Source organism: Serratia sp. 4542, from assembly GCF_016805595.1.
In the GTDB taxonomy this organism is placed as follows: Bacteria; Pseudomonadota; Gammaproteobacteria; order Enterobacterales; family Enterobacteriaceae; genus Serratia; species Serratia nevei.
The window spans coordinates 167764-282120 of record NZ_RXKV01000006.1 but is presented as its reverse complement, the minus strand read 5'-3'; the positions used below and the strand labels follow the sequence as shown (position 1 = coordinate 282120).

Genomic DNA, 114357 nt, shown 5'->3' with positions numbered 1-114357 from the left:
AACACCATCGGCACCCTGGCAATGGCGCGCACCAACGATCCGCACTCCGCCACCGCACAGTTCTTCATCAACGTGGCTGACAACGACTTCCTGAACTTCCGCGGCGAAAACGTGCAGGGCTGGGGCTACTGCGTGTTTGCTGAAGTGGTTGAAGGCATGGACGTGGTCAACAAGATCAAAGGCGTGAAAACCGGCCGCAGCGGCATGCACCAGGACGTACCGGTAGAAGACGTCGTGATCAACAGCGTGACCGTCAGCGAGTAATCGCGGCTGCATGAGTACGCTGTTCATCGCAGATCTGCACTTGTGCGCACAGGAACCGGCAATCACTGCCGGTTTTCTGCGTTTTTTACGGCGCGAAGCGGTTCACGCCGACGCGCTGTACATCCTCGGCGACCTGTTTGAAGCCTGGATCGGCGACGACGATCCCGAGCCGCTGCACGTGGAGATCGCCGCGGCGCTGAAAGCGCTGCAACAGGCCGGCGTGCCCTGCTACTTCATCCACGGCAACCGCGATTTTCTGCTCGGCAAGCGCTTCGCCCGTGCCAGCGGCATGCAGCTGCTGCCGGAAGAGAAAGTGCTGGAGCTATACGGCCGCAGGATCCTGATCCTGCACGGCGACACCCTGTGCACCGACGATCAGGCCTATCAGCAATTCCGCCGTAAAGTGCACAACCCGCTGATTCAAAAATTGTTCCTGGCGCTGCCGCTGCGCTGGCGACTGAAGATCGCCGCCAACATGCGCGCCCGCAGCCAGCAATCCAACCAGTACAAGTCGGAAGCCATCATGGACGTCAACCCGCAGGCAGTCGAACAGACTATGCTGCGCCACGACGTGCACTGGATGATCCACGGCCATACCCATCGCCCGGCGGTGCACCAGCTGGCGTTGAGCAACGGCGAAGCCCATCGCGCGGTGCTGGGCGCCTGGCACGTCGAAGGATCGATGGTCAAAGTCAGCGCCGACGCCGTCGAGCTGATCCAATTCCCATTCTGAGCCCCGGACTGGCGCGCGAGTGAAAATTCGCGCTTTCGGCGGTGAAAACCGGCGACGCAACCGTTTTCCTCGCCGTGCGCTCATGGTATGCTCTACGCCCTCATTCGGCCCTCAGCCGACGCCAGACAAATCACAGGAGCCTTACACCCATGGGAGCCAACGCCGCTTCAGCCGCCACTACCGGGGCGAAAATCGCAATTGTAATGGGATCGAAAAGTGACTGGGCCACCATGCAGTTCGCCGCCGAAGTCCTGACCCAGCTCGAAGTCCCCTTCCATGTCGAAGTCGTTTCCGCCCACCGTACGCCGGACAAGCTGTTCAGCTTCGCCGAGCAGGCTACCGCCAACGGCTTTGACGTGATCATCGCCGGCGCCGGCGGTGCGGCACACCTGCCGGGCATGCTGGCGGCGAAAACCCTGGTGCCGGTGCTGGGTGTGCCGGTGCAAAGCGCCGCGCTGAGCGGCGTAGACAGCCTCTACTCCATCGTACAGATGCCGCGCGGCATTCCGGTGGGCACGCTGGCGATCGGCAAAGCCGGCGCCGCCAACGCCGGGCTGCTGGCGATGCAGATCCTGGCGCTGCACGACGCCGCGCTGGCGCAGCGTTTGGCGGACTGGCGTCGGGCGCAGACCGAAGAGGTGTTGAACCACCCCGATCCGCGGGAGGACGCATGAAGCCGGTTTGCGTACTGGGCAACGGCCAGCTGGGGCGCATGCTGCGCCAGGCCGGCGAACCGCTGGGCATCGCCGTTTACCCCGTCGGCATCGATGCCGAGCCCGAGGCGGTGCCGTATCAGAACAGCGTCATTACCGCCGAGATCGAACGCTGGCCGGAAACCGCGCTGACGCGCGAACTGGCGACCCACAGCGCCTTCGTCAACCGCGACATCTTCCCGCGCCTGGCCGATCGCCTGACGCAAAAACAGCTGCTCGACCAGCTCGGCCTGGCGACCGCGCCGTGGCAGCTGCTGGCGAGCGCCGCCGAATGGCCGCAGGTATTCGCTTCGCTGGGCGAGCTGGCGATCGTCAAACGCCGGGTCGGCGGCTATGACGGCCGCGGCCAATGGCGCTTGCGCCCGGGCCAGGAAGCCGAACTGCCGGCCGATGCCTATGGCGAGTGCATCGTCGAGCAAGGCATCAATTTCTCCGGCGAAGTATCGCTGGTGGGTGGGCGCGGCCACGACGGCCGTTCGGTATTCTACCCGCTGACTCACAACCTGCATGAAGACGGCATCCTGCGCACCAGCGTGACGCTGCCGCAGCCCAACCCGGCGCTGCAGCAACAGGCCGAGCAGATGCTGACGGCGATCCTGAACGAGCTGAACTACGTCGGCGTGATGGCGATGGAATGCTTTATCGTCGGCGATCGGCTGCTGATCAACGAACTGGCACCGCGCGTGCACAACAGCGGCCACTGGACGCAAAACGGCGCGTCCATCAGTCAGTTCGAGTTGCATCTGCGCGCCATCCTTGGCCTGCCGTTGCCGGAGCCGGTGGTGAGCACGCCGTCGGTGATGGTCAACCTGATCGGCACCGCCGTCAACGAACAGTGGCTGTCGCTGCCGCTGGTGCATCTGCACTGGTATGAGAAAGAGGTGCGCCCGGGCCGCAAGGTCGGCCACCTCAATCTGAACGACCCGAGCGCCGCCGATCTGCGCCAGGCGCTGCAGGCGCTGGCGCCGCTGCTGCCGGGCGAATACCAAAGCGGGCTGGCCTGGGCACAGCAGAAGCTGGCTTAAGGCTCACGCCGCCGAAAGTAAAAGGGGTTAGCCTTAGGCTAACCCCTTTTTTCATCCCGCTAAGTCAACATCACCCCTCATAACTGCGGAACAGCGCCCGGCCGCGCAGCAGGCGCACGCCCAGCCAGCCGCCGCACAGCGACAGCAGCAGCGCGCTGGCCAGCGGCAACGCCCACCACAGCACCGGCGTCGGCGTCCACGGGAAGTCGAATACCCGGCTCTGCAGCAGCCACAGCGCCGCCTCGGCGCCCACCGCCGCCGCGATGCCCGCCACCAGCCCCAGCAGGGCGAACTCGCACCACAGTGTGCGGCGCAGCAGCCGTTTGCCGGCCCCCAGCGTGCGGTACACCACCAGCTCCTGGCGGCGCTGACGCATGCCGACCTGCACCTGCGCCAGCAGCAGCAGGCCACCGCACAACACCACCAGCACCACCATCACCTCCAGCGCGCGGCTGACCTGCTGCAGCACGCCGCCGACCTGTTTCAGGATCGCGCCGATGTCCAGCAGGCTGAGCGTCGGAAATTGGCGGTTGAGCTGGGTCAGCATCTGGCCGTCGCCGTCGTAGCGGAAGCTGGTAAGCCAGGTCTGCGGCTGGCCGTCCAGCGCGCCCGGCGGGAAGATAAAGTAAAAGTTCGGCTTCAGGCTTTCCCAATCCACCTGGCGCAGACTGGTGACCTTGGCGCTGAACGCCTGGGTATCGCCGCTGAAGGTCAGCGTGTCGCCCAGCTTGATCTTCAGCCGCCCGGCAATGCCTTCATCCATCGAGACTTCGCCGCTTTTCGGCGGCCAGCTGCCCGCCACCAGCGGATTATGATCCGGCAGATCGGCCAGCCAGGTCAGGTTCAGCTCGCGGTTCACCGCCTCGCCGCCCGGATCGTCTTCATGCACCCGCTCGGTCGCCAGCTGCTGGTTTATCTCGGTCAGGCGCACCCGGACGATCGGATAATAGGTTTCCGGCTTGATCTGGTGCTGCTGCAGGAAGGTTTTCACCTGCGGCACCTGCGCCTCGGTCATGTTGAGCAGGAAATAGTTCGGGCTGTCCGGCGGCAGCTGTTGCTGCCAGCGTTCGAGCAGATCGCCGCGCAGCACCAACAGCAGCGCCAGCAGCATGAACGACAGCGAAAATGCCGCCAGCTGGCTGATGGTCACCCACGGCTGATGCAGCAGGCGGTTAACCGCCAGCCGCAGCGCCAGGCTCTTGAGCGTGATGCGGCGCAGCAACAACAGGCTGCCCCAGCCGATGCCGCCCAGCAGCAGCGCCAGCACCGCCATACCGGCCAGGATCGCCCACAGCAGCGTGCTGGCCCCCATCAGCGTCACCAGCAGCGCCACCACGACCGCCGCCGTCACCGGCAGGAAGTAGCGCAGCGGCCAGACGTTGGCCACCACGTCGCGGCGCAGCACCCGCAGCGGTTGGGTAGCCAGCAGCTGACGGTACGGCCGCAGCCCGACCAGCAGTGAAATCAGCACCAGCGCGCCGAGCGCCCACAGCCACGGCCAGGCGCCGGCGGCAGGCAATGCGGCCGGTAACACCGGTTTCAGCAGGCGAATCAACAGCGCTTCGAACGCCAGCCCGATCGCCCCGCCGCACACCGCCGCCAGCGCCATCACCGCCAGCCACTGGCCGACGATCAGCTTACGCAGCGCGCCGCGCCCGGCGCCGAGGGTTTTCAGCACCGCGATCAGATCGTAGCGGCTGCGGCAATAGTGGCTCATCGCCACCGCCACGGCGGCGATCGACAACAGCAGCGTCAGCAGGGCCGACAACAGCAGGAACTGTTGGGATCGCTGCAGCGACTTGCCGAGCGCGCTGCCGGACTCCTGCAGCCCGAACCAGCGCTGATCCGGCGTCAACTGCGGCGTCAGCCGTTCTTCGTAACGTTGAATATCCGGCTCGGCGCCGGCGAACATATAGCGGTAGGTCAGGCGGCTGCCCGGCTGCACCGCGCCGGTCTTATCGACGTCCGCCAGGTTGATCATGATGCGCGGCGCGGTCTGGAACGGGTTGAAGCCGGCGTCCGGCTCCTGAATGATTTCACCGGCGATGCGCAGCGTGGTGTCGCCCACCTCGAGCGAATCCCCGACTTTCACGTTCAGCAGCGCCAGCAGACGCGGTGCCACCAGCACGCTGCCCGGTTCGGGCTTGATGTTGGCCGGGCGCGTTTCCAGCTTGCCGTACAGCGGATAGGCCAGATCGGTGGCTTTCACGTCCGCCAGCTGCGGCCGATCGCCGGCATAGGTCATGGTGGTGAACGACAGTTGACGGCTCAGTTTCAGCCCCTGCTGCTGCGCGTCCAGCAGCCAGCCTTCCGGCACCGGATGCGCGCTGCGCAGCACCCGATCGCCGGCGATAAAGTCGCGGCTCTGTTGGCTGAGCCCTTTGTCCATACGATCGCTGATGCTGCCCAGCGCCAGCACGCAGGCCACGGAGAGCGTCAGCGCCAGCCAAACGATCAGCAGCGACGGCGAGCGCCATTCGCGCCAGAACCAGCGCCAGATCATGCTTCCTCCCACAGCTTGCCTTCGCGCAGCCGCAGCCGCCGCTGGCAGCGCGCCGCCAGGGTTTCGTCATGGGTCACCAGGATCAGGGTGGTGTCAAAATCGCGATTGAGGGAAAACAGCAGGTCGGCGATGCGATCGCCGGTCTGACGATCGAGGTTGCCGGTCGGTTCATCGGCGAACAGCACCCGCGGCCGGCCGCTGAAGGCGCGCGCCAGCGCCACGCGCTGCTGCTCGCCGCCGGACAGCTGCGCCGGCAGGTGATCGAGCCGTTTGCCCAATCCCAGCTGTTCCAGCAGCTGCACCGCCTGCTCGCGGCTTTGCCTGTCGCTCTCGCCGCGCAGCAGCGCCGGCAGCTGCACGTTTTCCAGCGCGTTCAGCGTCGGCACCAGCATGAACGACTGAAACACGAAGCCGACGTTCCTGGCGCGCAGCGCGGCGCGGCCCTCTTCGTCCAACGCGGTCAACGACTCGCCGAGCAGGCGCACCTCGCCCTCGCTGCCGTCATCCAGCCCGGCCAAAATGCCCAGCAGGGTCGATTTCCCCGATCCGGATTCGCCGATCAGGGCGATCGTCTGCGCGGGTTTGACAAGCAGCTCGACTCCGGTAAGGATGGTGAGCTGATGCTCACCCTGACCAACGTGTTTACTAAGATGATGAACTTCAAGAACGTTTTCCGCTGGCATCTTCCCTTCCTTTTGCTGTTGGGATTATTCAGTTTACGCGCTGTCGCCGCCGATACCTTGTTGATTTTGGGCGACAGTTTAAGCGCCGGCTACCGCCTGCCGATCGAGCGGGCCTGGCCGACGCTGTTGGCCGAACAGTGGCAGAAAAAACCAGGCGCGCCACAGCTGGTCAACGCCAGCATCAGCGGCGACACCGCCGCACAGGGGCTGGCGCGTCTGCCCGCGCTGCTGAAACAGCATCAGCCGCGCTGGGTGCTGATCGAGCTGGGCGCCAACGACGGCCTGCGCGGTTTCCCGGCGCAGGACGTACAGCGCGATCTCGGCCAGATCATCACACAGGTGCAGCAGGCCGGCGCACAGCCGCTGCTGATGCAGATCCGCATCCCGCCGAACTACGGCCGCCGCTATACCGAAGCGTTCAGCGCCGTTTACCCGGCGCTGGCCAAGCAGTTCAACATTCCGCTGCTGCCGTTCTATATGGAACAGGTGGTGGTGAAGCCGGAATGGATGCAGGATGACGGATTGCACCCCAATGGGGACGCCCAGCCGTTTATCGCCACCTGGATGGCGGAGCGCCTGGAACCGCTAGTAAAACATGAGTCTAACTAAATTAGGGTCGTACACTAGGTAAAGTTATGCAAAAAGCAGTATTGATAACCGGCTGCTCCAGCGGGATTGGACTGATTGCGGCGCAGGATCTGCGCAACCGCGGCTATCGGGTGCTGGCCGCCTGCCGCAAACCGCAGGACGTGGAAAACATGCGCCAGCTCGGGCTGGAAGGCATCGAGCTGGATCTGGACGACAGCGCCAGCGTCGAGCGCGCCGCCGCCGAGGTGATCGCGCTGACCGGTGGCCGCCTGTACGGCCTGTTCAACAACGGCGGCTTCGGCGTTTACGGCCCGCTCAGCCGCATTTCGCGCAGCCAGCTGGAGCGGCAGTTCGCCACCAACCTGTTCGGCACCCACCAGCTGACCCAGCTGCTGTTGCCGGCAATGCTGCCGCACGGCGAAGGGCGCATTATCCAGACCAGCTCGGTGATGGGGCTGGTCTCCAGCGCCGGGCGCGGCGCCTACGCCGCCAGCAAGTTCGCGTTGGAGGCCTGGTCGGACGCGCTGCGCATGGAGCTGCACGGCAGCGGCATTCAGGTCAGCCTGATCGAACCGGGGCCGATTTCTACCCACTTTAGCCAGAACGTCAACCAGGCACAGAGCGACAAGCCGGTGCACAACCCCGGCATCGCCAAGCGCCTGACGCTGCCGCCGGAGGCCATTCTGCCCAAGCTGCGCCACGCGCTGGAAAGCCCGCGCGCCAAACTGCGCTACCCGGTGACCCTGCTGGCGCACGCCATGAGCGTGCTGCGCCGCATTCTGCCGGGCCGCTGTCTGGATTGGCTGCTGCGCGGCAACGCTTAATTCGCCCGCCGGGGTTGAAGAATGGCGGCGCGCCCCCATCTACACCCCATGGCTCCGCACGATCAGAGAGAAAAAAGATGCTAGCTCAAGCTGTTGTTGATATTAACGAAACTAACCTGCACCAGACGCTGGAACAATCGATGTCCATTCCGGTGCTGTTCTACTTCTGGTCCGAGCGCAGCCAACACTGCCTGCAGCTCACGCCGGTGCTGGACAAGCTGGCGGCGGAATACGCCGGTCAGTTTATTCTGGCCAAGGTGGACTGCGACGCCGAACAGATGATCGCCTCCCAATTCGGGCTGCGCTCCATTCCGACGGTCTACCTGTTCAAAGACGGCCAGCCGGTCGACGGCTTCCAGGGCCCGCAGCCCGAAGAAGCGATCCGCGACTTGCTGCAGCGTTTCCTGCCGAAGGAAGAAGACCTGAAACTGGCGCAGGCGCAGGAACTGCTGGCCGCCGGCAACGCCGCCGAAGCGCTGCCGCTGCTGAAAGACGCCTGGCAGAGTAGCCAACAGCGCAGCGACATCGGCCTGACCCTGGCCGAAACCCAGATCGCGCTCAGCCGCAGCGAAGACGCCGAAGCGGTGCTGGCAACCATCCCGCTGCAGGATCGCGATACCCGCTATCAGGGCCTGGTGGCGCAGATTGAACTGTTGAAGCAGGCGGCGGACACCCCGGAAATCCAACAGCTGCAACAGCAGGTGCAGCAGCAGCCGGACAACGTCGAGCTGGCAGTGCAGCTGGCGCTGCAGCTGCATCAGGTCGGGCGTAACGAAGAAGCGCTGGAGCTGCTGATGGGGCATCTGAAGAAAGATCTGGCCGCCGCCAACGGCAACGCGCGCAAGACTCTGATGGACATTCTGGCCGCGCTCGGCACCGGCGACGCGCTGGCCGCTAAGTATCGCCGCCAGCTGTACTCCCTGCTGTACTGATATACCCTTCGTCTTTCCAGCCGCATCGTTATCGGCTGCACGTTCGAACCCCAGTCACTTAGTTATCTAAGCTCCTGGGGTTTGTCACGTTTGCCGCCTGGACGCAACTGGAAATCCATTGGGTATATCTGTTGTCCCAAAGTAAATATTGAAGGGTATCCCCTAAATAGTTCGAGTTGCATCAAGGCGGCAAGTTTGTAAGTCCCCGGGAGCTTACTCAAGTAAGCGAGCGGGGCGCGCAAACGCAGCCAACACAGATGCAGCTTGAAATATGACGGGGATATCAGCGATAGACCCGCACCCCACCTTCCACGCCCGCCGGGCTGAACAACACCTGCCACAGCTGAATGTTGCGCGAACGGAACGCGCCGGCGCAGGCGTTCAGGTAATAAGTGAACATGCGTTCGAAGCGCTCGGAATAGCCGCCGGCCAACTCTGGCCACGCCCGTTTGAAGTTCTCCAGCCAGGCCATCAGCGTGCGATCGTAATCGGCGCCAAAGTTGTGCCAATCCTCCATCACAAAACGCCCTTCGCTGGCCTCGGCGATATGCCGCACCGAAGGCAGGCAGCCGTTGGGAAAGATGTATTTGTCTATCCAGGCGTCGACGTTGAGATCGGTCTGATTGGAACCGATGGTGTGCAGCAGGAACAGGCCGTCGGGCTTCAGGTTGCGCGCCGCGACGCTGAAATAGGTCTCGTAGTTTTTCGGCCCGACGTGCTCGAACATGCCGACCGACACGATGCGATCGAACTGGCGATCCAGATCGCGGTAGTCCTGCAGCAAGATCTCGACGTCCAGCCCGGCGCAGCGTGCCTGCGCCAGCTTCTGCTGCTCGGCGGAAATGGTCACGCCGTGCACCGAGACGCCGTAGTTTTGCGCCGCAAACTGCGCCAACCCGCCCCAGCCGCAGCCGATATCCAGCAGCGTCATGCCCGGTTTCAGCTGCAGTTTTTCGCAGATCATCCGCAGCTTGGCCTGCTGCGCCTGCTCGAGCGTCTGCGCCTCTTTCCAGTAGCCGCAGGAGTATTGCATGTAAGGATCGAGCATCGCCCGGAACAGGTCGTTGCCGATGTCGTAGTGCTCTTTGCCCACCTGCCAGGCGCGCTTGCGCGATTGGCGGTTGAACAGCCGGGCATAGGCAACGCGCGCGATGTCGCTCAGGCTTTTCGGCAGCCGCTCATCGACGCCGGCCTGCAGAATGCGGGTGAACAGCATGTCCAGCCGTTCGCACTCCCACCAGCCGTCCATATAGCCTTCGCCAAAACCGAGCGAGCCTTCCTGCAAAATGCGTTTGAACAACGCCGGGTTGTGCACCCGGATATCCCAGGCGCGCGGGCCGTTGATGGCGACGCCGGCTTCCGCCAACATCTCCTCCACAATGCGATACCAGCGATCCTTCTTCTGGGCGAGTTCATCAACACTGAGCGAATCCATAACAATCCTTGGCCGAAATGTCATTTCAAAAAGCATAGTCGCAAATAAAAATGACAAATTTTTGACGGTAAATACGGGGGTGTTTTTACTCTAGCCAAGGCGAGCAACATCATGAAATGAATAAAAATTATTGAAATCATGCCATTTAGGCATACTTATCCGCGCCAGCGCGGGCGCGGATAAACCGACGGCGGCTAAGGCAAAATAGAGGTGCCGGCCTGGCCCGCCAGCACCGCGTCGATATCCTGCAGGCCACCGATATGGGCCGTCCGCCCGGTGCGATCGACGAAGCGGCTGACCGCCATGATCTTCGGCCCCATGGCGCCGTCCGCCACCGCCATCGGCGCCAGTTCCTGCGTGGTGGCGCGCCGGATAGCGCGCTGGCGCGGCGTGCCCCACTCCTGGTACACCGCGTCGGCATCGGTGAGGATCACCAGATGATCGGCCCCCACCTGCTCCGCCAACAGCGCCGCAGCCAGATCTTTGTCGATCACCGCTTCGCTGCCCGTCAGCCCATGCTCGCCGGCGATCATCGGGATACCGCCGCCGCCGTTGCAGATCACGATGTGCCGCTGCGACAGCAGCAGCGTGATCGCCTCGATGTCGAGGATCTTTTGCGGCGCCGGCGAAGGCACCACCCGGCGGATGTAGTTGCCGTCCGCCTTCAGCGTCCAGCCGTATTTGGCCTCCAGCGCCTGCCGCTGTTCCGGCGCATACACCGGCCCGATGAACTTGCTCGGCGCCTGATAATCCGCATCCTGCGCATCCACCAGCACCCGCGTCAGCAGCGTGGACACCGGCTGCTGCGGATGGCTGGCGCTCAGCTGCTGCGCCAGCATATAGCCGATCATGCCCTGGCTTTCGGCCACCAGAATATCCAGCGGATAAGGCGGCACATCGCGGTACGCCAGGTTCTGCAACGCCAGCAGCCCCACCTGCGGCCCGTTGCCGTGTACGATGGCAATGCGGTATTTCTGCGCCAGCTTGCCGATGGCGTCGGCGATAAGGGCGATGCTCTTATACTGATTTTCCGCAGAGAGCACGGCTCCGCGCTGCAATAGGGCGTTGCCGCCCAACGCAATGACCAAGGTTTTCATGGTTTGCACCCGTAGTTGAAATCATACCGTCCCGGCCGGATCCGCGATCCGGCCCTCGTGTTCACACCGCGCGCCGCACAGTGCGTTAATCGTCGTCACCCCCAGCCACACGCCCAGCAGCGTGTCCGCTCCCGAGAAGTGCCCCAGGCTCAGCACCGCCGCCACCGCCGCCGATACGCCTTCAGGCGCCCGCAGCCCCTGCGCCAACGCATGCAGCGGCGTGGCGAACAGGCCCTGCTCGGCGTAACGCAGGTAGTGCGCGCTCACCAGCGTGGTCAGCGCGTCCAGCGGTGGCGTCTGGGCGAAAAACGGCGCCAGCCCGCTAACCGGGATGCGGCTGTCGAGGTGGGCGCTCAGCAGCAGGCCGAGCAAGGTGTCGTCGTTGCTCGGCGTCAGCCCCGGCCCCTTGCCCAGCGCCTGGTGCCAGTCGACCGTGTCGCCCCGCAGCCAACGGGAAAAATCCCGCACCAGCGCGGCCGGCTCCGGCGTTAACGGCTGCCTCACCAATCGGCCCAGCTCGCCGTGCAACCCGCACTGCGCCGTGCAGCGCTGCAATACCGCCGTCAGCGGCCGATCGGCAATGGCCGCACGCGGCGCCAGCGCCAGATCCCGCGCCGCCGCGGCGGGCCGCACCAGGAGCGCATCCAACGTGATGCCTGCGGCGGAGAAAGCGCAGCGTCGTACGGACGGCACCGCACGCCGCACGCGATCGAAATCCCGCGCGCCGAGCTGCCACCCCATCGGGCTCAGGCCGCTGCCGGCGCGGTGCAGCGTCAGCAGCCATGCGTTTTCCGTCAGGAAATTGATCGCGTTGTTGAAGCTGCCGACGCAGCGCAGCGCGCCGTAATCCTGCGTCGCATGGCGGCTGCCGGCCAACGCGATAATGTCCATATGCGCCTCCGTTCGCTTACGCCGTAATGCCGAGCTTGTCGGCCAGCGCTTCGATCGCTTTCTCGAAGCAGCCGAGCGGTGCACGCACCGTACCGGCGCCAATTTGCCCGACCCCGGCTTCGCGGTGGGCGATGCCGGTGTTGATCAGCGGCGTGATGCCGGTTTCCACCACCCGCCGGGCATCCAGCCCCAGGCAGGCGCCCTGGAAGTCCCAGGTCGGGATCTGCAGCATCATGTTGCGCTCGAGGTAGATTTCCGCCATTTCCTCGGAGATGTCGGTGGCGGCGCTCATGCCGCCGGAAGCCCCGACGAAGCGCGTCACGCCCGGTGCCGCCACTATCGCCGCGCCGCCAATGCCGAAGGTTTCGGTGATCGCGCTGTCGCCGATGTCCGGGTTGGCGTCTGCCTGGCTGAAGCCGGAGAAGAACAGCCCTTCCGGCGTGTTCACCGGCGCGGTGAACCAACGATCGCCCATCCCGCTGATCTTGATGCCGAAATTCTTGCCGTTGCGGGTCATTACCGTGACGATGGTGCCCTGCTCAATCTCCGCCCCGGCGTCCATCGCCGCCTTGCAGTAGGCCATCGCCAGATTGAGGAAGAACTGATCGGTGATGCTGAGGAACTGCATCACCTGCGCCAGCTCCGCCTTATCGCGCGGCAGCAGGCTGATCTCCGGCGCCAGCCTGCGCATCAGCAGCGCCGAGGCCGCGATATTGCGCTGGTGGAATTCGTCCCCCATGCTGATCGCCTGCGCCATCAGCGCGGTCAGATCGATCCCTTCCTCCAGCGTCGCCAGCACCGCTTTCAGCACCGGGGCCAGCGAGTCGCGCATCCAGCGCAGGCGCTGCTGCACGTCCTCGCCGTAGGCGCCGAAGCGCATCACTTTGCCGATGCCTTCGTTCATGTTGCAGTAGGCGTAATTGCCGTGAACGGTGTTCCTGACCACCACCATCGGCATGTGGGCCGAGGTGATGCCGCCCATCGGCCCCACCGCGCTCACGCTGTGGCACGGGATAAACTCGATTTCCCCCTGCGCCAGCAGCGCCAGCGCCTGCTGCTCATCCTGCGCCCAGCCTTCGAACAGGCAGGCACCGATGCAGGCGCCGCGCACCGGGCCGCTCATCTCTTGCCAGGTGACCGGCGGGCCGGCATGCAGCAGCTTGCGCCCTTCGGCCAGCTGCGGGATCAAGCGGTGCGCCAGATCCACATCCTGCCAGTGCGGGCGCGCCTCGCGGATACGGGCGATAACGGCGGCGTTTGCTTGCTCAATCGTTGCGTACATAGCGGTTCCTTACTTTAATTTTTTCAAGATGTTGGCTAATCGTTGATCGCCACCGGCTACCGGCGCCCACTGGTAATGCACCACCGGAATGTCGCTGGTTTGCAGGTCATCGGCGAAGCTGCGCAGCCCGGCGTTGATCACCGCGACGCCGTCCAGCAAGGCCGGCCGTTCGCGTTCGGGTGCGGGTAAGACGGGGGTAATCAGCTGATGCGCCAGCGCGACCGCCGCCGGCAGCGACGGCATCACCGCGATGCCGGCTTCCTGCAGGGTGGCGATTTGCCGCGAGCGCTGCTGCGGATCCTGTTCGGTGCCGGTGACGGTGGCGATTGCCGCCAGCGGGTGGGCCGCGCCGCGCGCCGCGCGCACGTTGGCCACCTCAGCCGCCAGCGACGCCGCCGGATCGTCCTGAGCGCCGAAGCCGATCACCACGTCCAGCAGCAACACGCCAGTCTGCGGCTGCTGCGCCAGGCGGGCGATTTCTTGATTGCGGGCGGTCGGGTCAATCATCGGGTGCGGGCGCCCCTGGGTATAAAAGTCATCGCCCATGTCGATAATGCGATGGCCGTCGGCCACCAGCATGGCGCCGCGCGGGTGTTCGCTATCCACCGGCAGGGACAGTTTTTCCGCCAGCAGCATCGCGCATTCGGCCGCCAGCGTGCCGCCGGCGTACAGCCCGGCGATTTTGCCGCCGGGGACCGCTGGCTGCTGCGCCGCCTGTTGCTGCACGCAGCCCAGCATCGCCGCCAGCCGCGCCGCTTCATCCAGCGTGGCGGCGAACGTGATGTTGCCCTCCTGGCGCACGGCGGACTGCGCGCCGAGGAACAGCGCCACCACCGGCTTGCCGAGCGCTTTCATCTCGTCGATCACCCGTTGGCGCACCTCGGGTGCCGGCGGTTTGGACACGAACGCCAGCACAAGACTCTGCGGATCCGCTGCCAGCATGCGCAGCGCGCTGATGGCGCTGATGCCGCCGATCTCCGCCGTCAAATCCCGCCCGCCGAGGCCAATGGCGTGCGAGATGCCCTGGCCTGCCAGGGTAATTTGCGAAATAAGCTCCTGAATGCCGGTGCCGGAGGCGCCCACTACGCCGATAGAGCCGGCGGGCGCCACGTTGGCGAACGCCAGCGGCGCGCCGGCGATGCAGGCGGTGCCGCAGTCCGGCCCCATCACGATCAGCCCGCGCTCGCGCGCCTTGGTTTTCAGCGCCACTTCCTGCGCCACGCTGACGTTGTCGGAGAACATCATCACGTTGCAGCCGTCTTCCAGCGCGCTATCCGCCAGCTCCGCCGCGTATTCGCCGGCGATCGAGATCAGTGCCAGATTGGCGGCGGGCAGCTTCTGCCTGGCGGTGCGCCAGCTACGTGCCCGCAGCAGTTTTTTGCCGCCCTGGCCCCCCTGCGCAATCGCCTTGAGCGCCGTCTCCAGCGCCGCGCCGATCTCCTCGGCGATCGTCTCGTCGGCGGACTCCGCTTTGATCGCCACGCAAATATCGTTCGGCGTCGCTTCGCTAAACTGCGGGTGCCAGAAACCGGTCACCTCCAATAAGGACTTATTGGCCGGTGTCCCCATCATGACGGATATTTCCTCGACCTTGGGAGATTCACTGAGTTTGCGGGAGATCAACATCAGGCTGACGGAATCCTGAAAGCTCCCCTTTTTAATAAAAGCATGGATCATGGTGATATCCTTAAGACAGCATTTAATAATATCGGCAATATTTCCCGCACCGGCGGCGCGGCGATGCATTGAATCCAGCGAAAAGGTTAATGATCAAGCTACAAATTAAAACCACGCCCAGAGGTGAGTACGGTCACACTTTATCTATTGTTAGGAAAAATAACTTAATCGCCTGAATATTAGTTAATCCAGACGAAAAAAAGCATTTATAAAAAAACTTCTAACAATGGCGATTTAATTCAACGAATTTTTAATCCAATCGGATAAAACGCATCTGGATCACATTATTCCCACCCGGTATTTATACATTACAACGCAGAGGCGAATTAAATAAACCGTAGTGATAAAAGGACTGTATATGAAGGTCTCTAAACAACAATTACATCAGCTTATCCAGCAAAAAATTCACGCCGCCGGCCTGAGCCAGGAACACGCCGGCATCGTCGCCGACGTGCTGGTTCATGCCGATGCGCGCGGCATTCATTCTCACGGCGCGGTCAGGGTCGAATACTATTCCGAACGCATCAGCAAAGGCGGCACCAACAATCACCCGCATTTCACCTTTGAAAAAACCGGCCCCTGCAGCGCCATTTTCGACGGCGACAACGGCGCCGGGCACGTGGCGGCCAAGCTGAGCATGGATCGCGCCATCGAGATGGCGAAAGAGAACGGCGTGGCGGTGGTGGGCGTGCGCCGCATCGGCCACAGCGGGGCGCTGTCGTACTTCGTGCAGCAGGCGGCGCGCGCCGGCATGGTCGGCATTTCGCTGTGCCAGTCCGATCCGATGGTGGTGCCGTACGGCGGCGCCGAGGTCTACTACGGCACCAACCCCATCGCCTTCTCCGCGCCGGGTGAAGGCGACGAGCTGATCACCTTCGATATGGCCACCACCGTGCAGGCCTGGGGCAAAGTGCTGGACGCCCGCTCGCGCAACGCCGCCATCCCGGATACCTGGGCGGTGGACGCCGAGGGCAAGCACACCACCGATCCGTTCGCCGTCAGCGGGCTGCTGCCGATCGCCGGGCCGAAAGGCTACGGCCTGATGATGATGGTCGACGTGCTATCGGGCATTTTGCTCGGCCTGCCGTTCGGCAAACACGTCAGCTCGATGTATCACGATCTCAGCGCCGGCCGGGAATTGGGCCAATTGCATATCGTGCTGAACCCGGGTTATTTCACCAACGAATCCGCATTCCGTAAAAATATCAGCCAGGTCATGAAAGAATTGAATTCCGTGAAGCCGGCGCCGGGCGTCAGCAAAGTGCTTTATCCAGGGCAGAACAGCCATGCGCGTGAAATGGAAAGCGAGAAAAACGGCATCGAAATCGTCGACGATATTTATCAATACTTAATTTCAAATGCTATTTACCAGCGTTCTTACGACCATAAAGATCCCTTCGCCAGTTAACGCACTCTTATTATCGTGGGCTTTTTACGCCGCGGCTCGCGGTTGAAATGTCAGAGCCGGGGAGAAAAAAGAAAACCTTCATCAGCGCGCTCAGCGCAATAGGCCGGCCGGCGGCGAATAGCATCAGCCCTGGCCGCATCGCCGCTGAGACACAACATGCGGGCAGGTAAACATGAAAGACTTCCAACAAGAAATCCGTGATATTTCCGGCTGGTTATCGAAAATCGGCGCCGACCCCAGCGGCGGCATGACGCGTCTGCTTTATACCCCGGAATGGATCGAAGCGCAGCACGCGTTGAAAAACGCCTTCGAGGCCGCCGGGCTGAACACCCATTTTGATGCGGTCGGCAACCTGTTCGGCCGACTGGAGGGCAGCAAATACCCCGACCAGGTGATTCTCTCCGGTTCGCACATCGACACGGTGGTCAACGGCGGCAACCTCGACGGCCAGTTCGGTATCGAAGCCGCCTTCATGGCGATCAAACACCTCAAAGACACCTACGGCCCGCCGCTGCGCAGCCTGGAAGTCATCGCGCTGGCGGAAGAAGAAGGCAGCCGCTTCCCTTATGTGTTCTGGGGCAGCAAGAACATCGTCGGCCTGGCCCGGCGGGAAGACGTGCAGCACATTACGGACGCCAAGGGCGTCGGCTTCGTCAACGCCATGCGCGACGCCGGTTTCGATTTCCCTCCGCCGCATCAGCCGCTGCGCAGCGACATCGCGGCCTTCGTCGAGATCCACATCGAGCAGGGCAAGGTGCTGGAAACCGAAGGCAAAACCATCGGCGTGGTGACCAGCATCGTCGGCCAACGGCGCTATGACGTGCGTCTGCAGGGCGAAGCCAACCACGCCGGCACCACCCCGATGAGTTACCGCCGGGATACCGTGCACGCCTTCAGCCGCATCTGCTGCGAATCGATCGCCAAGGCGCGCGCCGAGGGCGATCCGCTGGTGCTGACCTTCGGCAAGGTGGAGCCGAAGCCGAACACCGTCAACGTGGTGCCGGGCTTCACCCACTTCACCCTCGACTGCCGCCACACCGATCAGGCCGCGCTGCTGCGCTTCACGCAGGAGATCGAGCAGGATATCCAGCGCATCTGCGCCGAGATGGGCATCGAGGCCGAGATCGATCTGTGGATGGACGAAGCGCCGATCCCGATGAACGAACAGCTGGTGGCCTGCGTCAGCCGCCTGTGCGAAACGCAGCGGCTGAATTACCGCATGATGCACAGCGGTGCCGGACACGACTCGCAAATCTTCGCCCCGCGCGTGCCGACGGTGATGATGTTCGTGCCGAGCATCGCCGGTATCAGCCATAACCCGGCGGAAAAAACCGCCGTCGCCGATCTGAACGAAGGGGTGAAAATCCTGGCGCAGACGCTGTATCAGCTGGCCTACACCGAACAGGGGGCCGAGGCATGAGCAACGACATCGACCCGCGCTACTGGAAAAAGATCGTCGTCGTGCTCTGTCTGGGCTGGGCGGTGATCTGGATCTATCGCACCGTCCTGACGCCGATCTTCCCCGAGATCCAACAAACCATCGGCGCGCACTCCAATGCGGAAATGGGGCTGATCGCCAGCTTCTACTTCTTCGCCTACACCGGGATGCAGATCCCGGCGGGCATCCTGGTGGACAAATTCGGCAAGAAGGTGGTGCTGATCCCGGGCTTCTGCCTGTTCATCATCGCCACGCTGCTGATCGGCAACGCCACCAGCCTGACCATGGTCTATGCCGGCAGCCTGCTGGCGGGCATGGGCTGCGGCTCTTATTACGGCTCGGCCTACTCCCTGTCGTCGGAGAATATCCCGCTGGAACGCCGTGGCCTGGCGACCGCGGTGATCAACAGCGGCTCGGCGCTCGGCATGGCCATCGGCCTGATCGCCTCCAGCCTGCTGGTGAAAAGCTTCAACATGAACTGGCAGATCATGCTGTTCATCATCACCGGCCTGCTGGTGGTGATGACGCTGGTGTTCGCCGTGGTCATCAAAGGCTCGCAGCCTCAAGCCCCGGCGGCCGTCAGCCAGACCGCTGCGCCGACGGCTGCCGAGCCCGAAGAGGACGGCCAGGCCAGCGGCCTGTTCAGCCTGCGCATGATCTCCGCCTACGCAATGTACTTCGCCACCTGCTACGGCTACTACATGATAGTCACCTGGCTGCCCTCGTTCCTGCAGCAAGAGCGCGGCTTTGAAGGGGTGGCCATCGGCTTCTCCTCCGCCCTGGTGGCGTTCGCGTCGGTGCCGGGCGCGCTGTTCTTCAGCCGCATGTCCGACCGTTTCCGCAACAAGAAGGTGCAGCTGATCATTTTCCTCGAGCTGTGCGCGGCGGTGATGCTGGTTTGCACCGTCATTTCGCCGGACTCCACCATGCTGCTGATCAGCCTGATCCTGTACGGGTTGCTGGGTAAGCTGGCGGTCGATCCGATCATGATCTCCTTCGTCGCCGACAACGCGCCGAAGAAAGGCTATGGCACCAGCTTCGGCGTGTTCAACTTCTTCGGCATGTCCTCGTCGGTGATCGCCCCCTTCCTCACCGGCGTGATCTCCGACAGCACCGGCTCCAAGGTGATGGGCTTTTACATCTCCGCCGCCATCCTGCTGGTGGGCACCGCCATTTTCTTCACCGTCAACGTCTTGATGAAACGCACTACGGCAGCCCGAACGGCCACCGAGGCCTGACGGCGCTTTTTTACCGGGCGCCGCCGCGGCGCCCTTTCAACGATCAGGAGAATCAACGTGGGTTACTTCAACAATCAAACCGGTTATCCAACCGACATTCTGTCAACGCGCGCCATCATCAAACGCGGCAACTATGCGCTGATCCCGCCGAACGGCCTGGTGCGCAACGTCATTCCCGGTTTTGAAAACTGCGACGTCACCATCTTGTCGACGCCGAAACTGGGTGCCACCTTCGTCGATTATCTGGTGACGCTGCACGACTGCGGCCGCAACACCAAAGGCTTTGGCGGCGAAGAGCTCGAAACCTTCGTGTACGTCATCGACGGCGCCATCACCGCTTCCGCCGACGCCACCGACTACCCGCTGACCGCCGGCGGCTACCTTTACTGCCCGGCGGGCGTCACGATGCGGTTGGAAAACGCCAACGGCGGCCAATCCAGCCGCCTGTTCCTCTACAAGCGCCGCTATCAGCGCATCAAGGGTTACGAGGCGCACGTGGTCAGCAACAACGTCGCCAACCTGGAGCAGATCCACTACGAGGGCATGAGCGAGGTGATCCTGCAGGATCTGCTGCCGAAAGATCTGGGCTTCGACATGAACATGCACATCCTCTCCTTCGCCCCCGGCGCCAGCCACGGCTACATCGAGACCCACGTGCAGGAGCATGGCGCCTACATTCTCAGCGGTGCCGGCGTGTACAACCTGGACAATGAATGGATGCCGGTGAAGCAAGGCGACTACATCTTCATGGGCGCCTATGTGCAACAGGCGGGCTATGCGGTGGGCCAGGAAACCTTCAGCTACATCTACTCCAAGGACTGCAACCGCGACGTCGAGCCGTAAGCGCTTCGCCGCCAAAACCAAGGCCACCTGCTCGCGCAGCGTGGCCTTCTTTTTTATTTATCCCAATCGCCGGCCGATGCGCATCGCGCGGGCGACGTTGGCGGCGCTGCGCTGCAGGTTGAGTTCCCCTTGCGACAGCGCGACCGCCAGCGTACTCAGGCGCGGCAGAATACTGAACATCGCGTCGATCCCCTGCGCGTGCAGCGCCTCCGCCCCGTCCACCACCACGCCGGCCAGCGCGATGACCGGCAGGCCGCGCGCGCGCGCCAGACGAGCGACGCCGGACAGCGCCTTGCCGCCCAGCGTTTGGCTGTCGATGCGCCCTTCGCCGGTGACCAGCAGATCGGCCTCCGCCAGCGCCTGCTCCAGGCCCAGCGCCGCCATCACGATCTCGATGCCCGGCTTCAGCGTTGCGCCGAGAAACACCTGGCAGGCGATCCCCATGCCGCCCGCCGCCCCGCCGCCGGCGACCTGTCGCACGTCGCGGCCGGTACTCTGGCGGATCACCTCGGCATACTGCGTCAGGCCCTGTTCCAACTGCGCCACCATCGCTGCCGTCGCGCCCTTCTGCGGCCCGAACACCACCGCCGCGCCACGCGGCCCCACCAGCGGATTGTCTACGTCGCAGGCGACCTCAATCCGGCACTGCCGCAGGCGCGCATCCAGCGTACTGAGATCGATTCCGCTCAGCGTCGCCAGCTCGCCGCCGCCCCACGGCAGCGCCTTGCCGTCCGGGCGGTAGAAGCGCCCGCCCAGCGCCTGCACCATGCCGACGCCGCCATCCACCGTGGCGCTGCCGCCGATGCCGAGGATCAGGTGGCGAATGCCCTGATCCAGCGCATGCAGGATCAGTTCGCCGGTACCGTAGCTGGTCGCCAGCAGCGGGTTACGGCGCTCGGCCGGCGTCAGCATTAACCCGCTGGCCGCCGCCATTTCGATCACCGCCGTCTTGCCGTCGCCGCTGACGCCGTAAAACGCCGCCACCCGTTCCCCCAGCGGCCCCGTGGCGGCCACGCTCACTTTGCGCCCGCCGGTGGCGGCCACCAGCGCGTCCACCGTGCCTTCGCCACCGTCGGCGATCGGCAGGCAGACGCACTCGGCATCGGGATAAACCTCGTGAAAGCCGCGCGCGATCGCCCGCGCCGCCCGCTCCGCGCTGACGCTTTCTTTAAATGAATCCGGTGCAATAACAATTTTCATGATGCCTCCTTTATTCGAGACGAAATAAAAAATGGCCATGCCTTCCCCCGCTGAAATAATCAGATGAGAAATGCATGGCGAAATAAAATAAAACTGTTGCCGACTATTTAATGAAGATAATGGGAAGTGTTATTTATTGACCCATTTCGCCGGCACGCTGTAGGTTAATATCGCCCCCAGTATCATCATTGTCGACAAGACACACATCGCCGCCAAATTGCTGTGGGTCAGCTGTTTGAAATAGCCGATGATATAAGGCGAAATAAAACCGCCGATATTGGCGATGGAATTGATGAGCGCAATGCCCGCCGCGGCGCAGGTGCCGGTAAAAATGGCGTTCGGCAGGCTCCAGAACAGCGGCGACGGCACCAGGCTCGACGCCACCGCCACGCACAGCGCCGCCATCACCACGTGCTTGTTGTCCGGGAACAGGCCGATAAAGATCAGCGACACCGCGGCGATGCAGAACGGCACGATGATGTGCCAGCGCCGCTCGCGATGCTTGTCCGAACTGCGCGCGGCCACCAGCATCGCCACCACCGCCAGCATGTACGGCAGCATGGTCAGCAACCCGATATCCATCACCGAGGTCACGCCGGTGTCGCGAATGATGGTCGGAACCCAAAACGCCAGCCCGCCCTGGCCCATCACGGTGCAGAAGCAAATCAGCCACATTTTGGTGAACGCGGACGATCTCAGCATGCTTTTCATCGTCCATTCCTGCCCGCCGGCACCGCCCTGGCGCGGCGCGCTCTGCGCCATATCCTCTTTGATCAGCGCCTTCTCCTGCGGGCTGAGCCACTTGGCGCTCTGATAGGTATTATCCAGGAAACAGAAGATGACGACGGCGATCAGCAGCGCGCGCGGGCCGCTGATAAAGAACAGCCACTGCCAGCCGGAGAGGTTCATCAGGCCGTTCATGTGCTCGATGATCCACCCGCACAGCGGGCCGCCGATGATGTTGCTGACCGGGATGCCACACACGAACAGCGCGGTCATCTTGGCGCGCTGGCTGGACGGGAACCACAGCGTCAGATAGAGGATCACGCCGGGGTAGAAGCCGGCCTCCGCCAGCCCCAGCAGGAAACGCGCCAGGTAGAATTGCCAGGGATTGGTGATAAAGATGCTCAGCATCGAAATCGCCCCCCACACCACCATCAGCAGCGCGATGATCTTTCTGGCGCCGTAGCGGCTCAGCAGAATGTTACTGGGTACCCCGGCGATGATATAGCCGATGAAAAACACCCCGGCGCCCAGCCCGTAAACGGCTTCGGCCATCGAGACATTGCCGTTCAGAATATCGGGCATCATTTGAAATTTCGAAAACGAGATCCCAACCCGATCGAGATAACCGACGATATAGCTCACTAATAAAATGGGCATAATGCGCCAGGCGATTTTTCGATATAAACGGTTTTTGTCAGGGGCGGTAAGAATATCTTTATCAATAACAGCATTATCGGTTGCCATATTCAGTGTCTCCTCGGTTGGCATCCTGCTTTTTACTTTTTATTGTGCTGAATCATTTTTTATTGGATTGGCGGGGACCCTCTTTATTTATCATAAAGAGGGCGTTATTAATGTCGAACATCTCTGATTCTAACGATAAGCCGGCAAATCAAATGCCGGGGGTGCTCTTAGCCGGCCACCCGGTGGTTGCCCATGATTTCCAGCGCACGCACCAGCGCGGAGTGATCCAGCTCGCCGTCGCCATTGGCGGCGCAGACGTTGAACAGCTCCTGGCAGGTGGCGGTATTCGGCAGGCTGAGCGCCAGCGCCTTCGCGCCCTGCAGCGCCAGGTTGAGATCCTTCTGGTGCAGCGAGATCCGGAACCCCGGCGCGAACGCCCGCTTGATCATCCGCTCACCGTGCACCTCCAGAATGCGCGACGAGGCGAAACCGCCCATCAGGGCTTCGCGCACCCGGGCCGGATCGGCGCCGGCGCGCGAGGCGAAGACCAGCGCCTCGGAGACCGCTTCGATGGTCAACGCCACGATGATCTGGTTGGCGACCTTGCAGGTTTGCCCGTCGCCGTTGCCGCCGATCAGCGTGATGTTCTTGCCCATCAGCGCCAGCAGTGGCTGCACCCGTTCGAAGGTCGCTTCCTCGCCGCCCACCATGATGGTCAGCGTGCCCTGTTTGGCACCCACTTCGCCGCCGGAAACCGGCGCGTCCAGATACTGGGCGCCCAGCTGGTTGATACGCTGCGCGAATCGCTTGGTCTCCAACGGTGAAATGGAGCTCATGTCCACCACCACTTTGCCGTTCAGCTTGCCGGCGGCGCAGCCGCGTTCACCGAACAGCACCTCTTCCACCTGCGGCGTATCCGGCACCATGATAAAGATCACGTCCGCCTCATCCGCCACCTGCTGCGGATCGCGGCAGGCGATGGCCCCTTGCTGCAACAGTGCCGCCGGCACCTCATGCCGGGTGTGGGCGTAAAGCGTGTGCCCACCCGCCAGCAGTTTTTCCGCCATCGGCGCGCCCATGATGCCCAGACCGATAAATCCCACTTTCATTTTCATCTCCTCAAGACAGGTATTTTTTAATCCATGACAGGCCGCTTTCCGTGGTGGTGAGCGGTTTGTATTCACAGCCGATCCAGCCGCGATAACCCATGCGATCCAGCTGCGCGAAGATAAACTCGCAGTTGATTTCACCGGTGCCCGGCTCGTGCCGCCCCGGATTGTCGGCGACCTGAATGTGGTCGATCTTCGCCAGCAGGCGCTCAAGGGTCTGCGTCAGCTCTCCCTCCATGCGCTGCATGTGGTAAAGGTCGTACTGCAGATACAGGTTGGGGCTGCCGATCGCCTCGATCAGTTCGATCGCCTGCCGGGAGGTTTGCAGGTAGAACTGCGGCATGTCGTAACGGTTGATCGGTTCGATCAGCAGGCGGATATTCTGCCGCGCCAGAGCGTCGGCGGCGTAGCTCAGGTTCTCCTTCACCCGTTCGTCGGTGGCGTGGCGGCCGACGGCGGGATCCGGATTGCCGATCAGGCAGTTGATGCGATCGCAGCCCAGCGCCTGCGCATACTCGATCGCGCGCCCGACGCCGTCGCGGAACTCCGCTTCGCGCCCCGGCAAGCAGGCGATGCCCCGTTCGCCCGCCGCCCAGTCGCCGGCCGGCAGGTTGAACAGCACCTGGCTCAGGCGATGCGCCTCCAGTTCGCTGCGCAGCGCGGCGATCGGGTAGTCATAGGGGAACATGTATTCCACCGCGCTGAAGCCCTGCTCCTTCGCCCGGCGGAAGCGCTGCATGAAATCGACTTCGGTGAACAGCATGGACAGGTTGGCTGAAAATTTCGGCATGGTAAGGTTCCTCAACGGTAATCAAAGAAGTTGACCGAGGTCGGCGCGTCTTCCGGCGTTGCCGCCACCGGTTCGAACTCGTTGACGTTATCCAGCTCGGTGCCCATGGAAATATTGGTGACGCGCTCCAGGATGATTTCCACCACCACCGGCACCCGGTGCTGCTGCATCAGCTCCTGGGCCTGACGAAACGCCGGCGCAATCTCTTCCGGTTTGAACACCCGCAGCGCCTTGCAGCCCAGCCCTTCCGCCACCTTGACGTGATCGACGCCGTACTCGCCAATCTCCGCATTGTTAATGTTTTCAAACGACAGCTGCACGCAGTAATCCATGTCGAACCCGCGCTGCGCCTGGCGGATCAGCCCCAGATAGGCGTTGTTCACCAGCACGTGGATATAGGGCAGTTTGAACTGTGCGCCGACCGCCAGCTCTTCAATCATAAATTGGAAATCATAGTCGCCCGACAGCGCGACCACCTTGCGCTGCGGATCGGCGGCGCATACGCCCAGCGCCGCAGGCAGCGTCCAGCCCAGCGGGCCGGCCTGGCCGGCGTTGATCCAGTGACGCGGTTCGAAAACGTGCAGCATTTGCGCGGCGGCGATCTGCGACAGACCGATGGTGGTGACGTAGCAGGCATCGCGACCAAAGGCGCGGTTCATCTCTTCATACACCCGCTGCGGCTTGACCGGCACGTTGTCGAAGTGGGTTTTGCGCAGCAGCGTTTGCTTGCGCTGCAGACAGGCGGCGCACCAAGCGTCGCGATTCGGCAACTCGCCGCGCTCGAAGCGGCGCTTTGCCGTATCCACCAGCATTTGCAGCGCGATGCGCGCGTCGGAGACGATGCCCAGATCCGGGCAGATCACCCGGCCAATCTGCGTCGGCTCAATATCGATGTGCACCACCTTGCGCCCGGCGGTGTACTTGTCCACCGAGCCGGTGTGGCGGTTGGCCCAGCGGTTGCCGATGCCGAACACCAGATCCGAATCCAGCAGGTTGGCGTTGCCGTAGCGGTGCGAGGTTTGCAGGCCCGCCATGCCCGCCATCAGCGGGTGATCGTCCGGAATGGCGCCCCAGCCCATCAAGGTCGGGATCACCGGCACGTTGCAGATCTCCGCCAACTGCTGCAGCAAATCCGCCGCGTCGGCGTTGTGAATGCCGCCGCCGGCGATGATCAGCGGTTTTTTCGCCGCGCACAGCAGATCCAGCGCTTTGTCGATCTGCGCCTGGGTGGCCGCCGGCTTATAGGCGGGCAGTGAAGAGTAGGTGTCCGGATCGAACTCGATCTCCGCCATCTGCACGTCGAAAGGCAGGTCGATCAGCACCGGGCCCGGCCGGCCGGAGCGCATCAGGTGGAACGCCTGCTGCAGCACGCGTGGCACCAGCGCCGGTTCCTGCACGGTGACCGCCATCTTGGTCACCGGCTTGGCGATCGATTCGATGTCTACCGCCTGAAAATCTTCTTTGTGCAAACGCGCACGCGGCGCCTGGCCGGTGATGCACAGGATCGGGATCGAATCGGCGGAGGCGGAGTAAAGGCCGGTGATCATGTCGGTGCCCGCCGGGCCGGAGGTGCCGATGCACACGCCGATGTTGCCGGCGGCGGCGCGGGTGTAACCTTCCGCCATGTGCGAGGCCCCTTCCACGTGCCGCGCCAGGTAGTGTTTGATGCCGCCGTGCCGCCGCATCGCATCGTAGAACGGGTTGATCGCCGCGCCGGGCACGCCGAACGCGGTGGTGATCCCTTCTTTTTCCAGCACGTGCATTGCCGCGTCTACCGCTCGCATAATTGCCATGTGATGCTCTCCTTAATTTATTGGAAAATTTTTCCAACTTAAAATTGCGGTCAAAAAAACCCGTTTGCTCATCAAACGGGGAGTCTTGCTCCGCGCCGGTTCAGCCCGGCGCGCGACGTTTACGCCTTGCTGCGCGATTCGCCCAGCGCGGCGCTGATGTCTCTGGCCACTTCACCCACCAGTTCGCCCAGCTCCTTGAACCGCTCCTTGCCGACCCGCGAACTCGGCCCGGAGATGGAAATGGCGGCGATCACGTTGTTGTTGCGATCGAAAATCGCCGAAGCCAGGCAGTTCAGGCCAAGCGCGTGCTCTTCATCGTCGATGGTGTAGCCCTGCGCCAGCGACTGATGCAGATCCTTGCGCAGCAGGTTCACGCTGGTCAGCGTCTTGGGCGTGTAGGATTGCAGCCCCGAACGCACGATCAGATCCAGCATCTCCTCTTCCGCCAGCGGGTACAGCAGCGCTTTGCCGGCGCCCGAGGCGTGCAGCGGCAAGCGGCTGCCCAGCGGCGCGCACATGCGCACCATCGCCTGGCACTCGCATTGGCGAATCAGCACCGCGTCGAAATTGTTGCGGATCGCCAGGTTGGCGGTCTCGCCGGACAGCAACATCAGCCGGCGCATGAACGGCCCGGCCACCGATACCACGTCGCGATCGTTCATGTAAGCGGAACCGACGGTGAACGACTGAATGCCGATATGCCACCAGCCCAGCTGTGGATCCTGAAAGACGAATTCCGATTTCTCCAGCACTTTCAACAATCTGAAGGTGGTGGACAGCGGCAGCTCCAGCTTTTCGGACAGCACGGAAACCGACGAACTCCCCCCGGCGTTGGCCAGGTACTGGAGGATCTCCAGCCCGCGATCCAACGCCTGCGCCCCTTTGGTGGCGCCGGCTTCGGTGGCGGGTCGTCCTTTCCTGCGTAATTCGGTCATTCAAGCTTCCTTTGTCAGTAACGGCATGGGTGACGCTATGATAAACGCCCTGCGCGGCGTGCGGCCAGCGCTATGCCAAAACTATGCGATACGGCTCCGGCAAGCGGCTGACCACGCAGTTGTCGGCACCTGCGCGATCGATGGTGAAAAAGTCGGTGACCTTCGCATAAGCAAACAGCGGATGGTGCCAGACATTGCGGTGATAGTTAATTCCCTGCTTGCCGTTGGTGATAAAGGCGCGCAGCGTGCCGATGGGGATGGTTTCGCCCGGTTCGGCGACGATCACCACGAAGCGTTCGCCGTTCATCGGCACAAAGGCCTGCGACGAGAGCGGATGCTTTTCCAACAGGGAAAAGGTCATCGGCAGATCGCAGGGTTCCGCCCGGTTGATGCTGGCCAGCACCCGGTTGCCGTCGGACACCTCTATCTTGGCGAGATCGTGATAACGCTCGGTTTTTCCGTCATTGATATGAAAGAAACGCGAGCCCTCTATCTGCAATACATCGCCGTAAGGCGCAAAGGCCGCCGGCGTTAATTCTTCGATGACTAAATCCATGTGATTCTCCCAAGCGCATGACCCAGACGGCGATTGAACGGCGATATTTCACCCAACGCCTTCACTCTAGACAGCGCGTGGTGAATTTGACAGCATTTTTTTGGAAAATTTTTCCACAACAAGATCACCCGCACACTTTACGATCGAAGAGCCATATTAATTGCTTTAAATCAATGAATTAAAAAACCGCTCAATTCATCATCGGGCAAAATGGGGCGGCGCGCGTTCATCGCTATCGGGTGATTCTGTGACCGGGATCGTGGGGTTGGGCTTTGCCGCTGCCTATCGCGCCGCAACATCAGTAGATTCTTCTCACCGATAACCGAAAAGGCGGTGTCAGCCAAGGACCCCTCATGCTGGATCACGAAACCATTCGTTCGTTTATCAAAGTTGCCGAGTGCCAAAGTTTCTCCCGCGCGGCGGAGCTGCTGCACAAAACCACCGCCACCATCAGCTACCGCATCAAAACGCTGGAAGAGAGCATCGGCACGCAGCTGTTTATCCGCACCACCCGCACCGTCAACCTGACGCCGGCCGGAGAGTATTTGCTGGAGCGCTGCCGCCAGTGGCACACCTGGCTGGACGCCATGCCGGGCGAACTGCGGCAAATCAACGACGGCGTAGAGCACCAGGTGAATATCGTTGTCAACAACCTGCTGTATGACGCCGCCGCCGTGGCCGGGCTGTTGACCCACCTGCACGCCAAATACCCGTTCACCCAATTTCACATTTCCCGCCAGGTGTACATGGGCGTGTGGGACGCGCTGCTGAATGAGGATTGCCATCTGGCGATCGGGGCGGCGGGCAATGAATCGCTGGAAAACAGCATCAAGGTGCTGCCCCTGGGCAAGATCGATTGGGTGTTCGCCATCGCGCCGACGCACCCGCTGGCCGACGCCACCGATCCGCTGAACGAAACGCAGCTGCGCCCTTACGCGGCGATCAACGTCGAAGATACCGCGCGCCATTTGGCCAAGCGCACCGCCTGGCTGCTGTCGGGCCAGCAGGAGATCAAAGTGCCGGACCTGCGCACCAAGCTGGAGTGCCATCTGCGCGGTCTCGGGATCGGTTTCCTTCCGCGCCAGCTGTGCCAAACTTACCTTGATAGCGGCGAGCTGGTGGCTAAGCAGCTCAAATATCCGCGCCAGCCCTCTCCCCTGTCGCTGGCCTGGTCCGATGCTCGCGGCGGTGAGGCGGTGCGTACCCTGATCGGCCTGTTCCAGACGCGGGATCCGCTGATCGCGGGTTTGGTCAGCGCCCTGGATTAAGTCGCGGTAACGGTAGGCATTTTTCCGGCGCTGACGTAATATCTGTTTACATATGTCTGACAGGAGGTTTGCATGCTTACTTTTATTCCCATCGTGATCGTCGTCGCACTGATTGTGGTGTTCGCCGGCGTCAAAATTGTGCCGCAGGGGTTCCAATGGACGGTAGAACGCTTCGGCCGCTACACCAAAACGCTGATGCCGGGCCTGAACCTGGTGGTGCCGTTCATGGACCGCATTGGCCGCAAAATCAACATGATGGAGCAGGTGCTGGACATTCCCTCGCAGGAGGTGATTTCCCGCGATAACGCCAACGTCGCCATCGACGCGGTGTGCTTTATCCAGGTGGTCGATCCGGCGCGCGCCGCCTACGAGGTCAGCAACCTCGAACAGGCGATCGTCAACCTGACCATGACCAACTTCCGTACCGTGCTCGGCTCGATGGAGCTGGACGAAATGCTGTCGCAACGCGACAGCATCAACAGCCGCCTGCTGCACATCGTCGATGAAGCGACCAATCCGTGGGGGGTGAAAATCACCCGTATCGAGATCCGCGACGTGCGGCCACCGGCGGAACTGATCGCCTCGATGAACGCCCAGATGAAGGCCGAACGTACCAAGCGCGCCGACATCCTCGAGGCGGAAGGGGTGCGCCAGGCGGCCATTCTGCGCGCCGAGGGGGAGAAACAATCGCAGATCCTGAAGGCCGAGGGCGAACGCCAGTCGGCGTTCCTGCAGGCGGAAGCGCGTGAACGCGCCGCCGAGGCCGAGGCGCGCGCTACCCAGCTGGTGTCCGACGCCATCGCCAGCGGTAACATTCAGGCGGTGAACTACTTCGTGGCGCAGAAATACACCGACGCGCTGCAGAAGATCGGTTCCTCCAACAACAGCAAAGTGGTGATGATGCCGCTGGACGCCAGCAGCCTGCTCGGCTCGATCGGCGGCATTACCGAACTGCTGAAAGAAAGCAAAGGCAAATAATCATGCTCGAACTGATCGCGGCGAATCCGCTGTGGTTTTGGCTCTCCCTCGGGGGCGTGTTGCTGGCGGCGGAAATGCTCGGCGCCGGCGGCTACCTGCTGTGGAGCGGCGTGGCGGCGCTGTTGGTCGGCGCTCTGATCTGGCTGCTGCCGCCGCTCTCCTGGGCGTGGCAGGGCATGATCTTCGCCGTCCTGACCGTCGTCGTCGCCTACCTGTGGTGGTACTGGCTGCGCCGGCGCCCGGCGGCCGCATCCGGCGGTTCGCCGGTGCTCAACCAGCGCAACCGCCAGCTGATCGGCACCCGCGCTACGCTGACGGAGCCGATGCACAACGGTATGGGGCGCATCAATATCGGCGACAGCAGCTGGCGCGCGCAGGCGGCAGAAGATCTGCCCGCCGGCACCGAAGTAGAAGTGGTGGCGGTGGAAGGCGTCACGCTGGTGATCCGCGCCATCAGCCGTTAATTCGAACGACAACACCCCGCCAGGTTGTTGATGATGGGGCACTCCGCCCCCTCGTCGCCCGGGCATTGGTCGGCCAGCGCCAGCAGGCGCTGGCGCATGTCGCCCAGTTCGCTGATGTGCCTTTCGATCTCCGCCACCTTCTGCAGCGTGCGCGCCTTCACGTCCGCGCTGTGGCGAGCCGGATCGTTGAACAGCGCCACCAGCTCGCGGCACTCGTCCAGGTTGAAGCCCACCTGCCGCGCCTGGCGCAGCAGCGTCAGCTCTTCAACGTGCCTGGCGGAATAGTGGCGATAACCGTTATCGCTGCGGATCGGGGCGGTAATCAGCGCTTTCTCTTCGTAAAAACGAATCGTCTTGCTGGTTAGCCCGGTTTTTTTCGCGACGTCGCTAATATTCATTTTCCCTCCTTGACCTTACCCTTGCTGGAAGGTTTAAGCTCCATTCTTAGTGAAAACAGGTCAGGCGGTCAACCTTTAAACACCGCCCTTTAAGCAAGGAGTTCAATCATGTCACACACCACTATGCTGGCATTGCAGGGGCTGTCCTGCATGAACTGCGCGCAGCGGGTGAAAAAAGCCCTGGAAAGCCGCAGCGATGTCGAACAGGCGGACGTTAACGTGCATTACGCCAAAGTGACCGGCGACGCGCCGGACAGCGCGCTGATCGACAGCGTGATCGCCGCCGGCTATCAGGCCGAAGTCGCGCCGCACGCCGATACCGAACTGCAGCTGAGCGGCCTGAGCTGCATGCACTGCGTCGGCACCACCCGCAAGGCGCTGGAAGCGGTGCCGGGCGTGTTCGCCGCCGATGTCGCTATCGACGGCGCGAAAGTATACGGCGATGCCGATCCGCAGGCGCTGATCGCCGCGGTGGAAGATGCCGGCTATCACGCCAGCGTAGCGGGCGCCGTCGCCCCAAAAACTGAGCCGTTGACTGACGCAACACCTTCGTTGCCGGACGTTCAGCCAGCGGCGCAATCTCCCCTTCCGGCAACCGACGGCGCGGACGACAGCGTACAGCTGCTGCTCAGCGGCATGACCTGCGCCAGCTGCGTCAATAAAGTGCAGCAGGCGCTGCAAAGCGTTCCCGGCGTAGAGCATGCGCGCGTCAACCTGGCGGAACGCAGCGCGCTGGTGACCGGCGCCGTCGATGCGCAGGCGCTGGTGGCGGCGGTGGAAAAAGCCGGCTACGGCGCCGAAATGATTCAGGATGAAACCGAACGCCGCGAGCGCCAGCAGCAGACCGCACGCGCCAACATGAAGCGCTTTAGCTGGCAGGCGGCGCTGGGTCTGGCGTTGGGTATCCCACTGATGGCCTGGGGGCTGTTAGGCGGCAGCATGACGCTGACGCCGGAGACCCAGCGACCCTGGCTGCTGGTCGGCGTCATCACCCTGGCAGTGATGGTGTTCGCCGGTGGGCACTTCTACCGCAACGCCTGGCGCGCGCTGATGAACGGCAGCGCCACCATGGACACCCTGGTGGCGCTCGGCACCGGCGCTGCCTGGCTTTACTCGATCGCCGTCAACATTTGGCCCGATTTCTTCCCGATGGAGGCGCGCCACCTCTATTACGAGGCCAGCGCGATGATCATCGGTTTGATCAACCTCGGCCATGCGCTGGAGCAGCGCGCCCGTCAGCGTTCTTCGCAGGCGCTGGAGCGGTTGCTGGATCTGACGCCGCCTACCGCGCGGTTGGTAACCGACGACGGCGAGCGCGATATTCCGCTGGCGGAGGTGCAGCTCGGCATGACGCTGCGGCTGACCACCGGCGATCGCGTGCCGGTCGACGGTGAAATCGTGCAGGGTGAAGTCTGGCTCGATGAAGCGATGCTGACCGGCGAAGCGGTGCCGCAGCAGAAAGGTGCCGGCGATACGGTGCATGCCGGGACGGTGGTCGACGACGGCAGCGTGCTGTTCCGCGCCGCCGCTATCGGCAGCCAAACCACGCTGGCGCGCATCATCAAACTGGTGCGTCAGGCGCAGAGCAGTAAACCGGCGATCGGCCAACTGGCCGACCGCGTCTCGGCGGTGTTCGTGCCGGCGGTGGTGGCGATCGCCCTGTTCAGCGCGGCGATGTGGTACTTCTTCGGTCCGCAGCCGCAGCTGGTCTACACGCTGGTGATCGCCACCACGGTGCTGATCATCGCCTGTCCGTGCGCCTTGGGATTGGCGACGCCGATGTCGATCATCTCCGGCGTCGGCCGCGCGGCGGAGTTCGGCGTGCTGGTACGCGACGCCGACGCCCTGCAGCAGGCCAGCCAGCTGGACACCCTGGTGTTCGACAAAACCGGCACCCTGACCGAAGGGAAACCGCAGGTGGTGGAGATCCTGACCTTCAATCAGGTCAGCGAGCAGCAGGCGATCGGCTGGGCCGCCGCGCTGGAGCAAGGTTCCAACCACCCGCTGGCGCGCGCCATCATGGAACGCGCCGCCGGGCAAACGCTGCCGCAGGTCGCGCAGTTCCGCACCCTGCGCGGCGCCGGCGTCAGCGGGGAGATCGATGGCGTGCCGGTGCTGCTGGGCAACGCCGCGCTGCTGGAGCAGCATCAGGTTGCGACCGCCGAACTGGAAGCGCCGATGCGCGCCCAGGCCGAACGCGGCGTGACGCCGGTGCTGCTGGCCGTTAACGGTAAACCGGCCGCACTGTTCGCCATTCGCGATCCGCTGCGCGAGGACAGCGTCGCGGCGCTGCAGCGCCTGCACCAGCAGGGCTATCAGCTGGTGATGCTGACCGGCGACAACCCGGTGACCGCCAACGCCATCGCCAAAGAAGCCGGCATCGATCGGGTGATTGCCGGGGTGCTGCCGGACGGCAAAGCGGCGGCGATCAAGCAGCTGCAGGCGCAGGGCCAGCGCGTGGCGATGGTCGGCGACGGCATCAACGACGCCCCGGCGCTGGCGCAGGCCGACGTGGGCATCGCGATGGGTGGCGGCAGCGACATCGCCATCGAAACCGCCGCCATCACCCTGATGCGCCACAGCCTGCACGGCGTGGCGGATGCGGTAGCGCTGTCGAAGGCCACCCTGCGCAACATGAAGCAGAACCTGTTCGGCGCCTTTATCTACAATACGCTGGGTATCCCGATCGCCGCGGGCGTGCTCTACCCGCTGACCGGCACGCTGCTTAGCCCGGTAGTGGCAGGCGCGGCGATGGCGCTGTCGTCGATTACCGTAGTCAGCAACGCCAACCGGCTGCTGCGTTTTAAACCCAGGAAGTGATCGCCGGGGCGCCGTCATGGCGCCCCGCTGTTTTCCGGGCTTTCCTGCGCGGCGGATAGCGTTTAGCATGAATGACGATTTTCCCTCGCCTTTCATGCTGAAACGCGCACCCGTTATTCAGGAGCCACGCCGTATGGGTCAACTGTTACGCCGCCTCGCCGCCTTTCTCGGCCTGATCTCGCCCAAACGTTACGCTTATCCGGCGTTGGACATCACTCTGCCGGGCGATCGTCGGCTGCATCTGGTGGGCAGCATCCATATGGGCACCGTCGATATGTCGCCGTTGCCGCCCCGGCTGGCCGCCCGGCTGCAACAGGCCGACGCGCTGATTGTCGAAGCCGATATCACCGATTCCGCCTCGCCTTTCGACCACGCCGAGCTGCAGCCGGCGCTGGAACAGCGCCTGTCCGCCGAAGAATATCAACGGCTGCTGGCGCTGTGCCATGAGCTGGGCGCCGATCCATACGCCTTCGCCACCCTGCCCGGCTGGCAGGTCGCGCTGATGATGCAGGCGCGCCAGGCTCAGCGCCTGGGGCTGCGGGCAGAGTACGGCGTGGACTATCAGCTGCTGCAGGCCGCCCGGGCGCAGGACAAACCGGTGATCGAGCTGGAAGGGGCGCAGCAGCAGCTGGCGATGCTGGAACAGCTGCCGGAAGGCGGCATTGCGCTGCTGCGCGATACGCTGGAGCACTGGCACACCAACGCGCGGCTGCTGCAAACCATGGTGAGCTGGTGGCTGGACGCCAAACCGCGCGGCACGCTGGACACCCTGCCCGCCACCTTCAGCGCCGGGCTGTACGACGTGCTGATGCATCAGCGCAATCGCGACTGGCGGCGTCAGTTGGAGGCGCTGCCGGCCGGGGACTATGTGGTGGCGGTTGGCGCATTGCACCTGTACGGCGAGGATAACCTGCCGGCGATGCTGCAGCCGCAGGGCTAAAAAAGAGGCCAATATCGCTATTGGCCAGTCAAAGAGGAATTTCTTGTATTCTAGTTATACGCATAGCAACCGTGTTAACGGTTACAGTAAACAGGGTAGCAACCCGGTGAATATCTTGGCAACCCGCTTTATGTAACAGCCGCTCAGGTTGCCGGGCAGGTCGGATTTTTGTATTTTTAAAGCTGGTTATCACCCTTCCCCCGCAGGGGGCATTCTGGACAACACATCATGACGCCCGCAGTCGTTCTGCTCGAAAAACAAAAGGTCACCTTTACCCTTCATCCGTATCACCACGACAGCGACGAAACTAATTTCGGCGACGAAGCGGTGAGAAAGCTGGGGCTGGATGCCGATCGGGTTTACAAAACCTTGCTGGTGGCGCTGAACGGCGACGCCAAACACCTGGCGGTGGCGGTCACGCCGGTCGCCACCCAGCTGGATCTGAAAAAGGTCGCCCGCGCCCTCGGCGCCAAAAAGGCCGAGATGGCCGATCCGCAGCTGGCGCAGCGCGTCACCGGGTATCTGGTGGGCGGCATTAGCCCGCTGGGGCAGAAAAAACGGCTGCCGACGGTGATCGACAGCCCGGCGCAAACGTTCGCCACCATCTACGTTTCCGGCGGCAAACGCGGGCTGGACATCGAGCTGGCCGCCGCCGATCTGTGCCGCCTGCTGGCCGGCAGCTTCGCCGACATCGCCAAGCGCGACTGACGCCGCGCGCTCAGCGGCACACTACCGTGGCGTCACAGGCCGCCAGCGTCTCGACCAGGCGGTCCTCCAGCGCCTTCACCTCCGCGCCGGGCACCAGATAGTTGTTGCTGATGATGGCGAACGCCAGCGGCCGTCCGGTCGCCGAGTCGACATAGCCGCTGAGCGACGAGACCCCGGTCATGGAACCGCTCTTGGCGTGGGCGCGGCCCGCCGCCGCCGTCTTCACCATGCGGCTCTGCAGCGTACCGCCCACCAGCAACCCCGGCTGGCCCGCGATGGGCAAGGCGTTATACCAGGCGGCAAACCACGGCTGTTTCCTGGCTGCCAGCAGCAGCGTCGTCAGCTGCTGCGCCGTGATTTGGTTCATGCGCGACAGCCCGGAACCGTCTACCTGACGGTACGCGCCGGCCGCGATGCCCTGGCTTTGCACAAACTGGCCGATCGCCTGCAGGCCGGCGGCCCAATCCCCCTTGCCCTGCGTCTTGCGGCCCATCGCCTTGGTCAGTACCTCGCCGTAACCGTTGTTGGACACCTTCAGGAAGGTGACGGCCAGGCGAGAGAGCGGCGGCGAGGTTTTTTCGGCCAGCAACCGGGCATCGGCAGGGGTCACGCCCTCTTCCGCGTTACCGCGCAGCGTGATGCCGTGCGCGCGCAGCGCATGTTGCAATAAGGCGCCGATCACGCGGGCCGGTTGATCGACGGTGATCAATCGCGAGCGGGTCTCCGCCTGCGCGGCGATGGTGCCGCTGACCACGATTCGGTTGCTGCCCGGCTGGCGATCGAACGTCAGTGCGGTGTCGCCGCCGGTGGTGGTGCGGTTGACCAGCGTCACCGCGTCATTGACGGGATAGAAACCCACCCGCCCTGGCGCACCGGCGCGGGCACCCGGCTGCACGTCCACCCGCACCACGTTGATATCGCCACCGGGGGTAAAGGCGTAGTTCAGCGCCGAGATCGGCGCGCCGAAAGCGAAGGGTTCGTCGTCCCAGCTCCAGCCGGCGCCGAAGGGCGTTTGATCGAACGCGCTGGCGTCCAGGATCAGCCGCCCATGAATATGGCGAATGCCGCGCTGCGCCAGCGTGGCGGCGAAGGTGTCGAGATCGTCAGGGTGCAACGTCGGATCGCCGCTGCCCTGCAGATAGAGATCCCCCTGCAAGGTGTCGCCGCGCTGCTCGCCGGTGGTCAGCAGCCGGGTTTCAAACCGGTAATCCGCCCCCAGCACGCCGAACGCCGCCAGAGAAGTGAACATCTTCATGTTGGAAGCCGGCGCCAGGCGCTGCTGCGCGTGCGCCTGATACAGCACGGTGCCGCTGTCGGCATCACGCACCATCACGCCGCTCGACGCGCCAACCAGCGCCTTGTCTTGGCCGATGGCCGCCAGCGCCTGGCTGAGCGTTTGCTCATGGCGTTGGCCGGATGACGAACACCCCGCCAGCGCCAGGATGGCGGGCAGCAGCCAGCCTGCGGTTTTCAACATGTCATCTCCCTGCTTGCGTTATCAAAACCAAATTGTTGCTCAGGCTATCATTGGAAGGCGGCGGCGGCGACTTTTGCGTGCGTTTGAAGGAGGATTTCGGCGGGAAAACAGGCGGCCTGCCCATGGGGAGCAGGCCGCTGCGGTGGCGATTAGCGATAAACGATCTCGCCCTTCGGTTCATAAGCCGCCGCATCCAGCGGCGAGTGTTTCTCGATGTACTGCTTGAGCACCTCGGCATCGATAAAGCCGGTGTTGACGTAGCTCGGCAGCCCGTCCAGCTTCGGATAGCCGTCGCCGCCCAGCGCGTTGAAGTTCAGCGTCGCCATGCGGTAGGTTTTATCCGCCTGCAGCGGTTGGCCGTTGATCTTCACCTCGCTGACGCCCTTGCCGTCCGCCACCAGGCTGACGTTGGCGAACTGGGCGTAGGCGCCGGAATCCGGCTTCATGTTGGCCACTACCGCCAGGTACTGCTCAACCTCGCGGCCTTTCATATCGACATGCACCAGGGTGTTGCCGAACGGCTGTACCTTGAGCACGTTTTTGTAGGTGATATCGCCGCTTTCAATGGAATCACGCACCCCACCGCCGCTCATCACCGCGAAGTCGGCATCGGCGCGCTCCCTCTGCGCGGCCAACATCACCCGCGCCAGGTTGGTTTGCACGAAGCGCACCTTGCTGCGATCGCCCTCCAGCTTGCCGTTAACGCTGCCGATCTTCACGCTCAGCTGCTCCTTGCCCTTCTCCTGGAACGGCGTCAGCAGCTTCATCATGGTCGGATCTTCCGCGATCTGCTGGGTGTAATACACGCGCTCGCTGGTGCCGTCCGCCTTCTCCACCTTCTTCTTCAGGTTCACCGGGATCAGCTGATAATGCACCAGCTTCAGCTCACCGTTGCGGAATTCGAAGTCGGCGCGGCCCACGTATTTGCCCCACTCATGCGCCTGCACGATCCAGGTGCCGTTCTGGCGATCCGGCGAGCACGGCGTGCCCGGCACATAATCCACCTGCTTACGGTTGTCGCCGGCCATGCACACCGGATCCTGCGAGTGGCCGCCGACGATCATGTCGAGATACCCGGCCGGCAGGCTGCGCGCCATCTCCACGTCGCCCGGCGCGTTGGAGCCGTGTTCGCCGTTGTCATAGTGCCCCATGTGGGTAGCGGCGATGATCACGTCCGGCTTCTCGTCCTTGCGCAATTGTTCCACCACCCGCTTCGCCTCCGGCGCCGGCACGCGGAATTCAATGTCGGTAAAGTACTCTGGGTTGCCCATTTTCGCGGTGTCGTCGGTCGTCAGGCCGATCACCGCGATCTTGATGCCCTGCTTGTCGAACAAGGCGTAAGGCTTGAACAGCCGCTGGCCGGTGCTTTTCTGATAGATGTTGGCGGACAGCAGCGGGAAGGTCGCCCATTTTTCCTGCTGGCGCAGTACGCTCAGCGGGTTGTCGAATTCGTGATTGCCGATCGCCATCGCGTCGTACCCCACCAGGTTCATGCCGCGGAAGTCCGGCTCGGCGTCCTGCAGATCCGATTCCGGCACGCCGGTGTTGATATCGCCGCCCGACAGCAGCAACAGGCTGCCGCCCTGCGCCGCCACTTCCTGACGAATGCCGTCCACCAGCGTTTTCTGCGCGCCCAGGCCGTATTCGCCGTGATCGTTCTGCCAGAAGTGACCGTGATGATCGTTGGTGTGCAGAATGGTGATGGCGTAGGTCTTATCCTTTTCCCAGGCACTGGCGGCCCCCGACAGCAACGTCAGGGAAACGGCCAACGCGCATGCGGTGGTTTTCAGCGAAAAGCGCATGGCGGATCTCCGTGTATTAAATGGCTTTTATGATGAGGGCGAAATTGTAGCGCGAATTAATGACAGCTGATTTCAAATTTTTGCGATGTGAGTCTGATTATTTCAGATATGGTAAAAATTGCGCGCCCTGCCTAAGATGTCATCTCTGTGCTCAACAACTTATCAGGCTAATAATAATATGACCGACAGTAGCCAAAGCGCGATGCCGCCCGCCAAGGGCAGCGCGGTGAAGGGAACCGCCTTCTCCATCCTTGGCGCCATCAGCGTGTCTCACCTGCTCAACGATATGATCCAGTCGCTGATCCTGGCGATTTACCCGATCCTGCAAGCCGATTTTCACCTCAGCTTCGTACAGATCGGCATGATTACCCTGACCTATCAGCTGACGGCCTCGCTGCTGCAGCCGCTGATTGGCTATTACACCGATAAACACCCGCAGCCTTACTCGCTGCCGATCGGCATGGGCTTTACCCTGTCCGGCCTGCTGCTGCTGTCGGTGGCGAGCACCTTCCCGCTGGTGCTGCTGGCGGCGGCGCTGGTGGGCACCGGCTCATCGGTGTTCCACCCGGAATCCTCGCGCGTGGCGCGCATGGCCTCCGGCGGGCGGCATGGCCTGGCACAGTCGCTGTTCCAGGTCGGCGGCAACTTCGGCAGCTCGCTCGGCCCGCTGCTGGCGGCGCTGATCATCGCGCCTTACGGCAAGGGCAACGTCGCCTGGTTCACGCTGGCGGCGCTGCTGGCGATCGTGGTGTTGCTACAGGTCAGCAAGTGGTATCAACATCAGCACCGGGCAACTAAAGGGCAGCCGAAAAGCCCGTCGCTGCTGAAACCGCTGCCAAAACGTACCGTTGCCTACTCGCTGGGCATCCTGCTGGTGCTGATTTTCTCCAAATATTTCTATCTGGCCAGCATCAGCAGCTATTACACCTTTTATCTGATACATAAGTTCGGCGTTTCGGTGCAGAATGCACAGATTCACCTGTTCGCCTTCCTGTTCGCGGTGGCGGCAGGTACCATTATCGGCGGGCCTCTCGGCGACAAGATAGGGCGTAAATATGTTATTTGGGGCTCCATTCTCGGCGCCGCGCCGTTTACCCTTATTTTACCCTACGCATCCCTGTATTGGACCGGCATTTTGACGGTGATCATCGGGGTTATTCTCGCCTCGGCGTTCTCCGCCATCCTGGTCTATGCGCAGGAGCTGATCCCCGGTAAAGTCGGCATGGTTTCCGGCTTATTCTTCGGTTTTGCTTTCGGTATGGGTGGATTAGGTGCGGCAGTTCTTGGTTATGTCGCCGATTTGACCAGTATCGAGCTGGTCTACCAAATCTGTGCTTTCCTGCCGCTGATCGGCATTATCACGGCGCTACTGCCCAATATGGAGCATAAAGCGCAATAACCCCGCTGAATGCCCGGATGAAATTATTTATTCATCCGGGTTATCCCACGGATAAACCAATGTTATTTGGCTTATCTGACACAAAATCTCCTCATTGCCGTGCCTTAAGTGAAATCCTCTGCTTTTTTACAAAAAAGGCCAAATTAGCCAAGCAAGCCGCGAACAAATGCAATAAACTAAATGTATCTTTTCGTAACTTTGTTGCGTTTCTCCCGTGCCGCGATGCATAGCCAGAAGGAGTATGGATGCATAATTCAACACCGCTCATCACCACCATCGTCGGAGGGTTAGTACTCGCCTTCCTCCTCGGCATGCTGGCGAACCGCCTGCGCATCTCCCCTCTGGTGGGGTATCTGGCCGCAGGGGTGCTCGCCGGCCCGTTCACCCCCGGTTTCGTCGCCGATACCTCACTGGCGCCGGAACTGGCGGAAATCGGCGTTATCCTGTTGATGTTCGGTGTTGGCCTGCACTTCTCTTTGAAAGACCTCCTCGCAGTAAAATCTATCGCCATTCCCGGCGCCGTGGCGCAGATAGCCGTCGCTACCCTGCTCGGTATGGGGCTGTCCAAGCTGCTCGGCTGGGATCTGATCTCCGGCCTGGTGTTCGGCCTCTGCCTCTCCACCGCCAGCACCGTGGTGCTGCTGCGTGCCCTGGAGGAACGGCAGCTGATCGACAGCCAGCGCGGGCAAATCGCCATCGGCTGGCTGATCGTAGAAGATTTGGCGATGGTGCTGACGCTGGTCTTGCTGCCCGCCTTCGGCAACATGCTGGGCAACGACAACGCCAGCAGCAGCCAGCTGCTGATGGAGCTGGCGCTGACCATCGGTAAGGTCATCGCCTTCATTGCGTTGATGATCGTGGTCGGCCGCCGCCTGGTGCCGTGGATCCTGTCGAAAACCGCCAGCACCGGCTCGCGCGAGCTGTTCACCCTGGCGGTATTGGCGCTGGCGCTCGGCATCGCCTACGGCGCGGTGAAGCTGTTCGACGTCTCCTTCGCGCTGGGCGCCTTCTTCGCCGGCATGGTGCTGAACGAGTCCGAACTGAGCCACCGCGCGGCGCACGACACTCTGCCGCTGCGCGACGCGTTCGCGGTGCTGTTCTTCGTCTCGGTCGGCATGCTGTTCGATCCGATGATCGTGATTAACGAACCGCTGGCGGTGCTGGCGACGCTGGCAATCATCGTGTTCGGCAAATCTGCCGCCGCGTTCCTGCTGGTGAAAATGTTCGGTCATTCCAAGCGCACCGCGCTGACCATTTCCGCCAGCCTGGCGCAGATCGGCGAGTTCGCCTTTATTCTGGCGGGCCTCGGCATCGCGCTCGGCATGATGTCGGAACACGGGCGCAATCTGGTGCTGGCCGGCGCCATTCTGTCCATCATGCTCAACCCGCTGCTGTTCACCCTGCTGGAGCGCTATCTGGCCAAAACCGAAACCATCGAAGAGCAAATTCTCGAAGAGGCGGTGGAAGAAGAGAAGCAGATCCCGGTGGACATGTGCAACCACGCGCTGGTGGTCGGCTATGGCCGTGTCGGCAGCCTGCTGGGCGGCAAACTGGCCGAGGCGGGCATTCCGCTGGTGGTGATCGAGAACTCCCGCCCACGGGTGGAAGCGCTGCGCGAACAGGGCATCAAGACGGTGCTGGGCAACGCCGCCAATCCGGAAGTGATGGATCTGGCGCGGCTCGACTGCGCGCGCTGGCTGCTGCTGACCATCCCCAACGGCTATGAGGCCGGCGAGATCGTCGCCTCGGCGCGCGCCAAGCGGCCGAACATCGAGATCATCGCCCGCGCCCACTACGACGACGAAGTGGCCTACATCACCGATCGCGGCGCTAATCAGGTGGTGATGGGCGAACGGGAGATCGCCAACAGCATGCTGAACATCCTGCAGCTGGACACCCTGAGCGAAGAAGAAAAAATGGGCGGCTGTCCGATCTGAAGCGCCACGGCGCACAAAAAAAGGTCCGGCATTGCCGGACCTTTTCTTTTTCAGCGGGTTAACGCTCCCAGTAGGACTCTTCCAGGCTGTCTTCCCGCTCCGGCAGGCCACGGGTGAGGCGCGGCGAATGCTGGTTCAACACCTGGTAGCTGACGCGGTTGGCGTATTTGCACACCTGCGCCAGGGAGGAATAAGTCAGGTAGCTGCGCACGTGCTTGCTGGAATTCGGCACGTTATGGCGGTGATAGCCGTTGGCGGCAATATCGTGCAGCAACGCCGACAGCGCGCCGTCGCCGGCGCCGTTGGTGTTCATGATCCTCTCCGGCCCGCCCATATACGGCGCGATGTGCGAATAAACGCGCAGCGGATTTTCACAGTGTTCACGGCGCATGGCGCGGCTGAATTCGTAGCGGTTGAACTCGGCGATATGCCCCGGCAGCAGCGGGTGCTGGGTCTGGCGCTTGTTGGCCTCTTCGGTGTAGCCCGCCATATACAGGCCGTTCGGCCCGGCGGTGCACAGCACCAGATCCACCCACTCCAGCGCCATGTCCGAGGCGGTCAACGGATCGCTCAGCCCGGTCAGCTCCAGCGCTTCGTCTTCGTTCATCGCCAGAATCGTCACGTTTTCCTTCAGGAAGTCGCGCCACCACTGCGGGTTGTCGGCGATCACGTACTTGGTGCCCAGCGTCAATACCACCGGCACGTCGTGTTTTTTGGCGTATTCGATCGCCTGCAGAGTGGCGGCCTTCATCGGCTCCCCTTCCTTGCAGCGCACAAGATAAGAGCTCAGCACCAGCGCCGACGCGCCGGCGATCACCTCTTCAGGAATGCTTTCCGGGCGCAGCTGGTTCATCTGGCCCGGGTTGATGGCGAAGGTGCGCTCGCCGCTCTCGCCAATCAGCGTGAAACAGCGGCCGATGGCGCCATCAACGCCCTGCAGATAGTTAAGATCGGTACGGCTGGAGGTATTGCACAGGTAACGGTAGGCATAGCTGCCGATTTTCACGTTGCTGCACATCACGCCGAGCAGCACCGAGCGATCGTCCGCCAGCACCGAATAGTTGTGCATGGTATTGCCGATGGTGCCGCCGGCGAACTGATGGGTAACCAGGTTGTTGTCATTCAGTTCCTGATACAGCGCCTCGGCGACGTCGTCTTCGATCACCAGAGAGTGGCCCAGGCTCAGGCCGTAGCGCTGGACAAAAGCGTCGTCCACTTTCGCCTCGATATCCACCAGCGTCTGATCGATGCCGACGATATACGAGGTGCTGATTTCACTTTCGGGCTGGGCCTGCTGCAGAAGCGGATCGCGGGCGCTCACCGGGAAATAGTGTTTGGACTTGCGTTTACCAGGAAATTTCATGTGATTGGCGGTGGTGACGGTTTAACAAGCGGAGAATGTTAACACATCCCCGCCCGATCACGATGCATCTAATAGACAGATTATGGATGATTACAGGCGCTGTGCCACCAGCTGCTGCATCATATCGATATGCGCCGGCTCGTCGTTCAACGCCGAGATATATTCAAACTTCTCGCCGCCGGCCTTGAGGAAGATCTCGCGGTTCTGTTCTTTGATCTCTTCCAGCGTTTCCAGGCAGTCCGCCGAGAAACCCGGGCAAATCAGCTGAATGTGCTTCACGCCCTGCGCCGGCAGCCCCTTCAGGGTCTCATCGGTGTATGGCGTCAGCCACGGCTCGCGGCCGAAGCGCGATTGGTACGTCATCATCACGCGTTCCGGCGCCAGCGGCAGCGTGGCGCTCAACGCACGCAGGGTGTCCTCGCAGCGCTGCGGGTAGTCGTCGCCCAGGCGCGCATAACGTTTGGGAATACCGTGGAACGACAGCACCAGCCGATCCGGCTGGCCGTGCTCGGCGAACGAGCGCTCCACGCTTTGCTGCAGCGCGGCGATGTAGGCCGGATGTTCGGCGTAATCGCGGATGAAGGCCACAGAAGGCAAACGGCGATAGCCTTTCAGCACCCGCGCCACGCCATCCCATACCGCCGCGCTGGTGGAACAGGAATATTGCGGATAGAGCGGCAGCACCACCAGGTTGGTCACGCCCTGCGCCAGCAGCTTGTCGATGGCTTCCGCCAGGCTCGGCGAGCCGTAGCTCATGCCCAGCTCCACCGGCGTATTCGGCATGCGCGCCGCCAGCGCCCGCTGTTGGCGGCGGCTGTACACCAGCAGCGGCGAGCCCTCTTCCATCCACACCGACTGATACAGCTTCGCCACGCGCGGCGAACGGATCGGCAAGATCGCGCCGTTGAGGATCGGCCACCAGATCAGCGGCGCCGTATCGACCACGCGATCGTCACTGAGGAATTCCTTCAGATAGCGTTTGACCGCCGACGAGGTCGGCGCATCTGGTGTGCCCAGGTTCACCAGCAATACGCCGTGTTTCTCTTGCTTCATCTCAGTTCCCCTCATTTCCTTTCCGGCCGGCATTCCGTTCTGGGTCGGGATGTCAGCAGCCATTAATGCCGGCTATTGTAACGGAAAAGTCCTGCGTCGAAACCGATAACAGCAACAGGCTATGCCTGTGGGCCTTCCCTTTGCGCCAGTTGCCACACCGCCGCCACGTTGCGCGCCGTCACCTGCAGATTGCGATCGGCGTCCGCCAGCGCTTCTTCCAGCGTCACGATGCGGTCGAGCACCGAAAACGCCGCGTCGATGCCGTGTTGATGCACCACCTGGTAATCCGGCGTCAGGCTGCCGGCGATGGCGATCACCGGCACCCCGTGGCGCTTGGCCACCCGCGCCACGCCGATCGGCGTTTTGCCGTGGATCGACTGGCTGTCCAGCCGCCCTTCGCCGGTGATCACCAAATCGGCATCGCGCACCGCCTCATCCAGACGCAGGGTTTCGGTGACGATCTCGATGCCCGGCCGCAAGCGCGCGCTGAGCATGCCGAGCAGCGCCGCCCCCATGCCGCCCGCCGCTCCCGCGCCCGGCTGGGTGAGCACGGCGCGGCCGGTTTCTCGTTCCAGCAGTTCGCCATAGTGATGCAGTGCCGCATCGAGCTGCGCCACCATCTCCGGCGTCGCCCCCTTCTGCGGCCCAAACACCGCCGAGGCGCCCTTTTCGCCGCACAGCGGGTTATCGACGTCGCAGGCGGCGGTTACGCTCACCCGTTGCCAACGCGCATCAAGCCCGGCGAGATCGAGGTGCGCCAGCTGCGCCAGGGCCGCCCCGCCCACCGGCAGCGGCCGGCGATCCTTATCCAACAATTTAACGCCCAGCGCCTGCATCATCCCGGCGCCGCCGTCGTTAGTGGCGCTGCCGCCGATGCCGAGAATGATCGCCTTCACGCCGCGCTCCAGCGCCGCCAGCATCAGTTCGCCGGTGCCGTAACTGGTGGTGATGCGCGGATCGCGCCGGCCGGGCGGCGCCAGATGCAGCCCGGAGGCGGCGGCCATTTCAATCACTGCGGTTTCGCCGTCGCCCAGCAGGCCATAGAACCCCTGCACCGGCTCCCCCAGCGGCCCAGTGACCGTCACCTGGACGATTTCGCCGCCGGTGGCCGCCACCATCGACTCCACCGTGCCTTCGCCGCCGTCCGCCATCGGCAGCTTCACGTAGTGCACCTGCGGATAAATTTGGCGGAATCCCCGCTCGATGGCGTCGGCAACGCCGAGCGCGCTCAGGCTCTCTTTGAAAGAATCCGGGGCAATAACCACTTTTTTCAGCGTTTTCATCACTGTTCCTTATCCCGCCAGGTTAAATACGCCAAACATCAGCGCCGAGATCGTCGCGATGGTGAATCCCACCAGCGTTTCATACGGCAACAGCTTCAGCCGCTCGTGCACCGCCATATTGACGCTGCCGCCGGTAGCGTGGAAGAAGCTGCCGTGCGGCAGGTGATCCAGCACCGTGGCGCCCGCATGGATCATCGCCGCGCCGGCCAGCCCGCTCACACCCAGCTCGAGCAGCGTAGAGCTGAACACCCCGGAAGCCACGGCGGTGCCGGCGGTGGTCGATGCGGTCGCCATCGACATCAGCGCGCCGGACAGCGGCGCCAGCAGCCAGGCCGGCAGCCCGGTGTGCGTTAAGCCGTTAATCAAGACATCCTTCAGCGCCGAGTTGGCGATAATGCCCGCCAGCGTGCCGGTGCCGAGCAGCATGATCGCCACCGGTGCCATGCGCGACAGGCCGGAGACCATAAAATGATTGCACTGGCGGATACGCCCCATCAGCAGCGCGCCCGCCAACCCGCCGGCCGGCAGCGCGATCAGCGGATCGACGGCGATACCGGCGATCGGCCGCAGCGACAGCAGCAGGATCGCCACCAGCGGCGCGCTGATCGCCGCAGCGAAGCCCGGCCGCGCCCCTTCGGCATGCTGAGTCAGCTCTTCGGCCATCACTTTGCTGCCTTTATCGCTCAGGCGACGCGCCAGCAGATAGGCCACCACCAGGCCGCACAGCCCCGGCACGATGCCGGCCATCATTACCGAAGTGAGCGGCACGTGGAAGTTGTCCGCCGCCGCAATGGTGTTCGGGTTAGGTGACATCACGTTGCCGGCCTTGCCACCGCCGATCATCGCCAGCAGGATCGCCGCGCGCGAAATGCCGGCCTTCTGGGCGATCGACAGCGCGATCGGTGCGACGGTGATCACCGCCACGTCGATAAATACCCCCACCGCCGTCAGGATCAGTGTAGCCACCGCCAGCGCCAGCAGCGCACGGGTTTCGCCCACCTTGCGCACGATGGTTTCGGCGATGGTGTGCGCCGCGCCGGATTCGATCAGCACTCCGGCCAGCACCCCCGCCGCCAGAATGCGCATCACGGCGTTGGTGATGCCCTGCGCCCCGCCGATCATCAGCGTTACGGTCTGCACCAGGTCGGCGCCGCCGCATAGCCCGCCCGCCAGCGCGCCGGCGATCATGCCGTAAGCCGGTGGCACCTTGCGTAGAATCAGGACGATGGCGACGGCTAACGCCACCAGCGCCCCCAGCGTGGATACGGTTGTCATTGTTGTTTTCTCCGTGGTTGATGTGCAGGCCAACATATCCCGCGCGCCCGGCGTTGGCCTGAGGGGAAACAACAAAAAATCGCCGGGTGAACGGCGTAGAATTTGTGGGTTGGCACAACTCAGTCGTGCATCAGCATGCCGATATACAACCGCAGAGTGTCGGTTAATTGATTGATTTTCATGCCGGTTATCGCTTCGATGCGCTGCAGGCGATAGCGCAGGGTATTGACGTGGATATGCAGCTGCGCGGCGGTCTGCGTCTGATCACAATTCTGCGAAAAATAGTGGCGCAGCGTGCCGCGCAGCACGCCTTTTTCGTCCTGTTCGCCCAGCGTCCGCCAGGGGCGCCCCAGCTCCTGCGCGCGCCAGTCCTCCCCCAGATCGCACAACAGCGACGGCAGCGGGTAGTCGTGGTAGAACAGCGTGGCGTGACGCAGTTTCAGGCGCTGCGCCATCGCCTGGGTGGCGCGCGCCGTCAGGCTGGAACGGTAGGCGCTCTGCGGATCGTCATAAAAACCGCCGACGATCAAGCGCACCCGAAAGCGGTGTTTGAGTTGGTTTTGCAAACGCTGCGCCTGCTGGCGTTCCAGCTTCAGGCTCCATTCACCCTGCGCCATGCAGGCCGGGCGCAGCAGGGTCATTTCATTGAAGCCGGTAATGGCGATCAACGCATCGCGCTGGGTGGCCTCCAGCTCCGCCAGCAGCTCGCGCAGCAGGTACGGCTGCGCCTCTTGCAGCTCGACGATCCACACGATGCGCGCCTGGCGCAGATCCAATCCCAGATACGCCGCCATCGCTTGCAGCGACGCGGTGTTCGGCTGCGGCTGCAGCAGCTGATTCGCCAGCTCTTCCCGGTAGCGCTTTTCCCACTGGTGCTGATCCAGCAGCGCCGCCTGCTCCACCATCAACTCCGCCGCCATCTTCACCAGCTCGGCGTAGGCGCGCACCTCGGCCGGTTCGCCGGAGATGCCGATCACCCCCACCCGCTGGTTGCGAAAGCTGAACGGCAGGTTGATGCCGGGCCGCACACCCTTCAGATGCTCGGCGGTGGCGCGGTCGATTTCCACCACCCGATTCTCGGCCAGCGCCAGCACCGCGCCTTCATGGCGCTGGAACAGGCGCTGCGGGTTGCCGGAGGCGATGATCACACCGTTGCTGTCCATCACGTTGACGGAATGGCTGATGATGCCCATCGCCCGCTGGACGATCTGGCGCGCGGTGGCTTCCGCCAGAAGATTGGTTTGTCTGAGCATGCCCGGCTCCCTGCTGAGGGTGAAAACGCAGGCTTGTTATACGCCATTTGGCGCGGGCGATTAATGGGCACGGCCGCAACAAGCCGCCGCGATCACAATTTGGCGGGAAAACGGCAAAAAAAAACGCCGGGCCACAGGCCCGGCGTCATGCACAATCCGCTTGCGATCAACCGAGGATGGTCGCCAGCTCTGCGCTCACTTCGGCGACCTTGCGGGTGCCGTCGATTTTGCGGTATTGGGTGTTACCCGCTGCCGCTTCTTTGCTGTAGTAAGAGATCAGCGGCGCGGTCATCTGATGGTATTCCACCAGGCGCTTGCGCACGGTCTCTTCCTGATCGTCCTTGCGCGTGGTCAGCTCTTCGCCGGTCACGTCGTCTTTGCCTTCCACCTGCGGCGGATTGAACTTCACGTGGTATACGCGGCCGGACGGCGCGTGCACGCGGCGGCCAACGATGCGGTCAACGATCAGCTCGTCCGGCACGTCGAACTCCAGCACGAAGTCCACGTTGATGCCGGCTTCTTTCATCGCGTCAGCCTGCGGAATGGTGCGTGGGAAACCGTCCAGCAGGAAGCCCTTGCGGCAATCTTCCTGAGCGATGCGCTCTTTGACCAGCGCGATCACCAGCTCATCGGTCACCAGCTTGCCGGCGTCCATGATCTCTTTCGCCTGCTTGCCCAGTTCACTGCCGGCCTTCACGGCTGCGCGCAACATATCACCGGTGGAGATTTGCGGAATGCCGTATTTCTCCATGATGAATTGAGCCTGAGTACCTTTACCAGCGCCCGGAGCGCCCAGCAGAATGATACGCATTGCGTAAATCCCCTTGCTATGTAGTTTTTATAAAATTGCGAAAACGCTCAACGATACCATTTCAGGGGGGGCAGGCTCAAGGCGCGCGAAGGAAATCGATTGCGGAATGTGCAAAAAAGCGGGCAAGCAAAAGGCGAGAAAAAGCGGGGAAAAATAGGCAATGCGCCCCTAACGGTGCCGTTAAGGGCGCATATCTTCAGCTTTAGGCGGACAGCAACTTATTCATGCGACGGATGAACAGGTTCGGATCCTCCAGCGTGCCGCGTTCAGCCAGCAGCGCCTGATCCAATAACAGGTCGATCCATTCGGCAAAATGTTCGTTATCGCCCACGTCGGATGCTCGTTTGACCAACGCATGCTCCGGATTAAGCTCGAAAATGTACTTCACCTCCGGCGCCTGCTGGCCGGCGGCGGCGAACAGCTTGGCCATCTGGGTGCTCATTTCGTCGGCGTCGGTTACCACGATCGCCGGCGTATCGGTCAGGCGGTGCGTCAGGCGTACATCCTTCACGCGCTCGCCCAGCAGGGTTTTCACGCGTTCGATGAAGGGTTCCAGCTGCTTCTCGGCGGCCTTCTGCTCTTCGGTTTCATCCGCCAATTTATCCAGCGTTTCATCCGCTTTGCTGACCGACTGGAACGGCTTGCCGTCGAACTCGGTCAGGTAGCTCATCATCCACTCGTCGATGCGATCGGACAGCAGCAACACTTCGATGCCTTTCTTGCGGAACAGCTCCAGGTGTGGGCTGCTCTTGGCGGCGGCGTAGCTGTCGGCGGTGATGTAGTAAATCTTCTCCTGCCCTTCCGCCATGCGGCCGACGTACTCTTCCAGCGACACGGTCTGCGCCGAGCTGTCGCCGTGGGTGGAGGCAAAGCGCAGCAGCTTGGCGATCGCTTCCTGGTTGCCGTTGTCTTCCGCCGGGCCCTCTTTCAGCACCAGACCGAACTGCTGCCAGAATTTCTGGTAGCCTTCGGCGTCGTCTTTGGCCAGCTTATCCAGCATCTGCAGCACGCGCTTGGTCAGCGCGCCGCGCAGGTTTTGCGTCACGCGGCTGTCTTGCAGGATCTCGCGCGACACGTTCAGCGGCAGATCGTTGGAATCGATCAGGCCACGCACGAAGCGCAGGTAGTTCGGCATGAACTGCTCGGCGTCGTCCATGATGAACACGCGCTGCACGTACAGCTTCAGGCCGTGCTTGTGATCGCGGTTCCACATGTCCCACGGCGCCTGCGCCGGGATATACAGCAGGCTGGTGTACTCCTGCTTGCCTTCCACCCGGTTGTGGCTCCAGCTCAGCGGATCGGTGAAATCGTGGGCGATGTGCTTGTAGAACTCTTTGTACTCTTCGTCGGTCACGTCCGCCTTGCTGCGGGTCCACAGGGCCTGCGCCTTGTTGATCTTCTCCCAGGTGACGGTGTCGTCCTCTTCGTTTTTGCTTTCGATCTCTACCGGCAAGGCGATGTGATCGGAATATTTGCCGATCACCGAGCGCAGGCGCCAGGCGTCGAGGTACTCATCTTCGCCTTCGCGCAGATGCAGGGTGATTTCGGTGCCGCGGGTCTCTTTGGTGATATCGGCGATGGTGTAGTCGCCTTCGCCGGCGGACTCCCAGAACACGCCTTCGTCATCGGCGGCGCCGGCGGCGCGGGTGCGCACGGTCACTTTGTCCGCCACGATGAACGCCGAGTAGAAACCGACGCCGAACTGGCCGATCAGCTGGCTGTCTTTCGCCTGGTCGGAACCAATGGATTCCAGGAACGCTTTGGTGCCGGACTTGGCGATGGTGCCGAGGTTTTCGATCACTTCTTCGCGGCGCATGCCGATGCCGTTGTCGGCGATGGTCAGGGTGCGCTGCTCTTTATCGAAGGACAAGCGTACGCGCAGCTCGCCGTCGCCGGCGTACAGCTCTGGCGCGGACAGGGCGCGGAAGCGCAGCTTGTCGGCGGCGTCAGAGGCGTTGGAAATCAGCTCGCGCAGGAAAATTTCTTTGTTGGAGTACAGCGAATGGATCATCAAATGAAGCAGCTGTTTTACTTCAGACTGGAACCCGCGGGTTTCTTGACCTTTCATACTCATTGATTACCTCAAAAGACAATGGCTACCAAAATCGAACAATGAGGATCAGATGAGGGTCAGGGTCTTGTTTTTCAAGCGGACGGCGGGAGATTTTTGGCAAAAAAAAGACGGGGCCGAATGGCCCCGTCCGGGAAAACATCAGAACTTGATGGCGTGACGCCCGGCCAGCGAATGCGACAGCGTGGTGCCGTCGACCATTTCCAGCTCGCCGCCCACCGGCACGCCGTGGGCGATACGGCTGGCGAGCACGCCATACTGGCCGCACATCTCGGCGATGTAGTTGGCGGTCGCTTCCCCTTCCACCGTCGGGTTGGTGGCGAGGATCACTTCGGTGATGCTTTCCTTTTCCAGCCGTTGCTCCAGGCGATCCAGACCGATATCGCCCGGACCGATGCCGTCCAGCGGCGACAGATGGCCCATCAGCACAAAGTAGCGCCCGGCGAACTGGCCGGTCTGCTCGATGGCGTGGATATCCGCCGGGCTTTCCACCACGCAAATCTGGCCGTTTTGCTGACGGCGCGGATTGGCGCAGATGGTGCAAACGTCCTGCTCGGTGAAGGTGCGGCAATCGGCACAGTGGCCGATCTCCGACATCGCGCGCGTCAACGCCTGCGCCAGGCGCATGCCGCCGCTGCGATCGCGCTGCAGCAGCTGAAACGCCATGCGCTGCGCCGATTTCGGGCCGACGCCCGGCAGGCAGCGCAGCGCCTCCATCAGGGATTCAAGGAGCGGGCTGGTTTGCATCAGAACGGCATCTTGAAGCCAGGCGGCAACTGCATGCCGCTGGAGACGGAAGCCATTTTCTCTTTCTGGGTCTCTTCGATGCGGCGCGCGGCGTCGTTAAACGCGGCGGCGATCAGATCTTCCAGCATGTCTTTGTCGTCTTCCATCAGGCTAGGATCGATCTCCACGCGGCGGCAGTTGTGCGCGCCGTTGATGGTGACTTTCACCAGGCCCGCGCCAGACTCGCCGGTCACTTCCAATTTGGCGACTTCTTCCTGCATCTGCTGCATTTTTTCTTGCATTTGCTGGGCTTGCTTCATCAGGTTGCCCAGACCGCCTTTACCAAACATAGTCGTCTCTCGTCGCTAGGGCCGCGCACCTCGCGCGGCGTTTAAAGGGGGCGGATACTCTCTTCATCCAGATCCGCGTCGAAGAACCGGCACAGCGTCTGAATATGGGTATCCGCAACGATGGACTGGCGCGCCTGCGCCAGCTTTTCTTCATAGATGGCTTGTCGCCACTCCAGCGGGGTGCGCTCCGCCGGATTATCGTCCTCTATCACGGTCAGCTCGATCGGGCTGCCGTACAGCTCACCGAGCGCTTCGGCCAACGTCTTCTGCGCCGAAGGCGAATTCAGATGACGCTGCGAAGACCGCAGATGGAGGCAAATCTTGCCCGCTTCCGGCTGCTGCTTGAAGGCGTTCAACGCCAGCTGCTGCACCAGTTTCGGGATCTTCAGCCTGTCGATTTCCGCCGCCCAGGCGTCGCGCTCCAGCGACTCCACCACCAGCTTGGCGGCCAGCTCCGGCGTTTTCTCGTGCTCCAACGCCGTGCGCAGCGCTTTCGGCGTCGCCAGCGGTTCCGGCGCCGCTTCCGGCTCGGTCTGCGCGCGCCAGCGATAGGCTTCCGGCTTGGCCGGTTTTTCCGGCACCTTCTTCTCTGCCAGACGCTGCTGGCTACGCTCGGTCACGGAAGCCAAACGCCCCAGCGCCGAGTTTGCCGGCCGCGCTATTCCTGGCGCCGCCGGCTCATTCTTTTTTGGTGTGGATGCTCCCTGCTGCCGCTGCAGCTGGGACCGCGCTTTCAACAGCTGGGCGGTGGCATCCGGTAATGGGGTCGATGATTGTCGCGGTGGCGCGGCCGGCTGCCCTAGCGGCGGCGGCGCGTCCTGAAACTGCGGTGGCTGTTGCGCTGCGGCGGCCTGCGGCTGCGCCATCGGTGCCGGCGCGGTCTGCACCAACGCCACCGGCTCCGGGATCACCGCTTTCGGGTGAAACGCCAGCGCGCGCAGCAGGGTCATCTCAACCCCCATGCGGCGATCCGGCGCATAGGCCAGCTCTTTGCGGCCCACCAGCAGCGTCTGGTAGTAAAGTTGCACATCGGCCGGCGGCAAAGTGCGCGCCAGCTCGCGCAGCCGTTGTTCCACGGCCGCGTAGTGGTTGTCGAGCATCGAAGGCAGCAGCTGCACCATCGCAATGCGGTGCAGCAGCGCCAGCGTCTCCACCAGCAGGTTTTCCCAGTCCACGCCGCGCGAAGCGGCCTGCGCGACCTGCGCCATCACCTTTTCGCCGTCGGCGCTGACCAGCGCTTCGAGGATCGCCAGCGGCTGCTCGTCATCGAGCGTGCCGAGCATCTGGCTGACGGTGGCGGCGGTCACCTGCCCCTGCCCCATAGCGATCGCCTGATCGGTCAGGCTCAGCGCATCGCGCATGCTGCCGTCGGCGGCGCGCGCCAGCAGCTGCAGCGCGCGAGCGTCGCTGGTGATCTGCTCCGCCGTCAGCACCGTTTCCAGCTGCTGGCGGATCTGATCGACATCCAGCGCCTTGAGGTGGAACTGCAGGCAGCGCGAGAGAATGGTCACCGGCAGCTTTTGCGGATCGGTGGTGGCCAACAGGAATTTGACGTGCGGCGGCGGCTCTTCCAGCGTCTTCAGCAACGCGTTGAAGCTGTGGCGCGAGAGCATGTGCACTTCGTCGATCAGGTAGACCTTGAAGCGGCCGCGCGCCGGCGCGTACTGGACGTTGTCCAGCAGATCGCGGGTATCTTCCACCTTGGTTCGGGAAGCGGCATCGATCTCGATCAGATCGACGAAGCGCCCCTGCTCGATCTCGCGGCAGTTGTCGCATTGGCCGCACGGCGTGGCGGTGATGCCGGTTTCACAGTTCAGGCCTTTGGCCAGCAGGCGCGCGATGGTGGTTTTCCCCACGCCGCGGGTGCCCGAGAACAGATAGGCGTGATGGATCCGCCCCAGCGAGAGGCCGTTGGCCAGCGCGGTCAGGACATGTTCCTGGCCGACCACGTCTGCGAACGTTTGAGGGCGCCACTTACGGGCGAGAACCTGATAGCTCATTAATACCGGAGAAGTCGAGGAATCTGGAGGGTCATGCTAACACAGCCCCGCGGCGATCCGCGAGGCCGTTGTGCCCAAGGGGCGATGCCGCCTCAATGGCCGGCGAAGTCCACCAGGCAGTAGCAGTCGATGCCCAGCTTGTTCAGACGCGCTTCCCCGCCCAGATCCGGCAGGTTGATGATGAACGCGGCATCTTTCACTTCACCGCCCAGGCGGCGGATCAGTTTGGTGGTCGCTTCGATGGTGCCGCCGGTCGCCAGCAGATCGTCCACCACCAGCACTTTGTCACCCGCGGTGATGGCGTCGGTGTGGATCTCCAGCTTGTCGGTGCCGTACTCCAGCTCATAGCTTTCGCTGAGCGTGGCGCGCGGCAGTTTGCCCGGTTTGCGTACCGGCACGAAACCGACGCCCAATGCCAGCGCGACGGGCGCGCCGAACAGGAAACCACGCGCTTCGGTACCCACCACCTTGGTCACGCCCGCTTCGCGATAGCGCTCAACCAGCAGCTCAATGCTGGCGGCGTAGGCCAACGGGTTTTCCAGCAGGCTGGTCACGTCGCGGAACAGGATGCCCGGCTTCGGATAATCCGGGATGGTTTTGATACTGTCTTTAATAAACTGAAGCTGCTGCGCAGTAGCGGTCATAATTGTTGCCTGATAAAACTGCCTGAAAACCGGCGCGCCGCTCACCCACCGCCCCCGGGTGAAACACACCGGAGAAGAAATGGCAGGCGATCCGCGCACGAAAACGCCCAAATCTATGCAAACTGGCGGACAAATGCAACTCTCCCCTGCATCTTTCAACCCGCAGCGTTGTTGACTGCGCGCATTCCCCCCGGTCACTTACCTAAGTAAGCTCCCGGGGATGCCTGCGTTTGTCGCCTGGCTGCGGCTTGAAAGCTATTGGGGAGTTTAAGGCACAATCAGCGCTGTTTTTGTTGCGACAGGTCAATAACCGGCAGGCGCAGCATAAAGGTCAGCAAAATGGCCAGCATCAGCAACAACAGCCCGCGCACCCACCAGATTTTCACCAGCCACAGCGAACAGGTGAAGGTGAGCACGATCACCAGCACCGCCTTCCACTTCGCCCCCGGCGGCAGCGCGCGATGCTGCTGCCAGTGGCGCAGGTAGGGGCCGAACCAGGAGCGGTGCAGCAGCCAGTGATGAAAGCGCGGCGAAGAGCGGGCGAAGCACCAGGCGGCCAACAGCAGGAACGGCGTGGTCGGCAGCAGCGGCAGTACCACGCCCAACGTCGCCAGCACCACCGCCAGCCAGCCTAAAATGATCAATAACCCACGCGTCATGCGGCTCTTCGCTCCTCAATCGGTTGCCGCCTACTGTAGCATCGGCGCCGCGCCGGCGGAATATGCGTGCGGCGCTTGTTTCACGGCAGGATCGCGGGCAAGCTTACGCCTGTTGAAATCAAGAGGGAGCTTATGTGAGCACTCAGCGTCTATTACAGGTGTTGGCACAGCAGATCGCGGCGCTGGCGGCCGAAGTGACCCCGCGCGGCGATGTGCCAATCCCGCAGGCGCGCTTCGACGCCGCCCTGTTCGCCAATCGCGGCACGCGGCTGCGCGACTACCTGGCCGAGGTGGAGAAGAATTTCGCCCAGCTGCAAAGCGCCGCCAACGACAGCCGCACCAGCCAGGTGGCCTTTCTGGCCGAAAAACTGGTGGCTCAGATCGCCGCCCTGCAGCGCGAGCTGGCAACCCAGGCGCTGCGGCGCAAGAACCAGCCGAAAGAAGCCCCCGAGGCCGATCTGTACCACAAGCTGGCAGAGCATCAGGACTACGAACGCCGGCTGATCGGTATGATTCAGGATCGGGAAAGCCTGCTGGGGCGCCAGACCACGCTGGCGGCGCAGCAAAAGCTGCAGCACGAGCTGGCGGCGCTGGAGGGGAGACTGATGCGCTGCCGCCAGGCGCTGGCGCGCATCGAACGCAATATCGAGCGCAAAGAAAACGGTTTTTGAAGATTTATCACAATATTTTAATGATTATTCCCGGTTGCGCGCCGGGTTCACTATACTCTGCCGGTACACGAGTTATTCATCCCATTAATTAATAAAAGCGCAGGTGCTATGTCTCTGGAAAACGCGTCACCCGAACTGCAGCTGGCAGTAGACTTGATTTACCTGCTGGAGTGCAACGAGATCGATCCGGCTACCGCGCTGGCGGCGCTGGATATCGTCAAACGGGACTATCAGGAAAAGCTGCAGCGCGCCGGCGTCACCTCTCCCTATCTGCCTGCCGGGCAGTAACCCGGGACAGCACCGCTGTCCCTATCGTTTTTCAACGCTTATCAGCCCGCCGTCTGGCCGCCGTCATCCGGCGACAGCGTTCTTTTCACTTCCTGCACTTCGTTGCCCTGCTGGTTATGCAGATACACCTCCAGCTGGTTGAAAGCGATGTCGATGTCGTTTTCCCGACACAAACGATCGATTGAGCGGTTCAGCTCGTCCACGGTGTAGCTGCGATCGCGCAGTTCGCGCACATACAGCCGCAGCTCGTGATCCAGCGTGCTGGCGCCGAAGTTGAGGAAGAACACCTGCGGTTCGGGATCGGTCATCACCCGCGGGTTGTCATGCGCCGCCTGCAGCAGCACCTTTTTCACCTTGTCGAGATCGGAACCGTAAGCCACGCCCACCTTGATCAGCACGCGGGTGATGGTGTCGGACAGTGACCAGTTGATCAACCGCTCGGTGACGAACGCCTTGTTCGGAATGATCACCTCTTTGCGATCGAAGTCGGTAATGGTGGTGGCGCGAATGCGGATCTTGCTGACCGAACCGGAGAAGGTGCCGATGGTGATAGTATCGCCGATGCGGATCGGGCGTTCGAACAGAATGATCAGGCCGGAGACGAAGTTGGCGAAGATTTCCTGCAGGCCGAAGCCCAGCCCGACCGTCAGACCGGCGGCCAGCCATTGCAGTTTGTCCCAGGAGACGCCCAGCGATCCCAGCGCAACCACGGCGCCCACGGCGGTGATCAGGTAAGTGAGCACGGTGGTGATGGCATAGGATGCCCCTTGCCGCAGCTGCAGCCGCGACAGCACCACCACCTCCAGCAAACCGGGCAGGTTGCGGGTGAGCACGTAGGCGACGATCACCGCGGCGATCGCCACCATCATGTTGCCCAGCGTCACCGCCTGCGACACGCTGCTGCCCGCCACGGTGCTGGTGTAATGCCACAGCGTGATGCTGTCCAGGTAAGCGATGACCGTCACCAGATCCGACCAAATGGCGTAGAAGGCGCTGGCGAAGATAGCAAACAGCACCAGGGTGGTCAGGCGCAGCGACTGCTGGTTGATCTGATCGAGCGCCAGCGGCGGCTCTTCCACCACGGCTTCACCGCCTTCGGCCCCCTCCTTCGCCACGTTTTGCCGCCGCGCCAACGCGCGCCGGTAGGCCAGACGCCGCGCCGCCACGCTCAGGCCGCGCAGCGCGGTCAGGTACACGATATTCCACAGGAAGAACAGATACAGGCTGTCTATCCAACGGCTGGCCAGCCGCAGCGTGGTATAGAAGTAGCCGGCGAACATCAGCCCCAGCAGGATCAGCGGCGTGGCGGCGAGCGCGGTGACCACCACCAGCCGCACGGCGTGCGAGCCCTTTTCACGCCAGCTGTCGCGGCACAGCGGGAACACCAGCACCGTGAGCAGCGCCAGCGTCAACATCACCACGATCTGGCCGATGACGTCTTCCACCAGGCGCAGCGGCGCTTTTTCGCCCAAGACCGACCAGAAGATCAGCGGCTGCAGCGCCAGCCCCAGCCGCAGCGTCTGGCGGCGGTAATGTGCGCACAGGTTGGCGCCGAAGTTAAAATGCCGCTCGGCGATGCCGCCCGGTTTCAGCATGCGGTAGCTGAAACCGAATACCAGCCATGACAGCGCCAGCTGCTGCGACAGCGCCCAGATAAAGTCGCTGATGCCGAAGTCCGCGCGATACATCCAGAAACCGACGCCGAGCAGCAGCGCGGCGCCGGGCAACACCTTCAGCAAGGTCAGCGCGATGGCCTTCGGCGTATGCAGCTGGCCATCGCGTTTAAGCTGCCCCACGTCGTTGGCCAGCTTTTGCAGATGGCCGTCGATCAGCCGGTAGCGCCAGCGCAATAGCCCGATCGCCAGCAGCATCGGGATCAGGAACACCAGCGCATTCAAACCGCCCTGCAATAACTTGCCGCCATCGAATTTGATATCGAGCCCGGCGAGCTGATCGCGCACCGCCTCCGGCATCGCCTTCAGCCACGCCAGATCGACCGGCTTGTTGCTGTTGACCCAGAAAATCTGCTGGGTCAGCGTATCCTGCAACGAACCGTAGACGCTGGTCAGCTGCTGCTGGTTGATCTGCAGGTTGATCGATAATGACAGCTGGTTGCTGAGCTGCTTGTTCAGCTGATCCAGCAGCTCGCGGCGCATGTCGACAATTTCGTTCAGCGCATCGATCACTTCCGGGCCGGCCTTTTCCTTGCTTTCGGCCACCAGCTGATTGATGTAATCCTCCCCCTTGAACAGATCGTCGCGTTGCTGATTGATATCGAACTGCTCCAGCCGCAGATCGGCGATGCGCGTGTCTATATCCGCCAGCAGCGTGCCCTGCGGCAGGCTCTGCTGCTGCTGATACAGAATGCGCGACAGCACCAGGCTGCCCTTCAGAACCTGAATCTGCTCTTTCAGGTTACGTTCCGCCTGCAGACCGCGATCGAGCCAGTTTTTGACCCGAATATTCTGCTGGAACAGGGTGTTGCTCTCTTCGGTGGCGGCGATCAGCTGCTGGCTCAGCTGGCGGTTGACGTCCAGCTGCTTGCTGACCAACTGATCGTGCTGGATATCGGTGGCGTCTTCCGGGTTCTGCGCCTCTTTGGCGGTTTTTTCAGACAGCGTCAGGCGCTTGCTGTTGACGAGCTCCTGCAGCAGCTGCACCGACCGATCCAGCGCGTCGATATGCGCCGTGGTGTAATCGCGCTGTTTTTGCAGCAGATCTTGTAGCGTGGTATTGGCTTCCAGGCTCTTGCGCTGCAGCTCCAGCTGCGCGTTGAGCAGCGCCTGTTCGGTGTTCAGCATCACCTGCTGGCTGTTGCGCAGCGAATCTTGCCCCGGCGTCTGGCCGCTGAGCTGGCTGCGGATCTCCTGCAGACGCTGCGAAGCGGCGTACATGGTGCTCTGCACCCGTTCAGGCTGGGTTTGCAGCGACACCAGTTGGCTGTTGTAGGTGGAGAGGCTCTCCTGCGCGCTTTGCAGCTCGTCGAGCGTTTGATACAGCCGGCTTTCCAGCTGGCGCAGCGACAGCGGCAACAGCGCGGCGCGCGCGGCCGCGTTGTCCGTCGGCCGCTTCAGCGCATCCAGTTCGGCGGTGACCTGATTGAGCTTCGCCGGCGCCTGCTGCACCTGCTGTTTAAGCTGTGCGGCGTCCTGCCGGTTGCGCTCGATGGCGTCCAGCAGCTCCAGCGTACGGGTTAAATCCTGTTGGGAGAGCTTTTCGACCGGCGTCAGGGCTTTTTGCTTGTTCAGCGTTTCCAGCTGGCTTTGCACTTCGCTGCGCTGCGGCAGATCGCCGTTCAGCGCCGCCTGTGCCGGCAAGCAGCACGCAAAAATCAGGAAAAGAAGTGTCGCGGCGGCGATGCGCCGCCGGCATGCGCCGACAAACGTGAGCGGCGCCAGAGAAGGCAGAGTCAACCAGCGATGCATGATTTGGCTTCGGATCGGTAAAGAAGCCTGAAGATTATCACGATCGCCGGCGGGCAACGAACAACAAAAGCGTTGCCGGTGATGTCCCGTTGTCGCGAAATCAGAAAGTCAGCACTTTCTCCGCCGCCAGCGTCCACTGCGCCAGCTCGACCAGCGTGCCGATCGCTACGCCGTCCGCCAGCGGCAAGCGGCTGACGCCGCGCGCGTCGGCGCAGGTCTTGCACAGCTTGACCGGCACCTGCTGCGCGGTGAGGATCTCCAGCATCTGCTGCAGGTGATACCCTTCGTGCGGCTGCTGCCCGGCCAGCCCGGCCACCACCGCGTCGGACATCAGAAACAGCCGCAGGTCGAGGCTACTCTGCTGCTCTTTCATGGCAATGGCCAACCGCAGCGCATTGAACAAGGATTCATGGCCATAGGCGGCGCCATTGGCGATGAGAACGATGGATGACATGAAATCTCTCCTTATAAAGGAAGGCGGTCGGCGTCAGGCGTCGCCGCATCGGGTTTGAGGCGCAAGGTGGGGCAAAACTGCAGCATCTCCAGAAACGCATCCACCAGCGCTTCGGCTTCGGCCCGCAGATCGAAACTTTCCGGCATAAACAGCCAGTTTTCCATCAGGCCGGTGATATAACCGCGCAGGATGATCGCCGCACGGCGGGTATGTAAATCGGCGGGCAATTGCTCGTGGTGAATGCAGTTATACAGCACCGCTTCAATGCGTTCGTAGCCGGCGAGGTACAGCACCTTGCGCGAATCCAGCAGCGGCATCATTTCACCGACAAACTCGCATTTGTGGAATATAATTTCCATCAACGCCCGTCTACGGCCGTCTTCAACCGTAGACGTCAGAATGTAAATCAGAATTTCTCGGATAACCCGCAGTGGATTATCGGGAAACTTTGCCTGATACTCTGTTTCGAGCTGGTCAATTTTCGGCTCGGTAGATTCCCAAACTTCATTAAACAGGTCTACCTTATTCTTGAAGTGCCAGTAGATGGCTCCACGCGTAACCCCGGCAGCGGTGGCAATATCTGTCAGTGACGTTGCAGCAACGCCACGTTCAGAGAACTCTCTCACCGCAGCATCAAGGATTTGCTGTCGGGTTTCTTGCGCCTGCTGTTTGGTTTTTCGTGCCATGGCATTGTTATTTAGGGGGAGTGTGATTTACATACATTCGCGAATGTATGTACCATAGCACGCACATATAATTAACGCAGCAATGGGTTTTAAAGCTTGTGATCCATTGATCATTTTGAAATCGGACACTTGAGGTTTTTCTATGAACAAAAACAGAGGGTTAACGCCTCTGGCGGCCGTTCTGATGCTTTCAGGCAGCTTAGTGCTAACAGGATGTAACGATAAAGAAACCCAACAGCAAGGCGCCCACCAGCAGGCTCCTGAAGTGGGCGTGGTGACCTTGAAGGCCGAGCCTCTCAACATCACTACCGATCTTCCTGGCCGTACCGCTGCGTATCGTATCGCCGAAGTTCGCCCTCAGGTCAGCGGCATCATCCTGAAGCGCAATTTCGTTGAAGGCAGCGATATCAAGGCCGGGACGTCCCTGTACCAAATCGATCCCGCCACCTATCAGGCCAGCTACGACAGCGCAAAAGGCGATTTGGCCAAAGCACAGGCCAGCGCTTCCATCGCGCGCGTGACGGTAAACCGCTACAAGCCATTGCTGGGTACCAGCTACATCAGTAAGCAGGACTACGACAACGCCGTCTCCACGCTGCAGCAGGCGGATGCCGCCGTGGTGGCCGCCAAGGCCGCCGTGGAAACCGCGCGCATCAACCTGGCGTACACCAAGGTGACCTCCCCGATCTCCGGCCGCATCGGCAAATCCGCCGTGACCGAAGGCGCGCTGGTCAGCAACGGCCAGGCGACCGCCCTGTCTACCGTGCAACAGTTGGATCCGATGTATGTCGACGTCACCCAGTCGAGCACCGACTTCCTGCGCCTGAAGCAAGAACTGGCCAGCGGCGCGCTGAAGCAGGAAAACGGCAAGGCCAAGGTGAAACTGATGCTGGAAAACGGCGCTGAATACGCGCAGGAAGGCACGCTGGAATTCTCTGACGTCACCGTCGATGAGACCACCGGCTCCATCACCATTCGCGCCCTGTTCTCTAACCCGAACGATACGCTGTTGCCGGGCATGTTCGTGCGCGCCCGTCTGGACGAAGGCGTGCGCAGCGATGCGCTGCTGGTGCCTCAGCAAGGCGTTACCCGCAACCCGCGCGGCGACGCGACGGCGTTGGTGGTCGGGGCAGACGACAAAGTTGAGCTGCGTACGCTGAAGGCAGACCAGGCGATTGGCGACAAATGGCTGGTTACCGATGGCCTGAAAGCCGGCGATCGCGTGATCGTCTCCGGCCTGATGAAAGTGCATCCGGGCGCGCAGGTAAAAGTGCAGGAAGTTGACACTCAGGCGCAAAAACAGCCGCAGTCTGAAGCGCAGAAGTCATAAAAAGGAGCCTGTAATACATGGCTAAGTTCTTTATAGATCGCCCAATTTTCGCCTGGGTAATCGCCATCATCGTCATGTTGGCGGGGGTGCTTGCAATAATGAAACTGCCTATCGCGCAGTATCCCACTATTGCACCGCCGGCGGTGAGCATTTCCGCCAACTACCCGGGCGCAGATGCCAAAACGGTGCAGGATACCGTCACGCAGATTATCGAACAGAACATGAACGGTATCGATAACCTGATGTACATGTCCTCCACCAGTGATTCCTCTGGTAGCGTCACCATTACCCTGACGTTTGATTCCGGCACCGATCCTGACATCGCGCAGGTTCAGGTCCAGAACAAACTGTCGTTGGCCACCCCGTTGCTGCCGCAGGAAGTTCAGCAACAGGGCCTGAAAGTAGAAAAATCCAGCAGCAGCTTCCTGATGGTGGCCGGCTTCGTTTCCGACGATCCGAACATGACTCAGGACGATATTGCGGACTACGTGGCGTCCAACATCAAGGACCCGATCAGCCGTTCGTCCGGCGTGGGTGAAGTGCAGCTGTTCGGTGCCCAGTACGCGATGCGTATCTGGCTGGATCCGAACAAGCTGAACAACTACCAGCTGACGACCACGGACGTAACCTCCGCCATCACCGAGCAGAACAACCAGATCGCCGCTGGCCAGCTGGGCGGCCTGCCGCCGGTGCCGGGGCAGCAGTTGAACGCCTCGATCATCGCGCAGACCCGTCTGACTTCGCCGGAAGAGTTCGGCAAGATCCTGCTGAAGGTGAATACCGACGGTTCCCAGGTGCGCCTGCGCGACGTCGCTCACATCGAGCGCGGCGCGGAAAGCTACGCGGTTACCGCTCGCTATAACGGCAAGCCTGCCGCCGGTCTGGGTATCAAACTGGCTACCGGTGCCAACGCCCTGAACACCGCCAAAGGTGTGAAAGACGAGTTGGCCAAGATGGCGCCATTCTTCCCGCAAGGGATGAAAGTGGTTTATCCGTACGACACCACCCCGTTCGTTAAAATCTCCATCAACGAAGTGGTGAAAACGCTGATCGAAGCCATCATCCTGGTATTCCTGGTGATGTATCTGTTCCTGCAGAACTTCCGCGCGACGCTGATCCCAACCATCGCGGTGCCGGTGGTACTGCTGGGGACCTTTGCGATCCTTGCGGCGTTCGGCTTCTCGATAAACACCCTGACGATGTTCGGCATGGTGTTGGCGATCGGCCTGCTGGTGGATGACGCCATCGTGGTGGTGGAAAACGTCGAGCGCGTCATGTCCGAAGAGGGGCTGCCGCCGAAAGAAGCGACCCGTAAATCGATGGGCCAGATCCAGGGCGCGCTGGTGGGTATCGCCATGGTGCTGTCGGCAGTATTCGTGCCGATGGCGTTCTTCGGCGGTTCAACCGGCGCCATCTATCGCCAGTTCTCGATCACCATCGTGTCCGCGATGGCGCTGTCGGTGCTGGTGGCCTTGATCCTGACGCCGGCGCTGTGCGCCACCATGCTCAAACCGATCCCGAAAGGCGATCACGGGGTTAAAACAGGCTTCTTCGGCTGGTTTAACCGCATGTTCGAGAAGAGCACGCATCACTATACCGACAGCGTGGGCAACATCCTGCGCAGCACCGGCCGCTATCTGATCATCTACCTGCTGATCGTGGTTGGCATGGGCCTGCTGTTCCTGCGCCTGCCTTCCTCGTTCCTGCCGGACGAAGATCAGGGCATCCTGTTGACCATGGTGCAGCTGCCTGCCGGCGCCACCGAGTCCCGCACCAACAAAGTGCTGGAAGAAGTCTCCGACTACTTCCTGAACAAGGAAAAGGACAACGTGGTTTCGGTGTTTACCGTCGCGGGCTTCGGCTTCAACGGTAACGGCCAGAACAACGGCCTGGCATTCGTTAGCCTGAAAGACTGGGGCGAGCGTCCAGGGGCCGGGAACAAGGTCGAAGCGATCGCGGGCCGTGCCATGGGCGCGTTCTCGCAGATTAAAGAAGGCCTGGTGTTCCCGTTCAACCTGCCGGCGATTATCGAACTCGGTACCGCAACCGGCTTCGACTTCGAGCTGATTGACCAGGGCGGCCTGGGGCACGAAAAACTGACCGAAGCACGTAACCAGCTGTTGGGCATGGTTGCTCAACATCCGGACGTGCTGGTTGGCGTGCGCCCGAACGGCCTGGAAGATACGCCGCAGTTCAAACTGATCGTCGATCAGGAGAAAGCCAAGGCGCTGGGCGTCAGCATCACCACCATCAACAGCACGCTGAGCACCGCCCTGGGTGGTTCGTACGTCAACGACTTCATCGACCGCGGTCGTGTGAAGAAAGTGTACGTACAGGCCGAGGCGCCGTTCCGTATGCTGCCGGAAGACATCAACAAATGGTACGTGCGCGGTACGAGCGGCCAGATGGTGCCATTCTCCGCCTTCTCTTCGGCGAAATGGGAATACGGCTCACCGCGTCTGGAACGCTATAACGGCTTGCCGTCGATGGAAATTCTGGGCCAGGCCGCACCGGGCAAGAGTACCGGTGAAGCGATGAACCTGATGGAACAGCTGGCGTCCAAACTGCCAAGCGGCATCGGTTACGACTGGACCGGCATGTCCTATCAGGAACGTCTGTCGGGCAACCAGGCGCCGGCGCTGTACGCCATCTCGATTCTGGTGGTGTTCCTGTGTCTGGCGGCGCTGTATGAAAGCTGGTCCGTGCCGTTCTCGGTCATGCTGGTATTGCCGCTGGGGGTTATCGGTGCGTTGCTGGCCGCGACGATGCGCGGCATGAACAACGACGTGTACTTCCAGGTGGGGCTGCTGACCACCATAGGCCTGTCGGCGAAGAACGCCATCCTGATCGTGGAATTCGCCAAAGACCTGATGGAGAAAGAAGGCAAAGGCCTGATCGAAGCGACGTTGGAAGCGGTGCGTATGCGTCTGCGTCCAATCCTGATGACGTCTCTGGCCTTCATCCTCGGGGTTCTGCCGCTGGTTATCAGCAGCGGTGCAGGCTCCGGCGCACAGAACGCGGTAGGTACCGGCGTAATGGGCGGGATGATCACCGCCACCGTCTTGGCGATCTTCTTCGTACCGGTGTTCTTCGTGGTGGTTCGCCGCCGCTTCAGCAAGAAGAGCGAGGACCTGGAACACAGCCATCCGGTAGAGCACCACTGATCGCTCAGTGATGTAAGCTCCACCCGATAATCGAAAAGGCCGCGCATGCGGCCTTTTTCTTTTGCTTCAATTGCTTAATGCAAACCGTTCTCATTAATTCACTCTTGTGTGCAATTTGCGCTTGATCGCGATGCCAGGTCGGCGCATAATTATTGTTATAGTATAACATTACACGAGAGAGCCATTATGAAACCCGGCATCCACCCCGATTACCGCACCGTGGTGTTCCACGACGTCAGCGCCAATGCCTACTTCAAAGTGGGATCGACCATCAAAACCGATCGCACCATCGAACTGGACGGCGAAAGCTGGCCGTATGTCACCCTCGACGTCTCTTCCGCTTCGCACCCGTATTACACCGGCAAGCAGAAAGACTATTCCAAAGAAGGCAGCACGGCGCGCTTCCAGCAGCGCTTTGGCCGCTTTATCGGCAATAAGTAACAAGGAACCCCCATGCAGGTATTGAGTTCATTGCGTTCGGCGAAAAATCGCCACCCGGATTGCAAAGTCGTGCGTCGTCGTGGCCGCATCTATGTGATCTGTAAAAGCAATCCGCGATTCAAAGCGGTACAGGGACGTAAGAAAAAGCGTTAACTCCAAAGTGTCATCTGTCGCAAAGCCCCGTTGCTGCTCAACGGGGCTTTTTTTATGGCGAGAAAGTGCCTGCAGGCCGTCCCCCGCCGGCAGGCGGGGGCGGAGATTACTTCATGCTGTTCAGCAGCGCGTCGACATTGTGCTTGAACGCCTGCTCATAGGTGGCCGCCGGGCCGCCCGCGCGGGAGAGCGCTTCAGGGTACAGCTCGCCGCCCGCCTTGGCACCGGTGGCGGCGGCAATCTGTTTCACCAGCCGCGGATCGGTCTGATTTTCGATAAAGTAAGCGTTAACCTTTTCCTGCTTGATCTGTTTGATCAGGCCCGCCACGTCGCTGGCGCTGGCTTCTGCCTCAGTGGAAAATCCGACCGGGGCAAGGAAAGTGACGCCATACTCTTGCCCAAAGTAGCCAAAAGCATCATGGCTAGTCAGCACCTTACGTTTCTGTGGCGGTACTGCCGCGAACTGGGTTTTGGCCCACAGATCCAGCTTTTGCAGCTGCTGAATATAGTCGGCTCCGCGCTGACGAAAATAGTTGGCATCCTCGGGATCGGCGGCAATCAGGGCATTCATCACGTTGGTAGCGTACTGTACGCCGTTTTTCATGCTGTTCCAGGCGTGAGGATCGGTAATCGGTTTCCCGTCCTCTTCCATCTGACGAGTACTGATCCCCTGTGAAGCGGTGATCACCTGCCCTTTATAACCCGAGGCGCTGACCAGGCGATCAATCCACCCTTCCAGCCCCAGGCCGCTGACGAACACCACATCAGCCTGAGCCAGCTTCTTGCCGTCCTGCGGCGAGGGCTCGAAGCTGTGCGGATCACCATCCGGCCCCACCAGCGTGCTGACCTTGACGTGATCGCCGCCCACCTGTTTGACGATATCGCCCAGAATGGAAAAGCTGGCGACGGCGTCAACGGTCTTCGCCATCGCCCATGGGCTGGCCAGCAGAGCAGCGACCGCCAGCGATATAGGTAAACGTTTCATACTTTCTCCTTGCAAATGGCACTTCTCAACGGCGCACGAAGGCGCAAATGCCTCCGCGCGTTCCAAACAGGATCGAGACGAAAAAGATGACGCTGGCGCTGAGCACGATCGCCGGGCCGGCAGGCAGCGAAGCGTAATAGGACCACACCAGCCCAATCACGCTGGAAAGCGCGCCGATGCCCATCGCCGTCGCCAGCGTCTGCGGCAGATTGCGCGCCCAGAAGCGCGCGCTGGCGGCGGGCAACATCATCAGCCCCACCGACATTAAGGTGCCAAGGATCTGGAATCCCGCCACCAGATTGACCACCACCAGCGCCAGAAACAGGCCGTGGATCAGCGCCAAGCGGCGCGGCGCGTTGACGCGCAGAAAAGTCACGTCGAAGGATTCGATCACCAACGCACGATACAGCGCCGCCAGCGCCAGCAGCGAAACCGAGGCGATCGCACCGACCATCACCATGGCCTGTGCATCCACCGCCAGAATCGAACCGAACAGCACGTGCAGCAGATCCACGCTGGAACCGCGCAGCGAGACCAGCGTGACCCCCAGCGCCAACGACCCCAGATAGAACCCGGCAAAGCTGGCATCCTCTTTCAGCGGCGTGCGGCGGCTCACCAGGCCGGACAGCATCGCTACCGCCAGCCCGGCAATAAAGCCGCCCACGCCCATCGCCACCAGCGACATGCCGGAGATCAGATAGCCGATCGCCGCGCCCGGCAACACCGCGTGTGACAAGGCATCCCCTACCAGGCTCATGCGGCGCAGCAGCAGAAACACGCCCAGCGGGGCAGCGCTGAGCGACAACGCCAAGCACGCCATGAGCGCGCGGCGCATAAAACCGAAAGAGAGGAAAGGATCGATAAGCGCATGCCACAGCATCATGGCGACACCGCCCGCAGATCTGGCTGCCGTTCAGTGGCGTGATACCTCGGCACCTGCTCCAGCACTCGCTCGGCCGCGCCCCAGTGGCAAGCCTGCGGCGTCAGCAACAGCGCCTGCGGAAAATGCTCGGCAACCATCGACATATCGTGCAGCACGGCGATCACCGTTCTCCCCTGCCGGTGCAGCTGCGCAATCACCTGCAGCAAAATTTGCGTGGTGGCGCTGTCGATGCCGGTAAAAGGCTCATCCAGCAGGATCAGCGGCGCCTGTTGGACCAGCAGGCGTGCAAACAGCACTCGCTGCAGCTGGCCGCCGGACAGCTCGCCCACCGGGCTGTGCGCCAGCGCACTCATGCCAACGTTCGCCAGCGCCTCATTGACCTGGCTCGCCGCACGCTTGTTCATGCCGCCGAACATGCCGCTTTGTGGCCAACAGCCCATCGCCACCAGATCGCTCACCGCGATGGGGAACTGCCGATCCAGCTCCGCCTGCTGCGGTAAATACGCTCTGCGCGGTGGCTTTCCGCCGCTAAAACTCAGGCTGCCTCCCAACGGCGGCAACAATCCGGCGAAGGTTTTCAGCAGCGTCGATTTCCCTGCCCCGTTGACGCCCACCACCGCAGTGAGCGATCCGGCGGTAAACTGCCCGCTCAGCGGCGGGAAAAGCGGCGTGGCCCCATAGCCTATCGCCAGCTGACGCAAGGTAATCATGGCAGCGACACCGCCCAGAAAATGCCGAGCCACAGCAGGGCCAGCAGCGCAACGGCCCCCGCACAGCGCACGGCAGCGGAGGTGGTAAACAACGAATTCAGTGACGACGCGGCGTCATGTTGTGAAGAGGGAGTCAATGTCGTGATCAACGCGATGAATTAATGGTTATAATATAACATCACACTCACTGAGACGTCTCAAGCCCTGCCGTGCCAATTAATGCAACGGAACGTAACAGCCCCGCGCAGCGCGCTCTCCCCCGCCACGTCCCCCCTTATCAACCTCAGGGATATTCCCGTTCGACAGAACAGAAATGTTGGCATAGGGTAAAGAACTGCGGTAAATCGAAAAATTTACCGACGAGGCCGGAAAAGGAGTAAGATAAGCAGATAACATTGCTGTTGGCCGAGATTAATGCTTGTTACCCTTGCCTGTAGCCTGGAAGTGAACGCACTTTCTGTTAAAAAATTAAAGAAAGTGATTAATGACAATATAGCGAAGTTAGTGCCGGCGCTGACCAGCGGACTCAGTTTTTATTCTGAAAGCGCACGCTATGCCGAGGATTCATTAGAAATACTTGATATAGTGCCACAAGGTGACGGCGGTTATTCAATGAGTTATCGCTATAAGTGGGGCATTTTTAATGCCTGTCTGGATATCAACAGCGAGGATATCATCAACGACAGCGTCCGGTTTCGAGTGACGGCGCGGGGTTTAATCTTCGACATCATTGATAACTCACGTCCATCAACTGCGGATGAATTGTAAGTTTACGTAATAACTGCAGGCCAAACGCGAAAAAATGATTTATATTCATTTTACGGAAAGTTTATTTAACCACCGTTAAGCTGCCTCCGTTCATGATGTAAATCAGCTTACTCACATAGTGTTATCACACCGCAATTAAGACTTACGGAGGGGATGATATGGATGAGTATTCGCCTAAGCGACACGACATTGCTCAGCTCAAATTCTTGTGCGAAAATTTGTATGATGAAGGCATCGCGACCCTGGGAGACAGCCACCACGGGTGGGTCAACGATCCGACATCCTCCGTCAACCTGCAGCTTAATGAGTTGATCGAACATATCGCTTCGTTTGTGATGAGTTATAAAATTAAATACATGGACGAATCAGACCTGTCGGAGTTAGTCGAAGAATATCTCGACGATACTTATACGCTGTTCAGCAGCTACGGTATCAATGATTCCGACCTGCGCCGCTGGCAAAAGACCAAGGCGAGATTATTCAGAATGTTCTCAGGAGAGGACATCTGTACGACAATGAAAACTTAGGGGATAATTATTCCCGAGCTATTTTACGGTTATTAAACTAAAAGGCCACCATGACTAAAACCGACTATCTGATGCGTTTACGTAAATGCACCACGATTGATACTCTCGAACGTGTTATTGAGAAAAATAAGTACGAGCTTTCCGATGATGAACTGGAGCTGTTTTACTCAGCGGCCGATCACCGTCTGGCGGAGCTCACCATGAACAAACTGTATGACAAAATCCCCACCTCCGTTTGGAAATATGTCAGGTAATCAGACCCCAACGCGTTGAGCCGATGCTTTTATCGGCTTCAATGTCCACGTTGAATACGTATTTTTCCTATTGACAATGAAATGTTAATTACGTTCATCTTTATCGTTAATAATAAATAGACACACTTCTCTGTTCCTGTTCGGGGTATAACGCGATTAACGCGTGATGACTCTCGCCCCTGCTTTACGGCCACCAGCGTAACGGCCATGCCGCCAACTCCCCTATGCTCCTCGCGGCCACGCCGCCGCACTGCCTCCGGGCGGCGTGATCGCCCCGTAAAATCAGAGCATGCGGCGCAAAATCGCCTGCCGGGCAAAACAGTGGTGTTTAATCACCGCCGCGACGTGCAGCACGATCATGGCCGACAGCGCGATACACGCATAACGGTGCACGGCGAAAAAGAAGCGGTTAACGTCGAGATTTGCAATCGGGCGTGGGAAGTCAATCGCGCCGAAAACGGCAAAGCCGTGCTCCAGCATGAGGAATCCGCTGAGCAGCACTACGAAAATCAGCAGGTAGAATATTTCGTGCAGCAAATGCACCAATCCCTTCTGGTGCCCTTGCAACATATCGCCATAGGGCACCTTCGGCCGGAAAAAGCGCCAGATAAAGCGCGCCGCCATCAGCGGTGTCAGCACCAAGGCCAACGACATATTGGTCACGGAGAAAAAAGCGAAGATGCGCGCATCCGTCATAAAATGCAGCGAATAACCAACGATCATTACGTAGATCATGACCGCGGCAATGCCCCAATGCAGTAACCGACTGAAAAGATCGTAACGGGCAGGTTCGTGTGACATAAAACTCCTTGAAAAGCGGCCATCGCTGGCCGCTTGGCTATCCGATTTACGCTTACTTTTTCAGGATCCAGGCATCCTGCCAGTTGGATCCCACGCCCGGCTCATAATGAGTCGCGCCGCTGTTCCACTGCATGCAGTAACCGCTGTAAGGGAAAGGTTTGCACTGATACACCTTACCGTTCTTCGGCTGCAGCACCGTGGTGCCGGCGGTGTATTTACTCAGCTCGTTCGGGAAGACGAAGTTGTAGTCGCCGTTGCCGCCACCGCCGGTGGAGTCTGCTTCCAGGTTGAAGTTTTCGATATCAGGCTGAATGCTCTGCCCGTTGTCGTTGCTGGCGATCACTTTCAGCATGTGGTGGCCTTCGCTGACGTTGGTCAGCGCGATGGTCAGCGGCTGGCTGGCGTCTTCCAGCGTCGCTTTCACATAGCCTTTCTCCGTCTGGCCGTGATCGTAAACGCGCGCTTCAACCGTCAGCTTGCCTTTGACCTCGGCATTGAAGGTCAGTTGGGCTTTACCGTCCTTGATCTTGGTGCTGGACAGATTGCCGATGCGGATCTCCTCGGTAATGGCCGGCGTTTCTTCCTCATAGGAGATCACTACGCTCTTCATCGGGCTACCCTGCTTGGCGAAGACCGCGTTATTGCCGAATACCGGGTTGACGTTGCCTTTGCCGTCTTTCACTCCGGCGCGCACCGTTTTCTGCTCGACGTTGATCTTGGTTGCCAGTGCGTGGCTCCAGCGGTTTTTGTCGGTCAGCGCCTCGCTGTCGATCGCCAGCTCGGTTTTCATCGCCAGCACTTCGCCGCTCGCGTCGAAGAAGCGAGCGATCACTTTATCGCCAACCTGCAGGTTTTTACCGGTGAGGGATCCCTGCAGCTGCTTGCGCCATTCGGATACGACGCCGTCGTCCTCGAAGTTGACGTCAACCACCTGATAGAAACTGTTCACCGTGTCATTGATTTCCCACACGCCGTAAATCACCTGATAGCCGGTTCTCTCCGGCACCACGCACTGGTGCACTTCGCGATCTTTTGGCGCCTGAGCATGGCCATCAACCTCGCAGAACGGCTCTTTTTCGAAAGCCTCGCGCGACAGCGGCTTGTTCACGTCCCAGTCTTGTTTGGTGATGTAGTAACGCCAGTTATTGGTTTTGTGCTTGGCGGTGTGGTACCAGGTGAACGTCTGCGGCCCCGGCTTCATGGTGTTCAACGCCCAGACGTTGACGCCCTGGCGATCCAGCGGTTCGAAGCCATTAACCCCGCCGCTGGCCAGCTGGCCGTCGAGCGGCGTAGCGCCGCCAGGGAAGCCGGAAATCTGCTCAACGCTCTGCGGTTCCCACTGCGCCCGGCCGCAGTCGGTGTTGCTGCCCAGCTTGCACTTGTAGGCGCGGCTTTCGGGAACTTCGATATACCCATGCGACCAGGCGGCCGACGAGGCAGCAAGCGTTGCCATCATCAGGGCGATTTTGGATAATTTCATTACGACTCCAGTTAAATTTATTGGATTCCAACTGAGTGAGAAGAAACTCAAAGAGATGCGGCGATACCGCGAGAGGAATAATAAGTAGAAGCCCTGAACGCCAGGCACTTAGAATGCATTAAAATAATAAAACCTAATACGGCCAAGATATTAAATGGCATGACAAACGTTTAAAATAATCCGGAAATCGCGAAGCGCCGCCTTGCGGCGAAAGAAATAAGCGCACCGTTCCTATTCCACAGAGAGAATAACGTGACATTGAAAAATATCGCCGCAGCGGTCTTGGCCTCCCTGCTGCTCTCCGGCTGCCAGCACGCCGCCAAATCGGCCCCTGACGCCGCCGCCCAACGCGACCAGCTGTCGTCGCTGGTCGGCGCCGGCTTGTTTTTGAGAGAGCGTTGCAATCGCGCCGACATCCCGGCCGACGATAAGCTCACGGCGGCGGCGCTGCAGGAAGCAGAGAAAAAAGGGTGGTCGCCGGCGCTCAATCGCGCCCAGTTGCTTGCTGCAGGTCAACGCGTCGCCGCACAGCTGGCGGCCGACGCCACGCCGCTGCAGGAGAAGTGCAGCGAATTCAATCGGTCACTGGCGCCCTTTCTAGCCCAGCTCCGTTAGCCCCCCAGCGGCAGCGCAAACCATTGGCAGGCCACCGCGCCTGCGCCCGCCGTCGCCAGCCCCGGCCCGAAAGGCAGGGGCTGAGTTCCATCACCGCCGCGCCATACGCGCAACAACAGCCACAGCAGGCTGCCGGCGGAAGCAAACAGCAGGATCGACGGCAAAGCGGCATACCCGCCCCAGGCGCCAAGCGCCGCCAACAGTTTAAAATCGCCGTATCCCAGCCCCTCGCGGCCGGTCGCCAGACGAAATGCCCAATACAGCAGCCACAGCGTCAGATAGCCCGCCATCGCGCCGACCACCGCCGCCGGCAAAAAGGCCGGGTGCGCCAGGCAATGCCACAGCAACCCGCCCCACAACAGCGACAGCGTCAGGCAATCCGGCAGGAGTTGGCGCTCGCTGTCAATCGCCGCCAGCGCCAGCAACAACGCAACAAACGCCAGCATGAAAAACCAATCAACCCCGATGCCGAGACGCCAGGCCAGCATGATTCCCATCAGCATCAGAAATAACTCCACCAGTGGATAACGCACGGGAATAGGGCTGCGGCAATAACGACAGCGGCCACGCAACAGCAGCCAACTTAATAGCGGAATATTATCGAACGCCGATAATTGTTTTATGCATGACGGGCAAAATGAACGCGGCCAAACGAGATCAAATCGCTCGGCCTGCGTCGTTTCTATTTCACGCTCAAGCATGATAGGCAGCCGATAAACGACCACGTTAATAAAACTGCCGACGCACAGACTCAACACGGCGCTAAATAACAGCCAGTGTTCATCCGCCGCCGCGTTTAGGGCGAATAGCATGATTTTTCTGATTCCTGATGATTCGTTAGCGTGGGTTACATCGACGGCTGCGTCGTCACCTGCAGCCGGCTGACCTGCACGACGCCCGGCGCCTGCCCCGCGCGCTCCACGGTGAGCGCGAGCACGCGGATACCGTGCTCGCGCTGCAGGGCAGCCAGCCACGACAGCAGGCTTTCGAACGGCACAGGCGGCAGCCTCACCCGCATCTCCGCGTCACTTTCCGTCAGGTCGGCGAGCGGAATGCGGTACGCTTGCGCGCTCTGCCGCAGCCGCTCCGGCAGTTGCTCGCGCGCAGCGGCGCCCGGCGGCGAGCGAGCCTGCAGTTGCTGGATGACACGTGCCTGCCCCTGCAGCGCCGCCAGCTGTTGTGCGCTTTTCTGCGCCTGTGAAAACTGATACAGGCAATAGCCGCAGGCTACCAACAACAACAGGCTTAACAACACCGCCCGCCGCAACGCCTTATCGTGCCACCCGATATTCATCGCTCACCTCTCACCGTCAGGACCGCCTGGTTGGGTGCGCCGCCTTCGCTGAACGTCATGCTGACCTCGCCATCGTTAATCGGTGCCGGCAGCGGCACGTCGTTTCTGTTCACCGTCACCACCAGACGATCGTCGGCAGCGTCGAAAGCCAGCGCCTGCAGCTGCGGGGGCGCCCATAAAGCGAGTGCCCCGGCCGCGTAGGGCAGCAGCCTGAACAGCTGCGGCGCATTCAGGGCGTCTTGCATACGCCGCACCTGCGCTTTCGCCGCCTGTTCCGCAAACGCCGGCGCGGTCTGGCCAGGCAGCAGGCGCTGAGACAGTACCGCTATCCGGCTCTCGTTCTGCCGGGCCATCTGTTGGTGATGCAAACCGCCCACCAGCAGCGAACCACTGAGCAACAGCAGCGCGCAGACGGTCTTATCGGGCAGGCGACGCGGCCAGCGTACGCTCGGTTTGAAACGCCCCTGCAGCAGCGTGGCGGGGCTGCTCCAGGCCTCTTGCGCCAGTTGCCAGAGCGGATCCTCGTCAATGCGCGCCGCTTCCCAGCCCGCCGGAATCTCCCCGCCGCAGTGCAGACACCAATCCGGCGTCGGCAGCGGAGTGCAATCCCGCCAGGCATCGGGCAGCGACAAGCTCTGCCCATTCCCCGTTCGGATCAGCCAGCGATCGCGCCAGCGCAGCGCGCTGCATTGGCCCGGCAGCGGCAATGCCAGCACGTCGGGCAGCATTTTATCGGCGCGAATGCCGCAGGCGCTCAGGCGCTCGACCCAGCCCTGCATCTGCGCCAGCGCGACGCCGGCGAGGGTGAAATCACGCTGCGCCTTGCCCAGCACCGCCCAGTGCATCTGCTCGGTATCGGTCAACAGCCCGGCCTCGTGGGCGTAGGCCAGCGCCAGCGGCGTCGCCTGCCGGGCCTTGCCCTGGAATGTCGTTTGTCTCAGCACCACATGACGGGCAGGCACCAGTACCACGACTCGGCTGCCCTGCGCCATGGCCGCCAACTCGCCGCCGCCGTCGGTCAGCTCGAGGCGGGCGCCAAAGCGGCAGCGCGTCTCGCCGACGTGGCCCCAGCGCACATCGGCCATCGAGTCCTCGCTCAGCGCGATAAGCAGGATTGTGTTCGCCACCCTTTACCCCTCCCCTCTGTCGAACTGGCGTCCGCTGACCGTGATGCCTGACTGGCCCGGTTGCCACGCGCTGACGAGCCGATAGCGCCCGTCATTCAGCGTCAGCTGCAGCTGTGCAATCCAGCGGCTGTCGTCGAACTTCAATCGCTCGTCGAGAACGTCGTCATCCAAGGCTTGCAGCGCTTTTTCCTGCGACAAAAACGTCAGCGTCTGCCACCCCTGCGGCGGGCGGGCCGCCAGCAACGTCCGCAGCCGTTCTCCGCCCAGGGCGTTCATCAGCATCGCCCGCAGCAGCGGCAACCGGGCCTCATCCACGGCGTCCGGGTTGATCTGCAATTCAGCATCCGGCGCCGCACAAAGCTGCGGTGCGAGGCGCAGGTATAGCTCACGATCGATACCGGCCAGCTCCCGCAGTTCGCTGATATCCCCCATCAGGTACCCTTCGCCATAAGCCCGGGCGACGATCGCATCGGCAATCGCGCCCGCCTGCGCGTCGGCGATGCCCAGGTTGTTCAGTAACAGCATGAATATCCGCCTCTCTTTATTGGGGGGAGCCCCCTCGCTATCTCCGACCTCCGTTGGGCCGGCGGCGCGGATCAGGGCGTTTACGTTGAAACAGGCATCGACCCGGCGCAGGCGTATCGCCACTTCCCCCTCTTCGGTACGCATACTGAACGCCGCCCCAGAGGCTTCCCAGGCCTTGCGCTGCTCTCCTGCCTGCCGCCACCGCTGTTGGGCGTAGATCTCCCCGCCCAACAGCAGCCATTTCGCCCTCAGCCGATCCTGCTGAGACTGGGTGCGCGCCAGCGAACGCTGCCAGTGGTCATTGATATTGACCGCCACGATCGCCATCAGCGACATCATCAGCAGCACCATCAACAGCGCCATACCGCGTTGTTTTTTCATCATGGCCTCGCCGAGGGCAGCGCGATGATGCGCCGTATTTCCCCCAACGCGGGGGTCTCGACGGTGATCTCCACCGCCTGCGGCAGCAGCCCGCCGGCGCGCCAGGCCGTCAACCATTCGCCTTGCCGGTAAAAACGCAGGCGGAACCGCGTCACCTCCGGCAGCAACAGCACGCTGCGCGCCGTCGCCTGCGGGCTGCTCAAATTCGGGTAGCTGAGGCGCTCCAGCCGCCCCTGCCGGTGGCGATAGGCCACCCGCTCCTGCGTGGCACGCGGCAGCCGGGCCTGCGGATTCGACCAGCCGCTTCGGATCAGCAACAGCTGAAAATCCACGTCTTCCCCCTCCGCCGTCTGCAGCACCGCGAATTCCGGCGCCGCCGGCCTGCGTTTATCACCGATCGGCGCACGCGCCTGTGCATGAGCAAAATCGCGCTCGACGATCGCCAGCGCCCGTTGCAGCTGGGTCAGCTGCGTCGATTTGCGCTGGGTAATTTCGTCGTTTTTCAGCACGCCCCTGAAGACCGTCAGGGCGGTGAGCGACAGCATGGCGAACAGGGCGATGGCCAGCAGCATTTCCACCAGCGTAAAGCCGCGTTGCAAAGCGCGCTTCATGGCAACCCCCGGTAAGCCTGTAACTCCGCCAGCACGTTGCGATCCTGCGGATCGCGCCTGACTTCGATCGCGATCGCCCGCATTCCGGCGTCGCTGGTCTCCTGCCCACGATAACGCCAGTGCCAGGTCTCACCGGCCATCACCGTGGTGCCCGAATGCCAGGCCAGCGTCGGCGGCTGCGGATCGAGCTGCAGCAGCGTCAGCTGGTTGTCCGCTACCCACAGCGCAACGGTCTTGGCTTCGATCTCGCTCAGGCTACGCACCTGGCCGCCGGTGCTGTTGATCAGCGCCAGGCAACCGATGGCGAAGATCATCAAGGCCACCATCACTTCCAGCAGTGTCATGCCCTGCTGGCGTCTCATTTTCCGCGTCATCGCAACGAATGTCCGTCGTTTCAAATACGAAGTAACCGGGCGCCTGCAATCGCCACAGGCACCGCCCCTGCGACAGCGCTACGCTGAACGCCGTGGTTTCGCCCCCCGGATGCAGCCACACCTGCGGCGGCCGCGCCGCCGCGTCATCGAGCGCGACGGTTTGCCCTTCAACGCTCAGCCACAGCGCGATGCCGTCCGGCAGGGCGTATGCCTCCCGGCTCGCCTGCCCCGCAGCGGCAACGCTGCGCCAACCGCCGCTGCCGAACGCCACGCCATAACTCACCCCTTCGCGCTCGGCCCGCTCGGCGAGGGCATTCAACCAATGGTTCAGCCGCTCCCCCTGCCGTGCCAACGCTTTCTCATCCGCCGGAAAACTCAGCATCACCAGGCCGCTGGTCACCCCCAGCAGCAGCAATACCAGCATGATCTCCAGCAGCGTAAAGCCGCGTATGCGCCTCATGGCGCGTCGGCGTCGGCCACCCAGTTGCCGATATCGTCATCGGTGTCGGCGATGCCGTCCGGCCCCAGAGAAAACACGTCCAGCTTGCCGTGACGCCCCGGATTACGCAGACGATACTCCTGCCCCCAGGGATCTTGCGGCAACCGGCGGATATAACCGTCTTCGGGATAATTTCTCGGGATCGGCGCCAGCGCCGGCCGGGTCACCAGCGCCGCCAGCCCCTGTTCCGCGCTGGGATAACGCCCGTTGTCCAGCTTGTACATATCCAACGCGTTCTCCAACGCGACGATATCGCTGGCGGCCTTTTGCCGATCGGCCTTCTCCTTGTTTCCCATCAGGCTTGGAATAGTCAGGCTGGCCAACAGCCCCAGAATGACGATCACCACCATGATTTCCAGCAGCGTAAACCCTCGCTGCCGCGACCTGCGCATCTTGCTGATATGACTCACTTTACTCTCCATTAACGGCATGATTAGCCGACCATATTATTGAGCTGCAATATCGGCTGCAGGATGGCCAAAATGATAAACAGCACCGAACCGGCCATCGCGATCACCAATAAAGGCTCAAACAGCCCCAGCGCCAGCGTGACTTGCCGGCCGAAGGCCTCCTGCTGCATCGTCGCCGCCCGTTCGAGCATCATGTCCAGCTCACCGCTGCGCTCGCCGGACATGATCATGTGCCGCATCATCGGTGAGAACAGCGCGGTGCCCTCAAGCGACGGCGACAATCCTTCGCCCTCCCGCACCCGCTCCATCGCCGCCAGCAGCCGTTCGCGGGCGGCATCGTTGCCCAACACGCCGGCGCTGATGCGCATCGCCTCCAGCAACGGCACCGCGCTGGCGTTCAAAATGCTCAGCGTTTTGGCGTAGCGCGCCGTGTTCACCGCCAGCGACAGCTTGCCGACCACCGGCAACCGCAGGATGAACGCATGCCAGCGCACGCGCCGCGCCGGATCCCGCAGGCGATAGCGGAACGCGCCAAGGCCCGTCAGCACCGATATCAGCGCCAACGCCCCCCATCGACGCAGCCCGTCGCTGGCGCCGAGCAGCATCCGGGTCGACAGCGGCAAGGTCTGCTTCATATGCACAAACTGTTCGATCACCTTCGGCACCACCGCCGTCAACAGGATCGCCACCACGCCGATTGCCACCGTCGTCAGCACCATCGGGTACACCAGCGCCTGCACGATTTTGTTCTTCATTTGCTGGCGCTGTTCGACGTAGTCGGCCAGCCGTTCCAGCACCGGCGCCAGATGGCCGGAAATCTCACCGGCGGCCACCATGGCGCAATAGAGGCGGTCAAAAATCTGCGGATGCTGACCCAGCGCCTGCGCCAGCGGAAAGCCCTCCAGAATGCGCTGCCGCACCTGAGCCAACGCCGCCTGCAGACCTTTTTTCTCCGTTTGCCGCGCCACCGCCATCAGCGCTTCCTCCAGCGGCAGCGCAGCGGACAGCAGCGTCGCCAGCTGCCGGGTCAACAGCGCCACATCGCCGCTGCTCACGCCGCTCATCCAGCGGCCCGCAAACATGCCGGCGAAAGCGGGCCGCCTGCGCGCTTGCACCGCCAGCACCTGCCACCCCTTTTCACGCAGGCGATCGCGGGCGTGGCGCAGAGAATCCGCCTCCAACACGCCGCGCTGGGCGCGCCCCTCACGATCGCAGGCGCGATAATCAAACTTCATCGCCGTCCCCTTCGCGCGTCACTCGCAGCACTTCCTCCAGGCTGGTCTCCCCGGCACGCATCTTGGCGATCCCATCCTGGCGCAGCGGCAGATAGCGTTCGGCGGCCAGTTTCGCGATGTCCAGCTCGCCGTCACCGCGATGGATCGCCATGCGCATCGGTTCATCCAGCACCAACAGTTCGTGCAAGCCGATTCGGCCGTGATATCCCTGCCCGCCGCAGGCCTCGCACCCCAACGGGCGCCAGCAGGTCACCGCCGGCGTCGGGGGCAGCCCCAGCAGGCGCCGCTGCGCGTCAGACAACGCATAAGGCTCGCGGCACTGCGGGCACAGCCGGCGCACCAGGCGCTGCGCCAACACGCCGCTGAGCGAACTCGAAAGCAGAAACGGTTCGACCCCCATGTCCCGCAGCCGGGTCACGGCGCCGATCGCCGTGTTGGTATGCAGGGTCGACAGCACCAAATGCCCGGTCAATGAGGCCTGCACCGCGATCTGCGCCGTTTCGCCGTCGCGGATCTCGCCGATCAGCACCACGTCGGGATCCTGACGCAGCAGCGCGCGCAGCCCGCGCGCGAAGGTCATGTCCACCTTGGGATTCACCTGCGTCTGCGCAATGCCGGCCAACTCATATTCGACGGGATCTTCGATCGTCATGATGTTGCGCTGTTCATCGTTGATCTGGCTCAGCAAGGTATAGAGCGTGGTGCTCTTGCCGGAGCCGGTCGGCCCGGTGACCAAAATGATGCCGTGCGGCTGGCGGATCAGGCGCAGCAACGCCTGCTGGTGCGCCGGTGCCATGCCCAGGCTGGGCAGTTCGAGCCGCACGCCCTGTTTGTCCAACAGGCGCATGACCACGCGCTCGCCGTGGCTGGCCGGCATCACCGACACCCGCACGTCAATCGCTCGCCCGCCGACCTTCAGCGCCATGCGCCCATCCTGCGGCACGCGCTTCTCGGCGATATCCAGCTTCGACATCACCTTGATGCGCGACACCAGCAGCGCCGCCAGCTTGCGCTGCGGCGCCAAAATCCGCCGCAGCGCGCCGTCGATGCGAAAGCGGATCACCAGCTCGCTCTCGTAGGTTTCGATGTGGATATCGGAGGCGCGTTCTTTGATCGCCTCGCTCAGCAAGGCGTTGATCAGGCGGATAATCGGCGCATCGTCCTGTTCGTCCAACAGATCTTGCTGCTGCGGCAGCTCCTCGGCCAGCGCGTAAAAATCCAGTTCGCCGCCCAGGTCGTCGATCATTTTCTGCGCCTGGCCGCTTTCCTGCTGGTAGTGCGCCACCAGCCGTTGATCAAAAGCCTCCGCCTCCAGCCGGGCCAGCGCTGGCTCGCCGGGCAGGCAGCGGTAGGCCTCCATCAATGCGGCGTGGCTTGTGTCAAGGTGACAATAAATCTGGATACCGTGCTGCCCGTCAACGGCCAGCACGCCATGCTGGCGCGCCCAGGAAAAAGGCAGCAGCGGCCCCGCAGAACGGGGCTTCACGGGCGCACTCCCCGCGAATAAAACGCGTCGATACTTGCAACGGTGGCGAGAAACGCCCGATTGTCGGGAGCCTTCTTATCGCCGGCGATCTCGCCGCGCAGTGCGTCATTCAGCTCACGATCGTCCTGCTGTTCGGCGTCGAACTTGCCTAACTTGCGTTGGCTCTGCCGGGCATATCCCTCGGTGCTGCGAATGATGGTCGGGCGGATAAACAGCATCAAATTACGCTTGCTCGCTTTGGTGGCGGTCGAGCGAAACAGCGCCCCCACCAGCGGGATCTTGCCCAGGATCGGCACGCTGCTCTCCAGCTCCGAGTTGGACTTGTCCAACAGGCCGCCCACCACTACGGTTTCGCCGCTGTCCACCAGCACCGTGTTGTTAACCGTGCGGATATTGAAGGTCGCCCCCAGCGAATCCGGCGTAGCGCCGGCGCTGTCGGCAACGCTGGAGACCTCCTGTTCGATCTGCATCAGCACGGACTGGCCCTGGTTGATCTGCGGTTTGACCTTGAGTTTGATCCCCACCGTCTTGCGCGACACGGTATTGAAGACGTTATCGCTATTGGTGGTTTGCGAACCGGTCAGGATCGGCACATCCTGCCCGACGCTGAATTCCGCCTCGGCGTTATCCAGCGTGACGATGCTCGGCGTGGCCAGGATATTATTTTGGTTGTTGCTGGCGATGGCGGTCAGCAATACGCCCCAGTTACCGCTGTAAAAACCGGTCATCAGGCCGTTGGCCTTGCCGAACACGTCGCTCATGCCGTTTTCGAACCCCGCCGACACCCCGGGCATCTGGCCGGCGAACTGCGTGCCACCACCGTATTTGTTGGCCCACTGCACGCCGATGTTCAGCCCCTGCCCATCCTGCACTTCGACGATCACCGCTTCGACCAGCACCTGCGCGCGGCGCACATCGAGCTTGGCGACCACCACCTCCAGATCGCGCATCACATCCGGCGCGGCGGTGATGATCAGCGCATTGGTCTGCTCATCGGCCTTGATCACCACATTTTTCAGCAGCGCCACGTTGGCGGCGGCGCTCTCCTTCTCGTTTTGCAGGCCCGCACTCACGCCGGTCAGCACCTCGACCAGGCTCTGCGCCTTGGCGTATTTGAGAGGGATAACCTGGGTATTGCCCTGGGTGACGCTCTTGTTATCCAGCTGGTCAATCAGTTCTTTGGCGTGTTCGCGGCTCCGATCATCCCCGGCGATCATCACGCTGTTGGTCCGCTCATCCGCCACCAGCCGCAGCGAGCTCGCGCCGGCCGTGCGCCGTTTGCCCTCTTCGCGAAACAGTTCGTTCACCATGCGCGCGATCTCCGGCGCCGCCGCATGCTTCAGCGCGAGAGTTTCGACCCGATTGCCATCGTCCTGATCCATCTCCCTGACGAGCTCGAGCAGGCCATTGACCACGCTGGCCCGGCCGGTGATCAACAACGCGTTTCCCTGCTCGTAATGCGCCACGCTGCCCACGCCGATGCTGTCGTTGAGCTGGCGCAATATCGGCGAAACGTCTTTGGCCGCGATATTGCGCAGCGGTACCACGCGCATCACCACTTCATCCCCTTCGGCGATCGCCTCGCCGCCGTTTTGTGCCAGCGCGGCTCTTTTTCCCTCTTTGGCGGCGATCACCTTCAAGACGTTATTGGGCATGCCGATGACCGTATAGCCATAGACATCCAGCACGTTGAGAAAGAACTGGTAATACTGCTTCTCGTCGAGCTGTTCATAGCTGCGCACCGTGACCTTACCTTTCACCGCCGGATCGATAATGATGGTTTTTCCCAGGTTTTTACTGACCGTATTGATAAATTCCTGAATGTCCGTGCCTTTGAAATTGGCGGAGAATTGCTCCGCGCGCGCCGCGCCAGCCAGCACAATCATGACGGCCACCGCCGCTAACGCGCGCCATAAGCCGGCGCTCCAGCCTGGGCCGGAACGATAAATAAAATGCGTAATCACAATGTCGCCTTATGCTATAAAACACCCCGCGCCGAAACGGCGCGCCGGCTACTCTTTAAACGTCAGCGTGGCGTAATAGCCGTTTTCATCGAGCAGTATTTTATTTTTCACTATCCGCACGATGACGGCATTGCTGCCGGCCAGACGGTCGCCAACGCCATAACCGGTTTGCTTGCCGCCATGCTCGACGATGACCAGGCTTTTTTTGGCGTTATCGCTGAACAGCAAACCCGCTATCTTGCCAAGCGCAGCGGCTTCCGGTGCGTTAGCCAGCAGCTCGGCACCGATCGCCCATTCGCCGACTTCATACCCGTGCGCCTTTTCGCCGTCTTTCGCCGCTTGATAGCGGCCAAACCAGTGCGCTTCATTAATTTTTCCGATGTCCTCTTCCTGAGGAAAGACAATATGGCGCCCCGGCCCGGGCGCGTTTTCACGGCTCGGCTCAACGGGCGCGCCATCCCCGGCCATCATTCGCCATCCCAGCTGAAGCATGAACGCCAGATTCGTCAGAAAAAAAAGAAGCATAAAAAAATCTATCAACCGTTTGCTCACGGCACCCCCGGTTATTCAACGGCGCCAACGCTAAGCGGAAATACCGACCACCATCGCGACGGAAAACAGCAGCGTGATGACCAGAGCCACTTTATAATTCACGGCGTCCAGCCACGTTCGCCGGCGCTTATTAGCCGATGATGACGGGCATTCCCCCTGCAAATTAGCGGCCGCACGCTCGCAGGCTTGAAAGCTCAACATCACGCCAAATCGGGGAATGGTCTTGATCACCTCGCCAGGAATACCGTGGCGGGAGAGCAAAGAGCGGCATTGGAATATCATCTGATAATAGTTATTGTCGCTGATGGTCTCATGGTTGCAAAACCAGACAGCGCGAATAATGTCGTTCTTCTTATAAATACCGCTCAACAGGCACAGCATGAAGCGCCGCTGTAATTCGGTCATTTCAATGAGCACATTCTCTTTTTTAAACAACAGCGTTTTTTCATTGTTGTTTAATATTACCAACTCATTTTCCAACAGAGTCTCGTTCAGGGCAATGTTATGTATGTCCATCTCTCGCCTATCAGTTTAATGAAGTTCAAAGGCCCTCTGTGCCATCACCTTTGCACGCATGCGGCGAGATGCATTTTCAATGAAAATTAATGGTTCGCCGTTTCAAGAGCGGCCTCAATTAATCATGCGAAAAACATTCATGCAACTTATTTCTTTAAAATAAACAATATAAAATTAATATGGTCACATCATACTACCTTAGATTCATTAAATCATTTAAAAACATGACGATAGCAGGTTTTATAAAATAGCTAAACCACCATTAAATTTGATTAATGATAAAGAAAATAGACATTCACGCATAATAACCCATGTTATTAGTTGCGTGCTAAAAAGGCAGGAGGCGAGGATGTAAAGGGTAACAGAAATACACCTTAAGCTCACATAAAAAACGAGATAAAAATCAGGATTCGATATTACATAAAAACATCGGCGAGTAGGCATTGCTGAACATCAACGTATTCTTGTCTACGCTGCGAATATGATAAAACGTCGATTCATTGCTGAAAAAGTAAGTATACACCTCTTCCGGCAAGGTATCGCGCGGTGAATAATTCACCTCACCATAGTGGAAACGATAGAAACTGCCTTGCGAGACATAGCTGAAATTAACCCGTCGGTTGACGAAATACTTCTCTTCACCGTCGTTGGCCAGGCCCGACAAGATCATCACGCCCTTATCGCCCGACAAAAAGATGTAGTTTATTTTTAGCGACAGCTGGATGTCATCGTGTGCCGCCTGCGCGTCCAGCGAATTGAAATAATTGAACGTGGCGTTCGCTTCGCAGGAAAAATCACCGAACTCATGATGGCTGCGAACCAGGGAATACACCACGCTGCCAGTCAACACGCACAGGCCGACCAGCGTGGCTGACAAAATATTTAACTTTTTTTCCATGCCCGGATGTACTCGCTCTCACAATTATGCAAAACGGCCGCACTGTCCTTCGTGCATTTGGCGATAAACTGGCGTCCGCTGTCTTCATTGGCATTATGAGAACGGTTAACCTTGGTAATGACAATCTCACCGGGGCGGCAACGCTGGCCATAAAGATCCTTCCTGACCAAGAACTGCAAATAGTCGTCCTGATGATTCTCCAAAAAATGGCCGGCATAGTAGATCGGGCAGCCGTTTACCGTCCCCACGTAAGACAATACCTGCTTCTTTTCACTGTCGCGATGATGTTTGTAATAGATAAAGCACAGCGCCAGAAAAGATAATGGCACGACGATCGATAAGCTGCGCAGCAGAATAAAAAAATAGTGGTGGGTGTTTTTTGACGTTGCGGTCGGCGCAGCCAAGGGAACCGGGGCATCGGCAAGCGGCGGGGGATCGGGTAAATCAATCCGCAGTCGGTCGATCGGTATTATTCTATTGAGTCTATACCCCTTTTTAGAGAGGGTAACGATCAGGCGTTCATTGAAACCGACAGACGTCAATGCCCGCCGCGTCAGGCTGATATATTGATTCAACGTCGCCGAAGAGGCGCTCAGGCCGTGATCGGTCCACACCTGCTGCAACAGCGTATCCCGGCTCACCACCTCGTGGCCATGCTCAAGCAAACATTTGAATACTCTAGAATTAACGCTGGATAAGAAAACTTCCCGTCCCTTCTTTATACTCTTCAATGAACCGTTTTCAGTGTTAAATGTAATATCTTTATCAATGATATAAATCATGTTCAGCCTGACAGCGCACACGGGTTATTATTTAAACTTATTCAGCGAGTTCGACGACCGCCGCGAAGCGCGGATAGTTTTTTCGCACAGAGAATAAACAATACTAACGCCATCCCAACAGGCGTGCAACTTTAAGAATTTTCCCTATGCCTGCGCCATTATTTGCCCCACAAATAACGATATAAACGCTATTTTTTTCACCGTCATCGGATCTGTTGGCAACCCTATAGGGGGAGAAGGGCAAAAACGGCGCAGAGGAAAAGACGCTCGCTCGCGGCGTACGAAATGACGCTTGTGCAGCTGTCGACAGGAAGAATAACGGGGAAAAACGTTTTTGCGGGCCGCAAATGGGTGGGGACCCTGCCAGCTACATCCCGGCACACACGTCACCTGCTGCGGCTGCTTCCTTCCGGACCTGACCGAGTTCACAAGTTAGTGTTGCGGGAGAACCAACAGGGCCCCCATTGACGGCTTCTGTACTCCGAAGCGGTGGGCATTATCGGCGATGCCCTATCAAATAGCAAGCCAACCGGGACCAACCGCTGTTTTCTTACCCACCTGCGCTGTGGCACACTCTCCGCCTGGGTTTTGACTCGCGCAGGAACAGCAACATGCAACCAGAAGACGCCTCTTTCAGCCAGCGGGTATTCCACATCGTGGCCGCCATTCCTTACGGCAAAGTCACCACCTACGGCGAAGTTGCCCGGCTGGCCGGTTCACCGCGCGCCGCACGTCAGGTCGGCGGCGTGCTGCGGCGTTTGCCGGAAGGCAGCACGCTGCCCTGGCACCGGGTGATCAACCGCCACGGGCAGATATCGCAGCAGGGGGAGGATTTTCAACGGCAGCGGCAGGCATTGCTGGCGGAGGGGATTATTTTCGGCCCGCACAGCACGGTCGATTTCGATCGCTACGGCTGGCGCTGGTAAAACAAAACAGCCTTTGGCCGAAGCGCAAAGGCTGTTGATTTCATCTTGCTGTACCGCAGTAAGATTACTGCATGGCGGTTGGCGCAGCCTGAATCGGCACACCCTGAACCGGAACCAGCAGCAGATCGGCACGGGTGCCGTTGCGGTTGACCACTTCCTGGATGGTGTCGGTAATAAACATCAGTCGCCCGTTGACCGTCACCGCCGCGCTCAGAATGATACGCGCATTCGGTTGGATGTCGGACGGGTTATACGGCAGCGTAAAGCTGAACGGCGCCTGTTGCCCTTCAGTGCGTACCGCGCGCTGTGCAATCACTTTAGACGGCGCATCCGCCAGCGAGGCGTCAGAGAGGGTGACCGTCAGTACCGCGTCCGGCGGCAGCGCAATGCGCTGACGTATATTAACCGAACCTGTCACCGCCGGGCCCTGAATCTGCGTTTGCGCAGCCGCCGGGTTACCGGCCGCCTGTGTAGGCACATCAGCACTCTTTTGCGCGCATCCTGCCAGCGTGATCGTCAGTGCCGCGGCACCGCCTACGATTTGCCAGAGTTTCATGGATCGGTCTCCTTTTTTATTATCAACATGTTGGTGGCTTTCACCACCGCACCTATTAAACTTAGCACAAAACACTGACAAATCCACTTTGCTCCACCTATTAATCACTTAGCCTGTCCAAAGCGCCCACTATTAAGAGCATTCTCATCGGCCCTATAACGCAAGATGTTGACGCCGCGCCGTGATATTCCGCACACTGCGCAAAATGATTATTAGAAAGGTAACAACTTTATGAGCCAGGCATTGCAAAACCTCCTCGATCTGCTGGATCTGGAGAAAATCGAAGAAGGGCTGTTCCGCGGCCAGAGTGAAGATTTGGGGCTGCGCCAGGTGTTCGGCGGGCAGGTGGTCGGCCAGGCGCTGTACGCCGCCAAGCAGACGGTGCCGGATGAACGCAGCGTGCATTCTTTCCACAGCTACTTCCTGCGCCCGGGCGACAGCAGCAAGCCTATCGTTTACGACGTGGAAACCCTGCGCGACGGCAACAGCTTCAGCGCGCGCCGCGTCAGCGCCATCCAGCACGGTAAACCTATCTTCTATATGACCGCCTCCTTCCAGAGCCCGGAGGCGGGTTTCGAGCACCAGAACCTGATGCCGGACGTGCCGCCGCCGGAAGGGCTGCTGTCCGAATCAGAGATCGCCCAGAAGCTGGCGCATATGCTGCCGGAAAAAGTGCGCGAAAAATTTATCGGCCAAAAGCCGATCGAAATGCGCCCGGTGAAATTCCACAACCCGCTGAAAGGCAGCGTGGAAGAACCGCATCGCTACGTCTGGTTCCGCGCCAACGGCAGCATGCCGGACGATCAACGCATCCACCAATACCTGCTGGGCTACGCGTCGGACTTTAACTTCCTGCCGACCGCGCTGCAGCCGCACGGCGTCGGCTTCCTCGAGCCGGGCATGCAGGTGGCCACCATTGACCACTCCATGTGGTTCCATCGCCCGTTCCGCATGGATGACTGGCTGCTGTACGCGGTGGAGAGCTCCTCCGCCTCCGGCGCACGGGGCTTTGTTCGCGGCCAAATCTACACCCGCGACGGCGTCCTGGTCGCCACCACCGTGCAGGAAGGGGTGATTCGCCAGCGCGACGCCTGATCCGCAGCATAAAGAAAGGGGCGATGTTTCCATCGCCCCTGTCGGCTTCATCATTATTTTAGTCTTTAGCGCACTGCCCTGCTTCGAGTCTTATTGGTTGTAGGCGCTCTCGCCGTGGCTGTTGACGTCCAGCCCCTCGCGTTCCTGCTCTTCCGGCACTCTCAGGCCCACCATCGCGCCCGCGATCTTGAAGGCGATAAAGGCGGCGACGCTCGACCACACCAGCGTGATCAGCACGCTCACCAGCTGGATCCAGACCTGATGGCCCATCGTCACCCCTTCGGCGTAGCCGGTGCCGCCCAGTGAAGAGGCGGTGAACACGCCGGTCAGCAGGCAGCCGACGATGCCGCACACCCCGTGCACGCCGAACACGTCGCAGGTGTCGTCCACCTTCAGCCATTTCTTCAGCGTCACTACGCCCCACAGGCCGGCGACGCCGCCCACCAGGCCGATGATCAACGCCCCGCCCACGCCCACGGTGCCCGCCGCCGGCGTCACCGCAACCAACCCGGCGATCATGCCGGAGCAGGCGCCCAGCAGCGAAGGCTTGCCGCGCAGCACCCATTCGGCGAAGGTCCAGGAGAGAATGGCGCCCGCAGTGGCGACCACGGTGTTGAGGAATGCCAGGGCCGCAATGCCGTTGGCCGCGCTGGCGGAGCCGGCGTTAAAGCCGAACCAGCCGATATACAGGATGGACGCCCCGGTAAACACCATCGGCAGGTTGTGCGGTTTGAAGGCCTCTTTACCGAAGCCGGCGCGCTTGCCGATCAGGTAGGCGCCGATCAGCCCGGCGCTGGCGGCGTTGATGTGCACTACGGTGCCGCCGGCGAAGTCCAATGCGCCGTCGGTGGCCAGGTAGCCGCCGCCCCACACCATGTGCGCGATCGGCAGATAAGACAGCGTGAACCACACAATCGCGAAGATCAGCACCGCCGAGAAGCGAATGCGTTCGGCGAAGCCGCCCACCACTAGTGCGACGGTGATACAGGCGAAGGACGCCTGGAAGGCGACGTGGATCATCTGGCTGATGCTGCCGGTGACGCTATCGATGCCGATGCCTTTCAGCATCGCCGTTTCGAACCCGCCAAATACCGCATTGCCCTCGCTGAACGCCAGGCTGTAGCCATACAGCACCCACAGCACGCAGACCAGCGCGAAGGTGACGGTGACCTGCGTCAGCATCGACAGCACGTTTTTGCCGCGCAGCAGGCCGCCGTAAAACAGCGCGATGCCCGGCAGCGTCATGAACAGCACCAACGCAGTGCAGATCATCATAAAGGCGTTGTCGGCCTTATCAGCGACCGCCGGGGCGGCCAGGGCCAAAGAAGGAACCAGGGTTACCGAACTCAGGCCCAACATGGATAACAGTCTTTTCATTATCAATCCATCCCCATCACTTAGCTGAGTTCGCGGTTACAGTGCCGATTCGTCGGTTTCGCCGGTGCGAATGCGGATCACGCGTTGCAACTCGGCAACGAAAATTTTGCCGTCGCCGATTTTGCCGGTGTAGGCGGCTTTGCTAATCACATCAACCACTTCATCCAACTGATCGTCGGCAATGGCGATGTCGATTTTGACCTTGGGCAGGAAGTTGACGTTATATTCGGCGCCGCGATACAGCTCGGCGTGCCCCTTCTGGCGGCCAAAGCCCTTCACTTCGGTTACGGTCAACCCCTGAATGCCCACGGAGGACAGAGCCTCGCGCACGTCCTCCAGCTTGAACGGTTTGATTACCACGGTCACCAGCTTCATATTGCCCCTCCACGAATTAAACCCAAACTCACCCCTGGTACGCGTCATATGTAGCAAGGCCTGTGCCAGATTTGATTTTGCATGACGATTCAGCGGATTAGCGGGAACGCGGGCACCATCAGACCGCGGCGCCATACCGACACCCTGAATTGATTAAATATCGCGCACTGATTTGGTGCGCATCGCGTCGAAAAAGTGCAGAAAGGGGGCATGGCGCAGGCGGGTTGCCTGCTTGTGGTGCGTGGGAAAAAAAGAAGGGCCGCGATCGCGGCCCATGCTCAGGCGGGTTGGCTCTCTTCGCGCACCGCTTCCGCCAGCTGCTCGCCCGCCAGCTGCAGCTGGTACATCTGGTAGTAGCGCCCCTGCTGCGCCAGCAGCTGCTGATGGTTGCCCTGCTCTACCGCCTGGCCGCGATGCAGCACCAGGATGGAATCGGCATCGACGATGGTCGACAGCCGGTGGGCGATCACCACCAGCGTGGTGTGCTCGCGGATCGCACGCAGCGCGCGCTGGATCGCCTGTTCGGTGCCCGAGTCGATATTGGCGGTCGCCTCGTCGAGGATCAGGATCTGCGGCGCCTGCACCAAGACCCGCGCCATCGCCAGCAGCTGTTTCTGCCCGACGGACAGGTTATTGCCCTGCTCTCCCAGCCGGGTGTGAATACCCTGCGGGAAGCCGCGCACCAGACTCGCCAGCTGCACCGTTTCCAGCGCCTGCCACACGGCGTCTTCCTCGATGTTGCGCCCCAACGTAACGTTGGCCAGCACCGAATCGGCGATCACCACCGGATCCTGCTGCACCATCGCCACGCCCTGGCGCAGCGTGCGGTGCGACAGGCTGGAGATCGGGCGGCCATCGAGACGCACTTCCCCCTCGCTGACCGGGTAATAGCCCATCAGCAGGTTGGCCAAGGTGCTCTTACCGCTACCGGTATGCCCAACCAGCGCCACGAAACCGCGCGAAGGCACCGCCAGCGAAATGTGCTGCAGCACCTTTTTGTCCGCGCGGTAAGCGAAGCTCAGATCGGTGATGTCGATGCGGCCACCGGCCAGCGGACGATCGTCGGCGCCGTAACTCTGCTGGCTGCGATCCATCAGCTCGAAAATGCGTTCACCGGCCACCACCGCCTGCTGCAGGATCGACTGCTGCGACGTGAGCTCGATCAGCGGTTCGTTCAGGCGCCCCAGGTAGTTGATGAAGGCATAGAGCACGCCGACGCCAATCACCCCCTCGCCGCTGAAGCCGAACAGCATCAGCAGCCCGCACAGCACCAGCGCCGAAAACAGGCTGAGCAGCGGTCGCAGCAGGAAACCGTCGAGCCGCAGGGTCTGCATGCGCGCCAGATAGTGCGACTGGCTGGCGGCGCTCATGCGTTCGCCGAAGCGTACCTGCTGACGGAACTGCTGAATCACGCCCATGCCGTTGATCACTTCGTTGAAACCGTCGTTGATGTCCGCCAGATAGCTGCGCACCCGGCGCACGATCGGCGTGCTGTAGTATTGATAGATGCCCATCACCACAAACACCGCCGGGAAGATGCAGACCGCCACCAACGCCATGCGCCAGTCGAGGCTGAACATCGCCACCAGCATGGCGCCGATCAGCGCGGCGCTTTTCAGCACCGTGGAGACCACCATCACGTACAGATCCTTGATCACCTCGGTGTCGTTGGTGACGCGCGAGATCAATTGCCCGACCGGCTGCGTGTCGAAGGCGCTGAGCGGCTGGCGCAGCGCGGCGTCCATCACGTCGGTGCGCAGCCGCTGGACCACCCCCACCGCCGCCTGGTTGAACAGCAGCGCCTGGAAGTAGTGCAGCGCCGCCGCCAGCAGCTCCAGCAGGATGTAAGCCGCCGCCAGCCCGCCGACGATCGTCAGCGGCAGTTGCCCTTTGGCGACGTAGTTATCGATAAAATAGCTCACCAGGATCGGCCCGGCGACTTCCGCCGCCGCCGCTATCCACAGCATCAGCACCGCCAGCCCCAGCGGTTTGCGGTACGGCGAGCCATAGGCCAGCAGCCGCTTCAGCGTCGGCCACAGCTTTTGCACTTTATTCATCGGCCAACGCCTCCTCGCCGTTTTCCGGCGCTTCGTCCAGCGCCGCTTCCAGCTGCTGATAACGGTACATATCGCGATACCAGCCCGGCTGCGCCGCCAGCGCCACCGGATCGCCGCGCTGCGCAACGCCGCCGTGCTGCATCACCAGGATCTCGCTGGCTTCGGTCAAGGCCGACAGCCGGTGCGCGCTGATGATCACCGTGCGATCTTGCCCCCAGCTGCGCAGGTTGTGCAGGATCTGGTGTTCGGTACGGCCGTCCACCGCCGACAGCGCGTCGTCGAGGATCAGGATCTCCGCATCCAGCAGCAGCGCACGCGCAATGGAGATACGCTGTTTCTGCCCGCCCGACAGCATCACGCCGCGTTCGCCCACTTCGGTGTCATAGCCCTGCGGCAGCCGCAGAATGTCCTCATGGACGCTGGCCAACCGCGCCGCCTGTTCGATCTGCGCCTGCGTCGCCCCCGGATGGCCCAGCGCAATGTTGTTCGCCACGGTATCGGAAAACAGGAACGGCGTCTGGCTCACCACCGACAGCCGCGAACGCCAGTCGTCGAGTTTGACCTGCGGCAACGGCAGGCCGTGATAGCGGATCTGCCCTTGGTCGACGTCGAACTGGCGCTGGATCAGCGACAACAGCGTCGACTTGCCGGCGCCGGTCGGCCCGCACAGCCCCAGCATCTGCCCCGGCTTCAGCGTCAGCGCCACGTCATGCAGCGCCGGATGCGGGTTTTCCGGGTAGTGGAACGCGCGGATATCCACGTCCAGCACGCCGCGGCCGGCCGGCAACGCCTGCGGGCCGTCCTGCACCGCCGGCGCCTCGTCGAGCAGGCTGCGGATACGGCTGTAGGCCGCGCTGCCGCGTTCGACGATGTTGAACATCCAGGCCAGCGCCAGCATCGGCCAGATCATCAAGCCGAGATACATCACAAAGCTGGTCAGCTGCCCGAGCGTCAGCGACCCGTTCACCACCATCCAGCTGCCGCCGCCGATGGCCAGCAGGTTAGAGGCGCCGATGGCGATATAAATGGTCGGATCGAAGCGCGCATCCACCCGCGCCACGTGCATGTTCTTGGCGCCGGTCTGCGCCGCCACCTCGGCGAAGCGGTTGGATTGGTGATCTTCCAGCCCAAAGGCCTTGATCATGCGGATGCTGGTCATGCTTTCCTGCGCCTGATCGTTCAGGCTGGAAAACGCCGCCTGCGCCGATTTAAAGCGCTGGTGCAGCTGGTCGCCGTAATATTTGATGGCGATCGCCATCAGCGGCATCGGGATCAACGCCAGCACCGTCAGCTGCCAGCTGATTTGGGTGCTCATCACCACCAGCACCACCAGTCCCATCACCAGCGAGTCCACCAGCGTCAGCACGCCTTCGCCGGCGGCGAACACCACGCGGTCCACGTCGTTGGTAGCGCGCGCCATCAGATCGCCGGTGCGGTGGCGCAGGTAGAACGCCGGGTTTTGCCGGCTGAGTTGGCGGTAAAAGTTTTCGCGCAGCTCAACCGCCAGTTGGTAGGAGGCGCCGAACAACAACACCCGCCACACATAGCGCAGCAGGTAAACGACGATCGCGGTGCCGATCATCAGCCCGAGCCAAGCCATCAGCACGCCGGTAGACATTTGTTTTTCGGTGACGCCGTCCACGATGATGCCGACCAGCTTAGGCGGCAGCAGTTGCAGGATGGCGATGACGATCAGCAGCACCACCGCCCCGAGGTAGCGGCGCCACTCCCGGCGGAAGTACCAGCCGATTTGAGCAAATAATCTCACGCAGTTTGATTCCAGGGTTTTATGGGATTTGTCTCTTTTTCTGCTTCAGCAGAGCAGGATACCACCGTTGAGCCGCCCGTCCGGTGAACTTTTCACTCCGGCACCGGCAGCGCGGTGGTGTATTTGATTTTTTCCATGGCAAAGCTTGAGGTGACATCGATGAGGCCCGGCACGCCGTTCACCAGACGCTTATAAAAGCCGTCATAGCTTTTCATGTCCGCCACTTCGACCTGCATCAGATAGTCGTACTCCCCCGCCATGCGGTAGAACGCCAGCACCTCGGGCATCTGGCTGGTCAGTTGCACAAACGCCTGATACCACTCGCTGCTGTGCTGCTGGGTCTTGATCAGCACGAACGCCGTCAGCCCCAGGCCGAGCTTTTCGTTATCCAGCAGCGCCACCCGGCCGCGGATATAGCCCTCGTCTTCCAGGCGCTTCAGCCGTTTCCAGCACGGCGTCGAGGTCAAATTGACCGCATCGGCCAGCGCCTGCAGCGACTGGGTGCAATCTTGCTGCAGCATGCACAGCAGCTTACGGTCTGTTTTATCTAACATAGCGGCCACCAGGAGAAAAATTTTCTCTCATTAGGCGATTAAACAGGAAAAATGGCAATCCTTTTTTCCTGCCGACAGGCTATGCTACGCCATAAACCAGCCCCCTATTTTGAGGCCAAATCATGACAAACTCTTGGGTAAAATATGCTATCGGTGAAATAGAAGCGGATTTTCAGCGCTCCGCCGATACGCACCTGATCCGCCTGAACCTGCCGGCGTTTCCCGGCATCTGCCTGTATCTGAAGGACGAGAGCACCCACCCGACCGGCAGCCTGAAACACCGCCTGGCGCGCTCGCTGTTCCTTTATGGCCTGTGCAACGGCTGGATCACCGAGAACACCACCATCATCGAGGCCTCTTCCGGCAGCACCGCGGTGTCCGAAGCCTACTTCGCTCGTCTGATCGGCCTGCCGTTCATCGCGGTGATGCCATCCTGCACCGCGCGCCGCAAGGTGGAGCAGATCGCCTTTTACGGCGGCCGCTGTCACTTCGTCGATCACGCCGCCCAGATCTACGCCGCCTCCGAACAGCTGGCGAAAGAGCTGAACGGCCACTATATGGATCAGTTCACCTATGCCGAACGTGCCACCGACTGGCGCGGCAACAACAACATCGCCGACAGCATCTTCCGCCAGATGGCACGCGAACCTTTCCCGGTGCCGAAACACATCGTGATGAGCGCCGGCACCGGCGGCACCTCCGCTACGCTGGGGCGCTACATCCGCTATCAGGGGCACGACACCCAATTGACGGTGGTCGATCCGGAAAATTCGGTGTTCTATGACTGCTTCCACCACGGCGATCGCACCCTGATCGGCAGCTGCGGCAGCCGTATCGAAGGCATCGGCCGCCCGCGCGCCGAGCCGTCGTTCATCCCGTCGGTAGTCGACAACATGCTGCGGGTGCCGGATGCCGCCAGCGTCGCCACCATTCACTGGCTGGAAGGCGTGTTAGGCCGCAAGGTTGGCGCCTCCACCGGCACCAACGTCTGGGGTGCGCTGCAGCTGGCGAAACAGATGCGGGAAAACGGCGAGCAAGGGTCGATCGTCACCCTGCTGTGCGACAGCGGCGAGCGTTATCTGGATACCTATTACAACCCGGAATGGGTCAGCAACAACATCGGCGATCTGCAGCCGTATCTGGCGCAGCTGGCGGATTTGTAACGCCAGGCTCCGGATAAAAAAAAGCCGGGTAGTCATACCCGGCCGGCTGTAAGGAGAACCTCATTCTTCGGGGGAATAGGTGAGGCAAGGTGAACGCAGCCAATGTTGTAAATAGTGGGCCACCGCCTGTTGCTGGCAATGGCCGATAACCGGTAGCTGCGGCAGCAGGGATTTCAGCTGCGGCAGGGCGTTGCCCATCACCACGCCGTGCCCCACCGCCCCCAGCATCTCTTTGTCGTTCATCGCGTCGCCGAACGCCATGCAGTCGGCCATCGTCAGCCCCAGATGGCGGCTCAGCCGGTCCAGCGCCGTGCCTTTGTTGCAACCGAGCGGCAGCACTTCCAGACAGTCGTAAGCGGAAAAGCACAGGTCTGCCTCGTCGCCCAGCTGTGCCCGCAGCTGCACCTGCAACGCCAGCAGCTCCTCGTGCGGCGCGACAAAGCACACCTTGCTGTTGCCGAACGCCGGCAGGCGGCGCACGTCAGCCAGCTGAAAACGAAAGCCGCTCAGGTGGTGCGCCCGCAGCATCTCTTCCGGCACGGGAAACTCGGTCAGCCAACCTTCATCGCGGAACACATGCATGCTGGCGCGGGTGCGCCAATGATGATGCAGCACCTCTTCGGCGACCGCCGCCGGCAAATCGGTGGCGTGCAGCTGTTGGCCGCGGTTGTCATACACTCGCGTGCCGTTGCCGGTGATCAGGTAACCCTGCAGCCCCAGCTGCGCCATGATCGGCTGCGCGTCGAGGTAGTGCCGCCCGGTGGCGAACGTCACCACCATTTCCCGCTCCACCAGCTGGTTCAGCACCGCCAGCGTTTCCGGGCCAACCCGGTGATCCGGCATCAACAGCGTGCCGTCCATATCGAAAGCTGCCAGGCGATACATAAAGACCTCTTGAATGTGAACGCGATTACAATCCGTGCAGTATGGGATGGTATTTGCGGAAGTAATAGTGAACAATTTGAGAAAACTGTTCCGGATTTCTGCCCATGCGCCTGGTTCACCGTCTCAGCCAATATCAACGCCTGTACCAACAGCTCGGCAGCGCGCCGGTCGCCGTGACCATCGGCGAGCTGGCGGCGATGTTCTACTGCAGCGAACGGCACGCCCGCACGCTGGTGCAACAGCTGCAGGATCAGGGCTGGCTGAGCTGGCATTCGCAGCCCGGCCGCGGCAAACGCGCCCGCCTGCATTGCCTGAAAACCCCGGATGAACTGCGCGCGCAGCTGCTGCAACAGCTGCTGCAACAGGGCAACCATCAGGGGGCGCTGGAGATGGCGCAGCTCGATCCGCAGCACCTGCAGGATCTGCTCAGCCCGCACCTCGGCGGGCAATGGCAGGCCGGCAGCCCGACGCTGCGCATTCCCTATTACCGCACGCTGGAAGCGCTCGACCCACTCACGCTGACCGGCCGCGCCGAGCAACATCTGGTATCGACCCTGCACGCCGGGCTGACGCGCCTGATGACCGGTAACCCGGAACCGCAGCCCGATCTGGCGCACCACTGGCAGATTGGCGAGCACGGCCTGCGCTGGCGCTTCTTTCTGCGCAGTCAGCTGCGCTGGCATAACGGTGAACCGCTGACCGGCCAACAGCTGCTGCAAACGCTGGAAAAACTGCAGCGCCACCCGCGCAGCCAACCCAGCCTGGCCAACGTCGCGCACATCAGCCTGCCGCATCCGCTGTGCATCCAGTTCGATCTGCACCTGGCGGACTATTGGCTGGCTCACCGGCTGGCGGAGCTGCCTTGCCTGATGACCCACCCGGAGTTGCCGGGCATCGGCGCCGGCCCGTTCAAGCTGGCGCTGAATGAACCGCAGCTAGTGCGGCTGGAACAGCACGCCGGTTACCATCTGCAGCACCCGTATCTGGACACCATCGAGTACTGGATCACCCCCGACCTGCCCACCGCCGGCGCCGACACCAGTTGCCAGCATCCGGTGCGCATCACCATCGGTCAGCAAGACGATTTGGCGCAGGCCAGGCCGGTGCAGCGCAGCATGAGCCTGGGCTGGTGTTATCTGGCGCTGAACCTGCGCCACGGCGTGCTGAGCGAAGCCCAGGGGCAAAAGCTGCTGATGCTGATCCAGCAGTCCGGCCTGCTGAGCCGTCTACCTATTCCCAACAGCGTGATCACCCCCAGCCATGAAATGCTGCCCGGCTGGCGTATTCCCAGCCAACGGATTGAGGAAGATGTCACCCTGCCCGCCCGGCTGACGCTGCTGTATCGGCCGCCGGTCGAGCTGGAAACGGTGACGGTCGCGCTGCAGCGGCTGCTGGCGCAGCACGGCTGCGAGCTGGAGGTGCGTTACTACGCCGGTAAACGCTGGCAAAGCGAGGCGCAGATCGCCCAGGCCGACCTGCTGCTGGCAGACAACCTGATCGGTGAAGCGCCGGAGGCGACGCTGGAGAGCTGGCTGCGGCAGGATACGCTGTGGCGCGGTATCCTGACGGAAAGCCGCTGGCAGCAGCAGCAGGACACGCTGCGACAGATCCAGCAGCTGCAGGCGCAGCAACCGCGCTTCGCACAGCTGCAGGCTTATTATCAACGGCTGATGGCCGCCGCCATCATCACGCCGCTGTTTCACTACCAGTATCAGATCAGCGCGCCGCCGCGCATGCATGGCGTCACGCTAACCGCCCACGGCTGGTTCGATTTTTGCCAGGCGTGGCTGCCACCGCCGGTGGACAGCGCACCGGCCTGAGCCGAACCGCCCTGCGCCTGGCGGCCCTTTCTGCTACTATTGTCGCCGCAACGCAATTTTATCCTGCCGCCCGAATGTGTATCGGGAGAGGCCAAAGCCCAAAAAGGTGATTTTATGAAGCGCGCGGTTGTCGTTTTCAGCGGTGGACAAGACTCCACGACCTGCTTGATCCAGGCATTGCAACAGTATGATGAAGTTCACTGCGTCACGTTCGATTACGGCCAGCGCCATCGCGCCGAGATTGAAGTGGCTCAGGAGCTGTCGGTCGCCCTCGGCGCCAAGGCACACAAAGTGCTGGACGTAACGCTGCTCAATGAGCTGGCCGTCAGCAGCCTGACGCGCGACAATATTCCGGTTCCCGCCTACGATCCCAATCAGAAAAATGCGCTGCCGAGCACCTTCGTGCCGGGCCGCAACATCCTGTTCCTGACGCTGGCGGCGATCTACGCCTACCAGGTGGAAGCGGAAGCGGTGATCACCGGCGTGTGTGAAACCGATTTCTCCGGCTATCCGGATTGCCGCGACGAGTTTGTTAAAGCGTTGAACAAGGCGGTGACGCTGGGCATCGCCCGCGATATCCGCTTCGAAACGCCGCTGATGTGGCTGAACAAGGCCGAGACCTGGGCGCTGGCGGATTATTACCACCAGCTGGATCGCGTGCGCCAGGATACGCTGACCTGCTACAACGGCATCAAGGGTGACGGCTGCGGCGAATGTGCCGCCTGCAACCTGCGCGCCAATGGCCTGACGCAGTACCGCGCCAACCAGGCGGAAGTGATGGCGGCGTTGAAACAGAAGGCCGCTCTGGCCTGAGGCAGTGACGGCGGCAGCCTCTGCCGCCCGTGAGCTTACTGCAGATTATCCTTCGGCGTGAGCGCCTCCAGGCGCTCGCGCAATTCTCCTTCGATCGGCAGCGCACGCTGCGTTTTCAGATCGACGCACACGAAAGTCAGCAGCGCGTCAGCCACCGGCGTCCCCGCCGGATCCTGCGTCACCTTTTGGCTCAGCACCCCGCTCTTGCCATTGAGCTGCACCATCTGGCTGTCGATACGCAGCTTATCCCCCAATACCGCCGGGCTGCGGTAATTGATATTGATGTTCACCACGATGAAAGCGATGTTGTTTTCCGTCATCCAGCGGAACCCGGCCTCGTTCTCCAGCCATTCCCAGCGCGCCTCTTCCAGAAACTCCAGATAGCGGGCGTTGTTAACGTGCTGGTAAACATCAAGGTGATAACCGCGAACTTTGATAAAGGTTTGCATAGGGAACGATCGCTCCTGCCTGGTGATTACAGAAAGAGGGAGCCGCAGCGGCTCCCTCGCCCGTTTGGTCAACGCGCCAAACTGGTAAGACCTGTAAAATGTAGCAGAGGAGTGACGGCCTCAGCGGCATTTTGCCACGCAGCCGCGACCGGGATCACATTTTCAGCCGGGTGCGGTTCTTCTCAAACAGCGCCGGCCCGATGCCCGGCACCTCCTGCAACTGCTCAACCTGGGTGAACGGCCCGTTCTGCTCGCGGTAGCGCACGATGCCTTCCGCCTTCTTCAAACCGACGCCGCTCAAGGCGGCGGCCAGCTGTTCGGCGGTGGCCTGATTGATGCTGACCGCCGCCTCCTCGGCTGTCTTGGTCATCACCGATTGCCCACCATTGCTCGCCGGTGCTGAGAGCATGGGTGCCGGCGCCTCGGCTTTATCCACCGCGGCGGCCGGCCCCGCCAGGCACAAAAGCAGCGCGGTGAGCGCAGCTTTGACGTGATGACGGTAACCTGATAACGCTTTTTTCTCTGTATGTTGCATGCTGTATCCTCCTTGTGTGTGACAGCACGGCTACCTTGCCGCGGCGGCGAATATTCAGCAATCGGCGGATATCAGATGTGGAAAAGGCCGCGAAAGCGGCCTTTGTTTGTTGCACTGCGTTGCAGAAAAATGCGGCGATTACTGAGGCTGTTGCTCAGCGGCGCCCATTTTGATCTTGGCTTCTTTACGCAGGCTCGCCAGCAGCGAATCGAAGGAAACGCCGGTCGCGCCCTCTTCCATCTTGCCGACGAAGGTTTTCATTTCGTCTTCCGGCAGCGTGCCTGGCTTCACCGCATCGAGCGCGATCAGCACCACGTTGTCCTGGCGATCCTGCGACATGCCGTACACCGGTTTGCCGTCCTGCGGGTGCGGCAGCGCGAACACGCTCTCCACCAGCTGGCTGTCTTCCGGCGCGCGCGCCATCTTCTGCACGGCGCCAAAGCTCAGGCCGGCGGCTTTCATCGCCTCGTCGCCCTTGCCCTGCTTCAGCTCAACCAGCAGCTTCTCGCCCTGCAGTTTCGCTTCCTGCACCGCTTTGTTGCGCTTCACCAGCTCGGCCACGCGGTCTTTCACCTGGTCGAATGGTTCGATACCTTCCGGCTTATGGCCGCTCACGCGCACCACGAAGGCGCGGTCGCTATCTACGGTGATCACGTCGGAGTTGCTGCCCGGCGCGCCGTTCTCGCCGATCAGCGAGCCGTCGAAGATCGCCTGCACGACCGGCTTGAAGTTCAGCGCGGCAGGAATGTTGTCACGAGTGAACCAGTCGCTTTGCGCCGCTTTCACGCCGGCCGCTTCTTCAGCCGAGGCCAGAGATTCGTTGTCGCTGGTCGCCGCTTCGCTCACCTTCTGCTGCAGCGCGTAATACGCGTCTACCGCTTTCTCCTGCTGCACCTGCTTGGCGATGGCGTCATGCACTTCGCTCAGCGGCTTCACTTTCTCAGGTTCGATATCGTTCAAACGCACGATCAGGAAGCCGACGGAAGATTTCACCACGCCGGACAGCTGCCCTTTCTCGGTCAGGTTAGCCTGCTTCAGCTCGTCGGCGGTGGTTTCCGGCTCCAACCAGCCCAGCTCGCCGCCGGTACGGCGTGAGATGATATCGGTGGATTTCTCTTTCGCCAGGGTGGCGAAATCGGCGCCCTTCTTCAGCTCGTCCAGCACGGCGTTGGCTTCCGCCTCGGTTTTCAGCTGGATCACGCTGTAGTTCTTACGCTCCGGCTGGCCGTAGCTGCTCTTGTGCTGGTCGTAGTAAGCGCTGATGTCTTCTTCGCTCACTTTCACCTTGTCCTGCATGGACGCGGCGTCCAGCGGGATATAGCTCACCTTCACCTGCTCTGGTGCGATGAAGCTGTTTTTGTTCTGATCGTAATACGCCTTCAGTTCGTCGTCACCGGCGCTCTGTTTCGCCTGCAGCGCCTTCAGATCGATGGTCGCCAGGCGCACGTCGCGCTCCTGCAGCACCAGCGCCGCCATGGCTTGCGATTCGGACGGCAGCACGAAGCCGGACTCGCCGAAGGCCTGAATCAGCTGCTGATTGACCAGCTGCTGGCGCATCGACTGCGCGAAGTTGTCGGCGGTGTAGCCCATGCGGCCGATCAGGTCGAGGTATTTGGCGTTATCGAACTGGCCGTTGGTCTGGAAGTAAGGCGCCTTGCGGATGGCATCCTTGATCTGATCGTCGCTGACCGCCAGGCCCAGCTTCTTGGCGTACTGGTCGAGCAGCATGTTGTCGATCAACTGGGACAACACCTGACGGCGCATCTGCTGCATGTAGCCTTCGTTGCCGGCCAGCGCGGAGAACTGGTCACCCAGCTGCTGCTGCATGCGGCTACGCTCGCTTTGGAAAGCCTGTTCCAGCTGAGCGCGTTCGATCGTCTGACCATTTACTTTCGCAGCATAATCGCCGGAGCCGCCGATCAGGTAGTTACCCACCCCGGTCAGAACGAATGACAGGATGATCAGGGCCAGGATGATTTTGAGCACGACGTGATTAGCAGCCGCGCGTAAATTGTCCATCATAGTGTGACAACACTCCGCTGTGATGTGGATTAACAACCCTTGTGCAGGCGCGTTCCCTGCGACAAAAATAAAAAAAGCGCATCAGTCCGATGCGCCTTGTATCTTACCTTACCAGCACCGCTGCGTCAGGTGATTGTTTATTACAAAACCCTGTTACGCTAAACGGTTAGACGCTAAATCAGTTTACAGCGTCTTTCAGCGCTTTCCCTGCACGGAAGGCCGGTACTTTGGCTGCCGCGATTTTGATCTCTTTACCGGTCTGCGGGTTGCGGCCGGTACGAGCCGAACGTTCACGCACGGTGAAGGAACCGAAACCTACCAGAGCCACGTCATCCCCTGCTTTCAGAGAGTCGGTAACGGAAGCGATTACTGCGTCTAAAGCACGTCCCGCTGCCGCTTTGGAAATATCAGCACCTGCGGCAATCTTGTCGATCAGTTGTGACTTATTCACTCTATCATCCCCTCTAGAATTCTATCGTCGCACCGAAAAATCCCTACGGTTGCGACAGCGCAGCTGTTATATCAATCCCATCGAACCTTAGCAAGCCACCGACTGGGTGGCAAAACGCGGGCCGACAGAGATCTAACTTAGCGGTACAAAAAAATACTGGCAAGTCCGAAATGGCTTGCCAGTATAAGTTTTATCAATGGTTTTTGCGATTCGTCACTATTTTGCCGCTACCGGCAGTGCGCCGAAGGCCGGGTTTTGCAACGCAATGTTCAAAACTTCATCGATTCGCTGCACCGGATGAATCTCCAGATCGGCGATAACATTGTCCGGGATCTCTTCCAGATCGCGCTTGTTCTCGTAAGGGATCAGCACGGTTTTGATGCCGCCGCGATGCGCCGCCAGCAGCTTCTCTTTCAGGCCGCCGATCGGCAATACCTGGCCGCGCAGCGTGATCTCGCCGGTCATCGCCACATCGGCGCGTACTGGGTTGCCGGTCAGACAGGAGACCAGCGCGGTGCACATCGCGATACCGGCGCTCGGGCCGTCTTTCGGCGTCGCCCCTTCCGGCACGTGCACGTGGATGTCGCGTTTCTCGTAGAAATCGGCGTTGATGCCCAATTTCTCCGCGCGCGCGCGCACCACGGTCAGCGCCGCCTGAATCGATTCCTGCATCACTTCACCCAGAGAACCGGTGTAGGTCAGCTTGCCTTTGCCCGGCACGCAGGCGGTTTCGATGGTCAGCAGATCGCCGCCCACTTCCGTCCACGCCAGCCCGGTGACTTCGCCCACGCGGTTTTCGGTATCCGCACGGCCGTAATCGACGCGCTGCACGCCCAGGTAATCCTTCAGGTTGTCGCCGTTGATCTCGATATGCTTGCGCTTCTTGTCCATCAGCAGCGTTTTCACCGCTTTACGGCACAGCTTGGAGATTTCACGCTCCAGGCTACGCACCCCGGCTTCGCGGGTGTAGAAGCGAATGATACCGATGATGGCGCTGTCGTCGACCGTCAGCTCGCCTTTTTTCAGCGCGTTGCGCTCAAGCTGCTTCGGCAGCAGGTGCTGCTTGGCAATGTTGAGCTTCTCGTCCTCGGTGTAACCCGACAGGCGGATCACTTCCATACGGTCCAGCAGCGGCGCAGGAATGTTCATCGAGTTCGAGGTGGCGACGAACATTACGTCGGACAGATCGTAATCCACTTCCAGGTAGTGGTCGTTGAACGCCACGTTCTGTTCCGGATCCAGCACCTCCAGCAGAGCGGAGGCCGGATCGCCGCGCATGTCGGAAGACATCTTGTCGATCTCATCCAGCAGGAACAGCGGGTTCTTCACCCCAACCTTGGCCATCTTCTGGATCAGTTTGCCCGGCATCGAACCGATGTAGGTACGGCGGTGACCGCGGATTTCCGCTTCGTCACGCACGCCGCCCAGCGCCATACGCACATACTGGCGGCCGGTCGCTTTGGCGATCGACTGCCCCAGCGAGGTTTTACCCACGCCCGGCGGCCCTACCAAACACAGGATCGGCCCCTTGATTTTGCTGACGCGGCTCTGTACCGCGAGGTACTCGAGGATGCGATCCTTGACGCGCTCCAGGCCGTAGTGATCGGTATCGAGCACTTCCTGCGCCTTGACCAGGTCTTTTTTCACCTTGCTGCGCGCATTCCACGGCACCTGCAGCATCCAGTCGATGTAGCCGCGCACCACGGTCGCTTCCGCTGACATCGGCGACATCATCTTCAGCTTCTGCAGTTCCGCTTCGGTTTTCTCGCGCGCCTCTTTCGGCATCTTCGCCGCATCGATCTTGCGCTTCAGCGCTTCGTGCTCGTCCGGCGCGTCGTCCATCTCGCCCAGCTCTTTCTGAATCGCCTTCATCTGCTCATTCAGATAGTACTCGCGCTGGCTCTTCTCCATCTGCTTCTTGACGCGGTTGCGGATGCGTTTCTCGACCTGCAGCAGGTCGATCTCCGACTCCATCATCGCCATCAGGTATTCCAGACGCTCGGTGATGTCGGACATCTCGAGCACCGACTGCTTGTCGCTGAGTTTCAGCGGCATATGAGCAGCGATGGTGTCCGCCAGGCGCGCGGCGTCGTCGATGCTGTTCAGTGAAGTCAGCACCTCCGGCGGGATTTTTTTGTTCAGCTTGATATAGCCTTCAAACTGATTGATCGCGGTGCGCACCAGCACTTCCTGCTCGCGCTCGTCGATCGCTGGCGACTCAAGGTATTCCGCCTGCGCGGCAAAATGCTCACCGCTGTCGGACAGCGTAGTGATGCGTGCGCGCTGCAGCCCCTCGACCAGCACTTTTACCGTGCCGTCCGGCAGCTTCAACATCTGCAGGATCGACGCTACGGTGCCAACCGAGAACAAGTCGTTAATGCCAGGTTCATCCGTTGAGGCCTCTTTCTGTGCCACCAGCATGATCTTCTTATCGTGATCCATTGCGGCTTCGAGGCACCGAATCGATTTTTCCCGGCCAACAAATAACGGGATCACCATGTGCGGATAAACCACCACGTCGCGCAATGGCAGGACGGGGATTTCAATGCGTTCGGAACGCTCAGGGTTCATAGAGCTCTCTCTTAGTTTAATTTCCGCCAGGTTGAGGGGGAATCTCATGAGACGCAAGCATCTAACGTTTCATAAAATCTGGTTAATGAGTATATGGGGATGAATCTCTTACATTCAACGGCAAGAATGCAGGAAAAAGAAATGGGGGATGAAATCCCCCATTTTGCTGATAACGCTCTGGTTTAACTGGCTAATTATTCGCCAGATGCCTGAGCTTCCGGCTTGCCGTAAATCAACAGCGGCTTGGATTGGCCGGCGATGACCGACTCGTCGATCACCACTTTGTCTACGCTGTCCATCGACGGCAGATCGTACATGGTGTCGAGCAGCGCGCCTTCCACGATGGAACGCAGGCCGCGGGCGCCGGTTTTGCGCGCCATGGCTTTCTTGGCGATGGCGTTCAGCGCTTCGTCGCGGAACTCCAGCTCCACGCCTTCCAGATTGAACAGCGCCTGATACTGCTTGGTCAGGGCGTTCTTCGGCTCTTTCAGGATCTGAATCAGCGCATCTTCGCTCAGCTCGCTCAGGGTCGCCACCACCGGCAGACGGCCGATGAACTCTGGGATCAGACCGAACTTGATCAAATCTTCCGGTTCGGCCTGCAGCAGCAGTTCGCCCTCGGTCGCCTTCTCGGACTCGCCCTTGACGGTCGCGCCGAAGCCGATGCCGGAGCCGGTGTTGACGCGCTGACCGATCACCTTATCCAGGCCGGCGAAAGCGCCGCCGCAGATAAACAGGATCTTGGAGGTATCAACCTGCAGGAACTCCTGTTGCGGATGCTTGCGCCCACCCTGCGGCGGAACCGCGGCGATGGTGCCTTCAATCAGCTTCAGCAGCGCCTGCTGCACGCCTTCACCCGAGACGTCACGCGTGATCGACGGGTTATCGGACTTGCGGGAAATCTTATCGATTTCATCGATATAAACGATGCCGCGCTGCGCTTTCTGCACGTCATAGTCACATTTTTGCAACAGCTTCTGGATAATATTTTCCACGTCCTCGCCCACGTAACCGGCTTCGGTCAGCGTGGTGGCGTCGGCCATGGTGAACGGCACGTCCAGGAAGCGCGCCAGCGTTTCCGCCAGCAGGGTTTTACCGCTGCCGGTCGGGCCGATCAGCAAGATGTTGCTCTTGCCCAACTCGATACCGTTGCTGGTATCGCCGTTGCGCAGGCGTTTGTAGTGGTTGTACACCGCAACCGCCAGCACTTTCTTCGCCTGCTCCTGGCCGATGACGTAGTCATCCAGGTGGTGGCGAATTTCGTGCGGCGTCGGCAGCGCACTGCGCTCACGATGCGGGGCAACTTCTTTAATCTCTTCGCGAATAATGTCGTTACACAGATCGACACATTCATCGCAGATATACACTGACGGCCCGGCAATCAGCTTACGCACTTCATGCTGGCTTTTGCCGCAAAAAGAGCAGTACAGCAGCTTTCCTGAACCGTCTTTGCGCTTATCTGTCATCAGTCAAACCTCTTCTTTAGTCTTGTCCCGCAGGAAAATCACGGCGGCAGTGCGCCCAAACTCATATCGGGAACGCCGAGGGGCCACAACAGAGCGAGCCCCTGCCCACTCTGATTACTATAGTCCATCGGCGCCGCGTGGTTCTAGCTGCGGTGTGTCAGAATGCCGTCAACCAGGCCGTATTCCACGGCTTCTTCCGCGGTCATAAAGCGATCGCGCTCGGTGTCGCGCTCGATCTGCTCCAGCGGCTGGCCGGTATGCTCGGCCATCAGTTCGTTCATGCGCGCTTTCACCTTAAGGATTTCACGCGCATGGATTTCGATGTCCGTCGCCTGGCCCTGGTAGCCGCCCAGCGGCTGGTGAATCATCACGCGCGAGTTAGGCAGGCAGAAACGTTTGCCTTTGGCACCCGCGGTCAGCAGGAAGGAGCCCATCGAGCACGCCTGGCCCATACAGATGGTGCTGACGTCCGGCTTGATGAACTTCATGGTGTCGTAAATCGACATGCCCGCGGTAATTACCCCACCCGGCGAGTTGATGTAGAGGTAAATGTCTTTTTCCGGGCTTTCCGCTTCGAGGAACAGCATTTGCGCCACGATCAGGTTGGCCATGTGATCTTCCACCTGGCCGGTCAGGAAAATGATGCGCTCTTTCAGCAGGCGGGAATAGATGTCGTAAGAACGCTCCCCGCGTGAAGTCTGCTCTACCACCATCGGCACCAGCGCCATGTTCGGTGCAAATTGATCTCGTTCGCCACTGTATGACATTACCGTCTCCTAATAGAAATTGCCTTGGCGGCCAGGGTGTCACCCTAATACGCCGATTCTACTTGAGAACGGCCATGATGACTATGCTCAAGCATTCGACCCGCGCCACACGTACCCGACGGTTATTTCATCCCGCGCACTTTGGCAAACAGCCCCAGAATTATTCTTAACAGATTGGGGGATCCCGGCGCGATTTCAAGCCCAGAGGCCGATTTTCTCCGCGCGCCGAAAACGATGCCGTTATTCTGACCGTTATCATGCCAGCCAGTTCCCCAGGCAACAGGGTAAATATAGTGCATATTGCCCCGCTTAACCTGAGATTAATCAGCAACGTGGCAAAAAGAAAAGCCCGCAACCTGAGGTTGCGGGCTTTTTCATCGTGCGCCGGTTCGCCAGGCGAAACCGGGGGCGCCGTTCATCGCGCCCGGCACGCCGGCATTACGCCTGTTGAGTCTGGTTCATCAGCTCGCTGAAGGTAGTGGCTTTTTCAGTCACTTTCGCTTTTGCCAGCAGGGCTTCAACCGCTTGCTCTTCCAGAGCCACGTTGCGCATGTTGTTCATCAGCTCTTTGTTTTTGCTGTAGAACTCGATGACTTCGCTCGGATCTTCGTAGGCAGAAGCCATTTCTTCGATCAGCGTCTTCACGCGGTCTTCGTCAGCTTTCAGATCGTTGGTGCTGATCACTTCGCCCAGCAGCAGGCCAACCACTACGCGGCGTTTCGCTTGCTCTTCGAACAGCTCGCGTGGCAGTTCCAGCGCTTGCTTCTCGTTGCCGCCGAAACGCTGTGCAGCCTGGCGACGCAGTACGTCGATTTCGCCGTCGATCAGGGCAGCAGGCACGTCGATTTCGTTCGCGCTCACCAGACCGTCGATCGCCTGAGACTTGATGCGGTTACGCACGGCGCCTTTCAGCTCGCGCTCCATGTTCTTGCGAACTTCGGTGCGCAGGCCGGCAACGGAACCGTCCGCCACGCCGAAACGCTTGATGAACTCTTCGGTCAGTTCCGGCAGCTCGCGCTCTTCAACTTTCTTCAGCACGATAGCGAATTTGGCCGCTTTGCCCTTCAGGTTTTCCGCGTGGTAATCTTCTGGGAAGTTCACGTCGATGGAGAACTCTTCGCCCGCTTTGTGACCGACCAGGCCTTCTTCGAAGCCTGGGATCATGCGGCCCTGGCCCATTGCCAGTACGAAGTCGGACGCTTTGCCGCCTTCGAACTCTTCACCGTCGATAGAACCAGTGAAGTCAACGGTCACGCGATCTTCAGCTTCCGCTGCGCGATCGGTTTCTTTCCAGGTCGCCTGCTGCTTGCGCAGAGTGTCCAGCATCGCGTCGACGTCTTCGTCGTTCACTTCAACCACTGGTTTTTCAACTTCGATGTTTTCCAGGCCTTTCAGCTCAACTTCTGGATACACTTCGAATTCAACGGCGAAAGTGAAGTCTTCACCTTCTTTGTACTCGCCCGGCACGTAGTTTGGTGCGCCGGCCGGATTAATCTTTTCTTTGATGATCGCGTCAACGAAGCTGCGCTGCATCGCTTCGCCCAGCACGTCCTGACGAACAGAGGCGCCGTAACGCTGTTCCACGATGTTCATCGGCACTTTGCCTTTGCGGAAGCCGTCGATACGCACGCTTTTCGCTGCGTTGATCAGCTCTTTCTTCACCGCCTGCTTGATAGTATCAGCCGGTACAGTAATAGAGAGACGGCGCCCAAGGCCTTGAGTGGTTTCTACTGAAACTTGCATCTTGTTACCTCAAAAAAATCACAGTGCTCGGTCAACTCCGTTCCAAGAACCAGGACGGCTACAAATAAGAACCGAGTTCCCTGATGACAGAAGCGTCCCGAAACCATTCCGGAAAAATAAGACGCGACATTATAGCGGCGCATGCATGGCGAGTCGAGGAAAGCTAGGCGGCGCAGGCGCGCTAAAACTCACACTTTTGCCGATTCAATCGCCAAAAGGCCGCCAAAACAGACCGAACGTTGGCCATATTGCGCGTCGGCCGTGTCGTCGTCAAAAACAGAAACGGCCCGCAGGCCGTTTCAAAATTCGTCAGTAGTAATACCCTAATTCGAGGGCAAAGTTCCACTGATACCTGAAAATTTCCCCCTCAGGCCAGCGTCCCGGCACCGCGGCACGGCGGCGAGGCCGGCACGGTATCCTGCAATCCTTCCCACTCTTTGAGCGTATAGGTGTGCAGCGCCAGCGCGTGTACGCCATCGGCCAGCTCCTCCGACAGTACGCCGTAGATAGAGCGGTGACGCGTCAAAAACCGTTCGCCGACGAAGCGATCGCTGACCAATACCACTTTGAAATGACTTTCTGAACCCGCCGGAACGTTATGACGATAGCTTTCATCAACGACTTCCAGATACGCGGGCTCAAACGCCGCCCTTAACTTTGCTTCTATTTGCTCGCGAATCATAGGATCTCCTTACAACACCGGCAGAGGACCGTGCCCATCTAGTTCAATATTAGCCGGTTTTCCCCCGTTTAGACCATCACCGGGACAAATTTCTCTTTTCTGCGGTCAGATGATGAGCGTCATCCCCGCCGCTTGGGGGATTATCCGATTGAGCGGGCCAAAAAAGCGTGTTTTTATCAACGGCAGGTAAAAATTTGTCACTCAGGCGCCTTCCGCGCTTCCACCGCACGGCGGCGATGCTATGATGTCGGCAATTTGTTGTCGGCTATCCCGCTCTGATTATTGCTAAATCCATCGAGAATGAGACAGAAAACATGTTAAAGAAACTTTGTCTTCCTTTGCTGGCCGCCCTGCTGCTGGCCGGTTGCGCGACCAGCAGCAACACCCTGAACGTCACGCCGAAAATCGTTCTGCCGCAGCAGGATCCTACCCTGCAGGGCATCACCATCAGCATCAACGGCGCGGATCAGCGCACCGATCAGGCGCTGGCCAAGGTGAATCGCGACGGCCAACTGGTCACGCTGACGCCATCGCGCGATCTGCGTTTCCTGCTGCAGGAAGTGCTGGAGAAACAGATGGGCGCTCGCGGCTACATGATCGGCGCCGACGGCCCGGTGGCGCTGCAGATCGTCGTCAATAACCTGTACGCGGACGTTTCCGAAGGTAACCTGCGCTACAACATCACCACCAAAGCCGACATCTCGATCATCGCCCAGGCGAAGAACGGCAACAAGCAGGTGAAAAATTACCGCTCGACGTATAACGTGCAGGGCGCCTTCACGGCCACCAACGAGAAGATCACCGACGCCGTCAACTCCGTGCTGGGCGACGTGATCGCCGACATGGCGCAGGACACCAGCGTCAACGACTTTATCAAGCAAAACGCGCGCTAATCGACGCGCCTTGCGCCGCCCGGCGGATCGGGCGGCGCAGACAGGGAACTCATGTCGAAACACTATCTGAACATCTTCACCCAGCGTAACTCCGCCATTCTGCTGCTGCTGGGCTTCGCGTCGGGTCTGCCGCTGGCATTGACCTCCGGCACGCTGCAAGCCTGGATGACCGTCGAAAACATCGATCTGAAGACCATCGGCATTTTCTCGCTGGTGGGCCAGGCCTACGTATTCAAATTCCTCTGGTCGCCGTTCATGGACCGCTATACCCCGCCGTTTCTCGGGCGGCGGCGCGGTTGGCTGCTGATCAGCCAGCTGCTGCTGGTGGCGGCGATCGTGGCGATGGGCTTCATGCAGCCCGCGCAGCACCTGTGGTGGCTGGCGGCGTTGGCGGTGCTGGTGGCGTTCTGCTCCGCCTCGCAAGATATCGTGTTCGACGCTTATAAAACCGACCTGCTGAAAGCCGAAGAGCGCGGGGCGGGTGCGGCGATCTCGGTGCTGGGCTACCGGCTGGCGATGCTGGTTTCCGGCGGCCTGGCGCTGTGGCTGGCGGATCGCTATTTCGGCTGGCAGGCCACCTACTGGCTGATGGCCGGATTGATGCTGATCGGCGTGGCCGCCACGCTGATGGCGCCGGAGCCCGATGAAAGCATCCCGGCACCGCGCACCATGGAACAGGCGGTCGTCGCGCCGCTGCGTGATTTCTTCGGCCGCAACAACGCCTGGCTGATCCTGCTGCTGATCGTGATGTACAAAATGGGCGACGCCTTCGCCGGCAGCCTGAGCACCACGTTCCTGATCCGCGGCGTGGGGTTCGACGCCGGTGAAGTCGGGCTGGTCAACAAAACGCTCGGCCTGTTCGCCACCATCGTCGGCGCCCTGTTCGGCGGCGTGCTGATGCAGCGTCTCACCCTGTTCCGCGCACTGATGCTGTTCGGCGTCCTGCAGGCGGTCTCCAACCTCGGGTATTGGATCCTGGCGGTGACCGACAAGAGCCTGCTCACCATGGGCAGCGCCATCTTCCTCGAAAACCTGTGCGGCGGCATGGGCACCGCGGCCTTCGTAGCGCTGCTGATGACGCTGTGCAACCGTTCGTTCTCCGCCACCCAGTTCGCGCTGCTGTCGGCGCTGTCCGCCGTGGGGCGCGTCTATGTCGGCCCGATCGCCGGCTGGTTCGTCGAAGCCCACGGCTGGCCGTTGTTCTACCTGTTCTCTATCGCAGCAGCCCTGCCCGGCTTGCTGCTGCTCGGCATCTGCCGCCAGACGCTGGAACACACCCAGCAACATGGCGACTTTATGCCGCGCACCGAGTTTTCCGGATCTTACCGCTGGGCGCTGCGCCTGCTGACGCTGGGCTGTTCGCTGTTGGGCCTGTGGTTGCTGTTGCTGATCGCCAATGCGCTGGACTGGACGCAGGCACCGCTGTTGGCCGATCGGCTGCTGCAGGTCGGCGCCGCGCTGAGCCTGCTCGGCGTCGCGATGGGCAGCGCGCTGGATTACCTGGCCCTGCGCCGCACCCGTTTGGCATAATCTGACCGGCCGGCGATTTCGCCGGCCGAAAAAAAAGCGATCCGCGGGTATATTTATTTTGGTAAAAAAAGATAATCGACGCGGAAATTATTTTTTTATCCGACTGCCGCACTCGGAAATAAAATTAAATTCACCTTTAAGACACAATTATTTTACATTAAATAAACCTTTTCTGCGTATTTCCCCGCCGCGCATTTCTTCGCCAAATTCATCATACCTTTAGTTTTCCTTAACATACGGGCTGCTCGTCACGATTCAGCGTGCCAACGCGTTGTTGTCATTGGTAAATTGTCACGCAGGGTTACATCTGTGACCCCCTTAACAGAAAGTGTCAACAAGCCGCTGACACTCCCTTAAGCATGTTTACAGTACTGCAACCTTCCCGTAAAATGCCCGCACACATGAAACGACAATTGAGCCTTTGTTATTGAGGTCGTTAGATGAGACTTAAGAAATACAATAAAAGTATTGGGATGCTGTCATTAATCGCAGCCACTGTATTGCTCAGTGGTTGCGATATGGTTTTGATGAATCCCAAAGGAGCAATTGGTGTTGAGCAACGGACACTGATTATCACTGCAATCGCGTTGATGTTGATCGTGGTGGTGCCAGTTATCTTCATGGCGTTCGCCTTTGCCTGGAAGTATCGCGCTTCCAACAAAGACGCCAAGTACAGTCCGAACTGGGCCCACTCCAACAAGATCGAAGCGGTCGTCTGGACCATTCCTATCATTATCATCGCCATCCTTGGCACCATTACCTGGAAGACTACCCACGAACTCGACCCGTTCAAGCCGATTGTCACCGACAAGAAGCCGATGACGATCGAAGTGGTGTCGCTCGACTGGAAATGGCTGTTCATCTACCCGGAACAAGGCATTGCGACTGTTAATGAGCTGGCTTTCCCGAAAGATGTTCCAGTCGAATTCAAGATCACCTCTAACTCGGTAATGAACTCGTTCTTTATCCCGCAGTTGGGTGGACAGATTTATGCGATGGCCGGCATGCAGACCAAACTGCACCTGATCGGCAACGAAGCCGGTGCCTACAAGGGCATCTCCAGCAGCTACAGCGGCGCAGGCTTCTCCGGTATGAAATTCACCGCGATCGTTACCCCGACCGAAGGCGACTTCGATCAGTGGGTGGCCAAGGTGAAGGCATCGTCTAAAAACCTGAACACCACCGACGACTTTAACAAACTGGCAGAGCCGAGTGAAAACAACCCGGTTGAGTACTTTGCCGCTGTCAAACCGAATTTGTTCAAAGAAACAATTGCCAAATTCATGGGCGACATGGATATGCACAAGGGCGCTGGCGCGCACGAAGGCATGGACATGAGCCAAGGTATGGACATGGGTGAACATGCTGCTCACGCCGGAGCCGAGGAATAACTGATGTTGGGAAAATTAACACTTGATGCGGTTCCGTACCACGAACCGATCATCATGGTCACCGTAGCCGCAATTATTGTCGGGGGCCTGGCAGTGCTGGCGCTGCTGACATATTTCGGCAAATGGAAGTGGCTGTGGAGCGAATGGCTGACTTCGGTCGACCATAAAAAAATTGGTATCATGTACATCATCGTGGCGATGGTCATGCTGCTGCGCGGCTTCGCCGACGCCATCATGATGCGTAGCCAGCAGGCGTTGGCATCCGCCGGCGAAGCCGGGTTCCTGCCGCCGCACCACTACGACCAGATCTTCACCGCGCACGGCGTTATCATGATCTTCTTCATGGCGATGCCTTTCGTGGTCGGCCTGATGAACGTCGTGGTGCCGCTGCAAATCGGTGCGCGCGACGTCGCCTTCCCGTTCCTGAACTCCCTGAGCTTCTGGTTCTTCGTGGTGGGCGTTGTGCTGATCAACATCTCCCTGGGGGTCGGTGAGTTCGCTCAGACCGGTTGGCTGGCGTATCCGCCGCTGTCCGGTAAAGAGTACAGTCCTGGCGTCGGGGTCGATTACTGGATCTGGAGTCTGCAGATTTCCGGTCTGGGTACCCTGCTGACCGGCGTGAACTTCTTCGCCACCATTCTGAAGATGCGTGCCCCTGGCATGCCTATGATGAAGATGCCGGTGTTCACCTGGGCGGCCCTGTGTACTAACGTCCTGATCATCGTTTCTTTCCCAATTCTGACCGTCACCATCGCGCTGCTGACCCTGGATCGCTATCTGGGCACCCATTTCTTCACCAATGATATGGGCGGCAACATGATGATGTACATCAACCTGATTTGGGCCTGGGGTCACCCAGAGGTGTATATCCTGGTTCTGCCAGTGTTCGGCGTGTTCTCCGAAGTCACCGCGACCTTCTCCAGAAAACGCCTGTTCGGCTATACCTCACTGGTATGGGCAACCATCGCGATCACCGTTCTGTCGTTCATCGTCTGGCTGCACCACTTCTTCACCATGGGGTCCGGCGCGAACGTTAACGCCTTCTTCGGTATCGCCACCATGATCATTTCCATCCCGACCGGGGTGAAAATCTTCAACTGGCTGTTCACCATGTATCAGGGCCGTATCAAGCT

Annotated in this window: 106 protein-coding genes, 1 other RNA gene and 1 other annotated feature (2 of these 108 cut by a window edge); of the genes, 38 read left to right on the top strand and 69 right to left on the bottom strand. The window is 60.9% G+C overall.

Features of this window, described 5'->3' with window-relative positions; all coding sequences use genetic code 11:
• From ppiB to purK, 4 genes are all read left to right on the top strand, one after another.
• Window positions 1–264: the 3' portion of a peptidylprolyl isomerase B gene (ppiB, locus tag EKL15_RS08435; RefSeq protein WP_004940183.1), read on the top strand. 231 nt of this gene lie to the left of the window's left edge; 264 of the gene's 495 nt are visible here — the last part of the coding sequence; its start codon lies beyond the left edge, outside the window; it ends in the stop codon at window positions 262–264.
• A gap of 10 nt (window positions 265–274) precedes the next feature.
• Window positions 275–997 carry a UDP-2,3-diacylglucosamine diphosphatase gene (locus EKL15_RS08430; protein WP_203089246.1) on the top strand — a complete coding sequence of 241 codons (723 nt, stop codon included), beginning with the start codon at window positions 275–277 and terminating at the stop codon, window positions 995–997.
• Between the two features lie 149 nt (window positions 998–1146).
• Window positions 1147–1671 carry a 5-(carboxyamino)imidazole ribonucleotide mutase gene (gene purE / locus EKL15_RS08425; RefSeq protein ID WP_060423515.1) on the top strand — a complete coding sequence of 175 codons (525 nt, stop codon included), beginning with the start codon at window positions 1147–1149 and terminating at the stop codon, window positions 1669–1671.
• Window positions 1668–2735 (top strand): 5-(carboxyamino)imidazole ribonucleotide synthase, encoded by a 1068-nt coding sequence (purK, locus tag EKL15_RS08420; RefSeq protein WP_203089244.1) that lies wholly within the window; start codon window positions 1668–1670, stop codon window positions 2733–2735. Before purE ends, purK begins: the two co-directional genes overlap by 4 nt.
• 70 nt (window positions 2736–2805) lie before the next feature.
• Here the strand turns inward: purK and ybbP are convergent, their stop codons facing one another.
• Window positions 2806–5238 (bottom strand): putative ABC transporter permease subunit YbbP, encoded by a 2433-nt coding sequence (gene ybbP, locus EKL15_RS08415; protein WP_060423509.1) that lies wholly within the window; start codon window positions 5236–5238, stop codon window positions 2806–2808.
• Entirely contained in the window at window positions 5235–5921 is a 687-nt protein-coding gene (ybbA, locus tag EKL15_RS08410) for a putative ABC transporter ATP-binding protein YbbA (protein ID WP_004940192.1), read from the bottom strand. The genes ybbP and ybbA overlap by 4 nt, the downstream gene beginning before the upstream one ends.
• Here ybbA and tesA point away from each other — a divergent pair.
• The 3 genes from tesA (at window position 5892) to EKL15_RS08395 (ending at window position 8265) form a co-directional block, all read left to right on the top strand.
• Window positions 5892–6530 carry a multifunctional acyl-CoA thioesterase I/protease I/lysophospholipase L1 gene (tesA, locus tag EKL15_RS08405; RefSeq protein ID WP_164268474.1) on the top strand — a complete coding sequence of 213 codons (639 nt, stop codon included), beginning with the start codon at window positions 5892–5894 and terminating at the stop codon, window positions 6528–6530. The genes ybbA and tesA overlap by 30 nt on opposite strands.
• A 26-nt stretch (window positions 6531–6556) precedes the next feature.
• Complete coding sequence (locus tag EKL15_RS08400; RefSeq protein WP_048232880.1) at window positions 6557–7333, top strand: SDR family oxidoreductase; 777 nt, start codon at window positions 6557–6559, stop codon at window positions 7331–7333.
• A 77-nt stretch (window positions 7334–7410) separates the two neighbouring features.
• Window positions 7411–8265 carry a co-chaperone YbbN gene (locus tag EKL15_RS08395; protein WP_025160052.1) on the top strand — a complete coding sequence of 285 codons (855 nt, stop codon included), beginning with the start codon at window positions 7411–7413 and terminating at the stop codon, window positions 8263–8265.
• Between the two features lie 283 nt (window positions 8266–8548).
• On the opposite strand, the gene cfa is transcribed toward EKL15_RS08395, so the two are convergent.
• From cfa to EKL15_RS08370, 5 genes are all read right to left on the bottom strand, one after another.
• A complete protein-coding gene (gene cfa / locus EKL15_RS08390; RefSeq protein ID WP_049199945.1) occupies window positions 8549–9700 on the bottom strand; it encodes a cyclopropane fatty acyl phospholipid synthase in 1152 nt (383 codons plus the stop codon).
• 194 nt (window positions 9701–9894) lie between these two features.
• Window positions 9895–10797: a carbamate kinase gene (locus tag EKL15_RS08385; RefSeq protein WP_047025725.1), complete on the bottom strand. Its 903-nt coding sequence runs from the start codon at window positions 10795–10797 to the stop codon at window positions 9895–9897.
• A gap of 21 nt (window positions 10798–10818) precedes the next feature.
• Window positions 10819–11688: a DUF2877 domain-containing protein gene (locus tag EKL15_RS08380; RefSeq protein ID WP_197779370.1), complete on the bottom strand. Its 870-nt coding sequence runs from the start codon at window positions 11686–11688 to the stop codon at window positions 10819–10821.
• Window positions 11689–11704: 16 nt separating this feature from the next.
• On the bottom strand, window positions 11705–12970 hold the full coding sequence (locus tag EKL15_RS08375; RefSeq protein WP_203089242.1) for a DUF1116 domain-containing protein: 1266 nt from the start codon (window positions 12968–12970) through the stop codon (window positions 11705–11707).
• A 9-nt stretch (window positions 12971–12979) separates the two neighbouring features.
• Window positions 12980–14647 (bottom strand): acyl-CoA synthetase FdrA, encoded by a 1668-nt coding sequence (locus tag EKL15_RS08370; protein WP_187322090.1) that lies wholly within the window; start codon window positions 14645–14647, stop codon window positions 12980–12982.
• A 358-nt stretch (window positions 14648–15005) separates the two neighbouring features.
• On the opposite strand from EKL15_RS08370, the gene allD reads away from it, so the two are divergent.
• The 4 genes from allD to allE all read left to right on the top strand — a co-directional run bounded on the left by allD (window position 15006) and on the right by allE (window position 19574).
• Window positions 15006–16055: an ureidoglycolate dehydrogenase gene (gene allD / locus EKL15_RS08365; RefSeq protein ID WP_060420327.1), complete on the top strand. Its 1050-nt coding sequence runs from the start codon at window positions 15006–15008 to the stop codon at window positions 16053–16055.
• A 172-nt stretch (window positions 16056–16227) separates the two neighbouring features.
• Window positions 16228–17475, top strand: a complete 1248-nt coding sequence (gene allC, locus EKL15_RS08360) for an allantoate deiminase (protein ID WP_047728615.1) — start codon at window positions 16228–16230, stop codon at window positions 17473–17475.
• Complete coding sequence (locus EKL15_RS08355; protein ID WP_043146764.1) at window positions 17472–18731, top strand: MFS transporter; 1260 nt, start codon at window positions 17472–17474, stop codon at window positions 18729–18731. Before allC ends, EKL15_RS08355 begins: the two co-directional genes overlap by 4 nt.
• Before the next feature lie 57 nt (window positions 18732–18788).
• Entirely contained in the window at window positions 18789–19574 is a 786-nt protein-coding gene (allE, locus tag EKL15_RS08350) for a (S)-ureidoglycine aminohydrolase (RefSeq protein ID WP_060423489.1), read from the top strand.
• Window positions 19575–19631: 57 nt separating this feature from the next.
• Here the strand turns inward: allE and EKL15_RS08345 are convergent, their stop codons facing one another.
• From EKL15_RS08345 to EKL15_RS08315, 7 genes are all read right to left on the bottom strand, one after another.
• On the bottom strand, window positions 19632–20774 hold the full coding sequence (locus EKL15_RS08345; RefSeq protein WP_203089240.1) for a glycerate kinase: 1143 nt from the start codon (window positions 20772–20774) through the stop codon (window positions 19632–19634).
• Between the two features lie 129 nt (window positions 20775–20903).
• The gene (locus EKL15_RS08340; RefSeq protein ID WP_204275857.1) at window positions 20904–22157 is read right to left on the bottom strand and encodes an MFS transporter; all 1254 of its coding nucleotides are present in this window, start codon (window positions 22155–22157) and stop codon (window positions 20904–20906) included.
• 254 nt (window positions 22158–22411) lie between these two features.
• A complete protein-coding gene (gene glxR / locus EKL15_RS08335; RefSeq protein ID WP_033647242.1) occupies window positions 22412–23293 on the bottom strand; it encodes a 2-hydroxy-3-oxopropionate reductase in 882 nt (293 codons plus the stop codon).
• 10 nt (window positions 23294–23303) lie between these two features.
• Window positions 23304–24083 carry a hydroxypyruvate isomerase gene (gene hyi, locus EKL15_RS08330; RefSeq protein ID WP_033647243.1) on the bottom strand — a complete coding sequence of 260 codons (780 nt, stop codon included), beginning with the start codon at window positions 24081–24083 and terminating at the stop codon, window positions 23304–23306.
• Window positions 24084–24094: 11 nt separating this feature from the next.
• Window positions 24095–25876: a glyoxylate carboligase gene (gene gcl / locus EKL15_RS08325; RefSeq protein WP_033637372.1), complete on the bottom strand. Its 1782-nt coding sequence runs from the start codon at window positions 25874–25876 to the stop codon at window positions 24095–24097.
• A gap of 119 nt (window positions 25877–25995) precedes the next feature.
• On the bottom strand, window positions 25996–26811 hold the full coding sequence (gene allR / locus EKL15_RS08320; protein ID WP_038875050.1) for an HTH-type transcriptional repressor AllR: 816 nt from the start codon (window positions 26809–26811) through the stop codon (window positions 25996–25998).
• 70 nt (window positions 26812–26881) lie between these two features.
• Window positions 26882–27367, bottom strand: coding sequence for an ureidoglycolate lyase (locus EKL15_RS08315; RefSeq protein ID WP_033647245.1), 486 nt, complete (start codon window positions 27365–27367; stop codon window positions 26882–26884).
• Window positions 27368–27720: 353 nt separating this feature from the next.
• Between EKL15_RS08315 and allS the strand changes: the two genes are divergently transcribed.
• From allS to EKL15_RS08300, 3 genes are all read left to right on the top strand, one after another.
• A complete protein-coding gene (allS, locus tag EKL15_RS08310; RefSeq protein ID WP_203089239.1) occupies window positions 27721–28635 on the top strand; it encodes an HTH-type transcriptional activator AllS in 915 nt (304 codons plus the stop codon).
• A gap of 72 nt (window positions 28636–28707) precedes the next feature.
• Complete coding sequence (locus tag EKL15_RS08305; protein WP_004940203.1) at window positions 28708–29613, top strand: SPFH domain-containing protein; 906 nt, start codon at window positions 28708–28710, stop codon at window positions 29611–29613.
• A 2-nt stretch (window positions 29614–29615) separates the two neighbouring features.
• The gene (locus EKL15_RS08300; RefSeq protein ID WP_025301808.1) at window positions 29616–30077 is read left to right on the top strand and encodes an NfeD family protein; all 462 of its coding nucleotides are present in this window, start codon (window positions 29616–29618) and stop codon (window positions 30075–30077) included.
• Here the strand turns inward: EKL15_RS08300 and cueR are convergent.
• Window positions 30074–30475 carry a Cu(I)-responsive transcriptional regulator gene (gene cueR / locus EKL15_RS08295; protein ID WP_100396200.1) on the bottom strand — a complete coding sequence of 134 codons (402 nt, stop codon included), beginning with the start codon at window positions 30473–30475 and terminating at the stop codon, window positions 30074–30076. The two genes, EKL15_RS08300 and cueR, sit on opposite strands and share 4 nt — an antisense overlap.
• Window positions 30476–30583: 108 nt before the next feature.
• Here cueR and copA point away from each other — a divergent pair, with 108 nt between their 5' ends.
• From copA to ybaK, 3 genes are all read left to right on the top strand, one after another.
• Window positions 30584–33295 (top strand): copper-exporting P-type ATPase CopA, encoded by a 2712-nt coding sequence (gene copA / locus EKL15_RS08290; RefSeq protein WP_203089238.1) that lies wholly within the window; start codon window positions 30584–30586, stop codon window positions 33293–33295.
• 133 nt (window positions 33296–33428) lie between these two features.
• Window positions 33429–34235, top strand: a complete 807-nt coding sequence (locus EKL15_RS08285; protein ID WP_060423470.1) for a TraB/GumN family protein — start codon at window positions 33429–33431, stop codon at window positions 34233–34235.
• Window positions 34236–34463: 228 nt separating this feature from the next.
• Window positions 34464–34943 carry a Cys-tRNA(Pro)/Cys-tRNA(Cys) deacylase YbaK gene (gene ybaK / locus EKL15_RS08280; RefSeq protein ID WP_197785957.1) on the top strand — a complete coding sequence of 160 codons (480 nt, stop codon included), beginning with the start codon at window positions 34464–34466 and terminating at the stop codon, window positions 34941–34943.
• 10 nt (window positions 34944–34953) lie between these two features.
• On the opposite strand, the gene dacB is transcribed toward ybaK, so the two are convergent.
• A complete protein-coding gene (gene dacB, locus EKL15_RS08275) occupies window positions 34954–36420 on the bottom strand; it encodes a D-alanyl-D-alanine carboxypeptidase/D-alanyl-D-alanine-endopeptidase (RefSeq protein WP_203089237.1) in 1467 nt (488 codons plus the stop codon).
• A 149-nt stretch (window positions 36421–36569) separates the two neighbouring features.
• Entirely contained in the window at window positions 36570–38222 is a 1653-nt protein-coding gene (ushA, locus tag EKL15_RS08270) for a bifunctional UDP-sugar hydrolase/5'-nucleotidase UshA (RefSeq protein WP_070914135.1), read from the bottom strand.
• Window positions 38223–38400: 178 nt separating this feature from the next.
• Between ushA and EKL15_RS08265 the strand changes: the two genes are divergently transcribed.
• Window positions 38401–39621, top strand: a complete 1221-nt coding sequence (locus tag EKL15_RS08265) for an MFS transporter (protein ID WP_203089232.1) — start codon at window positions 38401–38403, stop codon at window positions 39619–39621.
• Window positions 39622–39866: 245 nt separating this feature from the next.
• Window positions 39867–41558: a YbaL family putative K(+) efflux transporter gene (ybaL, locus tag EKL15_RS08260; RefSeq protein WP_004940247.1), complete on the top strand. Its 1692-nt coding sequence runs from the start codon at window positions 39867–39869 to the stop codon at window positions 41556–41558.
• Window positions 41559–41616: 58 nt separating this feature from the next.
• Here ybaL and EKL15_RS08255 read toward each other — a convergent pair whose 3' ends face one another.
• From EKL15_RS08255 to EKL15_RS08200, 12 genes are all read right to left on the bottom strand, one after another.
• Entirely contained in the window at window positions 41617–42921 is a 1305-nt protein-coding gene (locus EKL15_RS08255) for an inosine/guanosine kinase (RefSeq protein WP_049199930.1), read from the bottom strand.
• Between the two features lie 90 nt (window positions 42922–43011).
• The gene (gene hemH / locus EKL15_RS08250; RefSeq protein WP_004940253.1) at window positions 43012–43974 is read right to left on the bottom strand and encodes a ferrochelatase; all 963 of its coding nucleotides are present in this window, start codon (window positions 43972–43974) and stop codon (window positions 43012–43014) included.
• 119 nt (window positions 43975–44093) lie between these two features.
• Window positions 44094–45257 (bottom strand): glycerate kinase, encoded by a 1164-nt coding sequence (locus EKL15_RS08245; protein WP_060440558.1) that lies wholly within the window; start codon window positions 45255–45257, stop codon window positions 44094–44096.
• Window positions 45258–45266: 9 nt separating this feature from the next.
• Window positions 45267–46532 carry a GntP family permease gene (locus EKL15_RS08240; protein WP_149571623.1) on the bottom strand — a complete coding sequence of 422 codons (1266 nt, stop codon included), beginning with the start codon at window positions 46530–46532 and terminating at the stop codon, window positions 45267–45269.
• Window positions 46533–46651: 119 nt separating this feature from the next.
• Window positions 46652–47785: a sugar diacid recognition domain-containing protein gene (locus EKL15_RS08235; RefSeq protein ID WP_203089218.1), complete on the bottom strand. Its 1134-nt coding sequence runs from the start codon at window positions 47783–47785 to the stop codon at window positions 46652–46654.
• Between the two features lie 166 nt (window positions 47786–47951).
• Window positions 47952–48596: an adenylate kinase gene (gene adk, locus EKL15_RS08230; protein WP_004940261.1), complete on the bottom strand. Its 645-nt coding sequence runs from the start codon at window positions 48594–48596 to the stop codon at window positions 47952–47954.
• A gap of 202 nt (window positions 48597–48798) precedes the next feature.
• Window positions 48799–50664 (bottom strand): molecular chaperone HtpG, encoded by a 1866-nt coding sequence (gene htpG / locus EKL15_RS08225; RefSeq protein WP_049199924.1) that lies wholly within the window; start codon window positions 50662–50664, stop codon window positions 48799–48801.
• A gap of 144 nt (window positions 50665–50808) precedes the next feature.
• Entirely contained in the window at window positions 50809–51414 is a 606-nt protein-coding gene (gene recR / locus EKL15_RS08220) for a recombination mediator RecR (RefSeq protein ID WP_004940263.1), read from the bottom strand.
• On the bottom strand, window positions 51414–51743 hold the full coding sequence (locus EKL15_RS08215) for a YbaB/EbfC family nucleoid-associated protein (RefSeq protein WP_025301790.1): 330 nt from the start codon (window positions 51741–51743) through the stop codon (window positions 51414–51416). Before EKL15_RS08215 ends, recR begins: the two co-directional genes overlap by 1 nt.
• A 41-nt stretch (window positions 51744–51784) precedes the next feature.
• On the bottom strand, window positions 51785–53743 hold the full coding sequence (gene dnaX, locus EKL15_RS08210) for a DNA polymerase III subunit gamma/tau (protein WP_060423453.1): 1959 nt from the start codon (window positions 53741–53743) through the stop codon (window positions 51785–51787).
• Window positions 52388–52452: a sequence feature (DnaX frameshifting element), on the bottom strand. Its footprint overlaps the gene before it by 65 nt.
• Before the next feature lie 92 nt (window positions 53744–53835).
• Entirely contained in the window at window positions 53836–54387 is a 552-nt protein-coding gene (gene apt / locus EKL15_RS08205) for an adenine phosphoribosyltransferase (protein WP_019454166.1), read from the bottom strand.
• 278 nt (window positions 54388–54665) lie between these two features.
• On the bottom strand, window positions 54666–55046 hold the full coding sequence (locus EKL15_RS08200) for a DUF454 family protein (protein WP_203089216.1): 381 nt from the start codon (window positions 55044–55046) through the stop codon (window positions 54666–54668).
• Window positions 55047–55180: 134 nt separating this feature from the next.
• Between EKL15_RS08200 and priC the strand changes: the two genes are divergently transcribed.
• Window positions 55181–55717, top strand: coding sequence for a primosomal replication protein PriC (gene priC / locus EKL15_RS08195; protein ID WP_038875000.1), 537 nt, complete (start codon window positions 55181–55183; stop codon window positions 55715–55717).
• A 108-nt stretch (window positions 55718–55825) separates the two neighbouring features.
• Window positions 55826–56005 (top strand): pleiotropic regulatory protein RsmS, encoded by a 180-nt coding sequence (rsmS, locus tag EKL15_RS08190; protein ID WP_016928837.1) that lies wholly within the window; start codon window positions 55826–55828, stop codon window positions 56003–56005.
• Between the two features lie 41 nt (window positions 56006–56046).
• On the opposite strand, the gene mscK is transcribed toward rsmS, so the two are convergent.
• The 3 genes from mscK to acrR all read right to left on the bottom strand — a co-directional run bounded on the left by mscK (window position 56047) and on the right by acrR (window position 60570).
• On the bottom strand, window positions 56047–59430 hold the full coding sequence (gene mscK / locus EKL15_RS08185) for a mechanosensitive channel MscK (protein ID WP_197827261.1): 3384 nt from the start codon (window positions 59428–59430) through the stop codon (window positions 56047–56049).
• 100 nt (window positions 59431–59530) lie between these two features.
• Window positions 59531–59884: a DsrE/DsrF/TusD sulfur relay family protein gene (locus EKL15_RS08180; RefSeq protein WP_033647269.1), complete on the bottom strand. Its 354-nt coding sequence runs from the start codon at window positions 59882–59884 to the stop codon at window positions 59531–59533.
• A gap of 11 nt (window positions 59885–59895) precedes the next feature.
• Window positions 59896–60570 (bottom strand): multidrug efflux transporter transcriptional repressor AcrR, encoded by a 675-nt coding sequence (gene acrR, locus EKL15_RS08175; RefSeq protein ID WP_049235198.1) that lies wholly within the window; start codon window positions 60568–60570, stop codon window positions 59896–59898.
• Window positions 60571–60712: 142 nt separating this feature from the next.
• On the opposite strand from acrR, the gene sdeX reads away from it, so the two are divergent.
• The 4 genes from sdeX (at window position 60713) to ykgO (ending at window position 65658) form a co-directional block, all read left to right on the top strand.
• Window positions 60713–61900: a multidrug efflux RND transporter periplasmic adaptor subunit SdeX gene (gene sdeX, locus EKL15_RS08170; RefSeq protein WP_203089213.1), complete on the top strand. Its 1188-nt coding sequence runs from the start codon at window positions 60713–60715 to the stop codon at window positions 61898–61900.
• Between the two features lie 17 nt (window positions 61901–61917).
• Window positions 61918–65064, top strand: a complete 3147-nt coding sequence (sdeY, locus tag EKL15_RS08165) for a multidrug efflux RND transporter permease subunit SdeY (RefSeq protein WP_060440562.1) — start codon at window positions 61918–61920, stop codon at window positions 65062–65064.
• A 186-nt stretch (window positions 65065–65250) separates the two neighbouring features.
• On the top strand, window positions 65251–65505 hold the full coding sequence (locus EKL15_RS08160) for a type B 50S ribosomal protein L31 (RefSeq protein ID WP_004940303.1): 255 nt from the start codon (window positions 65251–65253) through the stop codon (window positions 65503–65505).
• 12 nt (window positions 65506–65517) lie between these two features.
• Window positions 65518–65658, top strand: a complete 141-nt coding sequence (gene ykgO, locus EKL15_RS08155; protein WP_004940304.1) for a type B 50S ribosomal protein L36 — start codon at window positions 65518–65520, stop codon at window positions 65656–65658.
• A gap of 106 nt (window positions 65659–65764) precedes the next feature.
• Here the strand turns inward: ykgO and EKL15_RS08150 are convergent, their stop codons facing one another.
• Genes EKL15_RS08150 through EKL15_RS08140 form a run of 3 tightly spaced genes read right to left on the bottom strand, consistent with a single transcriptional unit; the run spans window position 65765 to window position 68236 of the window.
• Entirely contained in the window at window positions 65765–66643 is an 879-nt protein-coding gene (locus tag EKL15_RS08150) for a metal ABC transporter substrate-binding protein (RefSeq protein ID WP_060440563.1), read from the bottom strand.
• Between the two features lie 25 nt (window positions 66644–66668).
• The gene (locus EKL15_RS08145) at window positions 66669–67526 is read right to left on the bottom strand and encodes a metal ABC transporter permease (protein ID WP_060440564.1); all 858 of its coding nucleotides are present in this window, start codon (window positions 67524–67526) and stop codon (window positions 66669–66671) included.
• Window positions 67523–68236, bottom strand: a complete 714-nt coding sequence (locus tag EKL15_RS08140; RefSeq protein WP_060423430.1) for a metal ABC transporter ATP-binding protein — start codon at window positions 68234–68236, stop codon at window positions 67523–67525. The genes EKL15_RS08145 and EKL15_RS08140 overlap by 4 nt, the downstream gene beginning before the upstream one ends.
• 414 nt (window positions 68237–68650) lie before the next feature.
• Here EKL15_RS08140 and EKL15_RS08135 point away from each other — a divergent pair, with 414 nt between their 5' ends.
• The 3 genes from EKL15_RS08135 to EKL15_RS08125 all read left to right on the top strand — a co-directional run bounded on the left by EKL15_RS08135 (window position 68651) and on the right by EKL15_RS08125 (window position 69785).
• Complete coding sequence (locus EKL15_RS08135) at window positions 68651–69004, top strand: hypothetical protein (protein ID WP_100396209.1); 354 nt, start codon at window positions 68651–68653, stop codon at window positions 69002–69004.
• A 158-nt stretch (window positions 69005–69162) separates the two neighbouring features.
• Window positions 69163–69531: an Hha toxicity modulator TomB gene (gene tomB / locus EKL15_RS08130; RefSeq protein WP_004940312.1), complete on the top strand. Its 369-nt coding sequence runs from the start codon at window positions 69163–69165 to the stop codon at window positions 69529–69531.
• Window positions 69532–69581: 50 nt separating this feature from the next.
• Window positions 69582–69785, top strand: a complete 204-nt coding sequence (locus EKL15_RS08125) for an HHA domain-containing protein (protein ID WP_004940313.1) — start codon at window positions 69582–69584, stop codon at window positions 69783–69785.
• A 282-nt stretch (window positions 69786–70067) separates the two neighbouring features.
• On the opposite strand, the gene EKL15_RS08120 is transcribed toward EKL15_RS08125, so the two are convergent.
• A complete protein-coding gene (locus EKL15_RS08120) occupies window positions 70068–70586 on the bottom strand; it encodes a cytochrome b (RefSeq protein ID WP_047728667.1) in 519 nt (172 codons plus the stop codon).
• A gap of 52 nt (window positions 70587–70638) precedes the next feature.
• Entirely contained in the window at window positions 70639–72066 is a 1428-nt protein-coding gene (gene gbpA / locus EKL15_RS08115) for an N-acetylglucosamine-binding protein GbpA (protein WP_060440565.1), read from the bottom strand.
• A 252-nt stretch (window positions 72067–72318) separates the two neighbouring features.
• Here gbpA and gspS point away from each other — a divergent pair, with 252 nt between their 5' ends.
• Window positions 72319–72681, top strand: a complete 363-nt coding sequence (gspS, locus tag EKL15_RS08110) for a type II secretion system pilot lipoprotein GspS (RefSeq protein WP_060423419.1) — start codon at window positions 72319–72321, stop codon at window positions 72679–72681.
• On the opposite strand, the gene EKL15_RS08105 is transcribed toward gspS, so the two are convergent.
• The 16 genes from EKL15_RS08105 to ffs form a co-directional block, all read right to left on the bottom strand.
• A complete protein-coding gene (locus EKL15_RS08105) occupies window positions 72678–73493 on the bottom strand; it encodes an A24 family peptidase (RefSeq protein WP_060423416.1) in 816 nt (271 codons plus the stop codon). The two genes, gspS and EKL15_RS08105, sit on opposite strands and share 4 nt — an antisense overlap.
• 35 nt (window positions 73494–73528) lie before the next feature.
• A complete protein-coding gene (gene gspM, locus EKL15_RS08100) occupies window positions 73529–73975 on the bottom strand; it encodes a type II secretion system protein GspM (protein WP_102984164.1) in 447 nt (148 codons plus the stop codon).
• Window positions 73972–75102: a type II secretion system protein GspL gene (gene gspL, locus EKL15_RS08095; protein ID WP_060423408.1), complete on the bottom strand. Its 1131-nt coding sequence runs from the start codon at window positions 75100–75102 to the stop codon at window positions 73972–73974. Before gspL ends, gspM begins: the two co-directional genes overlap by 4 nt.
• A 3-nt stretch (window positions 75103–75105) precedes the next feature.
• Window positions 75106–76011, bottom strand: a complete 906-nt coding sequence (gene gspK, locus EKL15_RS08090; RefSeq protein WP_238423669.1) for a type II secretion system minor pseudopilin GspK — start codon at window positions 76009–76011, stop codon at window positions 75106–75108.
• The gene (gspJ, locus tag EKL15_RS08085; protein ID WP_197847964.1) at window positions 76008–76619 is read right to left on the bottom strand and encodes a type II secretion system minor pseudopilin GspJ; all 612 of its coding nucleotides are present in this window, start codon (window positions 76617–76619) and stop codon (window positions 76008–76010) included. The genes gspK and gspJ overlap by 4 nt, the downstream gene beginning before the upstream one ends.
• Window positions 76616–76963, bottom strand: a complete 348-nt coding sequence (gene gspI, locus EKL15_RS08080; RefSeq protein WP_047728681.1) for a type II secretion system minor pseudopilin GspI — start codon at window positions 76961–76963, stop codon at window positions 76616–76618. The genes gspJ and gspI overlap by 4 nt, the downstream gene beginning before the upstream one ends.
• Complete coding sequence (locus EKL15_RS08075) at window positions 76875–77453, bottom strand: prepilin-type N-terminal cleavage/methylation domain-containing protein (protein WP_123193169.1); 579 nt, start codon at window positions 77451–77453, stop codon at window positions 76875–76877. The genes gspI and EKL15_RS08075 overlap by 89 nt, the downstream gene beginning before the upstream one ends.
• Window positions 77450–77884 carry a type II secretion system major pseudopilin GspG gene (gspG, locus tag EKL15_RS08070; RefSeq protein ID WP_047730782.1) on the bottom strand — a complete coding sequence of 145 codons (435 nt, stop codon included), beginning with the start codon at window positions 77882–77884 and terminating at the stop codon, window positions 77450–77452. Before gspG ends, EKL15_RS08075 begins: the two co-directional genes overlap by 4 nt.
• Window positions 77885–77925: 41 nt before the next feature.
• Window positions 77926–79137: a type II secretion system inner membrane protein GspF gene (gene gspF / locus EKL15_RS08065; protein WP_060423402.1), complete on the bottom strand. Its 1212-nt coding sequence runs from the start codon at window positions 79135–79137 to the stop codon at window positions 77926–77928.
• Complete coding sequence (gene gspE, locus EKL15_RS08060; protein ID WP_198509090.1) at window positions 79127–80623, bottom strand: type II secretion system ATPase GspE; 1497 nt, start codon at window positions 80621–80623, stop codon at window positions 79127–79129. Before gspE ends, gspF begins: the two co-directional genes overlap by 11 nt.
• Window positions 80620–82509 carry a type II secretion system secretin GspD gene (gene gspD, locus EKL15_RS08055; RefSeq protein WP_100396263.1) on the bottom strand — a complete coding sequence of 630 codons (1890 nt, stop codon included), beginning with the start codon at window positions 82507–82509 and terminating at the stop codon, window positions 80620–80622. The genes gspE and gspD overlap by 4 nt, the downstream gene beginning before the upstream one ends.
• 126 nt (window positions 82510–82635) lie before the next feature.
• Window positions 82636–83139: a type II secretion system protein N gene (locus tag EKL15_RS08050; protein WP_203089205.1), complete on the bottom strand. Its 504-nt coding sequence runs from the start codon at window positions 83137–83139 to the stop codon at window positions 82636–82638.
• 30 nt (window positions 83140–83169) lie between these two features.
• Window positions 83170–83655, bottom strand: coding sequence for a hypothetical protein (locus tag EKL15_RS08045; protein ID WP_060440572.1), 486 nt, complete (start codon window positions 83653–83655; stop codon window positions 83170–83172).
• A gap of 403 nt (window positions 83656–84058) precedes the next feature.
• Complete coding sequence (locus EKL15_RS08040) at window positions 84059–84553, bottom strand: FidL-like protein (protein WP_047728690.1); 495 nt, start codon at window positions 84551–84553, stop codon at window positions 84059–84061.
• Window positions 84538–85335: a winged helix-turn-helix domain-containing protein gene (locus tag EKL15_RS08035; RefSeq protein ID WP_203089203.1), complete on the bottom strand. Its 798-nt coding sequence runs from the start codon at window positions 85333–85335 to the stop codon at window positions 84538–84540. Before EKL15_RS08035 ends, EKL15_RS08040 begins: the two co-directional genes overlap by 16 nt.
• Before the next feature lie 358 nt (window positions 85336–85693).
• Window positions 85694–85790: signal recognition particle sRNA small type (gene ffs, locus EKL15_RS08030), an RNA gene on the bottom strand.
• A gap of 156 nt (window positions 85791–85946) precedes the next feature.
• Here ffs and EKL15_RS08025 point away from each other — a divergent pair.
• Window positions 85947–86261: an MGMT family protein gene (locus EKL15_RS08025; RefSeq protein WP_033642088.1), complete on the top strand. Its 315-nt coding sequence runs from the start codon at window positions 85947–85949 to the stop codon at window positions 86259–86261.
• A gap of 64 nt (window positions 86262–86325) precedes the next feature.
• Here the strand turns inward: EKL15_RS08025 and EKL15_RS08020 are convergent, their stop codons facing one another.
• Window positions 86326–86817 (bottom strand): YbaY family lipoprotein, encoded by a 492-nt coding sequence (locus EKL15_RS08020; protein ID WP_016928846.1) that lies wholly within the window; start codon window positions 86815–86817, stop codon window positions 86326–86328.
• A gap of 231 nt (window positions 86818–87048) precedes the next feature.
• Here EKL15_RS08020 and tesB point away from each other — a divergent pair, with 231 nt between their 5' ends.
• Window positions 87049–87912, top strand: a complete 864-nt coding sequence (gene tesB, locus EKL15_RS08015; protein ID WP_004940320.1) for an acyl-CoA thioesterase II — start codon at window positions 87049–87051, stop codon at window positions 87910–87912.
• 90 nt (window positions 87913–88002) lie between these two features.
• On the opposite strand, the gene amtB is transcribed toward tesB, so the two are convergent.
• From amtB to EKL15_RS07990, 5 genes are all read right to left on the bottom strand, one after another.
• A complete protein-coding gene (gene amtB, locus EKL15_RS08010; RefSeq protein ID WP_019454179.1) occupies window positions 88003–89289 on the bottom strand; it encodes an ammonium transporter AmtB in 1287 nt (428 codons plus the stop codon).
• A gap of 36 nt (window positions 89290–89325) precedes the next feature.
• Complete coding sequence (gene glnK / locus EKL15_RS08005) at window positions 89326–89664, bottom strand: P-II family nitrogen regulator (protein WP_004940327.1); 339 nt, start codon at window positions 89662–89664, stop codon at window positions 89326–89328.
• Window positions 89665–89942: 278 nt separating this feature from the next.
• Complete coding sequence (gene smdB, locus EKL15_RS08000; RefSeq protein ID WP_055312256.1) at window positions 89943–91721, bottom strand: multidrug efflux ABC transporter permease/ATP-binding subunit SmdB; 1779 nt, start codon at window positions 91719–91721, stop codon at window positions 89943–89945.
• Window positions 91714–93489 (bottom strand): multidrug efflux ABC transporter permease/ATP-binding subunit SmdA, encoded by a 1776-nt coding sequence (gene smdA / locus EKL15_RS07995; RefSeq protein WP_060440573.1) that lies wholly within the window; start codon window positions 93487–93489, stop codon window positions 91714–91716. The genes smdB and smdA overlap by 8 nt, the downstream gene beginning before the upstream one ends.
• A gap of 92 nt (window positions 93490–93581) precedes the next feature.
• Complete coding sequence (locus EKL15_RS07990; RefSeq protein ID WP_004940330.1) at window positions 93582–94043, bottom strand: Lrp/AsnC family transcriptional regulator; 462 nt, start codon at window positions 94041–94043, stop codon at window positions 93582–93584.
• A gap of 122 nt (window positions 94044–94165) precedes the next feature.
• Here EKL15_RS07990 and EKL15_RS07985 point away from each other — a divergent pair, with 122 nt between their 5' ends.
• The gene (locus tag EKL15_RS07985) at window positions 94166–95206 is read left to right on the top strand and encodes a PLP-dependent cysteine synthase family protein (protein WP_015376851.1); all 1041 of its coding nucleotides are present in this window, start codon (window positions 94166–94168) and stop codon (window positions 95204–95206) included.
• A gap of 60 nt (window positions 95207–95266) precedes the next feature.
• Here EKL15_RS07985 and cof read toward each other — a convergent pair whose 3' ends face one another.
• The gene (cof, locus tag EKL15_RS07980) at window positions 95267–96091 is read right to left on the bottom strand and encodes an HMP-PP phosphatase (RefSeq protein WP_033647299.1); all 825 of its coding nucleotides are present in this window, start codon (window positions 96089–96091) and stop codon (window positions 95267–95269) included.
• Between the two features lie 104 nt (window positions 96092–96195).
• On the opposite strand from cof, the gene EKL15_RS07975 reads away from it, so the two are divergent.
• Window positions 96196–97911, top strand: coding sequence for an SgrR family transcriptional regulator (locus EKL15_RS07975; protein ID WP_100396218.1), 1716 nt, complete (start codon window positions 96196–96198; stop codon window positions 97909–97911).
• Window positions 97912–98025: 114 nt separating this feature from the next.
• Window positions 98026–98724, top strand: coding sequence for a 7-cyano-7-deazaguanine synthase QueC (gene queC / locus EKL15_RS07970; protein ID WP_100396219.1), 699 nt, complete (start codon window positions 98026–98028; stop codon window positions 98722–98724).
• Between the two features lie 35 nt (window positions 98725–98759).
• On the opposite strand, the gene EKL15_RS07965 is transcribed toward queC, so the two are convergent.
• The 9 genes from EKL15_RS07965 to bolA form a co-directional block, all read right to left on the bottom strand.
• Window positions 98760–99173: a thioesterase family protein gene (locus EKL15_RS07965; protein ID WP_060423376.1), complete on the bottom strand. Its 414-nt coding sequence runs from the start codon at window positions 99171–99173 to the stop codon at window positions 98760–98762.
• 154 nt (window positions 99174–99327) lie between these two features.
• Complete coding sequence (locus EKL15_RS07960; RefSeq protein WP_049199890.1) at window positions 99328–99708, bottom strand: helix-hairpin-helix domain-containing protein; 381 nt, start codon at window positions 99706–99708, stop codon at window positions 99328–99330.
• Between the two features lie 138 nt (window positions 99709–99846).
• The gene (ppiD, locus tag EKL15_RS07955; protein WP_100396220.1) at window positions 99847–101730 is read right to left on the bottom strand and encodes a peptidylprolyl isomerase; all 1884 of its coding nucleotides are present in this window, start codon (window positions 101728–101730) and stop codon (window positions 99847–99849) included.
• Between the two features lie 178 nt (window positions 101731–101908).
• Window positions 101909–102181, bottom strand: a complete 273-nt coding sequence (hupB, locus tag EKL15_RS07950) for a nucleoid-associated protein HU-beta (RefSeq protein WP_004940351.1) — start codon at window positions 102179–102181, stop codon at window positions 101909–101911.
• Window positions 102182–102397: 216 nt separating this feature from the next.
• Window positions 102398–104752 (bottom strand): endopeptidase La, encoded by a 2355-nt coding sequence (lon, locus tag EKL15_RS07945; protein ID WP_019454189.1) that lies wholly within the window; start codon window positions 104750–104752, stop codon window positions 102398–102400.
• A 194-nt stretch (window positions 104753–104946) separates the two neighbouring features.
• Entirely contained in the window at window positions 104947–106218 is a 1272-nt protein-coding gene (gene clpX, locus EKL15_RS07940) for an ATP-dependent protease ATP-binding subunit ClpX (protein ID WP_004940354.1), read from the bottom strand.
• A gap of 143 nt (window positions 106219–106361) precedes the next feature.
• Window positions 106362–106985 carry an ATP-dependent Clp endopeptidase proteolytic subunit ClpP gene (gene clpP / locus EKL15_RS07935; RefSeq protein ID WP_004940356.1) on the bottom strand — a complete coding sequence of 208 codons (624 nt, stop codon included), beginning with the start codon at window positions 106983–106985 and terminating at the stop codon, window positions 106362–106364.
• A 438-nt stretch (window positions 106986–107423) separates the two neighbouring features.
• Complete coding sequence (gene tig, locus EKL15_RS07930; protein WP_004940358.1) at window positions 107424–108728, bottom strand: trigger factor; 1305 nt, start codon at window positions 108726–108728, stop codon at window positions 107424–107426.
• A gap of 367 nt (window positions 108729–109095) precedes the next feature.
• Window positions 109096–109410 (bottom strand): transcriptional regulator BolA, encoded by a 315-nt coding sequence (gene bolA / locus EKL15_RS07925; protein WP_004940361.1) that lies wholly within the window; start codon window positions 109408–109410, stop codon window positions 109096–109098.
• A gap of 314 nt (window positions 109411–109724) precedes the next feature.
• On the opposite strand from bolA, the gene EKL15_RS07920 reads away from it, so the two are divergent.
• The 4 genes from EKL15_RS07920 to cyoB form a co-directional block, all read left to right on the top strand.
• On the top strand, window positions 109725–110303 hold the full coding sequence (locus tag EKL15_RS07920; protein ID WP_025160064.1) for a lipoprotein: 579 nt from the start codon (window positions 109725–109727) through the stop codon (window positions 110301–110303).
• A 51-nt stretch (window positions 110304–110354) separates the two neighbouring features.
• A complete protein-coding gene (gene ampG / locus EKL15_RS07915) occupies window positions 110355–111833 on the top strand; it encodes a muropeptide MFS transporter AmpG (RefSeq protein WP_060423369.1) in 1479 nt (492 codons plus the stop codon).
• 440 nt (window positions 111834–112273) lie between these two features.
• Entirely contained in the window at window positions 112274–113224 is a 951-nt protein-coding gene (cyoA, locus tag EKL15_RS07910; RefSeq protein ID WP_025301763.1) for a cytochrome o ubiquinol oxidase subunit II, read from the top strand.
• A gap of 3 nt (window positions 113225–113227) precedes the next feature.
• Window positions 113228–114357, top strand: the 5' portion of a protein-coding gene (gene cyoB / locus EKL15_RS07905) for a cytochrome o ubiquinol oxidase subunit I (RefSeq protein WP_033637313.1). Its footprint extends 862 nt past the window's final position; only the first 1130 of its 1992 coding nucleotides appear in the window; it begins with the start codon at window positions 113228–113230; its stop codon lies beyond the right edge, outside the window.

Bases quoted from the DNA above. Each gene is read 5' to 3' on its own strand.
- EKL15_RS08025 (WP_033642088.1), top strand. From the start codon at position 85,947: ATGCAACCAGAAGACGCCTCTTTCAGCCAGCGGGTATTCCACATCGTG.
- clpX (WP_004940354.1), bottom strand. From the start codon at position 106,218: ATGACAGATAAGCGCAAAGACGGTTCAGGAAAGCTGCTGTACTGCTCT.
- tesA (WP_164268474.1), top strand. From the start codon at position 5,892: ATGAACTTCAAGAACGTTTTCCGCTGGCATCTTCCCTTCCTTTTGCTG.
- EKL15_RS08265 (WP_203089232.1), top strand. From the start codon at position 38,401: ATGACCGACAGTAGCCAAAGCGCGATGCCGCCCGCCAAGGGCAGCGCG.
- ybaL (WP_004940247.1), top strand. From the start codon at position 39,867: ATGCATAATTCAACACCGCTCATCACCACCATCGTCGGAGGGTTAGTA.
- ppiD (WP_100396220.1), bottom strand. From the start codon at position 101,730: ATGATGGACAATTTACGCGCGGCTGCTAATCACGTCGTGCTCAAAATC.
- gspM (WP_102984164.1), bottom strand. From the start codon at position 73,975: ATGAATATCGGGTGGCACGATAAGGCGTTGCGGCGGGCGGTGTTGTTA.
- EKL15_RS08340 (WP_204275857.1), bottom strand. From the start codon at position 22,157: ATGCCCATTTTATTAGTGAGCTATATCGTCGGTTATCTCGATCGGGTT.
- EKL15_RS08105 (WP_060423416.1), bottom strand. From the start codon at position 73,493: ATGCTATTCGCCCTAAACGCGGCGGCGGATGAACACTGGCTGTTATTT.
- EKL15_RS08160 (WP_004940303.1), top strand. From the start codon at position 65,251: ATGAAACCCGGCATCCACCCCGATTACCGCACCGTGGTGTTCCACGAC.
- EKL15_RS08145 (WP_060440564.1), bottom strand. From the start codon at position 67,526: ATGATGCTGTGGCATGCGCTTATCGATCCTTTCCTCTCTTTCGGTTTT.
- rsmS (WP_016928837.1), top strand. From the start codon at position 55,826: ATGTCTCTGGAAAACGCGTCACCCGAACTGCAGCTGGCAGTAGACTTG.
- EKL15_RS08200 (WP_203089216.1), bottom strand. From the start codon at position 55,046: ATGACGCGTGGGTTATTGATCATTTTAGGCTGGCTGGCGGTGGTGCTG.
- glnK (WP_004940327.1), bottom strand. From the start codon at position 89,664: ATGAAGCTGGTGACCGTGGTAATCAAACCGTTCAAGCTGGAGGACGTG.
- queC (WP_100396219.1), top strand. From the start codon at position 98,026: ATGAAGCGCGCGGTTGTCGTTTTCAGCGGTGGACAAGACTCCACGACC.
- ybbP (WP_060423509.1), bottom strand. From the start codon at position 5,238: ATGATCTGGCGCTGGTTCTGGCGCGAATGGCGCTCGCCGTCGCTGCTG.
- allR (WP_038875050.1), bottom strand. From the start codon at position 26,811: ATGACCGAATTACGCAGGAAAGGACGACCCGCCACCGAAGCCGGCGCC.
- allD (WP_060420327.1), top strand. From the start codon at position 15,006: ATGAAGGTCTCTAAACAACAATTACATCAGCTTATCCAGCAAAAAATT.
- dacB (WP_203089237.1), bottom strand. From the start codon at position 36,420: ATGTTGAAAACCGCAGGCTGGCTGCTGCCCGCCATCCTGGCGCTGGCG.
- EKL15_RS08235 (WP_203089218.1), bottom strand. From the start codon at position 47,785: ATGCTCAGACAAACCAATCTTCTGGCGGAAGCCACCGCGCGCCAGATC.
- allS (WP_203089239.1), top strand. From the start codon at position 27,721: ATGCTGGATCACGAAACCATTCGTTCGTTTATCAAAGTTGCCGAGTGC.
- clpP (WP_004940356.1), bottom strand. From the start codon at position 106,985: ATGTCATACAGTGGCGAACGAGATCAATTTGCACCGAACATGGCGCTG.
- sdeX (WP_203089213.1), top strand. From the start codon at position 60,713: ATGAACAAAAACAGAGGGTTAACGCCTCTGGCGGCCGTTCTGATGCTT.
- EKL15_RS08315 (WP_033647245.1), bottom strand. From the start codon at position 27,367: ATGGATTTAGTCATCGAAGAATTAACGCCGGCGGCCTTTGCGCCTTAC.
- EKL15_RS08215 (WP_025301790.1), bottom strand. From the start codon at position 51,743: ATGTTTGGTAAAGGCGGTCTGGGCAACCTGATGAAGCAAGCCCAGCAA.
- EKL15_RS08180 (WP_033647269.1), bottom strand. From the start codon at position 59,884: ATGTCATCCATCGTTCTCATCGCCAATGGCGCCGCCTATGGCCATGAA.
- cueR (WP_100396200.1), bottom strand. From the start codon at position 30,475: ATGAATATTAGCGACGTCGCGAAAAAAACCGGGCTAACCAGCAAGACG.
- EKL15_RS07990 (WP_004940330.1), bottom strand. From the start codon at position 94,043: ATGTTAGATAAAACAGACCGTAAGCTGCTGTGCATGCTGCAGCAAGAT.
- EKL15_RS08395 (WP_025160052.1), top strand. From the start codon at position 7,411: ATGCTAGCTCAAGCTGTTGTTGATATTAACGAAACTAACCTGCACCAG.
- bolA (WP_004940361.1), bottom strand. From the start codon at position 109,410: ATGATTCGCGAGCAAATAGAAGCAAAGTTAAGGGCGGCGTTTGAGCCC.
- glxR (WP_033647242.1), bottom strand. From the start codon at position 23,293: ATGAAAGTGGGATTTATCGGTCTGGGCATCATGGGCGCGCCGATGGCG.
- gspI (WP_047728681.1), bottom strand. From the start codon at position 76,963: ATGACACTGCTGGAAGTGATGGTGGCCTTGATGATCTTCGCCATCGGT.
- sdeY (WP_060440562.1), top strand. From the start codon at position 61,918: ATGGCTAAGTTCTTTATAGATCGCCCAATTTTCGCCTGGGTAATCGCC.
- dnaX (WP_060423453.1), bottom strand. From the start codon at position 53,743: ATGAGCTATCAGGTTCTCGCCCGTAAGTGGCGCCCTCAAACGTTCGCA.
- EKL15_RS08285 (WP_060423470.1), top strand. From the start codon at position 33,429: ATGGGTCAACTGTTACGCCGCCTCGCCGCCTTTCTCGGCCTGATCTCG.
- hemH (WP_004940253.1), bottom strand. From the start codon at position 43,974: ATGAAGCAAGAGAAACACGGCGTATTGCTGGTGAACCTGGGCACACCA.
- EKL15_RS07920 (WP_025160064.1), top strand. From the start codon at position 109,725: ATGTTAAAGAAACTTTGTCTTCCTTTGCTGGCCGCCCTGCTGCTGGCC.
- EKL15_RS08245 (WP_060440558.1), bottom strand. From the start codon at position 45,257: ATGAAAACGCTGAAAAAAGTGGTTATTGCCCCGGATTCTTTCAAAGAG.
- EKL15_RS08345 (WP_203089240.1), bottom strand. From the start codon at position 20,774: ATGAAAATTGTTATTGCACCGGATTCATTTAAAGAAAGCGTCAGCGCG.
- copA (WP_203089238.1), top strand. From the start codon at position 30,584: ATGTCACACACCACTATGCTGGCATTGCAGGGGCTGTCCTGCATGAAC.
- EKL15_RS08135 (WP_100396209.1), top strand. From the start codon at position 68,651: ATGCTTGTTACCCTTGCCTGTAGCCTGGAAGTGAACGCACTTTCTGTT.
- purK (WP_203089244.1), top strand. From the start codon at position 1,668: ATGAAGCCGGTTTGCGTACTGGGCAACGGCCAGCTGGGGCGCATGCTG.
- EKL15_RS07965 (WP_060423376.1), bottom strand. From the start codon at position 99,173: ATGCAAACCTTTATCAAAGTTCGCGGTTATCACCTTGATGTTTACCAG.
- ykgO (WP_004940304.1), top strand. From the start codon at position 65,518: ATGCAGGTATTGAGTTCATTGCGTTCGGCGAAAAATCGCCACCCGGAT.
- EKL15_RS08375 (WP_203089242.1), bottom strand. From the start codon at position 12,970: ATGTACGCAACGATTGAGCAAGCAAACGCCGCCGTTATCGCCCGTATC.
- cof (WP_033647299.1), bottom strand. From the start codon at position 96,091: ATGTATCGCCTGGCAGCTTTCGATATGGACGGCACGCTGTTGATGCCG.
- EKL15_RS08075 (WP_123193169.1), bottom strand. From the start codon at position 77,453: ATGAGGCGCATACGCGGCTTTACGCTGCTGGAGATCATGCTGGTATTG.
- tig (WP_004940358.1), bottom strand. From the start codon at position 108,728: ATGCAAGTTTCAGTAGAAACCACTCAAGGCCTTGGGCGCCGTCTCTCT.
- EKL15_RS08035 (WP_203089203.1), bottom strand. From the start codon at position 85,335: ATGATTTATATCATTGATAAAGATATTACATTTAACACTGAAAACGGT.
- allC (WP_047728615.1), top strand. From the start codon at position 16,228: ATGAAAGACTTCCAACAAGAAATCCGTGATATTTCCGGCTGGTTATCG.
- EKL15_RS08240 (WP_149571623.1), bottom strand. From the start codon at position 46,532: ATGACAACCGTATCCACGCTGGGGGCGCTGGTGGCGTTAGCCGTCGCC.
- amtB (WP_019454179.1), bottom strand. From the start codon at position 89,289: ATGAAAAGACTGTTATCCATGTTGGGCCTGAGTTCGGTAACCCTGGTT.
- gspJ (WP_197847964.1), bottom strand. From the start codon at position 76,619: ATGAAGCGCGCTTTGCAACGCGGCTTTACGCTGGTGGAAATGCTGCTG.
- EKL15_RS07975 (WP_100396218.1), top strand. From the start codon at position 96,196: ATGCGCCTGGTTCACCGTCTCAGCCAATATCAACGCCTGTACCAACAG.
- smdB (WP_055312256.1), bottom strand. From the start codon at position 91,721: ATGAATAAAGTGCAAAAGCTGTGGCCGACGCTGAAGCGGCTGCTGGCC.
- gspK (WP_238423669.1), bottom strand. From the start codon at position 76,011: ATGATGAAAAAACAACGCGGTATGGCGCTGTTGATGGTGCTGCTGATG.
- EKL15_RS08305 (WP_004940203.1), top strand. From the start codon at position 28,708: ATGCTTACTTTTATTCCCATCGTGATCGTCGTCGCACTGATTGTGGTG.
- EKL15_RS08400 (WP_048232880.1), top strand. From the start codon at position 6,557: ATGCAAAAAGCAGTATTGATAACCGGCTGCTCCAGCGGGATTGGACTG.
- EKL15_RS08045 (WP_060440572.1), bottom strand. From the start codon at position 83,655: ATGGACATACATAACATTGCCCTGAACGAGACTCTGTTGGAAAATGAG.
- EKL15_RS08385 (WP_047025725.1), bottom strand. From the start codon at position 10,797: ATGAAAACCTTGGTCATTGCGTTGGGCGGCAACGCCCTATTGCAGCGC.
- EKL15_RS08140 (WP_060423430.1), bottom strand. From the start codon at position 68,236: ATGATTACCTTGCGTCAGCTGGCGATAGGCTATGGGGCCACGCCGCTT.
- ybaK (WP_197785957.1), top strand. From the start codon at position 34,464: ATGACGCCCGCAGTCGTTCTGCTCGAAAAACAAAAGGTCACCTTTACC.
- tomB (WP_004940312.1), top strand. From the start codon at position 69,163: ATGGATGAGTATTCGCCTAAGCGACACGACATTGCTCAGCTCAAATTC.
- EKL15_RS08370 (WP_187322090.1), bottom strand. From the start codon at position 14,647: ATGATCCATGCTTTTATTAAAAAGGGGAGCTTTCAGGATTCCGTCAGC.
- mscK (WP_197827261.1), bottom strand. From the start codon at position 59,430: ATGCATCGCTGGTTGACTCTGCCTTCTCTGGCGCCGCTCACGTTTGTC.
- recR (WP_004940263.1), bottom strand. From the start codon at position 51,414: ATGCAAACCAGCCCGCTCCTTGAATCCCTGATGGAGGCGCTGCGCTGC.
- gspD (WP_100396263.1), bottom strand. From the start codon at position 82,509: ATGATTGTGCTGGCTGGCGCGGCGCGCGCGGAGCAATTCTCCGCCAAT.
- EKL15_RS08300 (WP_025301808.1), top strand. From the start codon at position 29,616: ATGCTCGAACTGATCGCGGCGAATCCGCTGTGGTTTTGGCTCTCCCTC.
- acrR (WP_049235198.1), bottom strand. From the start codon at position 60,570: ATGGCACGAAAAACCAAACAGCAGGCGCAAGAAACCCGACAGCAAATC.
- apt (WP_019454166.1), bottom strand. From the start codon at position 54,387: ATGACCGCTACTGCGCAGCAGCTTCAGTTTATTAAAGACAGTATCAAA.
- EKL15_RS08255 (WP_049199930.1), bottom strand. From the start codon at position 42,921: ATGAAATTTCCTGGTAAACGCAAGTCCAAACACTATTTCCCGGTGAGC.
- EKL15_RS07985 (WP_015376851.1), top strand. From the start codon at position 94,166: ATGACAAACTCTTGGGTAAAATATGCTATCGGTGAAATAGAAGCGGAT.
- htpG (WP_049199924.1), bottom strand. From the start codon at position 50,664: ATGAAAGGTCAAGAAACCCGCGGGTTCCAGTCTGAAGTAAAACAGCTG.
- EKL15_RS08430 (WP_203089246.1), top strand. From the start codon at position 275: ATGAGTACGCTGTTCATCGCAGATCTGCACTTGTGCGCACAGGAACCG.
- ushA (WP_070914135.1), bottom strand. From the start codon at position 38,222: ATGCGCTTTTCGCTGAAAACCACCGCATGCGCGTTGGCCGTTTCCCTG.
- adk (WP_004940261.1), bottom strand. From the start codon at position 48,596: ATGCGTATCATTCTGCTGGGCGCTCCGGGCGCTGGTAAAGGTACTCAG.
- EKL15_RS08125 (WP_004940313.1), top strand. From the start codon at position 69,582: ATGACTAAAACCGACTATCTGATGCGTTTACGTAAATGCACCACGATT.
- gspG (WP_047730782.1), bottom strand. From the start codon at position 77,884: ATGCGCAGGTCGCGGCAGCGAGGGTTTACGCTGCTGGAAATCATGGTG.
- gcl (WP_033637372.1), bottom strand. From the start codon at position 25,876: ATGGCAATTATGCGAGCGGTAGACGCGGCAATGCACGTGCTGGAAAAA.
- lon (WP_019454189.1), bottom strand. From the start codon at position 104,752: ATGAACCCTGAGCGTTCCGAACGCATTGAAATCCCCGTCCTGCCATTG.
- ybbA (WP_004940192.1), bottom strand. From the start codon at position 5,921: ATGCCAGCGGAAAACGTTCTTGAAGTTCATCATCTTAGTAAACACGTT.
- purE (WP_060423515.1), top strand. From the start codon at position 1,147: ATGGGAGCCAACGCCGCTTCAGCCGCCACTACCGGGGCGAAAATCGCA.
- tesB (WP_004940320.1), top strand. From the start codon at position 87,049: ATGAGCCAGGCATTGCAAAACCTCCTCGATCTGCTGGATCTGGAGAAA.
- EKL15_RS07960 (WP_049199890.1), bottom strand. From the start codon at position 99,708: ATGCAACATACAGAGAAAAAAGCGTTATCAGGTTACCGTCATCACGTC.
- EKL15_RS08150 (WP_060440563.1), bottom strand. From the start codon at position 66,643: ATGAAACGTTTACCTATATCGCTGGCGGTCGCTGCTCTGCTGGCCAGC.
- ampG (WP_060423369.1), top strand. From the start codon at position 110,355: ATGTCGAAACACTATCTGAACATCTTCACCCAGCGTAACTCCGCCATT.
- gspF (WP_060423402.1), bottom strand. From the start codon at position 79,137: ATGAAGTTTGATTATCGCGCCTGCGATCGTGAGGGGCGCGCCCAGCGC.
- hyi (WP_033647243.1), bottom strand. From the start codon at position 24,083: ATGCCGAAATTTTCAGCCAACCTGTCCATGCTGTTCACCGAAGTCGAT.
- EKL15_RS08040 (WP_047728690.1), bottom strand. From the start codon at position 84,553: ATGGAAAAAAAGTTAAATATTTTGTCAGCCACGCTGGTCGGCCTGTGC.
- cfa (WP_049199945.1), bottom strand. From the start codon at position 9,700: ATGGATTCGCTCAGTGTTGATGAACTCGCCCAGAAGAAGGATCGCTGG.
- EKL15_RS08120 (WP_047728667.1), bottom strand. From the start codon at position 70,586: ATGTCACACGAACCTGCCCGTTACGATCTTTTCAGTCGGTTACTGCAT.
- EKL15_RS08020 (WP_016928846.1), bottom strand. From the start codon at position 86,817: ATGAAACTCTGGCAAATCGTAGGCGGTGCCGCGGCACTGACGATCACG.
- EKL15_RS08355 (WP_043146764.1), top strand. From the start codon at position 17,472: ATGAGCAACGACATCGACCCGCGCTACTGGAAAAAGATCGTCGTCGTG.
- cyoA (WP_025301763.1), top strand. From the start codon at position 112,274: ATGAGACTTAAGAAATACAATAAAAGTATTGGGATGCTGTCATTAATC.
- gbpA (WP_060440565.1), bottom strand. From the start codon at position 72,066: ATGAAATTATCCAAAATCGCCCTGATGATGGCAACGCTTGCTGCCTCG.
- EKL15_RS08380 (WP_197779370.1), bottom strand. From the start codon at position 11,688: ATGGACATTATCGCGTTGGCCGGCAGCCGCCATGCGACGCAGGATTAC.